Raw genomic sequence first — 86046 nt, 5'->3', positions numbered from 1 at the left:
AATTTCAAATTGTGCAGCTACCGCTCGAATAGAATAACCTTCCTCAAGCTTAGCTAAAATTTTACGTCTAAAATGTTCTGAATAACTCATTGCACCATTGTATTAGTTTTATAATGATTTGACTATAGCAATAGAAGAATAAATCTTTGATTTGATATTCTTGGCGATATGAATACCACTCTTAGGCAGAGATTCAGAAATGAATTTTCTGCCTAACCTGGGATCTCGGTTAATTTAGACCTACCCTTCTCATCCTTCAAAGTAACATCAACCTATTAAATAAAGATTTAAATCTTCACGCGATATGAGACTGTGCCAGCACCCAAAGTGCTTATGCATCATCAAAATCTAAGAATAATAAGTTCTCAATTTCCGGTCATCCATCCAGTTACAATGAAATCCGACGGGTACACGAACCGGTAAATGAATCGTGGCAATAGGCCCCTTCTAAATATATTGCGCATCTAAAATCACCACTTTCGATGGACTGCCATCCAAGGCGTGTAGATAAGACATCAGCCAGCCATCATTTTCTGTTTGAGCACCTTCTCGGGCGACAAAAACTGCCTCACCTGTAACCCAGTTTGCTCCAAAGGAATAGCTTGCTGTACTGCCGGTTTCCAGATCATGGTACAAGAGTGTATTACTGCTAACATGATAAGGATCATCAAAGCCGGCAAAGGAAACACTATAGGCATAGCGATAAGGTCGCCCTGTATAGGCTTCATTGATCCGCGGAAATTCCTGCTTGATATTGGATAATACAGTTCGAGTGACTTTTCCTGTTTGCTGCTCGAAGATCAATCTTTCCAGCCGAATCTCCTGATCTTCTATTGGTCCCTGAATGGAACTGACCAGTGCCTTGGAATGTACCACTGCATCCATCACTACATCACCTGTGTTCAGGTCATAAGCATTGACCGTATGAAAAATAAAACAGGGATCAATCTCATACCAGCGGATGTCTGCCGCACTGCCACCAAAAGGCAGCATACCTATACGAGCCTGATGTTTAGGATTCCATTGATAGGGTAATAGTGAGCCTTTTAAGGCACTACGCATAGAAAAGTTGACATTCAAATCCAGAATCAGCACCTGAGATTGAGTAATGGCACAATCATGCACCATCGGGCCATGTTTGACTGGAATTTCGACATGATGTTGCAGTTTGCCTTGAGCATCAATATGTAAATAAAAAACCTGATGATGATTCAAGGCATCATAACAAACCGCATGAATATCTCCTGTTTCCGGGTCGATATGCGGATGAGCCGTAAACGGTAAATCCTGATCATTTTCAAAAAGTTGATGCCGTTTTGATTCCAGTTCACGATTTACTTCGATCGGATAAGCCCCCGCTTCGACCAGTGCCCAGATTTTCCCGGCAAAGTGGATGATATTGGTATTGACCGCATCCGCGACTCCACGCGTTTTCCCTAAAATCTGGGGTCTATGCAATTTTTTCTGCACACTGGCCGATCCGACATAAGCACTTTTATAGCAATGTGCTTCACCAGCTTTGAGTTTCAGCGCGTGAATCATGCCATCACCGGTGAACCAGTGATAATTTCGTGGGTTCTTTACCGTGATCGGATTCGGGCCAATCCGCATCAGCGCACCTTCTAGTTCTACAGGAATTTGCCCATCTACCATCAATTGAGTAGCAAAATGCTCCTGTCGTTGTGGCGCAAATATGCCATCCAGATAGGGATTGTCATGAGAATAGGGAATGCGGCTATGCAGGATTCCCGCACCATGTTTGATAGTTTTACTGAGCGTATTCTTGAGGATATTGCCGAGCTGTTTTGACCACTGCATTATTATTTTCCTGTTTTATTTTTATGATGATGACTGATTTTATACTCATAAAAGGAGGTTAATCATTTTAAACAGATAAGCTGATGGTACGCTAAAACACGATGCGCACCATTACTTCTAGCAGCAATAAGGTTGCACGTTTAGACTTTAATATCCAGGAGCTGAATAAACTCAAAAGCAGGCTCTTCATAAGGATGGCTTGCTTTCAGAGCTTTGGCGACCTCGACCGCCTTTTCATCAGCAACCAGCATTTCTACTCGCCACTCTTCAACCTGCTCTAATTCCCCGACTTCACCAATATAAGGATCTGCACCTTGCTGCGCTTTAAACTGCCCTGTTCCCAATACCTGCCAGGCACAGTGGGTATAATCTCCGATGCCGCCTGCACCCGCTTTAAATAAGGCTTCCTTAGTCACTTCAAGATGTTCATCTGGTACATAATAAATGAGTTTTAGCATGTTTCCCTTCAACATTTTCAATGGCTTATTTAAGATCTATTGTCCAGTGCCTGGGTAATAATATTCAATGCAGAATTATGAGGATTCTTGTTAAATGTTGCATAAAGTCCTAATTGTGGCAGGACTTGATCTGTTTGCACGATTTTCACATGCTCATTTAAAAAACGCAGCAGATATTCCGGGACGAAGCTAAAACCCATGCCCATATTGATCAGGTTAATATGTTGCAACACATTGGTAACCCACAGCATTTGGTCATGCTGCAATTGTTCAAAAGACATCAGGTGATTCAACTGCGCATAAAAGACCGGCGAAGCATTTTGCTCACACATAATCAACTGATGATTTTTCAGTTCTTGTAACTTCAATGGCCGATCTGTGGGATGTAAATGCTCGGCTGCCACCAGATAAATCTGTTCATTCATTAAATGAATATTGTCAAAATCGGGATGTTGCAGACAATAGCGGGTAAAGCTCAAATCCAGCTCGGCATTTTTCAGGCGTTGAATCTGCTCCATACAGGTCAGACTATGCAGATGAATTTTTAAATCAGGAATATTCTGCTTCAGTTTGGCCAGAATATTTGGCATCACTTTCAGTTCTGCAACATTTAAAAAGCCAATATGGATCTGGTTATTTTTCTGCTGCGCCACCTGACGCGCCGCGGCAACTGCCAGTTTGGCACTTTCAAGCGCCTGTTCAGCATGAATCAGAAAAGCTTGCCCCTCATCGGTCAGTTTGATTTGCCGGGATGAACGGTCAAACAGCATTACACCGACTTCCTGCTCCAGATCCTTAATCTGCTGACTTAAAGAAGGCTGCGCCGTGAACAGCTTATCTGCTGCTTTGGTAAAACTCTGTTCCTGAGCTACTGTTAAAAAAGCACGTAAATGTCGAAGTTCCATAAACTCAGCCGCATATTCTCAGGCATTTTAAGCTGCCAAACGAGAAAGTAGTAAGAATCTCAATAGACCTATAGTTTATATGAATACTCCTATTGTATTGCCTGAATTTCACTACACTGGATTGTAAATATATTCAAATCTTGTTCTTCAGACAGACACATGGAGTCATGTATGACACAGCATTACGATACTGACGTATTGGTGATTGGCACAGGACCTGCAGGATCGACCTTAGGTTTAGCACTGGCAAATTATGGGGTCAAAGTTCAACTCTTCACACAGTTTAACTGGCTGGCCAATAGTCCGCGTGCGCATATTACCAATCAGCGTGCCATGGAAGTATTACGTGATTTAGGCATTGAAGAACAAGTCAAAGAAATTGCGACACCGTGGGAACACATGGGCGAAAGCCTGATTACCACCAGTCTGGTCGGTGAAGAAATTGCCCGTTTAAGCGCTTGGGGCACAGGTGATGAACGTCATGGGGACTATATCAAAGGCAGTCCATGTCCATTGGTGGATTTGATTCAGCCGAAAATGGAAGCCTTACTGGTCAAGAATGCCGGGGAGCGCGGTGCAATCTATAACTTCAATACTGAATATTTATCGCATGTTCAGGATGAAGATGGTGTCACCGCTACTTTCCTGAACCGGATTACCAACACAGAATTTAGTTTAAGAGCCAAATATCTGATTGGTATGGATGGCGCACGCTCAAAAGTGGTTGAGCAACTTGAGCTACCACTCGAAGGTGTGATGGCGCGTGCGGGTACAGTCTATGTGACTTTTAAAGCCGATTTAAGCAAATATATTCAGCACCGCCCTGCCATTCTGCAATGGATCGTCAATCCTGAAGCCAGCTTTGGTGATCTCGGCATGGGCTTGCTACGTGCCATTACGCCTTGGAATGAATGGATTATGGGCTGGGGCTTTGACATTTCCAAAGGCGAGCCACAAGTGACTGAAGAACAGGTTCGATCGCGTCTGAATACATTTGTTGGCGCTGAAGTGGAAGATGTTGAAATCCAAAAACTGTCCTACTGGTATGTAAACCAGACTTGGGCAACTGAATATTCTAAAGGCCGCGTGTTCTGTGGTGGTGATGCTGTACACCGTCACCCGCCTTCAAGCGGTTTAGGTTCAAATACCTGTATGCAGGATGCGTTTAACCTTGGCTGGAAACTCGCCTATGCAATCAAAGGTTGGGCCGCACCTTCCCTCCTCGATTCATATACGTCTGAACGTGCGCCTGTAGGCAAGCAGATAGTCGCACGTGCCAACCAGTCTCGTTTTGACTATAAGCATTTAAAAGAAGTCTTTGGTTTTGACCAAGGCATCACTACGCAAAAACAAATGCTGGAACGTATTTTTGCTGAAGATGAGCAAGGTGCCGAAATTCGTAAAAAGTTATTTGAAGCACTTGAGATTAAGCATTTTGAATTTAATGCCCAAGGTGTTGAACTGAATCAGCGCTATAGCTCAAATGCGGTAATGAATGAAGCTGAGCCTGAGATCTTTGACAAAGATGAACAGCTTTATCTGCAAGCCACGACTCGTCCAGGTGCCAAAGTTCCACATACCTGGCTAATCAATAGCAAAGGCCAAAAGCAATCCACTTTGGATATTAGCGGTAAAGGCCGTTTTACCTTACTGACAGGTTTATCAGGTAAAGGCTGGAGATTGGCTGCCGAGACTCTAGATTTACCTTATTTAGATGTAATTCAGATTGGTTCACGTGAGTATCGTGATGTCTATGGTACTTGGAATGCCAAGTCTGAAGTTCATGAATCAGGTGCAGTGCTGGTTCGTCCAGATGGTTATGTGGCTTGGCGTTATCAGGACAGTACCAATGCATCTTTTGATTATGAAAATACGTTAAAGGCGGTATTGAAGCAAGTTCAACTCATAATCTAACTATTCCATCAATCATATTTAATTGACCATCGACATGGATGTCACCTGTCAGCCTGTGGGATATAGTCATTCTATCAGTCTGATGAAGGATTTTGGTTACCTTACGGAATATATCCCTCATCCTTCAAAGTAACGAATATTCTTATAAAAAAGTAAGTCTAACAATTTATGAAAAAACCACCTCAACGGTGGTTTTTTAAGTCAGATAATTAAGAGCCTTGAAGTAAATAACTGCCAACAACAAACAATATTTGTAGTCCTACGACAATAGCAAACAACATCCAACCTTTCTGACGCATTGCCGCCTTATCCATTATTCTAAGTGTTTTAGCCATGTCATCACCTCATACTTGAGAATTGATACTGAACTGATCTATTCCATCTTTCTTTTATAGTGCAATAAAGTTGTGCATAAAACATACCATAGCACTTTATATACAATATGAAAGCAAAATCTAAACCAAGTTCAGTGGGAGAAGTTAAATTAAAAAATCAGAATGCTTAAAAAGCAAAAATCCACCCCAAGGTGGATACGAATTAAGTAATTATAGATATTTTTAAATTATTTTTCCATAAAGTATAATTAAGTTAATATTTTTAAATGTTATTTATTGAAAATTAAGAAAATTAATGATTAGTAATTTTCTGATATTTCCACATGAGAAGTGACTTTGCTGTAAGCATGAATTATTCATTACATAAGTTCTCATTTGGAAGTGTGATACTTTTACCATCCATCGCTTTACTAAAAGCTAAATACGCCTTAAAGCGCTGTTTTGTGTTTGTGGTGACTGCAATGACATGCTGAACGACATTGGATGGTTTGTACAAAGTATCTTGAGAAAAACGCTCGTAAATGCAGCCTATCGCGCGCGATTTTTCAAATGCAATTTTTCGTAGCGGGTATTGCTGAGAAGTATCGAGTAATAAGCTCTCTTGCAGAACCATAGCCAATTGTTTTACCGCCTGTCTTTGTTCCATATTTATAAAATTCTTTTCAATATAAAGATCAACATCATCACGAATTCCATTTTGATTCACATCAGGGCCTTCGATATCGCGATCACGATTGAGTTTCGGCAAATAACCACTTTGTTTTATTTCATCTAAATGCTTGATATTAGCTCGCCACATGTATGTATCACACCCCGCCAATGTGAATAGTGAAATAAGTAAAATGCACCTTGAGAATCTGATAAATATTCTTGGCATGAGGTACCTCTTTATTTTATATGCATCATCATTGTCAAAAAGCTCAACATCTATCCTGAATCTCAATATATTTTCATGATTTAGTAGATCTGTAGTGTTTACGATATTTCATATAAAAGATCGCAACAGCGATCAAATGCAAAGCTAAACACAAGATGATTTTTAAATGTGGACTATACAGCTCATCCGACATTTTTTCGAAGAGAGTCAAATAAACCAGACTATAGGAAACGAGTCCTAAAATGGTTATTGCCGTTATTTCTATTTTTAAATATGCACCATCTGCAAAGTTATAATCTGCACTAAAACACAATAATGCAAAGATAAAATATGTAAATATTTTCATGATTTAAACTGGTTACTTATTTGAATTATTTAAACGATGTTAACTCCGAAACATACATAAAAAAAGGGCTGCTGACGCAACCCTTTTTTAATCTAAAACCGATTAACCAATGAACTTACGTGCATTACGGAACATACGTAACCAAGCACCATCTTGATCCCAGTCTTCTGGTTTCCAAGAATGCTGAATCGCACGGAAGTTACGTTCAGGGTGCGGCATCATAATTGTTGCACGACCGTCTTGAGAGGTTACACCGGTAATACCTTCCGGTGAGCCGTTCGGGTTCAATGGATAATGTTGTGTTGCATTCCCCAAGCTATCTACATAACGCAGAACCACCTGATTCGATGCGTTGAGCGCAGCAAAGTTTTCCGCAGTTGCAACCGCACGACCTTCACCATGTGCTACAGCGATCGGCAGAATCGAACCTTCCATGCCCTGAAGCAATACAGAGTTTGATTTTTCCACACGAACATTCACCGCACGTGCTTCAAACACTTCAGAAGTATTGCGGTGGAAACGTGGCCAAGCATCAGCACCCGGAATCAGCGGAGCCAACTGAGACAACATTTGACAGCCGTTACAGATACCCAGCGAGAAGGTTTCCTGACGGTTAAAGAATTTCTCAAACTGGTCACGCAGTTTAGTATTGAACAATACTGATTTTGCCCAGCCGCCACCAGCGCCCATCACGTCACCGTAAGAGAAGCCACCACAAGTCACTAAGCCTTCAAAATCATCCAGGCTGATACGACCTGCCAGCAAGTCACTCATATGTACGTCAACGGTATTGAAGCCGACTTTATCAAATGCTGCTGCCATTTCGATATGACCATTGACACCCTGCTCACGCAGAATCGCCATGTTCGGACGACGTGAATTAATGTACGGCGCTTCAATCGCTTCATTCAAATCAAATGTCGGTTTCGCAATGATACCTGCATGAGATTTGTCAGTGATAAGAGCAAATTCCTGATCCGCAGTTTGTACGTTGTCACGTAGGCGCTGGATTTGGTGGGATACTTCAGTCCATGCCACTTGCAGGTCAGCCCGTTCAAGTACCAGACCATTTACAGACAATTGGTCAGTAGTATTTACAGTACCAACCACTGCAATTGCATCTTTCAGGGTAGATGCTGCAACTTCAGCTTCTAATGCTGCCCAATCTGCTTTGCTAATTTGAAGCACTGCACCGATTTCTTCTGCAAACAGGCTTGCAGTTGATTGATCTTCTAATGCCACACCTAAACGTGAAGCGAACATCATTTCTGCAACAGTCGCCAATAAACCACCATCACCGATGTCATGATACGCCTTGATCAGACCACGGTTGTTCCAGTCTTGAACCAAAGCGAAAAATGCTTTGAAGTCATCGAAGCTGTCGACATCAGGCGTCACAGAACCGATTGCTTTATACACCTGAGACAGAATCGAACCACCTAGACGGAACTGACCTTTAGACAAGTCAATACGAACCAGTACCGACTCTTCATTTTTCAATTCAGGGGTCAATGTTTTACGAACATCGGTCACAGGTGCAAATGCAGTGATCACGCCTGACATTGGAGAAGTCACGGATTTATCTTCGCCTTCGTCATTCCAGGTGGTACGCATTGAAAGCGAGTCTTTACCGACTGGAATTGCGATACCCAATGCTGGGCACATTTCCATACCGATGGCTTTTACACCTTCGAATAGCGCTTGATCTTCGCCCGGTTGACCTGCAGCAGCCATCCAGTTTGCAGACAATTTAATGTCGCTGATTTTTTCAATCTTTGCAGACATGATGTTCGAGATTGATTCAGCCACTGATAAACGTGCCGATGCAGCAGGATTGAGCAATGCGACTGGTGGACGTTCACCCATCGCCATCGCTTCACCGGTGTAGCCTACTAGGCTTGTCGTTGTTACCGCAGCATCCGCCACCGGAACCTGCCAGCGGCCGACCATTTGATCACGTGCCACCATACCAGTAATCGAACGGTCACCAATACTGATCAGGAATGATTTAGAAGCCACTGTCGGGTTTTTCAAAACACGATAAATCGCATCTTTCAGATCTGTGACTTTAGCCGCGTCGAAATCATCGCCTTTGCGTTCAATGGTTTCATATGAACGGCTCATACGCGGTGTACCACCAAGCATTACCTGCATTGGCATATCCACTGGCTTGTTGCCAAATAACGGATCTTCAACGGTTAAGTGACGCGCTTCAGTTGCTTCACCGAGTACCGCAAACGGACAACGTTCACGCGCACAGATCGATTCAAATAATTCTAAAGAAGATGGACGAATCGCCAGTACATAACGCTCTTGCGCTTCATTTGACCAGATCTCCATAGGCGACATGCCCGGCTCAAGCGATGGAATCTTACGCAGATCCAGCACCGCACCGAGTTCATGGTCATTCACCAGTTCAGGCATGGCATTCGATACACCACCTGCACCCACATCATGTACAGACACGATCGGGTTCTGGTCTTCCATGCGCCAGCAAGTATCAATCACTTCCTGACAACGGCGTTCCATTTCCGGGTTTTCACGTTGTACCGAAGCGAAATCCAGGTTTTCGCCGAGTTTACCGCTGTCTACAGAAGATGCTGCACCACCGCCGAGACCGATCAGCATGGCAGGGCCACCGAGCACGATCAATAAATCGCCCGGCAAGATTGGATCTTTTTCAACGTGATCTGGACGGATGTTGCCATAACCACCTGCAATCATGATTGGCTTGTGGAAACCTTTAACATCGCCATTGATGTTTTGTTCAAAGGTACGGAAGTAACCATTTAAGGCAGGACGACCAAATTCGTTGTTAAACGCAGCGCCACCCAATGGGCCTTCAATCATGATTTGTAGCGGCGATGCCATACGCGATGGTTTACCGTAGTTTTCTTCCCAAGGCTGTTCAAAGCCCGGAATGTTCAGGTTAGATACTGTAAAGCCGGTTAAACCTGCTTTAGGCTTACCACCACGACCGGTCGCACCTTCATCACGGATTTCACCGCCCGAACCTGTCGCAGCACCGGCAAATGGTGCAATCGCTGTCGGATGGTTGTGAGTTTCCACTTTCATCAAGATATGCGCGGCTTGACTCTTATATTTATAAACCTGCTGGCCATTGTCTTCTTTGGTTGGATAAAAACGCTGGGTATCCGAACCGACAATCACCGAAGCATTGTCTTTATAAGCCGACAATACATCTGTAGGTGATTCTTTATAAGTATTCTTGATCATCTGGAACAATGACAATGGCTGAACTTCACCATCAATGGTCCATTCAGAACCGAAGATTTTATGACGGCAATGCTCAGAGTTTGCCTGTGCAAACATCATCAGTTCGATGTCATTTGGATTACGACCCAGCTTGATAAACGCTTCAGTCAGGTAATCAATTTCTTCCATCGACAATGCAAAACCAAATTCATTATTGGCCTTAACCAGTGCTTCTTTACCTTCACCCAGAATATCAATCGAGTTCAGTGGTTTTGGTGCTGTTTCAACAAACAGTACCGCAGCCTCTTCAATCGCATTGAATACGCTTTCAGTCATACGGTCATGCAAAATCTGTTGAACTTCATTTGATACGTCTTTTAGACCCTTCAACGTAAATAAAACGCCGCGCTCAAGACGATGAACCGGCGTATTACAGTTTTTGAAAATGTCTGTAGCTTTAGAAGACCAAGGCGAGATGGTGCCGACACGCGGTGTCACTAAAATTTGGATTTCATCACTTGCAGCCTGGTGCAATTCAAAAGATTGCCCATCGTTGAGAAGCTGTAAAGCTGATTGCTGTTGTTGCTCGCTGAGCGCTTGGTCAAAGAGGTAGACCCATTGACTTTCAATTGATTGAACAGAACTAATTGACGTCAAACGCGATAATAGTTGAGTTTTCTTAAAAGAAGAATGTGCGGGTGCACCGGCAACGATAAACATGCTGATTTTGGCTCCACGGGATGGTCTGAACAACCATGCCACAATGTGACTTGAGAGAGCGCATATTCTACTGTGAAATAAGGAAATCGGCTAGATGGCAAATACGAAAACTACGGCTGAAATATTCTGTATTTTTAAAATATTGTGTTTATTTTCAGGCAGGAAAATTGAATGTAGTCGCGTAGATTAACACAATTTGTTAAAGAAAAATCAAAACCGATTAACAATAATTTCACTTAAGAAAATTGTATTATTTTTCAACAGCAAGACCACTTAAAATGCGTACAGAACTTATTCTTGAGCCGTTATAAAAAACTTATTAAGGCTAGGCTAAAGCTTCTCGGGATAGACTGAAACAGTCGAGTTCATTTTTTAGCTCATCTCTCTGTCGGCGAGTTGCACTACTGAAATAATTTTGTATCCAGCTATCCCCATTCCGGGCTCCATTGCAGGATTTAAGACTCTGCCCCGCTGTTCTCCCTTTTCGAGCCTGTCTGTATGAGCAAACTATATCGCCTGCTTCAATCAACTTTCAATAATATCCGGTAGCCCAGATTATCCCGCTCACTCATCTTAATATCTGAGCTCTATTTAAAGATACCTGAATCTCACATATAAGCCTCAATCATAGTTTCTAATAAAGAGCTAAACTTAAAATTAATAGATCTATTTTAGCAAATAAATTTCCAGGATATTAAGCCTCTTGTTATTAATATATTGACTTAGCAAATTTATTTAAAAATTTCTTATTTTACCTCTATGAAATAGGTTATTTTCAAGCTAATCAATTGAAAATATACAGCTTAAATTCAAACTGATTCTCGGTCTCTATTCTTATGCAAAAATTCAGAATATATAAGCATCATCAGACATGAATTAATGAAAGTTTTTTAGGCTATTATTAAAAAAATCACTACTCATAATGAAGAAAATAAGCAATATTAAAATTTTGTTACTTTTTCATTTTCTGACTGACATCCATCTTTATTCTAATAAAAAACCATGCAATAAATACCTGTAATTCCTATAAAAATATAGAAACAACAAATCTATATTTGATAAGATGTTGAAATCAAAAATAGCCTTATATCAGCAAAGAATCTACATAATTAATGACTTCATCAGTAAATTTGATGATTTTATGTTAACCTCTACGCCAATTGCTGAGGAAATGTCCACATTCAGGACGCATGAATCATCCTCTTTTCTGCTGCAGATATGAATATCCAATTGATATTCAGACGCTGGTTTTTTTATTTTCTGTAGCTTCACTGCTCTGTCTAATCTAGAGCCTTAATCTGTTGCCAATGATTTAATTTTCAAAAACAAAAGGTGACCCGCTTAAGGAGTATGTATGTTTCAATTCACTAGTACAGCAACTGTACTATTGATGGTGCTTTTCTATGGCATCACCTTTCTATTGTCGTTACGCATTAAGCAAAAAAATGAAAATGTCGATGGATATATGGTCTCGAATGGCTCCATCGGATTTGGAATGTCTGCGGCCAGTATGACCGCCACCTGGATCTGGGCCGCTTCATTTTATGCAGCAGCTTCGTCCGGATATAAATACGGTGTTTCCGGTGCCTTACACTATGGTTTGTGGGGTGCACTGATGATTTTATTTATCTACCCATTCGGCAAACGTTTCCGCGACCTGGCACCCAATGCACACACTTTGGCAGAAATCATGCATGCACGGCATGGTAACCAGAGCCAGATGATTCTGGCAGGCTCCAACATTGTCGGGAGCGTGATCAGTCTGATGGTAAACTTTACCGCAGCAGGTGCGCTGGTTGAAATTCTGTCTCCCCTCAGCCTTATCCATGGGGTCTTGATTACCGGAATTGGCGTCCTGTCCTATACTTTATGGTCCGGTTTCCGCTCCTCGGTATTTACCGACTTTGGGCAACTGGTCGCCATGATTGTGGCGGCAGTGATCATTATTCCGACGCTATTTTTCACCCTGGGCGGCCCTTCACTGTTCCAGACCGGCATGCATAATCTGCAACCGGAACAACTGGATTTCTTTTCGAAAACCGCATTTTTAGAACAGGGTGCACCATTTTTTGTGGCGGTACTGGCTTATGCGATTGGTAACCAGACCATCGCCCAACGCCTGTTTGCAGTGCGTAAAGACTTGATCAAACCCAGCTTCATTACTGCAACCATCGGTTATGCCGCGATTGTCGTCGGTTTGGGAATGCTCGGATTATTGGCGCTATTTGCCGGGATTCAGCCGATTGATGGCAACCTGAACAACCTGATTCCACAAATGGCAGCAACGTATCTGTCTCCATTTATGGTGGCCTTACTCTTTGTCATGGTGATTGGCGCGCTTTCGTCAACGGCGGATTCGGATTTATCTGCCCTGTCTGCCATCGTAATGACCGATATTTATGGCAAACAGATTGCTAAAAATCGTCCTGATCCGAAGAAAATGCTGTTTATTGGCCGGATGACCATGATTGTAGCCACCATGCTCGGTATTTTAATTGCCACGCTTAAATTCGACATTCTAGCGATGCTGATTTTCGTCGGTGCACTCTGGGGTGCCATCGTATTCCCGGTGATTGCCAGCCTGTACTGGGACAAGGTCAATGCCCGTGCCTTTAACTGGTCTGTCGGTATCGCATTTTTAAGCTTTCTGGTGGTTCGATTTGAATGGCTGCCAATTCAGGGTCTGATCGCACTCAGTTTTGAGCTTATGGCCACCATCGGTATTGGTGTGGTACTGGGTCTGATGAGCTTTGGCTTCTTTGGCAAGAAAGTCGGCCTGGTGGTCGGTATTCTGGCCAGTATCGGCTTTCTTCCATGGACCATCGGCTTCCTGCGTGATTATGGCACGCTATTGAGTTCCCTGACCGCCTACGGCAGCAGCGCCATTGTCTGTACCGTACTGACTTTAATGAATAGCAAAGAACGATTTGATTTTAAACAAATCAATAAGATGGTGATTGAATTTCACCAGGTATCTGAGAAAAGTAAATAAGGAGATTTCAGATGAGTAGTCAATTTATGACCCTATATGTACTTTTTTGGCCATTGGTGGCGACGATGATTTTGTTCGTCATTTGCATGGGGGTCTATAAAGACATCCAGGAAGCCAAGATCAGTGGTGAAGATTTGCTTTAGTCCACTTCTATCATGAGATAAAAACAGGTCAATATGACCTGTTTTTTTATAGCGATTGTTCAGCTGAAATTTCCACAGGGTTTTGTTTGTTCCGACAATTCATGTCGCAGCACTCTAGTGCTGTTGCTACTTTTTTGGCATGATGCACTTAGCAAAGAATTGAATAATGATAAATGACTCAAATGCGTTGGTTAGAGCTGCTTTCGACAGTTCGGATTGGTAGTAAAAAGCAAAGTACTGAACTGGCACGTAGCCCGTTCCACAAAGATTATGACCGTATTATTTTTTCACAAAGTTTCCGCCAGCTGAACCGTAAAACTCAGGTTCACCCTTTAACCCAGCACGATGGTATTCATACACGACTCACACATTCACTTGAAGTGTCCTGTATTGGGCGTTCACTCGGGATGCTGGCCGCAGAGAAAATAAAAGATCAGTTACCGCCCTGGATTTCCCCGGCCGATGTCGGTGCCATTATTCAGGCTGCCTGTCTGGCACATGATATTGGTAATCCCCCTTTTGGCCATGCCGGTGAATATGCCATTCGAGAATGGTTCGACGATGCATCGCATACCGATTTTTTAAAAGATCTCAGTCCTGAACAAGAAGCCGATGTACGTCAGTTTGAAGGCAATGCCCAAGGTCTACGCCTGTTGACCAAAATCGATTACCATCCCAATGATGGCGGCATGCGTTTGACTTATGCCACGTTAGGGGCTTATTTAAAATATCCGTGGCTGTCAAAAACCATGGCATCTCAAGTCGATTTACCTGCCAGCAATCGGGCCAAGTTTGGCTGCTATCAGGCCGAGAAAGAGATTTTAAAGCAGATTGCAGAACAACTCGGACTGATTCAGTTAGCTGAATATCATTACTGCCGTCATCCACTGACCTATCTGCTCGAAGCGGCTGATGATATCTGTTATGCCCTGATTGACCTTGAAGATGGTATTAGCCTGAATATGCTCAGTTATGACGAAGTTGAGCCGGTCTTTTTAAATCTGCTCGGTGATTATGGTATTCCTTCTGAAATCGCCATGAGCAATACCACCTGGCAGCAAAAAATTGCCGCCTTGCGTGGTCGGGTCATGAAACGTCTGGTCGATGAAGTGACAACGGCTTTTGCCCGTCATCATGACCAGATTTTATCGGGTCAGTTACAAGGTACTTTATTGCAATATTGTACTGCGGACATTGAAATCGGGATTAATCGCGCCAAAGAACTGGCACGGGATAAAATTTTTGAGCATCCGCAAAAAGCAGGACTGGAAATTATCGCGCATCAATGTTTGCAAAATATTCTGGATGCCTTTATTCCCTTAACAACGCCGCATAAAAACCTGAGTTTTAAAGAACAGCGCTTGATGTCGATTCTGCAACGTTCAGGGGCGAATTTTAGCGCCAGCCATTATGACAATATCATGCAGGTGCTGGATATTGTTTCGAAATTTTCTGATCATCAGGCTTATAACCTGTCGCAGGAATTACAAGGCAATAAAGCCGGATTGTTATAAAATATTCTGCTGTATGGGAGGATGATTGTAATAAAATCATCTATTTTACAGCGGCAGATTTTGCCTTTCCGGAAAATGCTGACTACTATGCAGCAAAACTGAATTTAGTGATGATAAAAGATGATTGGATGTCTGATTGGTGAAGTACTGGCTTTAGAAGCACCCACCGTACTGTTAAATGTAAATGGCGTCGGTTATGAAATTGATACGCCGCTGACGACTTTCTGCCAGCTGCAAAAAGGACAACAAGTCACACTCTGGACCCATCTGGCCGTGCGTGAAGATGCACAGTTGCTGTATGGCTTTATCAATGCTCAGGAAAAAACCATTTTCCGCACCTTACTCAAAGTCAACGGCGTGGGTCCCAAAATGGCCTTGGGTATTCTTTCGACTTTAAGTGTGGAGATGCTGATTCATACCGTTGAAAATGAAGATGTGAATACCTTGGTCAAAGTTCCCGGTGTCGGTAAAAAAACCGCTGAACGTTTAATGATTGAATTACGTGACCGTTTTAAAGCCATGGCTTCAGGTGCTGCGCCAAGCAATTCAACTGCACCACAGATTCAGTTTATGGGCAATTCAGCCGTGGCTGAAGCAGAAGCTGCATTACAGTCTTTGGGTTATAAACCTGCTGAAGCGCAAAAACTGATTAATGCGGTTAAAGCAGATTACACTGAAGCCAGCGACATTATTCGTGCCGCATTAAAATCGATGAATCGTTAATACTGATTTAAATATTCGCTGCAAAATGAAGATGAGAAGGCAGCATGGATGCTGCCGCAGAAATATGGCATAGGATGTGCCATTATTTTTGCAAAGGGTTTTGTTACTTTTGCCCTGTCAAAAGTAAGAGCATGCCTGCACAATGGCATACGAATTGTTAAAGCATTTTGAGGCTATGACTTTATTCACCTCAAATAAACCATAGAGATTAACTCAAAAGATATGCAAGACCGTCTCATCAGTGGTTCTGAAAAACCAGAAGATCATTTTGATCGTGCCATCCGTCCAACCTCACTCGATGACTATATTGGTCAGCCTGTGGTTCGAGAGCAAATGGAAATCTTTATTGGTGCCGCCCGTGGCCGTGAAGAAGCGCTGGATCATACATTGATTTTTGGCCCGCCCGGCCTGGGTAAAACCACGCTGGCGAATATTATTGCCCGCGAAATGGGCGGTAATCTTAAGTCGACTTCAGGTCCGGTGCTAGAACGTGCCGGTGATTTGGCCGCCATGCTGACCAATCTGGAAGAAGGTGATGTCCTGTTCATTGATGAGATCCACCGTCTTTCACCGGTGATTGAGGAAATTCTCTATCCAGCGATGGAAGACTACCAGCTCGACATCATGATTGGCGAAGGGCCTGCTGCACGATCAATCAAACTGGATTTGCCACCCTTTACCCTGGTTGCAGCAACCACACGTGCAGGTCTGCTTACCTCTCCTTTGCGTGACCGTTTCGGCATCGTACAGCGTTTAGAATTTTATTCAGTTGAAGATTTGACCCACATTGTCAAACGTTCAGCCAACCTGATGGATGTACCCATGACCGGTGATGGCGCAAAAGAAATTGCCCGTCGCTCACGGGGTACACCGCGTATTGCCAACCGCTTATTGCGTCGTGTACGTGACTATGCTCAGGTCAAAGGCACTGGTGAAATTAATCAGGATATGGCGCAACGTGCTTTGGACATGCTCAAAGTCGATAAAGATGGTTTAGATACTTTAGACCGCCGTTATCTATCGATGTTATTAGAACGTTTTGATGGTGGCCCTGCTGGTGTTGAAGCGTTGGCTGCTGCCATGGCAGAAGATTCTGGTACGCTGGAAGATGTGATTGAACCATATTTGATTCAGCAAGGTTATGTGATGCGTACTGCACGTGGCCGTATTGCCACCAATATGGCCTATTTACAGTTTGGATTGACACCACCTGAGCCAAAAGAAAAGTGATTCAAAAAGCAGCTTAGGCTGCTTTTTTATTGAATATAGATTTCAAATTTTGAATAAGAGAATCTACTACAATGTTTAGAGCTTTGAAACTATCAGCAATACCTTCTTTATCAATTACCGCGGTAATACACATGATTTGTAGCTGAGTGAGATAACGCTCAAATTCGTCCCATTCAGATACTAATTCATGATCTTCCTCTACTAACATTTTTAAATAAGTACTAATACGAGCTATTAAAGGGAATATATCATCTTCTAAACTCTTTAATTCTGAACGCATATCTTCGTATTCATTATTTTTGAACCAGTCTTTCACATCATTTAGTACTAAAGCTACAGAGCCTAACAATGTAATGTATTTATGCACTAATGGTTTCAATACAGCAAGATCGTCTATTAACTTAAGTTTCCAACCTCTATAAAATTCTTCTTGTAATTCAACTCTTTTTAAATTTTCTTGACTTTCTATAAGTTGTTTAGTCATATTTCTATGAGATTCTGCTGCTTCTTTAATATCTTCACTTACTACTTTAAAAGATAGTTCTGTGAGTTGAAAACTCTTACGTCCATACCAATAAGCAAGCCAAGTTGCGAAACTACCTAAAATAAGCGCAATAATGACAGATAAAGTAAATGATGAAATTGCTGTCGTATCTGTCGAATGATTGAGATCAAGCTCCATCTTTCTATTTGGATTCTCTACAACACTTGCCGTTTGATCAAAAGGCTGCTGTGGCACTGTCCATGGCAATTGAAATCATCACTGCATTATTATTCTGCTCTGCCACAATTCCCCCATTTCATTTCAATAAATTTTTATTATTGATATTCTAAAAATTTTCAAACCATTACAAAAGAAAAAGCCAACTGACATGTCTAAATCAGTTGGCAAAAGCACAAAACAAAAAACTAAATAAAAAAATTACTTCTCTTTTTTCTTAAACTCCTAAAAGTCCGCTTTACGAATCATCGCGTGAATACCTTTGGTTTTATCTACCACTTGCGATACTTTAAAATCCGTTGCAGCACTTAAATATGCATAAGCAATTTCTTCTGAAATTCCGTATTCATTGACCAAAAAACGGATTGCTTCGCGTGTCGATTTACGCATGGCTTCGTCTAAGTCTTCATCTAAACCTAGAGTAATCCACAACTCATCATTTTCGCCCAAAGGTTGCGTTAATGATTGTCGCGGAATCTTGTCCTGATCTATTTTTGATATTTGTTTTTATTTTGTCTTATTGATAATTTTGATACCTTTAGCATATAGAAAATAAATAAGGGTACATAATTTTACAATGTAAAAGTATTCATAAAGCTCTTTTAGAACAAGGTCTAACAAGCAATATACCTTAAAGGTATTATCATAATACTTAGAGAGTTTTGGTCAAATTTAAATCAATATGCAATCCTAGAGAATCACTTTAACCATTTAAAATTCTTAAGGTTCTCCCCAAGTATGAATATGTATAAGCAGATTTCCCTTTGTCTTCCTCTTCTTTTCTGTAGCCAACTCAGTCTGGCCGACTGGATTGATGATTCTGTACAAACGGCTGAAGCGCACACCATAAAATTACGCCAGCATATTCATCAATATCCTGAGCTGGGGAATATGGAATTTAAAACCTCGGAACTGGTTCAAAAAGAATTAAAATCCTATGGGATTGAAGTACGAAAAGGTTATGCCAAAACGGGTGTGATCGGTGTACTAAAAGGTGGTAAACCCGGCCCGGTCATGGCATTGCGTGCAGATATGGATGCATTACCAATTAAGGAAACTGCACCGGTATCATTCGCCAGCAAACAAAAAGCCATTTATCAGGGCAAAGAATCTTATGTGATGCATGCCTGTGGTCATGATGCGCATACCGCCATGTTACTGGGTGCAGCCAAAGTTCTGGCCGCCAACAAAGATAAAATTGCAGGAACGGTGGTATTTGTGTTCCAGCCAGCCGAAGAAGGTGGTGCAGATATTGATAACTTTACCCAAGGCGATCAGATTGGTTCGCGTAAAATGATTGCGGACGGCGCCCTGAAAAATCCAAAACCTGAAGTCATTTTCGGTATGCATGTCATGGCCGGTATGCCAAGTGGCAATATCTTCTACAAAGATGGCGCCATTTTAAACAGTGCCGATCATTTACGCATCCAGGTCAATGGAAGTCAGGTTCATGGTTCGATGCCTTGGGCAGGAAAAGATCCAATTTATGCCTCTGCCCAGATGGTCACCAATCTGCAAAGTTTGATCAGCCGTAAAGCGGATCTGACCAAAGGAATGGGCGTGGTCAGTATTGGTAGCATTCAGGGTGGTACCACCGGTAACGTGATTCCAGATCAGGTCAATATGGTCGGGACTATTCGCTCCAATAGTGAAGACGTTCGTCAAGGCATTTTAAAAGACTTACCGAAGATGCTAGAACACAATGCAGCAGCCAACGATGTCAAGGTGAAAGTCGAAATTGCGCCTTATGCCCCGGTCACCACCAATGACAAAACTTTGACCAAGCTGATGCAACCGACCCTGGCCAAAGTCCATGGTGAAGATAAATTGCATGTCTTGGATAATAATGCCAGTGCGAGTGAAGACTTTGCTTACTATGGCCAGCTCATGCCATCCCTGTTTGTCTTTGTCGGTGCCACGCCGGCCGATCAAGATCCGGCTAAAGCCGCGCCAAACCATAATCCGAACTTTATTGTCGATGATGCGACCTTAAAAACCGGTGTCGAAAGTCATGTGCGCTTTATTCTGGATTATCCAAAAGTGGCTGAACAGGTTCAGGCCAACTGGAAACAGAACAATAAAGGTTAATTGCCTGCTATAAAAATGCGCGAGTTGATGAGCTCGCGCATTTCATCATCTTCTGCTGTTTTATAAATGAGCTATCAGGTGCTCTGCGCTTCCTCTTGACTATTTCTAGCCAGATTTGACATCTTGTGCCATTGGTCTCAAAACTCAAAATGCTAAACTTTGTCCCGCTAAATTGCTTGACTTTGGACAGGAATCCGGCAAATTCAAGGATTTTCCTCTCTCCAAAAAACAAGCAAAAATTTCGAACATCTGCATGGAACAAAACTATGGCGAATCATTTTGAATTCAATATCCGCGTATATATTGAAGATACTGATCTAGGTGGTATTGTCTACCATGCTAACCACATTCGCTATATGGAACGTACCCGTACCGAATGGCTGCGTGCTGCCGGAGTCAGTCATTACTGGCAACAGGCAGAATATAATTTTGTGGTACACAAAATTAATGTCAAATATATGCGCCCCATCCTGATGGATGATTTAATTACTGTTACTGCACGTGTGATTTCATGTAAAGCTTCATCATTTGTATTGCAACAAAATATTTATCGTGGTGAAATCATGCTTGCATCGGGTGAGGTTGAGTTGGCATGTATCAGTGCAGAGATGCGACCACGTCGACTCCCGGATGAAATACGCGAACTAATTCAAAAAGAATTGGAACAAGACTAAAAAATTTATTGGCACACGTAACAACTATGGCGACTCAGTTAGAATCATCTCTTCAAGTTTCAGATCTTATTTTACAAGCAAGCCCTGTCGTACAACTGGTGATGCTTTCTCTTCTGTTAGCCTCAATATATAGCTGGTATCTGATTGCCAGACTCTATATGAGTTATAAAAAAGCCCAGGCCGATGATGAACATTTCCAGAAAATCTTCTGGTCTGGCGCTGAACTGAATACCCTGTATAACAATGCCCAGCTCAATTCTAAACGCACTGGCCTTGAAGATATTTTCTATCAGGGTCTGGGTGAGTTCCTGAAACTGAAAAAACGCCATGCACCGACTGCCCAGTCCATTGAAGGAACAGAGCGTATTCTGCGTGTCGGCCTGAGCCGTGATCAAGGTCATCTGGAGCAAGGACTCGGTGCTTTGGCCAGTATTGGTTCGGTTGCACCTTATGTTGGTCTGTTCGGTACCGTCTGGGGCATCATGAACGCTTTTATTGGCCTGGCAGATGTCGATCAGGTGACGCTGGCGACGGTTGCACCTGGTATTGCTGAAGCCCTGATTGCAACTGCCATTGGCCTGTTCGCAGCTATTCCAGCGGTGTTGGCCTTTAACCATTTCACGGCCAAAGGTGAAACCGTTTACTCTGATCGTGCCCTGTTTGCCGAAGAAATGGTGGCACTGCTACAACGTCAGTCCGTGGGCATAACTCAGGACAAAGACTAATGGCGATTCAAGGTTCAGGACGCTTTCAGCGTATTAAAAAGCCACTGAAAAGTGACATGAATGTCGTACCTTATATTGATGTGATGCTGGTGCTTCTGGTGATCTTTATGGTCACCGCACCCATGATCACCAGTGGCATAAAGGTCGACCTACCTCAGGCCAATGGGCTACCGATTGAATCTAAAGATGCACCGACCATTGTCACCCTGAAAGAAGATGGTTCCTATTATTTAGAACATAAAAATCAGGCCACTGGCCCAGTTACGCTGGATGAATTGACTGCTGCCCTTGTTGAAGCGCAAACACAGGCACAAAATGACAATAAAGTGCTGAATGTCGTGATCAATGGCCACAATACCCGTCCTTATGGCGATGTCATGGCCTTAATGTCCAGCCTACAGGATGCCGGTTTATCTCAGGTCGGTTTACTGACCCAGCCATTAGAATAATGTATGAAAGATTATAAAAAACCACCATTTCAGAAAAAAGCCATCGCGATTGGATTCACCTTAGGAATCCATGCCGTGGCTTTGGTGGGTTTACTTTATCTTGGCATGAGTAAACCACCTGAACCGCCGAAGCAGATTAAAACGGTCCTGATCAAACCTGAGGACCTCAAACCGGTCACCCGAGAAGAAACGCCGTTTGAGGAAACTGCACATGAAAATGTCGCAGAAGAAATTACTCAAACAGCTGAACCTAGTCCTGAGCCTGCGCCAGTCATTCCGACAGCGGCGCCTGCCACACCTGCTGCTCCGCCTGCACCGAAAGTGGATACACAAAAAGCCCAGCAGGAACTCAAAGAGGTAGCGCAAGCCAAGGCTGTACAACAAGCTGCTGAAGCAGCGAAACGTGCCGAAGCTGCCGAACAGGCGAAACAGGCAGCAGCCAGAGCAAAAGCGGAGGCAGCACAAAAATCCAAGGCAGATGCCGAAGCTGCTCGTAAGGCTGAAATCGATGCACAGCGTAAAGCGGACGCTGCACAGAAAGCCAAATTAGATGCTCAGAAAAAAGCGGATTTGGCCGCCAAACAAAAAGCCGATGCCGCTGCGAAAGCCAAGGCAGATGCTGCTGCAAAGGCGAAAGCTGAAGCGGCAGCTAAAGCAAAAACTGACGCGGATGCAAAACGTAAGGCAGATGCGGAGGCGAAACGTAAAGCTGATGCGGATGCAAAAGCCAAAGCTGAGGCGGATGCAAAAGCCAAAGCTGAGGCGACAGCTAAAGCAAAAGCTGAGGCGACAGCTAAAGCAAAAGCTGAGGCGGATGCAAAACGTAAGGCGGATGCCGATGCAAAAGCCAAAAACGATGCTGCTGCAAAGGCAAAAGCAGACGCGGATGCAAAACGTAAGGCAGATGCCGATGCAAAAGCCAAAGCTGAGGCAGATGCCAAGGCTTCAGCAGCCAAACAGGCCGCTGAAGAAGCTGCTCAGAAAAAAGCGGAATCAAAACGGATTGCGTCTACTGCAAAACGTGATTTCGAAAATAAAATTAAACGTGCTTGGGATACCCCAGTGGGATCGTCAGGTCAGCGCGCTACTGCTCGTGTGACCTTGAATGACAATGGCGGTGTGGTTTCTGTCATCGTGAACTCAAGTGATGCAGACATGAAAGCCAGTGTCGAAGCTGCGGTGCGGGCTGCTGCGCCGTATCCGATGCCTTCAGATCCAGATGCACGCCGAGAAGCACGAAGTTTTACATCAACCTTTACCGCACAATAAAAACCAAGCCATCACACATTATTGAGGTGATGGCTTTGATTTTTTCAGCTAAACTTCACTTTAATATGATTAAATAATATTCATTTTTCACAGTGTCATAACAGTTTGGTCATAAAATCCTGGTTTTATTCTATTAAATCCATGCGATGATGTAGCCCAAGCTACCTATACAATAAATCCGTTGATTTGAGTAAATAACGAATGATGGAAAAGACTCGCAAACACCTACTCTGCCTCGCAATCATTGGCGCTTTAAGTCCTGTATTGGCAACTCAGTCCTATGCCCAGTTGCATCTGGAAATTACCAAGGCACCTGAGGCAGCACCTAAAATCGCCATTGTGCCATTCAGTCAGGATCAGAGCATCTATCCTATTGTTGAAAATGACTTGAATCGTTCAGGCAGATTTACCAGTGCTTCAAAAAACCTGCCTGCGACTGCCACATTAAATAACCCGAATGCAGAAGCTTGGGCATCCGCTGGCGTTCCCTATGTCGTGACCGGTTCATCAAAAACCACAGCGGATGGTTCTTTTGAAATCCAGTATCAGTTATACGATATCGAAAAAAAACAATATCTATTAAATGAATTACTAACTGTTCCAGCCTCACGTACCCGTCAGGCAGCGCATATGATCAGTGATGCCATCTATCAGGCATTAACTGGCATTCCAGGTGATTTTACTGGACGTATTGCTTATGTACTGCGTAATCCAGCAACACCAGAACAACGTTATACCTTGCAAATTGCTGATACCGATGGCGAACAGCCAAAAACAATTTTGACTTCGCGTGATCCGATTCTTTCTCCAGCCTGGACACCGGATGCCAAAAAAATTGCTTATGTCTCGTTTGAAACCAAACGTCCGGCAATTTATGTACAGGATCTGGCCACAGGACAACGCGAAAAACTGGCCAGTTTCCGTGGCTTAAATGGCGCACCAAGTTTCTCTCCAGATGGCAAGAGCATGCTGTTTACTGCATCCATGCATGGCAATCCGGAAATCTATCAGATGAATCTGGAAACACGTCAATTACAACGTATGACCAATGACAGTGCGATCGATACCGAAGCACGTTATGCTCCAGATGGAAAATCCTTTATCTTTACTTCTGATCGTGGTGGATCTCCACAGATTTATCGCCATGATCTCGCTTCAAGTAGCAATAAACGTCTGACCTTCCGTGGTGCATTTAATGCACGTGGTACGCTGAGCGCAGATGGCAAGAAACTTGCATTGGTTCATCGTCCAAGCGGCAGTAACTATCGGGTTGCCGTTCAAGACATGAACTCTGGTGTAAATAATATTCTGACGCCAACAACTCTAGACGAATCACCAAGTTTCTCGCCAAATGGCCAGATGGTGGTGTATGCCACACGTGAAGGCGCGCGCGGACTTCTGTCGATCATGTCACTAGATGGTCGTTTCCGTATGAACTTGCCAAGTGAAACGGGCGAAGTCCGTGAACCGGCTTGGGCACCAAAATAACATTGGTATCTGTATAAACCTTTTACCCCATAATCAAACTTCATGGAGATGAAGATGAACAAAGTAAAATTATTTGCCTTACCACTTTTAGCAGCAGCTGTCGTCATGACAGGTTGTGCGAGTCGTAAGCCTGCCGCTGAAGTTCAAACCGGCGGTTTAGATACAACCAGCTCAACCACAGTGGATACGCAAGGTCTGAGTGAAGATGCTGCATTAAATGCACAAAACATGGCGGGTGCATCGGCAAAGGGTGTCACTGCGGAAAACAAGGCTTTCTTGGCAAAACGTGTCGTACATTTTGACTATGACAGTACTGAACTCAGCAATGAAGATCTTCGTACCCTACAAGCACATGCACAGTTCCTGATGGCCAATGCCAACTCACGTGTCGCACTCACCGGTCACACCGATGAACGTGGTACCCGTGAATACAACATGGCGCTTGGTGAGCGTCGTGCCAAAGCTGTTGAAAGCTTCCTGGTGACTACTGGTGTAAATGCTGCTCAATTAGAAGCCGTCAGCTATGGTAAGGAAATGCCAATCAATCCAGGTCATGATGAAAATGCCTGGAAAGAAAACCGCCGTGTTGAAATTAATTATGAAGCGGTACCACCATTGTTGAAATAATTTTCAATGCTGGCGTATCAAATAAAAAGCACTCATGATTGAGTGCTTTTTATTGGGTTGAATGAACAAATCTGTTTATTCTACGGTCTGGCCTGGTTCAACTGCTTGCATCGATTCAATCAGGTCGTGTTTATTGAATTGTTTGTACTCTGGTTTTGCTTCATAATCCCGCCAGGCTTCTTTCATCTTGTCTTCAGAGATATCATCTAAAGTAATGCCTTCACTTGGCGTTGGAGTCGCATCAAACTTTAATGTTGTCATATCTGTGCTCCTATTCTCAATTTTCCCTTGCATTCAACATAGCACTTTCCACAGGAGTTGCAAGGGCAAAATCGATACAAATAATCCAGTTTGATTTTTCTTTTAGTACGTTCTCATCTAAAATATAGCCGCATATCGTTTTGATCATTTTTTCCCGATTTAAGTCTTGGAGTTTTCCCTTATGTCATACCGCACCTTATCCCAGTTTTTACAGCAACAAAGCGGGAATCTCACACCTGAACTTGCACAAGTTATTGTAACGATTGCAAACACTTGCAAGGACATCGATCTGTTGCTGCAAAAAGGTGCTTTAGCGGGTGTATTGGGAAGTGCACAGCATGAAAATGTTCAAGGCGAAGAGCAAAAGAAACTGGATGTCATTTCCAATGATTATCTGATTGATGCTTTACAGCAACATCCGCATGTTGGTGGTTTGGCTTCAGAAGAACTGGATGAATTCACCCCTGCACAAGAAAATGGTCAATTTCTGGTCTTGTTCGATCCACTCGATGGTTCAAGTAATATCGACATCAATATGTGTGTCGGTACGATTTTCTCGATTCTTCCTGCGAAAAATGCCGTGACTCAGGCCGAAGACTTTATGCAAGCCGGTGTCAATCAAGTGGCTGCAGGTTATGTACTGTATGGTCCATCGACCATGATGGCATTGACTGTCGGTGCAGGCGTAGTGTTCTTTACCTTTGACCCGGAAACTCAAGAATTCCTGCTAACTTCTGAAGCGATTCAAGTCGCTGCAGATACCAAAGAATATGCGATCAATGCCTCGAATCAACGCCACTGGGAAGCACCAGTACAACGTTATATCGATGAATTATTGGCAGGCAAAACCGGTCCTCGTGAAAAAGATTTCAATATGCGCTGGGTTGCCTGTATGGTGGGCGATATTCACCGTATTCTTTGTCGTAGCGGTATCTTCATGTATCCATACGACTTTAAAGATCCGGCTAAAGCTGGTCGTCTGCGTTTAATGTATGAAGCCAACCCAATGAGTATGCTCATGGAGCAGGCTGGCGGCGCATCCACCACAGGCCGTGTCCGTATTCTGGAGATCGAACCAACTGATCTACATCAACGTGTGCCAGTGATTATCGGTTCTAAAAACGAAGTTGATCTTGTGACCAGCTATCATAACTAATTTTTTATAGCGGTAGCCGATATTGAATCGGCTACCGTGGATTATATCTCCCATGCCAACTTTTTTTCTTGATTCAAAAGACAATCCAAAAATTAAACACTTACGTGGTTTGATTGAACAAAACACCTATCGTAAAAAACAGGGGCAAACTGTGCTGGAAGGCACGCATCTGTCTCTCGCCTGGCTGCATGAAAACCGTAAAATTGATTCGATTTTTACCACTGAACATGCACTTTCGCATCCTGATTTCGAGAAAATTCTCGCAAAATACACAGGGATGGTCTTTGTTCTAAGCGAATCTTTATACAAAGATTTAAGCACCTTAGGAACGTCTTTAGCCTGTTTAGCTGTGGTCACTTTACCGACAGCAAATTATGCACTGGATTTTAAAGCCGACACTTTAATTCTGGAAAATGTACAGGATCCGGGTAATGTTGGTACCCTGCTTCGCTCTGCAGCAGCAGCCGGTATTGAACAGATTGTCTGCACCAAAGGTTCTGCCTCACTTTGGTCACCACGAGTATTACGTGCCGGTATGGGTGCGCACTTCACGCTGCAAACTTTTGAAAATATTGCACTTGAACAAATTCTTGAGCAATTTCAAATTCCTGTATACGTCACCAGCTCACATCGTGCCGAAAGTCTGTACTCAAAAGATTTAGGTAAACCTTGCGTATGGATCTTGGGCAATGAAGGTCAAGGCGTTTCTGATTATGCAATGCAACACGCAGAAGCTGTCAGTATTCCGCAGCCGGGTGGTCAGGAATCCTTAAATGTTGCGATTGCAGGATCGATCTGTTTCTTTGAAATGGTACGTCAACGTATCTAATTAGGGATTTAGGTTACAGTGTTTTAATTCGGCCCTGTCCGTTTATAAAATAGATTACACTACAAAAATAATAAACTTAATTGTCAACCAAACCATAATTCCCAACGTTATATGATTATGAACTTGGGAATCATGGTGGGTGTCCAATGACAGGATTTTCCATCTCTATGGATTTAGCACCAAAACAGTTGCAATCACACGATGTAAGTATTCTGAAGAGTACGGCTGAAGCACGTCTGAAGAATTTTATGCAAGATGTGACTGGACGCGCCTTGGTGATGATGGAAAGTGCAACTCAAGGTCATCATGGTATTGCCATGGATCTGGTTCAGGAAGCTTTCATTTCCTTACATAAATCCTATGCGGAAAAAAGTACTGAAGAATGGTATCCCCTATTTTATACAATTCTGAACAACAAATTACAGGATTGGCGTCGTAAAGAAGCACGGCGTGGTCAGATGTTTTCATTTTTTAAGAAAGTCAGTCTGGATGATGACGAAATTGAACTTGAGGATATCGTGGACGAAGCTACACCGACGCCTTTGGACTTTCTGGATCAGGCAGTGACAGCTGAAGAAATCCAGGAAGCCATTGCCAAACTACCTGTACGTCAGCAGCAGGCATTTATGCTGAGAGCTTGGGAAGGATTTGATACGCATACCACCGCACAAATTATGGACTGCTCAGAAGGCAGTGTAAAAACTCATTATCACCGTGCTATTCAAGGCTTACGTGCCTCTTTGGCACATTTAAATCCATATCTGGGAGGGTCATCCGAATGAATCAAGATGATTTCTTAAAACAAGTAACTTCCAAACTCGATGGACTGGCACAACAACATAAACACAAACCTGTTGTCATGCACCATGTTCTTGAAGAAATTCAGGATTCTAAACATTCACGTTTTGCATTTTTAAAAATGTCAGGTTTTGCCTTGGCAGCAGCAATTGCAGGTGTTGTGGTATTACCCAATATTTCTAGCCACAATGAGCCGCAAACCCAAATGGTGTCAGTACCGAAACTGTCCCCACAAATGCTTGAAGATTTAGAAATGCTAATGGTTCTAGGTGAGGACAAAGTTCCACATGGCAGCTAAAAGATTGGCAATTGCTTTTTGTGCATTCAGTTTTCTGCAAACCAGTTTTGCAGGATTTGAACGTTTTTGGATCTTTTCTAAAGATGCAAATACTCAGGTTTCCGATACCTGGGATAGTCTTTCTGATTCCGAACAGTTGGCACTTATTAAACGCTATCAGTCCCTCAAGGAAATTCCAGAACAGCAGAGCGTCAGCTTACAACAGCGTATGGACTGGTTTACCCAGCTTCCTGAGGTTGAAAAACAAAGAATGCGTGAGACTTGGCAAATGATGAGCAGTCAGGAACGTCGAGAACTTGGCTTACGCATGCAAAATGCCAAACCTGAAGAACGACTTGCCATTCGGGAAGAGTACATTCTCAAATACCAGCAAACGACTCAACCACCCTCTAGCTCGCATTAAGCGACCCATATAAAAAGCCTCCAAATAGATAATGCCAGTCAGTTAAACAATTGACTGGCATTTTCTTTTTTAAATTCATGATCATATTTGCCAGGTGGAAAAGTCATCCGCAACTGTTGGATGCATGAGGTGTATTGCTCCGCAAGATGCCTTCCTTGTGAAACTCCGCTTCTCATTTGAGCAAAACCAAAGTCACAAATGATATGACAAATATTTGATTTAAAACCTTAAGACTCCATCGTGAACCACTAAAAAGTTAAAGCGTCTATTTCTAAACTCCTTAACTGATCAGCATTCTTCCAAATGGAGGCTTTTGAATTTTCCAATTAGGTTTTATTTTCTTAGACGGCGATAAGCGACCAGCCCAAATAATCCGAATAGTCCCCAAATTCCGAATGAGCCACCACCACTTGATGACGTATTGGCATTTTTTACCGTATTTCGTAGCAGGATCGTTGCTGTTTCAGACATTTTTTCATCTGCATCAAAAATCGTATACTGCATGCTGTAATCTGCCTGACTTAAGTTATTTCTCACACTAAATGTCAGCTTTCCACCATAGCAGGTCTCGCGCTGATAAGTATCAGGACAAGGGCCTTGTCGCTCTGCATTAAGAGAAACTCCGGCAGGAATCTTCACAATACGAATTGGAATCTCTTTTCCCTCTTTATCCTGATAAAAAGCCGACTTTCCTGAAGGTAGAGGCCCATCACCATCATCACTATCATTTTCAAGTGGATTCACAGTCACTGTCAGATTATTCTCTGGGCTAATCCAATATTCATCACTCTTGGCAATCGGTGCAATATTGTTAAAAGCTGCTTTTAAAATTCCAGCACTGCTGATCCCCGTGGCCTTATCTTTGAGAGTATAGCTACAGAATTCCATATCTGTTGCCTTGGTCATTTTCCCATCGGTACGATACATCATGATCCGGTTGAGATCAGGCTTCCATTCACACTTAAGATTGGGGTCATTCGGATCACCCTTCACACTGGTCGAACTACCGGTACCAATTAACTCACCTACTCCTAAAGACTTAACACTAATATCATAATTTTGTGCATTCAAGACTTTGGTTTGAACCGTATTGCCCATCAAGGTTTCCTGAGGCATGGCCAGCACAAAGGGATTGACATAAATTGCACGGTATTGCTGATATTGCTTGGTATATTTAAGTAAATCTTCGTATTCTTTTAACTCTTCCTTTAAACCAGGTATTTCCTCTGCTGGCGTATTCTTATTTGCAATAATACTTTTGATGTCAGTTATATTGTCCTGATAAAAATTATTCAAATCGACCAAGCTGCTATTTTTCAGATCTGTGATATCTGCTGCGGTCAGACGTCGGATTTCGATTGAACCGATTTCACAGCTATTTTTTGCATCTGGATTTAAGGTAAGAGTAGATCCCACCACCCGATCAATGCCACGTTGATCCTGTTCAGCACAGCCACTTACCCCCACATCTACCAAATCTGTAGCTGTTCCATTATCACGTGGGTAATACATGCCTAGAAAACGGTTATCAATTGCAGGCTCAATATAAGCTGTTAATAAGTTGTTTATCGTGCTGTTAGAAACGTCAAGATTGTTTGAAGTTTCATCCGCATCTAACTCTGGCAATACACAACGTGATAGTCCAGTGGTTTGTATGGCATTTTTAACAGTAGTAAATACGACGCTTTGCTCCTTAGTCGGATTCCCCTGATTTAAGGCATATTCACAAGATAAGCCCTGATTAAATGCTAAAACATTAAAATAGAAATATTTAGAACCTGTTTTGTCATAAAATAAAGTAGATTGAGCTGCATTCTCAACAATAGTATTACTTAAGGCAGTTAAACTGGAAAAGGCACTGAGAGGGCGATTAGCTTGATTGGTCATACGCAAAATATGTCCTGTCTGACTCGCAGTATTTTTGGCAATGGTAGAATTATTCAACTCTACGGTTGCATAACCACAAAAATCAAGAATGCTGGCCGTATTTTCTGACCCATTTTTAACAATACTACTAGAAATAACTTTTACATTGGTTTGAGTCGTCCCTAAATTCCCCTGGCAATCCATAGCCAGCACACTACCATATGAACTTGCCTTATTTTGGTGAAGCAGCGAATCCTGGATGATCACACTCCTTTCGGTATTCATCGCCACCGTATAAATAGCCCCCCCTTCTGCATCTGCCCGAGAATTTACGATTTCACTGCTATTAATGCTTAAGGGGCCCGCGATATAAAAGGTACCGCCATTGCCCTTATCCTGTGTATTTTTTGCCGCATAACCATCTTTTAAGATGAGATGATAGACTTCCAGACTGGATTGACTGGCTATACTGTTAAAGAGACGGGTTTTTCCCTGACCTGAAATCGTGGTTTTTAAAGCATCACGGGTTGGGTATAAATTCGTAATCGGACTACGACTGGTATAACTAAAGGGCGTTTTTCCATAAATTTTGAGCGCGGACTCAATGACAAGTTCGCTGTCTAATTTGTATTCACCCGCTTCAAGCTGAATCACGTCTGGGGCTGAACCATCCAGCCGAAGCGTACGGCCGACGTTACATCCACCATAGGATTTATCTAGTTTTGCAGTTTTAATCGCTTCTCGCAAAGAGCAGGCATTACTGTTCTCTCCGTCTTCATCCACCAAAGTGGTGACATAGATGGTTTTATCTTCGGCTGCCATCAAACTCATGGCAGATAAAATCATGGCCGCAAGCAGTCCTTTTTTATAATTTTTCATGATTTTTCCTTAATCTTTTAATTCACGGCGCAAACCCATTAACCCAATTAAAATCAGTAGCCCACCAAAGCCCCATGCACCACCTGAAGTTTTGACTGATTTGTCTTCCATTTCATTTTTTGGCTCCTGCACGATTTGAGTGGTAATGGTCAGATAAGGTTTACTTTTATTAAATCGCGTGGATGTGGTTACCACTTGCAGCTCGAAGATATCTGCCCCATGCCAAGTCGAATCTGGGGTATACACCACATTGCCATGAATATCGATACGTGTTTTACCTTTGGATTCTGTTTTAGTTTGCACAACTTTCAAACATCCATCTTGCCAAGGCTCACCTGTCGGCTGTTGACCAACTATGACATTGCATTGTTCTTTTGGAATTAAATCACTATCACCCAAAAAGGATTCAATTGAAAATTTGGCAATTTCACCTTTTAACAGGTCTTGTCCAACCAGACTCCCTGAGGTTGGCACAGTGATTTCAATCGCACCACGGTCACAGAACAGATTATCCATTAAACGGTTGATACCACGCTGGTCAGCAGCTTCACATGCCACTGTCGGGGCTGCAAGATTAAGCGCTGTACCTCTATTTACAATAGATGAGTCGCTGACCTGATTATGACTTAATAAAATACGTGGACGCATATAACCAAGAAATTGCCCTTTAGCAACGCTGTATGGACAAAGTATGGCTGTGCTATTTTCACTCAAGGTTTGACAAACACCTTCACTCTTATTTGAAGCTTCGGCTAAGATTTGTGTACCATTCCAAAGCTCATTTGGAGCAACAGCATCCCCTGTACCGCAGGACACAGTCAGCAGATTGTTTTGAATCAGGGTTTTATCGCCGTTTTCAATTTGGCAGTCCTGTGCACCATTTCTTAAAATAATACTATTTGCCACATAAGCCCTGCCAGCCGGCGCATAGATACGTAAAGCAGTATTTTCATTATCAACCATGGTGAAATTATTCAATCCCATCCCGTCCAGGACATTAATGAGTACACCCTTATTTTTTAGTATCGTACTACTTAATATTTCCCCACTAATACCTTGATCTTTACTGGAGTCAGCAAACTGTCCCGCGCTATAAATATTGGTCGCTGAATTATCCAGTGTCTGGTTATTTTTAAGTACACTTTGATAAATGAGGAAAGCAGGTAGCTCGCTATACAGGATCCCGCCTCGTTGGGCTTTATTATTTTCGATCAGACTATTTTTAATTTGTGCACGGCTTGTTAAGTTCTGTCCAAACTTGCCAGCATTATAAATTGCCCCACCCAAGTTGGCAGCAGCATTAAATAGACGGTTATATTCTAGAATTAGCTGACCTTTATTATAAATTAGGCCACCTTATTCAGCACAACTGGTTTTACCACAGCCTTCAAGATCCAGTTCTTTCAAATTTAACTGAACCAATGTATCTGTACTGTTGATCCGGAAAAGATTATCGATACCTTTCATTTGAATATGAGCATTATGCAAACCTAATGCTTTTTCATCCGTACTGAATTCACCATCACTTTCTGCGACCGCACGGATGGTAAGAGATTTTTTAATCGCAATATGCTGGTTCAACACATAGGTATTTTTTTCTTTTAAAATAATGGTACTGGATGAGTTCTCCCCACCACACCCCATAAAACCTGATTTAGCTAAGCCACGGTTAACATACTCAACAGCTTCTCGAAGTGAACATTCCTTGTCATCTTTTTCAATATCTTCTGTAGTGGTTACAATAATATCTGCACTATACGACTGCCCCGCTATACATAGCAAAGCTATGCCTATGCTCTTCTTGAGCATAACCTTCTCCTTAATTTTTATTTCTTTCTTTTTCTTCTAAAGTTGCAGAATCCTTGCAACAGCGAATTATTTTGCCTTACTGTGGCATAGACTGAGTAATTACTCAAGAATTTTTATGATTTACCGATATTCGTCAATCAAGGCATATATCTGCCGCAGATTGGCATTGCTGACTTTCAGCTTTTCTCCTTTAAGCAATTGAATTATCTGCTCTAATCTTTGAAGCAGCACTGAAGTTTGATGTGGCCCATGGCTTAATAGATAGTCAAAGATTTGAGGGTCTAAATGGATCCCACGACGATCGAGTACCGAGGAAACCAGCGCATAGCGATCAGCATACAAACTGCCACTCGGAACACGGGTACTGACCGCCTGCGTAAGACGGGATTGTAAATCTGGCAATTCAAGTTTGAGTTCGATAGGCGCAAAACGTGACGAAAACACCAACTGTCCACCACCTTCATTATTATAATTAATCAAGTGAAAGACGGCGCGTTGCCAATGGGGTACGCCACTAATCGCTTCGATATCATCAAGTGCCACCAGATCAAAACGATCTAGAGAAGTAATCGCCTCTGTCGGTGCATCTAAAAGCTCAAGCAAAGATACCTGAATTGCAGATTTACCCACTTCCAGATAAGAGTCACAGATGGCAGACAACAAATGACTTTTACCTGTACCGGCTCCCCCATAGACATAAAAACGGTTGATCAGGCCTGCATGTAGTTGACGGACAGCATCAATGACATGCCCCCAACCCGGCCCTGAAAAATCACTGATTCGGGCATCGAGCTGAGGTTCTATATCTAACTGCAATTGACGCATATGATTTTTTAGCCTTATGAGTCTTTACCATGAGGATCGTGAATTTTACTGGATTTCTCTTCCTCTTGCAGGGGTTTTACTCTTGGCCTTTTCATTTCAATATCAACATCTAAATCTGCTGTTTCAATATTGATTGAACCGGTAGAAGCATCTTGCATGACAACAGCCCGATCACCATAAAATGGCGTATGTTCATAATACTCACGGATATGCCGCAGTAGTACCACAATCACGGCTGCTACCGGTAAGGCAATCAGCATGCCCAAGAAACCGGCCAGTTGCGCACCTGCCAGAACTGCAAATACTACAGCTACAGGAGAAAGACCGATTTTATCACCCAACAGGAATGGTTGTAGAATATAGCCTTCGACTGCCTGCCCGACCATAAACACAATCCCGACCAATACCAGTTGCCACCAGTCGATTCCAAATTGGAAAAAGGTTGCAATGACTGCGGCAATAATTCCAACCGCAAAACCAAGATACGGAATGATACTGCACAATCCGGCAATCATCCCGATGATCAAGCCAATTTCCAAGCCAATGAGTTGGAGTCCCACTGCATAAACCACGCCTAGCAGAACCATGACCAGGAACTGACCTTTGACAAAGGCACCTAAGACACTATGACATTCACTCACAATATTTAAGGTTATTTTTTCATAAGGACGGGGAATTAGACGATGTAAGCTCCCCAGCATACGATCCCAATCCAGCAAGAAATAAAAGGCAATAATCGGAATCAGGACAATCGTGCCACCAATCTGGATAAAATTCAGACCAGATTGTGCCAGTTTCAGCAGCATTGCCTGAATACTGTCCGCACTATAATTGGTCTGGACATAGTCCATTACTACTGAGGAAATCTGATCGGTATCGATCTCCATCGGGACCAGATTAAAGCTATCGGAAAGCCAAGGTAGGAACGTGTAATTGATCCAGTGAATCCCGGCCGGAATGCTATCACGCGCATACATCAGCTGCTGCCAGACCAGTGGCACCAGATACCACATGACTAATGTAACCACGATCCCAATCCCGATAAATACAATACTGATCGAGAGCCATCGAGCCAGCCCAATGCGGTGCAAAACATCGACCAAGGGACTAAATAAATAAGCAATTAGAAAAGCTGCCACAAAAGGAACCACAACTGGTTTAAGCAGATATAAAACCCAAAGTATCAATGCTATACCAGCAAGTATAAGAATGCGCCGTAAAGTACGATCGACCATAGAATCTTACCTTTTCTCTATTAATCATTCTAAAAATTAAAATATTTTAATAAAGATAGCATTTTAGGCCACAAATACCATAAGAGTTTTACATATTCAGGTTATAATCGCACCCGCGAATGCGGAGACTTCATTATGAGCAACTCAACTTCTACCCCAAACACTGGTTTAAGCTACAAAGATGCAGGTGTCGACATTGAGGCGGGCGACGCGTTAGTCGATCGTATCAAATCTGTCGCTAAGCGTACCTCACGTCCCGAAGTTATGGGAGGTTTAGGTGGCTTTGGTGCACTTTGTAAAATTCCTAAAGGTTATGAAGAACCTGTTCTCGTATCTGGCACAGATGGTGTTGGTACAAAATTACGTCTGGCACTGAATTTGAACCGTCATGACACAATTGGTCAAGACCTGGTTGCAATGTGCGTGAATGACCTTCTTGTCTGTGGTGCTGAACCACTGTTTTTCCTTGATTATTATGCAACTGGTCACTTAAATGTTGATGTTGCTGCAAATGTAGTCACTGGCATTGGCGCTGGTTGTGAACTTGCTGGCTGTGCATTAGTTGGCGGTGAAACTGCTGAAATGCCAGGCATGTATGAAGGCGAAGATTACGATCTTGCAGGTTTCTGTGTCGGTGTTGTTGAGCAAAGCAAAATTATTGATGGCTCTAAAGTCAAAGCGGGTGACATTTTAATTGGTGTGGCCTCTTCAGGTGCGCACTCAAACGGCTACTCACTGCTTCGTAAAATCTTAGACGTGAAAAACGTTGACCTGAATCAAATCGTCGATGGTCGCCCACTTGCAGATGTTGCACTGGAACCGACACGCATTTATGTCAAACCAATTCTTGAACTGTTAAAACACGTTGATGTCCATGCGATGGCGCACATCACCGGTGGCGGTTTGCCAGGTAACTTACCTCGCGTCCTTCCAAATGGTGCTCAAGCGCTTGTGAATGAATCTTCTTGGGAATGGCCTGAGCTATTCAAACTTCTACAACGTGAAGGCGGTGTAGAGCAGTTTGAAATGTATCGTACCTTTAACTGTGGCGTCGGCATGGTGCTTGTGGTTGATGCAAATGAAGCTGACAAAACTGTTGAATTACTCAACGGTCTTGGTGAGAAAGCATGGACAATGGGTCAGATTCAAGACAATGCTGAATCGGTTGCAGGTGCAGACGAAAAAATTCGTGTGATCTTCGCATAATTTCGCATGATTAAAATTGCTGTACTTGTTTCAGGTAGCGGATCAAATCTACAAGCCTTGATTGATGCCAATCTTTCAGGGCAAATTGTGGGCGTGATTTCCAATAAACCTGAAGCCTTTGCTTTAACGCGTGCGCAACAAGCAGGAATTCAAACTGCAGTTATTGAACACAGGCAATATCCAAACCGAGAAGCGTTTGATGATGTGATGCATCAGCAACTGCTGGACTGGGATGCGGATCTGGTGGTACTTGCCGGCTTTATGCGAATTTTAAGTGAAAAATTTGTAAAAGCCTGGGAGGGGAAAATGTTGAACATTCACCCTTCTCTATTGCCTTATTACAAAGGCATGCATACCCATCAGCGTGTACTCAATACCGGTGATGTTCTGCACGGCTGTACGGTGCATTATGTCACGGCTGAACTTGACGCAGGCCAAGCGCTTGCTCAAGGTGTGCTCAAGGTTTCTCACCACGATACGGTAGACAGTTTGGCAATGCGTGTGCATAGCCTTGAACATGTAATCTATCCTCAAGTCGTAGAATGGATTTGTAGCGGTACCATTCAACACACTGAAGACGGTGTGCTATATCGAAACGAGAAAATGCAAGAACCTGTTCAATTCTGCAAGTTTTAACCTCATTTAAATATAAAAAAACGCATCCTCGGATGCGTTTTTTATATTCTCTTTTTAATGATTCAAACAGATTGTTGCTGAATCAATTGCTTTACTAAGTCCGCTACCTGATCGGGTTGTTCCAATGGAAACATATGTCCTCCCTCTACCACGGTAAAAGGAATACCAAATTTCTTTTCGACCTGCTGCGGGAACTTGCGGGCCAGAAATGGACCTTGCTCAGCCACGACCAAATGTACCGGAACTTTCGGTTTCGCCTGAGGCAACCACCACAGTGAGGGATTGGTTCTAAACACGGCCACTTCATCCTTTTTAGGGATGGTGAGTTCTACTCCGCCCCGAATCGGATCATCTTGCAAAGCATGCTCAATATAGGCCTGGAAGCAATCGGCATCAAAGTCTTGATAAAAACCTTTAGGACGCAACAACGCTGCTGCCTGTTCACGTGAATCCCAATGATCACGACGGCGCTTGGACAGACCTGCCGGAGACATTCTGTCCAAAGCTTTTAAGCGCAAAGTTTTCGCAAGATGCAAGGCAAAGGCTTCTTTACCCATAATCATCGGCGGGTCCAGCATGATCATCTGCGAAAACAGTTCGGGACGCTGCAAGGTAGCCTGGAAAGTTAATACTGATCCTAGAGAATGTCCCAAACCAATCACCGGTCGACCTTTTGACTGACGCACAATACTGTCAATCACTTGCTGAGTCAGGCTTTTCCAATGGTTATCCACTGGATAACGTTTATCAGGCCCTAAGAGCGGCACATAGATAATATCGTAATCATCTTGCAGTCCATCAAACAGCTTTTGATAGACTTTCGATGGCACGCCATTGGCGTGCGCGAAATGAATCAATGGTTTCATTGCAATGTCGTACTGTTTTCTGACTGAAGTTTCTGCGCAACTGAAGTGGCAATTCCGTCACCAATCGATGAGCCCATGCGACCCAATACGGACTCAAATGGACTATATTCAATCGTATAATTCAAGGCTCTTTCAGTTTTAAGTTCGCGCTTCAAGGTGTTTAAACTTCCAATCCGATCTGCAATTCCTAATTTCACCGCCTGATCACCGGTCCAGAACAAACCAGAGAAAATCGTAGGATCGGTTGATTTCAGTTTATTACCACGCCCCTGTTTTACCGCATTAATAAAGTGACTATGCACATTATCCAAGACACCTTGTACATGGGCTTTTTGTGCAGGATCGACTGGTTGAGTCATCGACAGCAAGGCTTTATTGTCACCTGAAGTCATGGTGCGATCTTCAACACCAAGCTTTTGCAGCAAATTACTCACGCCATAATTTGGCATGATCACACCAATCGAACCGACTAAACTCGATGGATTGACAATAATCTCATCCGCAGCAGAAGCGATATAATAAGCACCCGAAGCACCGGTATCACCGATCACTGCATAGAGTTTTTTCTCGGGATACTGCTTTTTCAAATACTGAATTTCTTGCCAGATTTCATCGGACTGTACCGGTGAACCACCCGGCGAGTTGACATTCAGCACTACGGCTTTACTTTGTTTATTTTCAAAAGCTTTTTTCAGCGATTTAATCGTATTGCTACTGTTGACACTCTGCTTGTCGGCAGCAATCGTACCAATAATATCGACGACGGCAATATGAGCACCTGCGCCAGCGCTGGCATCTGAGGAAACTGAACTACAGCTCTTGCCGAGTGCCAAAATCACCACAAGCAGATAAGCAAAAGTCAGGAATTTAAAGAAAATTCCCCAACGGCGCGCACGGCGCTGCTCTTCAACCGAAGCTAAAACCGCTTTTTCCAGCAATTTCCATTCCGGACCAGTCGGTTGAACTGGCTGTTGCGTATTTTGTATTTGATTTTCAGGTTTTGGTGGCCAATCGGACATAAATAATCCAATAAATTGATTTATATTGAACCCATTATATACACTGAATCGGGTAATTCTGTCTAAACAAAACGTTTTCGCCTATAATAAATTTTGTTCTCTTTTTATTGTACTTAGACGAAATCAATGACCAAACAGGACTCACGGAATTCAGCTTACGGTTTACTCAAATACATTAGCCGCCAACCGCTTCCGGTTTCTCGATGGATGGCCCGTCTTCTGGCCTTTATTGTGAACAGTTTCAAAGTCACCAAAACTTCGGAAATCATTCGCCTCAATCTCGAGATCAGCCTTTCTGAACTGTCCAATGACGAACGTGAGCGTATTAACCGTGCTGCGGTTCGCAATGAATTAATGTCATATTTCGAGTTTTTTACCATTTGGGGCTCAACTAATCAGAAAAATATCAAACGGGTGCATCGCGTCATTGGCGAAGATCTACTGCATGATGCACTGGCACAAAATAAAGGCCTGGTGTTAATCGTGCCACATTTTGGTACCTGGGAAATCATGAATGCCTATGTCGCCCAGTTTACTTCCATGACCATTATGTATAAACCTGTAAAAAATCAGGCAGCGGATCAGTTTGTACGGGCTGCGCGTAGCCGCGAACAGGCACATCTGGTGCCGACCGATGAATCTGGCGTCCGTCAGATTTTTAAGGCCTTAAAACAAGGTGGCACCACCGTGATCTTGCCAGACCATACCCCAAATGTCGGTGGTGAATATATACCGTATTTTGGGGTGCCTTTGGCCACCAGTAATTTAAGTGCCAAGCTGATTCAAAAGACCAAAGCCCGCGCCCTGTTTCTATATGCCCTGCGGAATACCGAAGATGGTTTTGATATCTTCATCGAGGCAGTTGATGAGAAAATTTATAGTGGCAATGCCAATCAGGGCACGCAAGTCATTATCAATAGTATTGAAAATTTAATCCGTCGCCATCCTGAACATTATCACTGGAGCTATAAACGCTTTAATGCACATCAGGGCTTGGGCAATCTTTATACACTGGAGCATGAACAGGCTTTAGGCAAAGTAAATGCGTTAAGAACTCAGGAATTACATGAAGCTTCGCCCGCTCTAGAATCAGCGACTTAAAGGCTGACGATATAACCATTGCCATTGATGTCGTTCGGCTGAAAGTACCAGTTTTGAGTCTTGTTGCTGAAAGTGCAGACTACCCTGCTCTGCCGTATTCAGTAACGGAATATTGAGGGCTTTGAGCCGCTGCTGAGTCAATTGGCTCGGATGGCCATAACGGTTAAATTTCCCTGCCGAAACAATTGCCAGTTTAGGCTGTAAAACTTCTAAAAACTGATAGGCTGAGCTGTGCTGACTGCCATGATGTCCAAGCACCAGCACATCAACTTTAAGCTCAGGATAATCTTGGAGCAGCTGATACTCAGTCTCCCAACCCGCATCGCCCATGAGTAAAAAATTTTGATAAGGCCCCGCATTTTTAACTTGCAGATATACCACACAAGACCGTTCATTTTTATTGAAATGGGCTGTATTTAACTGCTGCTGCCGAGGTGCCAGAATTTTAAACTGAATATCTTCAGACCATTGCCACTGCTGACCTTGATGACAGAACTGAAAACGGGAGGAGTGCGCTATTTCAGGAATCTGATTGGACGATACCTCTTTAATTTTCAATTGATGTTTAATACTGTGATAAGCGCCACTATGATCTTGATCCAGATGGGTTAAAATCAGTTGATCCAGCTTACCCACACCTTGCACAGACAGAAATGGCAGAATCACCTGTCGACCGATACTAAATTTTTCTTCATCATAATAGCCACCCATATCGATCATCATGCTACGCGCTCCATCCCGAAGAAAAATTGCTTGTCCCTGCCCCACATCCAGAATAGAGAGCTGAAATGCATGCTGATTGAGCTGAGGAATACACAGCGGCACACAGGCAAGTGCCGTCCAGCTTTTGGGCAATAGGCCACGCGGTAAAAATACAATCATTAAGGCCAGAATACACAGCGCAATCATCCAGACATTCATCGCCACCGGAATCAGTTGTGGAGCAAACAGCCGATCAAGCAGATCCAGAAATGCCAGCAGCATGTGAATGAAAACATTATTCAATTGAAATACCACACTGGAAAGTGGCTCTGAAATAAAAAACAACAAAGCCGCCAGAATATCGACTGGAACTATTAGCAGCCCAATCCATGGAATCGCGACCAGGTTACTGAATGGGGTAATCCAGGCGATCTGCTTAAAAAACAGCATCATCAAGGGAAATAGTGCCAGAAAGATTTTCCATTGTGATTCCAGCAGCACTTTCAACGCAAAATATAGCCGTTGTAATAAGGTTTGTTCTATCTGACGCGGTTGCTGCTGAATGGTCTGATAGATTCGCAGCAAAACAAAACAGGCCCCATAAGACAGCCAGAACGCAGCCGACAAAATACTGAAAGGATCAAAGAGCAATAATAAGGCAGCACTCAGAATCAGTAATTTTAAAGCTTGCACATTTTGCCTGAGCAACAAGGTAAAGGTCACAATCACGCAGATCAATAAAGTGCGTAGCGCTGGAATTTCAAAGCCCACAAAGGCGCAGTACAGCAAGACACATAGTAAAAAAGGCAGGCTCAAAAAATACTGCCTTGGCCATTTCAGATAAATATGCGGCATAAATCTTGAAATCAGATATTGCAAAGTACCACAGACCATCAAGGCAAAGATCAGAACGTGCGGCCCGGAAATGGCTAATAAATGGCTCATACCAAAACGCTGGAATTGTCGCTCTGTCGCTGGATCTAACAGGCTTTCATCACCGCTTAATAAGGCCAATAACAAACCTTTATGCTGTACGGGTTGCCTGGCTACAAATTCTCTTAATGCCAGTCGCTGCCGCTCTACCCAAAGTAAAATTCGCGGACTTAAATTTTGCTGCTGGCGTAAATATTTGCCATGACCAAGCGCATAAAGTTGTTGCGGTTGTAACTCCTGAATGCTCTTGATTCGGAAACCGGCCATGATATTTTGCTGTAATGCCCACTTTTCAGCGTCAAAAGATCCGGGGGTGGCATAACTATGATGAGGTCGGATTTGGCCTTGAATTAAGTAATATCGTCCAAGTTCAAGGAGGTGCTGCTTTATCTGCGCATTTATCAAACTGGATTGAGTCACGGGTTCTTGGACAGGCAAAAAGCCCATCCATTTAACTGTACTGCCATCAGGGCTGAGCACATGCAGAGCTTGCTGGATATTCTGCTCACCAAGTTTATTCAGGTCTTTGATATGCACCACAATCTGTTTTTCGGAGACTTCATGTTCACGCGTCGACAAGCGTTCAGACAGTTGCAGATTGGCATAGCCATGGCCTAGAAATAATCCTAACAGCAGGCTTGAACCAGTCATGACCAAATTGCGTAATGGTGTGTTGAAAATGTGCTTTAATTTACGGCAACCCAGATACCACAGTAATACCGCGATTAGAACGACCGTGCTGCCCAGTTGAACAGACAGAAAACTTTTCCCCATACAGGCCAGGCCTAAAATCCAGCCGATACACAGCCACTGCAACATTGGATCTTATTCTTTATGGTTATTATTTCACCCAATAATAAAGCCCACCGGAGTGAGCTTCAATCAAATGCGAATATTCTCTTGATTTAGGATGTGACCCAAAGACCATCCTGCATATGTAAAATTCGGTCTGCAGCATGTGCCAGTTGTTCATCATGCGTCACAATCAGCATCGCCATATTGAATTCACGTTGCAATTCGGTGAGCAGTTCAAAAATCTTTGCTGCAGTCTTACGATCCAGATTTCCGGTCGGTTCATCTGCCATCATCAGTTTAGGTTTGCCCACCACTGCACGCGCTAAGGCCACACGCTGGCGCTCACCTCCAGATAATTCACCTGGCTTATGTGTCAGACGATGCGAAAGACCAACCCGCTCCAGCAAGTATTCAGCCTGCTGTTTGGCTTCTTTAAACTTCACATTATCGCGGAGCATCAGGGGCATGGCTACATTTTCCAGTGCCGTAAATTCTGGCAACAGATGATGAAACTGATACACAAAACCCAAATGCTCATTGCGCACATAGCCACGCTCTGCTTCGGACAAGGTATCGAAACGGCGACCATTGACCATCACTTGCCCTGATGTTGGTCGATCCAGTCCACCCAAAACATGCAATAAGGTACTTTTACCAGAACCACTCGAACCGACAATCGAGACAAACTCACCTGCTTTGACCTGCAGCGACAAGCCTCGAATCACATCGACGGTGGCTTTGCCATCGGTAAAGGATTTGTGAATATTCTGGGCATCTAAAATCAGATTACTCATAACGCAAAGCCTCTGCCGGTTGAATTTTTGCTGCACGTAAAGCGGGGTAAATCGTCGCGACAAAACTTAAGGCCAATGACAAGCCGACAATCACCAAGACATCCTGCCAGCGTAAATAAGAAGGTAGATAATTGATAAAATAGGCATCAAACATATTCAGACCCAAAGTATTGTTTAACCAGCCGATAAAGCTACTGATACTGGTCGCTGCAATAATCCCGAGGATTGCGCCGGCACATGTCCCAATCACCCCAATCACCGTGCCTTGCACCATAAAGATTTTGGTAATGGTGGCAGGCGAAGCACCCAAAGTCCGTAAAATCGCAATGTCCGATTTTTTATCCGTCACCACCATCACCAGTGATGAAACGATATTAAATGCCGCAACCAGCACAATCAGGAATAATAACAAGCTGACCATGGCTTTTTCCATCTGGATCGCGCTGAACAGATTACCATGAGTATAAGTCCAGTCAGATGCGTAGAAGTTGGCTGGTAAATCTCGCACGATTTCCTGAGACACTTGCGGTGCGACAAAAATATCATCCAGTTTTAAACGCACGCCTTGTGCACCATCTGGTAGGCGCAATAAAGTTGAAGCATCATTTAAAGCGATATATCCCATCATCGAGTCGACTTCAGCACCAATACTGAAAATTCCCACCACTTTAAAGCGCTTGAAACGAGGCACCACACCTGCTGGTGAAGGGGTCGCCTCTGGCAATACCAGAGTAATATTATCGTTTAAACCGACCCCCATGGCATCGGTCATCTGCTTGCCCAGAACAATACCAAATTCACCTTTTTTCAGGCTATCAATACTGCCCTCGACCATATGGTTTTGTATAATGGATACTTTTTTCTCATACTCGGGTTCAATCCCGCTGACCATAATCCCGGCAACCTGTCCCTGTGCCGTCAGCATGCCCTGTAATTGGGTAAATGGTGCAACCCCCTGGACATGCTCATGCTGCTCAATCTGCTTTGCAAGTTCGGGCCAATTTGTTAGAATTTGCGTTGAAGAAACAGTAGCTTGAGGTATCATTCCCAAGACACGATTTTTCAACTCTCGGTCAAACCCATTCATCACAGACAAAACTGTAATGAGGACTGCTACACCGAGCGTGAGACCGATCATTGAGACCAATGCAATAAAAGAAATGAAGTGGTTACTACGCCGTGCGCGAGTATATTTCAACCCTATATACAGCGAGATTGGTTTAAACATAACCATCTAGTCCGAGGTAATAAATTATGGAAAATGTACAGCATCCAAACGGATACACGGAAAGACGCGTTATGTCTCGCATCGATGCTGCCTTACGAATTAATTATCAGATTATTTCCGATGATGTTGCCTTAAATGATCCTTATGACTCTAACTTCGTCTTGCCCCGCTATTTTCTACTACTTGCAGAGCTAGATCAATTTGATCATGCGGTTAACTACGAATTAGAACAATTATCTGAAAAAGATCAACAAATTGCTCGAATCTTATCCTTATTCAACCAAAAATTAAACCTTATTACCGGTTCTTTGTATGACGCAATTGTACAAAGCATGTTACCTGTACCAGAGCAGGTGAACTTTTCGGAAACCGGTTTTAGTTTCTTTAGTGACCGCCCCATCACTGAAGGCACCTATCTGCACGTGACTTTAAGCCACCCGGAAAATTTCTTCCATATTGCGGCAACCGCCCAAGTGGCCTACAGTCGTGAAGAAGAAAATAGCAAATTCCGGACCGGTGCTTATTTCATTACCATGCACCCACAAGACCGTGTCAAACTGGGTGAATGTGTCAAAGCCAACTTTGCTTAAATCACTGATTTAGTCATTGTGAATACTGGATGGAAGGCGAGCTGCATAGCTCGCTTTAATTTCTCTGGAAAAATACAACAATAAACCCGTCAACAAAATACCGACACCGATTAAGGCCTCACCCGACAAGCTCTCATCATTCAAAAGCACACCTACGAATAAAGCAAGCATTGGAGTCAATACCGTCGTCAAAGACAAGGTGGTCGCCCTGATTTTCTGTACCAGTTTAAAATAACAGAACATGGCAATCAGCGAAGCCATCACCACGGCATATCCTAGCCCGATCAGTGATTTTGCCTGAGGCATTTGGGTTGGCGCAAATTGCCAGATAAATGGCAACATGGCACAGGCCATGACTGCTGAAACTGCAATGGAACCGGCCGCTTGCGCCATCGGTTGTAAGGGTGCATTGACTTTTTTGACCCAAAACATCGAAACACAATAGATAAACACACTCAGTAGCATCAGACCAATACCGATTGGCTGAATGTGCTGGTCTTTGCCACCGAGGCAAATCACCGCCAAACCAGTCAGGGTAATCGCCATCCCGCACCACTGTGAAGGATAGAGCTTGAGCTGAAACACGAAACGGCCAATCAATCCGGTAATAATAGGTGCCAGACCAAACATCAGCGCAATAATGCCTGAGCTGAGATAATCCGTGGCCAGATAGGTAAAAATCTGCGAGCCAATAAAACTGCAAGCTCCAGCCAGATAACTGTGCATCGAGAGAGAATCGACAGGAAAACGGGTTTTAAACAGCCACAACAAGATAAATGCAAAAGGCAATGCCAGAAAAAATCGCAGTGCCAGTGCCCAGAGCGGATGCAGATCGCTTACACTCCAGACAATGGCTAGCGGTGTAGTGGCCCAGATAAAAACCAATAAAAGATAGGTCACAACCATATTGGTGTGTGTTGGCATGCGCGATTGCTCTTAAAGTGCAGATGTTTTACGTTTTTGTTTTTGAATGGTTTGATCCAGTGCGCTTGAAAATTCACGCTTATCCCGCTCTGAAATCGGAGGTGGCCCACCCGTTTGTACACCGGCACCACGCAAACTATCCATAAAGTCTCTTAGATGTAAACGTGCTTTGACATTGGCCGTGGTATACACTTCACCGCGTGGATGAATGGCAATCCCGCCCTTTTCAATCACTTCTGCCGCCAGGGGAATATCTTGGGTCATGACAATATCATGCTCTTTCATGCGCAGAATAATCTCTTTATCTGCAGCATCAGCGCCACTCATCACCTGAATTGAATTAATCCGGACTGAAGGCGTAATGCCCACCGACTGATTGGCCACAAAAGTCACTTCCAACTGATAGCGATCCGACGCACGGATAATCACATCTCTTAAAATACGGGGTAATGCATCAGCATCGACCCAAAGTTTGAATGGCAACACAGGGTTTCCCATTAAGGTATAAATCCTGGGTATTCTAGCAAATTGAGAGGATCAGGTTGATGATTAAATCGTTGCATTTTCATCGCTGCTGTCGCTCATGTTTTTTTGAATCTATTTGATTTGAGCCGTAACTGTGATTCAGTCTAGAAAAAAAATTGACTGCATTTAATTTGAAAATTCATTCGATTGACTTGAAAAATCGCAATGACCCTCGATTAACTATAAATAAGTCATCCAAGATCAATTGTGCATATGAAAAATCAGAATAGCCCAGAGATCATCACCATTGATGATCAGAATTTCGGTAGTCACGTCGAACACTGGACATTACTCACCGAGAATCCAGGTACAGATGTGCCACAGTGGTTAGGCAAAGCTCTTGATGCGCCTATTATGCCGATGGGCATTTGCACACAAGAATGTGATATGGATGAAAATACCTGGCTGATTCAGGGGCCGAGTAAAGCTGCAGTGCAATTGAGCCAAGTGATCGCCATAGAAAATAATAAGCCACAGGCCGTAAAAACTGCATTCCCCTGCTTTGACAGTCCTTATCAGGTCAAAGCGACCATCGACCGAATTATTTCCTGCAAATCCAATACTCAGGCGGTATTACGTCTGAATCTGGGTGCCAACAATATTATTTATGCTTTCGATAGTCTGTATAGCGTCAATCATCCTCATTATGAAAAAGACCAGTCCTATGTGGTAAATCTGAATGGTTGGGCCTATGAGCTTGAAGCAGTGGCTGACCATGAACATCTGGTGGTGGATGATCCGGCTTCGATCAAGCATCACCGTGCCTTGAATGATATTCTGGCAGCCAACCAAGGCGTGGCACCCGATAATTTGCAGGAACAGATTGATGCCTGGCAGCCACAGTCAGAAGAAGATAAAGCACCTGTTACTGTAGATTTCTCTAAAATGGTGGCTTATCTTTATGGTGAAACCATGGGCCAGGAAGATGAAGCCTGGTTTCAGGGCAATATTGTCGGTAAAACTGCCATGCAGTTTATGGATCAGGACTATACCCTGTATGATGTCACACTGATTCATGATGAAGGTCAACCAGCCACCTTGATCCGGATTGCAACGCGGAATGAGCAGCATAAAAATTTCCAGATTGGTCAATATATTCGTGGAAATCTGTGGATTCAGGCCAATATTTATAGAAAATCGGCTTAAGTTAAAATAAACAAAGAAGGTCTTCTTTTTGATGGGGATCTTCTTTGTTTAATCCGTATTTTCTGTTTTTAATTTTATTTTTTTGATTATTTTTTACCCATTTTTTCTAGCTTAATAACCTATTTAAATCATTTAAAAAATCGAGTTATCCACATTGTTAAATTCACATGAATTCATTTTATACATGCAATCGAATCCTAAAAATCTTGTAAAAATAAGACTTTGATTTCGCATACGAATAAGTTCAGACAAATCCAAAGCTGATATTTAAATAAAATGAAAATTTATGAACTTTAATCAAGAATGTACTTTATTTAATCAATTTTTTATGATAAAAATACTCACAACAAATAGTATTAACGATAAATAGATCGGACAATAAATATCTATGAAAATCGTGCAAGAAGAAACATTAGACCAGGTCGAGCATCATCTTAGCTCTCGCTATAATATTGATATGATGTCATGCCTTTTTTTCATGTTGGGAATGCTGATCTGCGGCTTTACCCTGCATACTTTTATTTTTTAAATTCCCTGACATAACCGAATGCATAAAAAAACCCAGCCTATGCTGGGTTTTTACATTTCAGGGATTAACCATTGCGTTTTGCAAAGTCATCCATAAAATTCACCAAGGCTTGTACGCCCTCTAATGGCACTGCATTATAAATACTGGCACGCATACCACCGACAGAGCGGTGACCCGCAAGATTCAATAAATGCTGGGCTTCTGCTTCTTTCAGGAATTGTTTTTCAAGATCTGCATTGGCCAAAGTAAATGGCACATTCATGATTGAACGATTTTCTTTGAAGATTGGATTGGCATAAAAATCGCTTTGATCGATATAACCATAAAGCAGATTGGCTTTTTCCAGGTTCACTTTATGCATGGCCTCTACACCACCATTTTCCAGCAACCATTCAAATACCAGACCAGACAAGTACCATGCATAAGTCGACGGCGTATTTACCATAGAGCCATTTTTGGCTTGATCTGAGTATTTTAAGATACTTGGAATTTCAGCTTTGGCTTGATCCAGTAAATCTTCACGAATAATCACCAGGGTTAAACCCGCTGGGCCGATATTCTTTTGCGCACCTGCATAGATCACACCAAATTTTGATACATCAAGTGGCGCAGATAAAATGCTTGACGAATAGTCACAAACAAGGGGCTTATCTGTTTCAGGAATAGAGGCAAACTGCAGACCACCAATAGTTTCGTTGTCTGCATAGTGCACATAGGCGGCATCGGCAGACAGCTTCCATTCGCTTTGCGCACTAATCGCGTGTTTAGCATCAATTTTGATACCTGCTTCTACGACATTGATATCGCCATAGCGTTGCGCTTCTTTCAATGCCTTTTCAGACCAGATTCCGGTATGGATATAGTCCGCTTTGTTATTTTTACCCAGCAAGTTCAATGGAATTGCCGAAAATTGTAAGGATGCGCCACCCTGCAAGAACAATACTTTGTAGTTCTCGGGAATATTCATGAGTTTGCGTAGGTCTGCTTCCGCTTTTTCAGCCACGGCCACATAGTCGGAACTACGGTGGCTCATTTCCATGATCGAAAGACCTTTGCCATGCCAGTCAAGCATTTCAGCTTGAGCTTTTTCAAGTACGGCAGTCGGTAATGCAGCAGGACCAGCACAGAAGTTGTACGCGCGCATGAGTTTTCCTTATCTATGTGAGACACAATAAAATGATGGCATTTAACCATATCTGGCAAGGTCTTGCACAAAATTATTTCAATCTCGAACTGTAATTACAGTCAAAAAATCAATGTAGATTCACAAGATAAGTTGACCATTTATAGGGTTAATTAAACTTATTATGCCTATTTTTATTAAATGTTTGAGTTTAAAAATAAAACTATTATGATGAACTCACAATGATTAAAAAATAATCTGAAAAATTATAAGTAGGGAAAAAATGGATAACTTTATTAATCGCCTCAAATTACATATTGAGCATGTTAAACGTGTCGGTGCGCATTGCTCAACTGAAGAAACCACCAAACAAGCACTTATATTGCCACTTCTGGATATTTTAGGCTTCAGTCCTTATGATCCAACGAAAGTACTGGCAGAGTTTGCCGCTGATTTTCCTGGTGTCAAATCAACAGAGCGCGTTGACTACGCCCTATATTGTAATGGTCAACCGGTTATGTTTATTGAAGCCAAATCTTATGCAAGTAATTTAACAAATTACGCACCACAACTCTCCCGATATTTTAACTCTACTCTGGGAGTGACCATTGGCGTCATTACCAATGGACGTGAATGGCGTTTTTTCACTGACCTCATTAATCCAAATATTATGGATGAAAAACCTTTTCTGGTTGTTGATTTCACTAAACATCAAGCCGAAGAACTGACGCAATTAGCAGAATTCAAACATGATAATTTCCATGTAGAAAAATTACGATTTTTTGCCGAAGAGAATCAGTATATCCAACAGTTTAAAGCGGTAATCAAAAAATCAATTAATGAAGTCGATATTGATTTTGTACGTTATGTTGCTTAGCAAGCCAATATTCCAAGACAGCTCAATACAAAATTCCTTGAATCAATTCAACCCTTCGTTAAACAAGCAGTCGAACGTGCAATTAGCGATACAGTTTTAAAAGGCTTATCTGCACCCACCATCATTACAGCACAACCCATTGAGCAACAAACTGAATTAAGGACTGATGAAGTTTCAGAAAAACCGACTCCCTCAAATCTTCAACGAGACATTATAAATCCTGAGAATCAAAGAATTGTTACCACGGTAGATGAACAAAGCTTACAAAACATTATCCATGAACTTTTCCCAGACCATGAACTCACCGGAAAAGATACGGAGAGCTATTATTCCATTCTGTATCAAAGTAAAAATAATAGATGGTTATTCCGCTATGATGTGAACCGAAAACGTCCTACTGTTCAATTTATTGTTCCCATTGATGAGAGACATAAACTTGAATTAAATAGAGCGGGTCTAGAAGTGTTAAATAATGGACAAATTTATCTGGATAAACCGGAGCATATTTATAGAGCCGTAGGGATTTTAAAAGATTGTTTAGATTTTTGCATGAATGATGAAAATTTCAAAAGAACCGCCCTAAATTAGTCAGGACGCGCAAGCGTCCTTGATGCTAGACAGATGTAAAATAAACAATACTACAACCATGCCCCTTACTGAGCTGCAAACCACTGATTTATAATGTACACAAATCAACTTATTCTTCACTTTGGCCATCTGCTTGCATGAATATGACGAACTATAAAAGTAAATTATTTTTGGGATGTGGATTATTGTCAGGCCTATGGTTGAATAGCCAGAGTCTATACGCCCAGACTTTGAGTTTTCAAGACGCCGAAAAACAGTTATTGCAGTCTTCTTACAGCAGTCAGGCCTATCAAAGCTTGGAACAAGCCTCGAAACTTGAAGCTGAAGCGGTAAAAGGTTTGGGATTACCACGTGTCGATCTGAATGTGCGTGCTTATGCCTTTCATAATGAATTAGATATTCCTTTGGGTGCTCTTAAAAACAACCTGGAGCAATCTCTCACCAATGGCTTAAATAATAAAATTGATGAGTTTAATTTAGCTGAGAATATTGCCAATCCTTTAAAAGAAGGTTTACAACAACCGATTCATGACGGTGTAGGCTTAATTCCCGATACCTCCAAGGTCGTACTCGAAGATCAAGTGATTCGTCCTACCGTGTCCATGATGATGCCGCTTTATACCGGTGGTTTGACTCATAGCGCCAAGGAGATTGCCAATCTTCAGGTCGGTCGCAGTCAGCTCAGTAATCAACAGCAACAAGACACGCAGCGTTTCGAACTGATTCAAAGTTATTTTAATGTGCAACTGCAAAAGCAACTCCATGCAGCAGCAGTATTTAATCTGAATGCCATGCAACAGCATTATCGCAATGCCTTAAAAATGGAACAGCAAGGTTTTATTAGCAAAGGCCAGCGCATGCAGTTTGAAGTGGCGCGTAATAATGCCGAGCGCAGTCAGCAAAATATGCAAACCAATTTAAATGCCAGTCTATTTCAACTGAATAATCTGCTGCAACAAAGCAGTATCACTGAACTGTCGACACCTTTATTTGTCAATCAGACCGAGCCACAGGCTTTAAATCAACTACTGAAAACCTTTAGTCAAAACTCTGCGCTGATTCAAAAAATGCAGCTAGATACCCAATTAGCACAAGCCAATGTCAAAGCTCAGCAAGCAGCAAAAAAACCCAATGTCTTTGCTTTTGGTGAATATAGTTTGGATCAGAATCAAAACTGGATTGTCGGGGTTGCCGCACGCTATAACCTGTTTTCCGGAATTGATAAAAACAAAAATATTCAGGCGGCCGAGCTCAAACGCTATGCCACAGAACTGCTCACCTCACGTACCCAGCAAGAGATTGAAAACCTGATTTATAAATCTTATAGCGAAGCCTTGAGTGCACAGCAAAGTCATGCTCTGTTGGAACAAAATCTAAAGGCTGCGCAGGAAAATTTACGCATTCAAGAGTTGTCCTTTAAAGAGGATATCGGAACAGCAACACAGGTCATTGATGCCCAAAACATGCTTAGCGGGCTACGAGCCGAAACTGCCTTGAATGCCTATAAATATGTGATGTCACTGGCCACCCTGTTACAAAGCCATGGCTCGATTACCGAATTTCCCAATTATATTCAACACACCAATACTCACTATATTCGCTAATGGAGCCGAACATGAACGACGATCAAAAACCCAATGATCCTGTGAATGAAGCGGTTTCATCTACCGAAACAGAAAGCTCTCCCGCTCCACAGACCCAATCAGCAACGCTAGAGGAAAATCACGCGACGACCTCGACCGATGAGCAGCCTCCTGAAATCTCCAAAAAGAAAAAATATCTACTGCTGGCGTTGCTGCCTATTCTGCTGGCCGTGATTATTTTTGGATTATGGAAAAGCTATCAACCGACGCCGATTGAATTGCAAGGTCGTGTCGAGGCTGAAACGATTCAGGTGGCCACCAAAGTGCCAAGCCGGATTGAAGAAATCTATGTGGAAGAAGGTCAGCGAGTTAAAAAAGGCGATGTTCTGGTTCGCTTAAATAGCCCGGAAATTGCAGCCAAAAAACAGCAAGCTACAGCAGCTTTACAATCGGCTTTGGCCTTACAGTCCACAGCTGAACGTGGCTCGCAGGAAGAAAATGTCGCGAGTCTGTATGCCAACTGGCAATCGCTAAAAGCACAGCAAAATCTCGCCACAGTATCTTATCAGCGTGGGGAAAATCTATTTAAGGAAGGTGTGATTTCACGTCAGCGCCGTGATGAACTGTATGCAGCCAGTCAATCTGCGCTAGAAATGACTGAGGCCGCCTATCAGCAATATGCACGTGCCAAGCGGGGCAGCACCCCGCAGCAAAAGAGTTCAGCCGATGCACAAGTAGACATTGCCCAGGCTGCTCTAAACGAAGCCAATGCGCTAGAAGCAGAAACCGAATTGCTGGCCCCCGTCAATGGAATAGTGTCTAAAACTTATGGCAAAATATCTGAGTTGGTCGCAACCGCAGTGCCCGTGGTCAGCCTGATTGAAGAGAAGATGTGGGTAAGCCTGAATATTCGCGAAGACCAGTATGCTCCATTTCAAAAATTAGAAAGCATTCAAGGTTATATTCCAGCCTTGGATCAAACAGCCAGTTTTCAGATCAAAAGTATTAGCGCTGAAGGTGAATTTGCCACCATTAAAACCACCCGCCAAACTGGCGGCTATGATGTCAGAAGTTTTAAACTGCATTTGCTACCGACACAAACCATGCCTGAACTGAAAGTCGGTATGAGCGTATTATTTAAACTTAAAGAGACACCCTAATGTGGCTGGGTATATGGCGCGAACTACGCTATTTGCTCCGAGAAAAATGGGATCTGTGCCTGGTTACGCTGGCACCCGCTCTGGTAATTATTTTATTCAGCAGCATGTTTGCGCAGGGCAAGCCTACTCATTTACCCATTGCCATTATTGATCAAGACCGAAGTGCGCTCAGCCGAAGCATCTATCAACATGTCTCGCTCAATCATACCCTTAAAATTGAAACGGTATCCCAGCAAGTCGCTGAAGTTGAACACCTACTGAATGAAAATAAAATTTGGGGTTATATCCATATTCCAAATGGTGCCGAACAACGTTTTGTTCGTGCTCAGGATGCAGAAATTAGCATTGCCTTTAACCAGAGTTATTTCAGTATCGGCAATACAATTTCTTCAGCCATGCTGGTGAGTACCTTACAAGCCCTAGCTGAGTTTACTGAACAGCACTATCTGGTGAATCGACTGCCCTATATCCAAGCACCGATACCACAGATCAAGATCTCACCTTTGTATAATCCGCAATTGAATTATGAGTTATATCTAGAACCTTATGTCATTCTCGCAGTTCTGCATTTACTGCTGTGTTGTTGTGTGGCATTTTCCGTCGGTCAGGAACTGAAGCGGCAGACCTTAACAAGCTGGATTAGCAACTCATCCATCTGGATGGCTTTAGTGTCTAAAAATCTGGTCTATGTGGCTATTTTTAGTCTATGGACTTGGGCGTGGATGTTTTGGATGATTGAAATTCGCGGCTGGTTTGTTGCCGGTTCGCTTGGTCTGATTTTATTGGCACAATTGCTGCTGTATAGCGCCTATGCATTTTTAAGCGCTGCGGTGGTGCTGGCCACCCAAGATTTAAGTAAATCTTTCGGCTTGATTGCTGTATATGGTGGATCATCGTTAAGCTTTGCCGGGGTGACTTTACCCTTAAATAATGCGCCCCTATTCACCCAGTTTTGGGCCAATATTATCCCCTTTACTCCTTATGCCAAATTACAAACTGAACAATGGATAATTGGCAGTCCAGTGCAGATCTCACTGCAAGCTGTATGGATCTTGCTGGCCTATGTGGTGGTGTACGCACTGCTAGCCTATATTTTTCTCAAGAAAATAGCCAAAGGAGCGGCCTGATGAAATCCCTTTGGTTTTATTATCTGCGCAGCTTTAAAGATATTGCCAGCCACGGCGCTATCTTTACCACGCTGATTTTATCAGTGGTGTTTTATAGCTTCTTTTATCCCTTTGCTTATCAGGCACAGCAAGCCGAAGCCTTACCGATTATTATTGTTGATGCAGAACAAAGTCACTTGAGCGCGCGGATTATTGGCCAAGTCCGTCAAAGCCCGGATGTTGAAATCAAGGCGATTACCAGCAATTTCGCCGAAGCCAAAACATGGGTTGAATCGCAACAAGCGGATGGGATTTTGCTGCTACCGGACAATTTATCGCAAACGTTAAGGCATGGTGAAACGGGTGGAATAGGACTGTACTTAAGTGCTGCCAATTTTTTAGTCACCAAACAGATGGGGATCGGTTTAGCGACCTCTCTTGAGCAGACCTTGGCAGACTATGCTGAACGTTTTGGCCAGGTTTCAGATTTTTCTCCTGCCCTATCAGTGCATCAGATTCCATTGTTTAATCCGCTCTCCGGCTATGGTAGTTATGTCTTTCCTGCGGTCGCCCCTCTCATCATTCATCAGACCATTTTTTTAGGTTTGAATATGCTGATTCTGGTGTACCGCGAAAGAAAAGTGCAGTTAAACTCAAATGCGTTGATTGGGCTATGTTTAGCGATATTGAGCATTGGCTGTCTGGGTTGTTTTTATTTATTTGGATTTACCTTTTGGTTATTTGATTATCCGCGAGGGGGTAACCTATTCGGCATGCTGCTGGCTGTGCCGGTTTTCGTTTACACTGTGATTGGAATCACCTGCCTATTTGCCAGTTTTCTGGATATGCCGGAACGCGCTGGACATGTAATTGTTTTTACTTCTATCCCTCTATTTTTTTTATCCGGTGCTGCCTGGCCACATGCAGCTATGCCCATCTGGATGCAAGTGATCGCTGAGATACTGCCTTCTACCCAAATGGTGCAGATGTTTATTCAACTGAATCAGATGGGTGTACCGACCGCACTGATTTTGCCTAAACTGATATATCTGGGGCTGATAGGCAGTTTATGTTTTTTCTTGGCTTATCGACGTTTGATTCAAGTGAGTCAAAGCAGATAAAGCATTGGATTTATGCTGTCATCAACTTATGGATTAAGATTCGCCAAAGACCTGAATATTAAAATTACGAATCTTGTTGCTACCATTCGGCTGGTCGAAACTGACATCATACTGCACCAGATTATTTGGATAGGCAATTTCATAGCTGATCTTATATTGGCCAGGCTGGTTGGTTGCTTCTTCAATCTGCTTGGTCATTAAAGTTTTAGACTTGTACTCACCTTGCGGAATTGAACGTGAAAAGCGTTTCATCAGCTTTTCGTTGTCCTTAAACTGTGTTTGCAATTGCGGCTCTAGCTGATCCAGAAACTCGTCATACTTCCCATCACGCAAATCCTCATAGGCCAGCTGTGCTGCCTGTTCCTGCTCAGGACTTGGGTTTGGGATATTGTCCATTGAGTTACAGCCACTTAATGCAACTGCTGCCGCTAACAACATTGATTGGGTTTTCATCGCTTACCTTCATTCAGTCAAGATTTATAAAAAAGGACGCCGAAGCGCCCTTTTTATCAATAGAACACTTATTCTTCTACTGAGTTTTCACCATCTTTTTCAACATGTTCAGCTACTGCATCTGTTTCAGTCGCTACATCTGTTTCTGCTACTAAAGATTCTTCACCTTCAATCGCTTCAACAAACTCATCTTCTTCAACAGCTTCAACTGAAACCACACCAACCAGTAACTCTTCATTACCGAGACGGATCAGACGAACACCTTGTGCATTACGACCGGTTTGAGCCACTTCAGAGGCACGGGTACGAACCAAAGTACCGCCATCGGAAATTAACATCAGCTCTTTAGATGCATCAATCGCTACTGCACCGACCAACTGACCATTACGTTCTGAGGTCTTGAGTGCAATCACACCCTTACCGCCACGTTTCTTGGTTGGGAAGTCATCCACCGGGGTACGTTTACCATAACCATTTTCAGAAGCACACAATACTTCGCCAGTTTCAGGGACAACAACTAAAGATACAATCCGGCTGATCAATGCTGAATCTGCAGCATCTTCATCATCAGACTCGATCTCAGTTTCTTCGCTTTCTTCCAGCAAGGCTGCTGCACCGATGGTCACGCGCATACCGCGCACACCTTTGGCTGAACGACCCATTGAACGTACATCAGTTTCTGCAAAGCGAATGGCTTTACCTTCGTTCGAGAACAACATGATTTGCTGTTCGCCGTCAGTAATCGCAACACCAATTAAAGTGTCATCGCCATTCAGTTCAATCGCACGTAAACCGTTTGAACGCACATTCGAGAACTGTTCAAGTTCTACACGTTTAATCGTACCGTATTCAGTCGCCATAAACACATAGAAGTTTTTACGAACCGCTTCAGCCTGCTGTGCAAAATCATTGATGATGTCATCATCAAGATCGGTCGTTGAAAGTTCTAAACCTAGCTCTTTCAATTGAACACGAAGTGCATCAGAAATATCATCCGCACCCTCTTCAGATTCAGCAAGTGCCGCTTCAAGTGCCGTAAAGTGACCATTAATCACTTCATTGCTTTGCAGTTGTGCAGCATTGGCTTTTACGAAGGCTTTGAAGTCCGCCAGACGTTCTTTGAATTTCTTCGGTGCATCAATCACCGGTAAAATTGCGGTAATGGTCTCGTTTTCGTCTAATGGCAACAAGTTCACCATTGGGCGACCTTTGGCACCACGTGATGCTTGTGGCACTTCATACACTTTCAGACGATAGACTTTACCAACGTTGGTAAAGCAAAGTACCGTCGCATGACTTGACGTCACAATCAGATGTTGAATGTAATCGTCTTCTTTCATGCTGGTTGCAGACTTGCCACGACCACCACGACGCTGTGCGGCGTAGTCAGACAATGGTTGAGTTTTCGCATAACCTGTTTTTGAAACCGTCAGCACCATTTGCTCTTCAGGAATCAGATCTTCACGAGAGAAATCGATACGTGATTCAACAATCGAGGTTTTACGTGCATCACCATATTGCTGAAGAATCAAAGCCAATTCTTCACGAATTACGTTCATCAACAGATTAAAGTCATTTAAAATTGCAGTCAGTTCAGCAATTTGCGCCAGAATTTCACTATATTCAGCATGTAACTTGTCTTGTTCAAGACCGGTTAAACGATGCAGACGCAGTTCCATAATCGCATTGACTTGGGTGGGTGACAGACGATAAATATCGCCATCCAGACCAAACGGACGACTTGGGTCTTCACCTTCAATCTCATCCGGACGTACAGAAACTGAGCCAGCTTTTTCTAGCAATGCCAATACACCGCCACCTGTCCACTCACCTGCCTGCAAACGCTCACGTGCTTCAGCCGGGTTTGCAGAACTCTTGATAGTTTCGATGATGGCATCAATATTCGCCAGAGCAACGGTTAAACCTTCCAAGATATGACCACGTTCACGCGCTTTGCGTAATTCGAACATGGTACGGCGCGTTACCACTTCCTGACGGTGACGGATAAACGCTGCAATAATATCTTTCAGGTTCATCAGTTTAGGCTGGCCATTATCCAGGCAGACCATGTTGATGCTGAAAGAGTTTTCAAGTTGCGTGTTCTGGAACAGGTTGTTCACGATTACTTCGGCGTTTTCGCCACGTTTCAAGTCAATCGCGATACGCATACCGTCTTTGTCCGACTCGTCACGCAGCTCGGAAATACCTTCCAGTTTTTTCTCTTTAACCAGTTCAGCAATACGTTCAATGGTTTTTGCTTTATTGACCTGATATGGAATTTCCGTAAACACGATCGTGGTACGGCCATTCTTCGGATCTTCTTCGAAGTGATACTTGCCACGGATGTGTAAACGGCCTTTACCGGTACGGTAGGCATCCACGATGCCCGATTTACCGTAAATAATACCGCCTGTCGGGAAGTCCGGACCAGAAATGTGTTCCATCAACCCTTCGATGCTGATCTGGGGATCATTGGCATAGGCCAGACACGCATTCACAACTTCAGTCATGTTATGCGGCGCCATATTGGTCGCCATACCCACCGCAATACCGGTTACACCATTAACCAATAAGTTCGGTACACGGGTGGGCATCACCTGAGGAATACGCTCAGAGCCATCGTAGTTGTCTTCCCACTCGACGGTATCTTTTTCAAGATCCGCCAAGAGTTCGTGGGTCAGTTTACGCATACGCACTTCGGTATAACGCATCGCTGCTGCGCTGTCGCCATCGACCGAACCAAAGTTACCCTGACCATCGACCAACTGGTAACGCAAACTGAAATCTTGTGCCATACGTACAATGGTTTCGTATACAGCAAAGTCACCATGCGGGTGATATTTACCGATCACGTCACCGACGACACGTGCAGACTTTTTATAAGCTTTGTTATAGTCATTGCCTAATTCGTGCATTGCGAAAAGCACACGACGATGAACAGGTTTTAAACCATCTCGTACATCGGGCAATGCACGTGACACAATCACGCTCATCGCATAATCGAGATATGAGCTTTTAAGTTCATCCTCAATGGCAATCGGTCTAATTTCCGATACGCTCATGCATACTCCTTATTCTACAAGCCAGTTTTGGCTTGTATTTATATGTCGTAAAACTAGCAAAATCATTAACTCAAACGACTGAGTTAAAAACTAAAATACAGCCCTAAATTATAGCATAAACACTTGTATTTTTGTGTCGAAATATTCAGCTTAACCTTGTTAATTATCTTCATTTTAGTGGTCATTTTCCTGTTATTTCAGCGTCAAAAACAAGTGCACCACATCCATATTTTTTCGCACCCGAAATATACATAAAAACAGCAGTGCAAAAAAAAGATGCACACACAAATAGGCATCTTCCTTAGATTTAATCTGTCTTTTAATGCGCTTGATTCAGTACCTTGCGATAAGTCAGCACCGCCACAATCAATAGAATCGGCAATAGCATCTCCACCCCTTCCTCAATGGTCATGATCATGACCTGCGTATGTGGTATGAGCTGAATATTGAATTCCTCCCTGAGGGTTGACGTCGTGCGATCCAGAACCTTGCTCAGTCCGCCACAGGCAATGGTCAGGAAGATAAAAAAATGCGCAATATTCAAAGAATCTTTCATGCTGCGTATGGTGTTTACCAATTTTTTGCCAGTACCAGAAAGACAAAAATAATGCCGAGCAATAAAATAAAGCCCAGCAGCTTGTCCATGAGCGGAATTTCAGCACTGCGATAGAAATTGGTTTTAATAAAGCTGTCGTCAAACAGTCGCTTATGAAAGTCCATTTCCCTGAAGCCCAACAATATCGCAGCAGCAGCGGTAAATATCCGGGTATTCAGTTTAATTTCAGTATTTAGCAGACACAGCATGGCCAGCAAGTACCATAGCCAAGGACTAAGCACTTCAAAAGCGCCCGACTCACTGAATAAATACTGGGTTACTGACAGCGGTGCATTCAACGCAGTATGCACACAAATACTCACATAGAGCGCAATCAGCAGGAAACTAATAAACAGGATATGAGCGGTTCTGGAAAAGGACATGATCAAAACAGGAGAAAAAGCAAAGCAGGATTTTATCACTTTTCATCCAAATCACATACTCTAGTTTCGACTGCCGAGTATCTTTAAAAATTTTCCAATAAAAAACGCCTCTTGGTACAGAGACTAAGAGGCGTTTTAAACTGTATTCAGGAATTAGATTTTAGAAACCAATTCAGGAATAACAGTGTTCAAGTCACCAACTAACCAGTAGTCAGCCACTGCATTGATTGGCGCTTCTTCATCTTTGTTGATCGCAACGATCACTTTAGATTCTTTCATACCGGCCAAATGCTGAATTGCACCAGAAATACCGACAGCGATGTACAGGTCAGGTGCAACGATTTTACCGGTTTGACCAACCTGCATATCGTTAGGAACGAAGCCAGCATCTACTGCAGCACGTGATGCACCTTGTGCAGCACCAAGCTTGTCCGCCAATGGATCAAGGATCGCGTGATAGTTCTCACCAGAACCCACACCACGACCACCAGACACCACGATGCGAGCAGCTGTTAATTCAGGACGCTCAGACTTTACGATTTCTTCGTTGATAAACTTAGAAATGCCTGCATCGCCAGCAACAGTCGCAGCTTCTACAGAGGCAGAACCGCCTTCAGCAGCAACAGCATCAAATGCTGTACCACGAACAGTTGCCAGTACGACATTTTCGCCTGACTCTACAGTTGCAATCGCGTTGCCTGCATAGATCGGACGCTTGAATGTTTTAGGACCATCGACTGCGATGATGTCCGTAATCATGCTCACATCAAGAAGCGCAGCTGCACGTGGTAAAATGTTTTTACCAGTGGTAGTCGAAGCAGCAAGAATATGGCTATAACCTTTACCTAATTCAGCAACCAGTTTCGCTACGTTTTCAGCCAGCTGGTTTGCATAAGCAGCATCATCAGCAAGTACGACTTTGCTTACACCCGTAACTTTCGCTGCTTGATCAGCAACTGCTTGAGCGCCAGAACCAGCAACCAATACAGTGATATCACCACCGATTTTTTGCGCCGCAGCAACAACGTTTAAAGTAGCAGCGTTTAATGCTTTGTTGTCGTGCTCAGCGATAACTAAAATACTCATGATTTTTATCCTTCTGTATTAGATCACTTTCGCTTCGTTTTTCAATTTTTCTACAAGCTCGTCTACAGACTTCACTTGTACGCCAGCTTTACGCTCTGCAGGTGATTCAACTTTTACTGTTTTCAGTTTAGTTGTGGTCGTTACACCAAAATCTGCAGGCGACTTGTTATCAAGCGGTTTTTTACGCGCTTTCATGATGTTTGGAAGCGCTGCATAACGTGGCTCGTTCAAACGCAAGTCAGTGGTAATAATGGCTGGAAGTGCAAGTTCAACAGTTTGTAAACCACCGTCTACTTCACGTGTTACTTGTACTTTGTCGCCATCTACTTTCACTTCAGAAGCAAATGTACCTTGGCCCGCACCCATTAGAGCGCCAAGCATCTGACCAACCTGATTAGAGTCGTCATCAATGGCTTGCTTACCTAGAAGGATTAATTGTGGTTGTTCAGCTTCAACAACACCTTTCAGGATTTTAGCAATTTCTAGCGCACCGAGCTGGCTGTCATCAGCTTCAACCAGAATACCGCGGTCAGCACCAAGCGCCATTGCAGAACGGATCTGTTCTTGCGCTTCTTTAGGACCAATAGAAACAACAATGATTTCTGAAACAGTTCCTTTTTCTTTTAAACGAACCGCTTCTTCCACTGCGATTTCACAGAATGGGTTAATTGACATTTTAACGTTGGTTAAGTCAACACCACTGTTGTCCGGTTTAACACGAACTTTAACGTTGGCATCAACCACACGTTTTACAGCAACAAGAGCCTTCATGTAATCCTCGGCTGTTTTAGCAAATGTAAATGTTGAGAAAAGTTAGTGTAACTCTTCACTTAAATTTTTTTAGGTGCCCTATCTTGCAATGTGTACGGCATTTCGGTCAAGTCACAATTCAACAAAGAGCTGTAAAAATGCGTAAATTTACCTGAACGATGCGTTCACAATTAATTGTTATCCATTTATTACAATGAAATGTATAAACATTTACTTAAAATTTAAGCATTGATTTATATTATTTTTTTATTTGATTAGTCACATCAATAGTTCTGATTGAAAAGCTGTACGCAAAATAAAATGAAAGTAGTTGGCAGCAAAACTGGCAGGATGAACCCACAATCATATTTGTCATTTTAGACAGAAATCTTCTTTGAAACGGATTTGGCCCACTAAAAAGACCAATTGACTGAATAAGCAACCCGCTCACTTATAGATACGCCAGGAAAGTCATCTCTTTTTCAAATGCTTTTAACCATAAAAAAGCATACTGTGAAAAGTATGCTTTTTTGAATCGGGCTTAATTGATGATGAGCCAGCTTGCTGCAAGCGCCAATAAACCACCAGAAGTTCCATCTACCCATTTTTGTTTACGTTCATCAATCTGGGTTTTCTGGCTGATTTTGCTGAACAAAATACTTAAGCCACAATACACCACAAAAATCAGACCAATAAAAATAAAGGACAGAATCAAACCTTGACTGACAGTATTGGCCGATTTATCAATAAACTGCGGCAAAATCGCAAAATAAATCAGCATGCCTTTCGGGTTTAATAACGCAGTAAAAAAACCTTTTTGAATCGGATTAGCTGATGTCTTTTTCTCAATGTTCAGCACACTTTTACTGAATACTGACTTGAACAGGCCAAAGGCCAGATACAGCAGATAAGCAATTCCGAGCCAGCGAATCGTTTCAAACAGCACCGGAAAGGACACAATAATCGCGGCAATTCCGAGTGCGACCAGAATCGAATGTACCAGATAACCACAACACACACCGACAGTCGCCATCATGCCTGCTTTTGCATCTTTACCCATTACTTGAGACAGGATAAATAACATATCGGGTCCAGGCGTAAAAATCAGGGGAAGCACGGTCAGTGCAAAGAGTACAAATACAGACATTTCCTTTTCCTTTCAAACTCCAGAAAGTGAAACAAGTATCTGCGATTTTTTACAAAATTGGCTTTCAATTTATTTTATAATAAGTCTTATTTTTCGAATATTATTCTAATTTATGAAAATATCCACCAAGTCTGTGCGGGTAAAACTTGATCGAATTGATAAAAATATCATTCGACATTTACAAGCCAATGGCCGTATTCAAAATAATGATCTGGCGCGGGAAATTGGACTTTCACCTTCCTCCTGTTTGCGGCGGGTCAAATTACTGGAAGATGCGGGTGTGATTCAGAATTACACCACCATTGTCGATCAACAGAAAATTGGCTTTCAGCTGATTTTGTTTTCACGGATTTGGCTGGTCGGTCAAGATGCTGAAACCATTGACACCTTTATTGAGGCCATGAAAGAACTGCCTCAAGTGATGGAGTGCTATATCATTTTGGGGGAAAGTGATGCCTTGCTGAAAGTCGTGGTGCCTGATCTAGAAAGTTACCGTAAATTCCAGTCGACACATCTGACTAAAAAAAATGGTATTACCAGTGTTAAAACCGATTTACCGAGTCAGATTATTAAACAGAGTTTCCAATTGCCTTTAGAGGATTTATAAACGAATGGATTAAGAGTGACGATGGCGTATTTTTAATTCCAGCGCTAAATAATCATAGCCAGCTTAAATCACCCGCTATGTTGCAGATAGATAGATCGCAAGTTTGACGATAAGAAAAATATCAGGTTGCCTTGTTTAAAGACAACCTTTTTCTTGAGTAAAGCCGAGATACTAGGGAGTTTAAGTTTAGGCAGTTACCTGTGCTAAAAAATCACGATGAATATGGCTTAAATCCACCAATTCATAGTCTGATAATTCAAAAACTGTCCAAATCGCAATCGCATCTTCTTTTAAATCGACCGCTTGGGTGGCACGATTCGACACTTGCCACTGTAAATCAGAAATCCATAAATAGTATTGTCCTGTCATTGCATTAAATGCCTGAACTTTACCATCAGCATTAATCCCTTGAATGATGGCACCTTCAGGTAAAGTCGCTGCAAGACTCGGTAAGCTAATGTCCACAAAATGCTTGATTTGTCGCAAACCATAACCGGCAAACATTTCTTTTTGAGCTGCGCTTAACTGTGCATATTTTTGTTCTATATCTGCAATCACTATTGTGTCCATATCAATTCCCATCCGCCAAATGCTGAGACTTTGCTCAGTCATACTTCATTTTAAATATTAATTACTCGTTCTTGTTATACCTGAAATGACGCATTTAACGAATAAGACAATAGTGAAATGCCCCAACAGAACGCCAGATTTCAGTTCAATTCCATTTTAAAATTTAAATATGAAAGTTTTATGCCAAAAATATATATTCATGATTTTTACTTTCTACCACTTGGCGCATGATCAATCCTTTTTATGCTGTGCACGCGGATGCGCCTGATCATAAATTTGTGCCAGATGATCAAAATCGACATGGGTATAAATCTGGGTGGTGCTTAAATTACTGTGGCCCAGCATTTCCTGAACCGCACGTAAGTCGCGGCTATTCGACAGCATATGACTGGCAAAGCAGTGACGTAACAAATGCGGATGTAAATCCACATTGACGCCTGCGCGCTGCGCCTGAAACTTGACCCGATTTTCAATTTGGCGTGCACCCAGTGGATTGCCCTTCTGGGTAATAAATACATTCGCCTCTGGCACAAAATCGCCATTCCAGCGTGGATAAAGCTGTAACCAGACCATAACACTCTCTTTGGCCTTGGAGCCAAAAGGCACGATCCGGGTTTTATTGCCCTTACCGGTAATACGTAGCAACTGCCGGTTGAAGTCGATATCTTTGATTCTGAGGTTTTGTAATTCGGCCAGACGCAACCCACTGGAATACAGCAACTCCAGAATCGCTTTGTCCCGGAGCCACATTTGCTGCTGGATTTCATTTTCAGGCGCAGGCTGATCGATAATCTGATTCACGGTTTCAATATCCACCATGCCCGGCAAAGGACGCGATTGGCGCTTTAACTGAAAATCATCCGCCGGGTTAAAAGCGAGATGCTGGGCCTGCTCTGCCCATTTCATAAACTGGCGAATGGACGACAGCATGCGCTGAAGACTGCTGGGACTCAGCTGATGCTGTTCGACTTTTTCAGCCAGAAACTGGCGCAGGTCTGTGGCTTCTACATCATTTAAATTGAGCTGCTCACGCTGGCAAAACTCTAAAAAATCCGAGACATCACGAGCATAGGCCTGCAAGGTATGTTTAGACTGGTTCTGGATTTCACGTTCTTTCAGCCACATATTGAGTAAAAGTTGAGGAGGCACAGTCACTGCATGCTCCATTTAAAATTGCTCCAGATAATCTTGAATCAGTGCTGCCACCTGATCTGCATGAGTGTGGGCAAAGAAATGATTTCCGCCTTGGATGATATGCAGTTTTGCATGTTTAAATATTTTTTCTAAGTATTGTCCTACTTGAATCGTGCTTAGAGGATCATGATCTGCCCAAATTAGCAAAATGGGAATTTCAAGACCGGCGAGCTGATCAGGATTAAATTCAGTGTGATCTTGTACAAACCAGTTCGGTACTGCTTTAAACTGTTCACGATAATCTGTTCGCCAGTCGGCACAGTGAAATCTCTTCAAATTTAAACCGCCTGATGTCGCCAACAATACCAGCCCTTTGACTTTTTGCGGATGCTTAAGCGCCAACCCAACTGCCAGTACACCACCCATCGACTGGGCAATCAGAATGGAGTCATCCTGAATCTGCCTATTTACTAGTTCTTGCAAATCATACAGGTTTTGAATGGCTACATTTGGCGCTACCCCATCAAATCCTGGATAGGCAATGACCTGCTGATCTGGATATTCGGTTAATGCTGCCCTTAACGGCTGCCAAAAACCTTGGCTGCCAGATGCACCCGGTAAAAATACAAGCTGATTCATGAAGGCATAATCATGCATATTAAATTTCAGTTTCATCCTAACATAAAAAAAGCACCGTTCTGAGCACGGTGCTTTTTTAAAACTTAATGCCGATTAACCCTGAAAATAACGCAAATCCAGACGCCCTTCATACACGGTCGCCGTTGGTCCGGTCATCCAGACCACATCACCTTCTTTCCACTCGATCTGCAACTTGCCACCTGCCAGCTCGATTTCAACCTTGCTCGACAGCAGACCACGGCGCATCCCGGAAATGGCTGCGGCACAGGCACCTGTACCACAGGCCAGAGTCTCGCCGACACCACGTTCATATACACGCAAACGCGCATGTTTTTCATCAATGATCTGCATAAAGCCAGCATTGACCCGTGCCGGGAAACGCGCATGCGCTTCAACTTGTGGGCCAATACGTGCCACATCGGCAGCAATCACATCCGGTACAATCGTCACCGCATGTGGATTACCCATATTCACCACATCAATGCTCAGCTTTTCACCGCTAGCAAGCTCAATGTCATACAGGCTTTCCGGTGCATCGGCCAAAAATGGAATGTCCTGTGGCAGGAATTTCGGATAGCCCATATTGACCCGCACCCAGCCATTGGCACCCAATTCCGGTTCAACAATACCAGACTTCGTCTGTACCTTGATTTTGGTTTTGCTGGTCAGCTGACGGTCATGTACAAACTTGGCAAAACAGCGCACGCCATTGCCACATTGTTCTACTTCCGAACCATCGGCATTAAAAATCCGGTATTTAAAATCTGCACTCGGTACGTCTGGTGGTTCAACCACCAGCAGCTGATCAAAACCAATACCAAAATTACGATTGGCCAAGCGCTGAATGGTGACCGGATCCAAATAAGCGCGCTGGCTGATCAGATCAACCACCATAAAGTCATTGCCCAGACCATGCATCTTGGTAAATTCTAATAACATCTCGATTTAGTCCTTAAGGCAATAAACGCTCACGTTCCCAGAGTGATTCAATCGTCTCACGTTCACGAATCAAATGTGCCTGATCTGCATCAACCATCACTTCAGCCGCACGGCCACGGCTGTTGTAGTTTGAGCTCATCACAAAACCGTAGGCACCTGCGCCCAAGACTGCCAGTACATCATTTTCTTTGATTGCCAATTCACGCTCTTTACCGAGGAAATCACCGGTTTCACAGATTGCACCTACCACATCCCATTCTTTAGTTTCAGCATCAGTACGCGGCCTAACAGGTTGAATGTCCATCCATGCTTCATATAAAGCCGGGCGAATCAGGTCGTTCATCGCGGCATCAATAATCGCGAAATTACGGTGATTGGTCGGTTTGAGCAGATCGACTTTGGTCAGCAATACACCCGCATTGGCAGAAATACTACGCCCCGGCTCCATATACACTTTCAGGCCCAATTTTTCTAAAGCTGGACGCAGCGCATTGGCATATTCTTCAACCGATGGCGGGGTTTCATCTTTATAAGTCACACCCAAACCACCACCAATATCGATGTGTTTGAGGTGGATACCCATTTCTTTGAGCTGGTCAATCATGACAATGACACGATCCAGCGCATCAACAAAAGGCTGGGTTTCGGTGAGCTGTGAACCGATATGACAGTCAATCCCGACCACATCCAGATTGGCCAGTGACGCCGCATATTGATAGGTTGCAAATACGCTATCAGATGGAATACCGAATTTATTTTCTTTTAGACCGGTTGAAATATAAGGATGGGTTTTGGCATCGACGTCCGGATTCACGCGCAATGAAATCGGCGCTTTAACATTTAATTCAGCCGCAACCTTTTGAATACGATCCAGCTCGGCATGAGATTCCACATTAAAGCAGGCAATGCCCACTTCTAAGGCTTTTTTAATATCTGCTTCAGTTTTACCCAGACCCGAAAATACAATTTTTGCGGCATCACCACCGGCTTTTAGCACACGTGCCAATTCACCACCGGTCACAATATCAAAACCGGCCCCCTGTTTGGCCAATACATTCAATACCGCAAGATTGGAGTTGGACTTTACCGCGAAACAGATTTGATGATCGATAAAGTTAAAAGCACGGTCCATATCTAAAAAATGCTTTTCCAAGGTGGCTTTGGAATAAACATAGAGAGGTGTGCCAAATTGCTCTGCGAGCTGTTGTAATGAACATTGCTCAGCGTGCAATACCCCATTAATGCGGGTGAAACTCATGAAGGTATCCTTTCTTTGAAAGCGTTAAGGTGTAGTCGTTGAATCTGATGCTTCAGGCGCAGCAAACTGTTGTTGCACAGGGGCATCTCGTTTTTCATCGGAGGCTTTGGATTCAGCTTCGGTATTTTTATATAACAAATACTTGGCACGCTTGTCGTAATCTGGATCATTCGGCAAGTGCAACGCACCTGACTGCCCACAAGCTGCAAGAACAAGACTTGTCGCCAAGATACTGATGTAGCAAATGACTTGATGCATCTGACCACCTAATTGAATAGTGTTTCGATGAAGTATAACGCGATGATCACCATGACCAAAGCGCTAAAGCCTAGAGATTATCTTTAGCGATAAAAAAACGCCAGCAGATCGCTGACGTTTTTATTGATAAGGTTTATTTATGTTTCTGTTTATAGAAACCGAAATAGCCAATAACCAGAAGGATAAACCAGATCGGGCTGACCATCAGTGCTTGACGGGTATCGTCTTCCAGCGCCAACACCACGATCATGCTCAGGAAGAATACGATCACAATCCAGCAGGTCACCAGACCGCCCGGCAACTTAAAGGTCGATTTGGCATGCAATTCTGGACGTGTTTTGTAGTACACGATATAGCTCCAGATAATGATGATCCAGACACAGATAAACAGAATCGTGGATAAAGTCGTTGCTAAAGTGAAAGCGCGGACGGTATCTGGAACGAAATACTGTAGTGCTGCACCCAGCAACAAACATACCGCAGAGAAATACAAGGCATTTGCCGGAACTGCACGACGGTTTAAGCGACCAAAGGCAAGTGGTGCCTGCTCTTCACGCGACAGACCGAACAGCATACGACTGGTCGAGAATACCCCACTGTTCATCGATGACATCACCGAGGACAACACTACCAGGTTCATGATGATCGCAGCTGCGGCAATACCAGCCTGACTAAACAGGTTCACAAAGGGCGAGATATTTGGATCAATCTGATTCCATGGCGTTACCGACATCACAATCAAAAGTGCCAGTACATAGAAAATAATGATACGGATCGGAATCGAGTTCACTGCTTTCGGCAGGTTCTTTTCCGGATCTTTGGTTTCAGCTGCGGTCGTACCCACCAGCTCTACACCCACGAAGGCAAAAATCGCAATCTGGAACCCAGCCAGGAAGCCCATCGCTCCAGTCGGGAAGATACCGCCATGTGACCAGATATGACTAAATGACGCAACTGTGCCGGCATCCGAGGTAAACCCGGTAAAGACCATCCACAGGCCAACGGCAATCAGCACCACAATCGCGATAATCTTGACCAGAGCAAACCAGAATTCCATTTCACCAAACAGTTTGACCGTGACCAGGTTCAAACCCATGATAAACACAATCGCGGCAACGCTGATCATCACTCCTTCTTCAGGACTAAAGGGCAAGCCATTATTGAAGAATTGCAGGTAATAAATAATCGCGGATAGATCTGCGATCCCGATAGTGATCCAGCACAGCCAGTAGGTCCAGCCAACAAAGTATCCGGCCCAAGGCCCGATCAGATCCGTGGCAAAATCAATGAATGATTTATATTGCAAATTCGAGAGCAACAACTCACCGAGTGCACGCATTACCAGAAATACCATAAAACCGATGATCATATAGATCACCAGAATAGAAGGGCCTGCGAGACTGATGGTCTTGCCCGAACCCATAAACAGGCCGGTTCCGATGGCGCCACCAATGGCAATAAGCTGTAGATGCCGATTGGATAAACTTCGCTGTAACTCACCGTGCTCTGCCGATGAACTGTTATATTTTTCTGACATTATTGATTTCAACTTCGAGTTTTACTCGCGACAAATTAACGTAAAAAAGGCTGAATACAAAAAGAAAAATCACATCATTTGTATTTTCTGCCTAAACTGTAAAGTTCATTTATTTTTCTTATATCTCACTCGCACCAGCTTAACGCTTATTTTTTCGACGCCCGAGATTCAAGAAACTTCTTGTCAAAGCAGCAAAACCATGTAAAAACTAGAACACAATTCCGCCATTTTAAGTATTCAGGATGAATACCGATGGCACAATAATTGCTTTTTAATCAATATCTCGAATTACATAGACATGGATCAATAAGAAGAATTTTATGCAAAATTTACAAAGTTTAATGGAGACTTTAAGCGGCTGGGTCTGGGGCCCTTATATGCTGGTACTGATTGTCGGCACCGGGATATTCCTCACTTTCCGCTTATTGTTCTGGCAATTCCGTATGCTGCCACTGGCCTTCAAACAGGTTTTTGGCAAGCATCCCGAGCACTCAGGTGATATTTCCCAGTTCGCTTCACTGATGACCGCACTGTCTGCCACGATTGGTACCGGTAATATTGCCGGCGTAGCCACCGCCTGTGTGCTGGGTGGTCCGGGTGCGGTGTTCTGGATGTGGATGACTGCCCTGTTTGGTATGGCGACTAAATACGGCGAAGGTGTCCTTGCAGTCAAATACCGAATTAAAAATGAAAAAGGTGAAATGTCGGGTGGTCCGATGTACTACATCGAACGTGGCCTGAAATGGAAATGGCTGGCGCTGATTTTTGCCTTGTTCGGGACACTGGCCTCTTTTGGGATCGGCAGTTCAGTGCAGTCCAATACTGTTGCACTGGCAGTTGAAAACAGTTTGGGGATCGAAACCTGGATGACCGGTATTATCATTACTGCCTTTTCAGCACTGGTGATTCTGGGCGGGATTAAATCGATTTCCAAGGCATCTTCGGTGATTGTTCCAATCATGGCGGTAGGCTATGTGGCTGGTGGTCTGGTCATTATTCTCAACAATTTAGAACTGGTAGCGCCTGCACTAAAAATGATCTTCACCTATGCTTTTACCGGTGAAGCTGCAGTAGGCGGTGCGATTGGTGCGGCGATTCGTTATGGTGTAGCACGTGGGGTATTCTCGAATGAAGCCGGCATGGGCTCTGCGCCGATTGCAGCCGCAGCAGCAAAAACCGACCATCCTGCCCGTCAGGGTCTGGTCTCTATGACCGGTACTTTTATTGATACCATTATTGTGTGTTCGATTACTGGTATTGTTCTGGTCATGGGCTACATCATGGCCGGTAATTCATTTGGTGATCAGACCGGTGCAGTACTGACGATTGGCGTGTTCGACAAACTCCTGCCCGGTGTCGGTGGCTGGGTGGTCACCTTCGGAATTATTTTCTTTGCTTATTCCACGATTTTAGGCTGGAGCTACTACGGCGAAAAATGTGCCACTTACTTGCTCGGCGAAAAGTTCGTTCTACCCTATCGTATTATTTATATTGCATCGGTTTTTGTCGGCTGTATCGCGACACTGGATCTGGTCTGGTTATTTGCCGATACCTTTAATGGTCTGATGGCGGTTCCCAACCTGATTGCATTGCTGTTATTGTCTGGCGTGATTGCCAAGGAATCGAAAGACTTCATCGCAAGGCGTAAATCTGGTGAACTTTATTAACCGCCTTATTGCTTAAATCCCGAACCAAGAGAATAAAAAGCCACATCAATTGTGGCTTTTTATTATTAATTATTCGAAATCCAAATCCAATATTCATGTTCTATGAGCGTAAACCGCCCCATTCTGGTAATTTGCCGTCAGATTCGAGTTCAAGTGCCAGTCCTAAAGATAAAACAAAAAACTGAATGCCTTCAATTTTCATATTGCCCTGATCATCTTCCAAGTACTCGCTCAGTTTTTGATAAGTTTTATGCTGCAGGTCAAAAGGTACATCCAGATATAGACTGCCCGAATACACGTCACTGCGGACTGTGGGCTCAATGCCCAAACACGGTATATAACGGATACCCTGTTGCTCTAACCAGCCGATAAACATTTGCCGAACCGAGTGAGCGTCCTGATCTGGGTATACATACTGTTCAAAATGCACAAACAGCACATCACGGTTTTTTTCACGTGCGATCGCATCAATATGTTTCAGCAATTGTGACAAGATCTGTTCCATTTCAGCATAACAAGACGGGCATTATAGACGGCGTTGATACACAACATCCGAATAAGCACAAATAAAAACGACAAGCCTTGTCGTAAAAACCATGATTTCTCAGGTGAAAGGCTTGGTTTTAGATCACATTCACCGCTATGCTGTCAGTCAATTTCAATCGCTTCATCTTAAAATATGGCTAAAGCAAAAAGTGTCTATCGTTGTGAACAATGTGGTGCAGATCATCCGAAATGGTCGGGACAATGTTCGGAATGTGGGGAATGGAACAGCCTGACTGAGGTCAGCATTGCACCTGCGGTTACACATCGGGCTCAGCCAAAAATCGCGGGTGGATATGCAGGTCAGGCATCCACAATCACCATCTTAAATCAGGTCTCAGTCTCTCATGAAACACGCTTACCGACCGGTATCAGTGAGTTTGACCGGGTTCTGGGTGGCGGACTGGTAACGGGTTCAGTGGTTCTGATCGGCGGTGATCCCGGCATTGGTAAATCAACCATTTTGCTGCAAACAGCCACGCATATGGCCTCTGTCAAAAATCCGGCCTTATATGTCACCGGCGAAGAATCCCTGTCTCAGGTCGCATTACGTGCCCAGCGTCTGGATCTGCCAACCGATCAGCTCAAGGTCATGGCAGAAACCTGTGTCGAACGCATTTGTGAAGTATTGGCCCAGCAACGTCCTGCCGTCGCAATTCTGGACTCAATTCAAACCCTGTATACCGAGACCTTACAATCGGCTCCAGGTGGAGTCTCGCAGATTCGTGAATCCGCTGCCCTGCTGACCCGTTTTGCCAAAAACAGCGGTACCTCTTTATTTCTGGTCGGTCATGTCACCAAAGAAGGCGCCTTGGCAGGCCCACGCGTACTTGAGCATATGGTCGATTGTGTACTCTATTTTGAAGGTCAGTCCGATTCACGTTACCGGATGATCCGTGCCGTCAAAAACCGTTTTGGCGCGGTGAATGAACTCGGGGTGTTTGGCATGACCGACAAAGGGCTGCGCGAAGTGTCCAATCCATCTGCAATATTTTTAAGCCGTTATGATGAAGCGATTCCGGGCTCGATTGTTATGATCAGTCGTGAAGGCACGCGTCCACTCCTGGTCGAAGTACAGGCTTTGGTCGATGATGCACATGGTCAGCCACGACGGGTCGCGCTGGGTCTGGACCAGAACCGCCTGAATATGCTCTTGGCCGTCATGCACCGGCATGGCGGTGTGCAAACCTCAGGTCAGGATGTGTATGTCAATATTGTTGGTGGTCTTAAAATTACGGAAACCGGCTCCGATCTGGCGGTACTTCTGGCCTGCGCTTCCAGTATTCGTGGCAAGGCCTTACCACAACAACTGGCTGTTTTTGGGGAAGTCGGGCTGTCTGGTGAAATTCGTCCCGTGCCAAATGGACAGGAGCGTCTGAAAGAAGCAATCAAGCATGGTTTTAAATACATTATTGTGCCGCGTGGCAATGCACCGCAAAAAACCATTGCAGGCGTGCAGATTATTGCTGTTGCCCGTTTGCATGAAGCCCTGAGTGAAGCCATGTCTTTAAGTGATGAGCTAAATTAAGCATCAGGCAGTGAATTTGCAGTAAAGCGCAAAAAAATACAGATTTTTGATTGAAATTCCACACAAAGCCTATATAAATAGACTGTACAAATAGGTTTTATTCTCATAGGAAAAATGAATGCAAGTTCGACAGCGCGGTTTGATTACAGGTATCTTGACAGCAGTATTATTGGTTGCGCCTTTTGCTGCTGAAGCAAAACGTGCCGGTGGCGGTAAAAGTCACGGTATGCAACGTTCTGCACAGCCTACCCAATCTTATCAACAACCTCGTCAAGCTGCGCCTGCTCAACAAGCGCCAGCTGCCGGTGCTGCAACCCAGCAAAAATCTGGCCCAGGTGTGGGTGGTATGGTTGCTGCCGGTGTAGCGGGTGCTGCGATTGGTGCCGTAGCTGCCAATGCATTGGCCGATGATCAAAGTGTGGCAGCGTCTGAAGCTCAGGCGGCTCCAGCAGAAGAGGAAAAAGGTGGTATTCCAGGCTGGATCTGGATCCTGCTTGCTGCTGCTGTTGCCTTCTTCATTTTCCGTAAGATGGGCGCAAAAAAAAAAGTAGCTTCTAATCCATTTGCACCAAATAGCGGTGCTGGTAATACAGCACCTTTTGGTCAAGCACCGACTGCACCTCGCGGTGGTGACAATAGCAATATCTTTGGTCAGAATGTTGGTGGTCAAACGCCAAGTACTAATGCACCGTTTGGTTCTGCGCCGGTAAATACGGCGCCTTTCGGCACGGCTTATACCCAAAGTGGTAGCCAGTTACCGGATGGTACTGAACCTGCCGCGTTCTTGCGTGTCGCACGTCAGCGTTTTAACCACATTCAGTCTATGAATACGGCAAGCAATATTTCGGAAATTCAGCGTTACCTAACTCCTGATCTTTATCAGTCAATGCGTAATGACATCATGAGCAATCAGGATCAGGATGTTGCCGAGTTTTCAAATCTGAATGCCATGGTGGTAGATTCATCGACTGACAATGGTCAGTATATTGTCAGCGTACGCTTTACCGGTACGGTAAGCGAAGACTTGAACAGCTTGCCACAACCGTTTGCAGAAATCTGGCATTTCACTAAACCAGCAGGTTCAAATCAGGACTGGGTGGTTGCAGGTATTCAGCAAGACTAATTCTGAACAGATAATATTTAGACAGCGGCTTTCGAGCCGCTGTTTTTATTTTTAAAGCTTATATTTTTTAATACCCCCCTTTTAGCCTGTCCAATAGTTCTTTTTATTTTTCATATAAATAGTTTGATGTTTCGTATTTAAAATATAAACAATAATTGTTATCATTCGCATCGAAATAGCTTAACAAGTTTAATAGATAGAATTTTCGATGATGAGTAGTCCGAATATGCATGCAATAGCGACTGAAACAGTTACTGCACCGAGTCCATCGAGCAAAAATAAAGTTAAAGCAAATCTGCTGGTTTATCGTGGGATGATTTTATATCGTTTTCTTCTGGCTGGTGTCGGCGGTTATATGCTTGCCTCGCTGGCTGCCGTCGTGATTGCCCAGATATTTATGGATGCAGGAAGCAGTGCTGCCATGTCAGCCACCCTGATTGGTTTTAGCCTGAATACCGCAGCCTTTATTTGGGTATTTATGGTCAACAAAACTGTCAAGGCAACGCTCGGAATCGTAATTCCCAGTGTTTTGCTCTATATCGCATATAAATTCCTAGGAAATTAAGATGAGAGTAGATGCAAAACAGGAAGGGCCACGCCAGTCGATGTCATGGTTGCATACCTGGGCCAGTCTGATTTTAGGCTGGCTTTTATATGCGATTTTTTTAACTGGAACTTTAAGTTTTTTCCAGAATGAAATCAGCATCTGGATGAAACCGGAATTTCATCAGTCAGTCCCACAAAAGTCCCAAATCGAACAGACCCGTGTCGCATTGGCTTATCTGCAACAGCATCATCCGGATGCCGGCAGCTGGGCGATTCAGCTGCCTAACTCACGCCAGAATACCACCATACTGAATATTCGCGGTGCCGGTGAAGATCCGCGTGCCCGTCGTGGCGGTACCCGCCTAACCATTGACAGTGCAACCGGTGAAGTGCTGCAAGCCCGTGAAACACGCGGTGGTTCATTCTTATACCGTTTTCATTTTGAACTGTACGGACTGCCCCGAATCTGGGCGCGCTGGATTGTCGGCATTGCAACCTTGCTCATGCTGGTGGCGATTATCAGCGGTGTCATTACCCATAAGAAAATTTTTAAGGATTTCTTTACTTTCCGTCCTGGCAAAGGTCAGCGCTCCTGGCTGGATGCCCATAATGCAACGGCGGTATTTGCCCTGCCGTTCCATATCATGATTACCTTTAGCGGTTTGTTACTGCTGCTGTTTACCCTGATGCCTTGGGGTGTCAGCCAGATTTATGAAAATCGAGGCGCATTTCTGCAAGATCAACGTAAGAGCTTGATTCAGGACAATAGCGTTCAGGCTGAATCCGGTGATAGTGACCAGCGTCGACTGCGTGGCGAGGGAGAGAGTCGTAGTGAACGTGGTGATATGTCTGCACGGAGTGAAGCTCGCCGTTCGCGTGGTGATGCACCACCTGCACGCCCTGCGCCATTGGCAGACTTAGCGCCCATTCTTGCAGCAGCAGAAAAGCAATGGAAAAACAATCCGGTTGCTACAATTAACATCATCCAGCCAAATACCGCCAAAGCTGAAATTGAACTTCGTGCCTTAAATGGGGTCAGCGTAGCCTATCGCAATGTTTATCCGAGTCTGGCTTTCAATGGCGTGACGGGTGAATTAAAGCCGGATCAAACCACACTGAAAACACCTTCAGTTGCAAACGGTATTTATAACGTATTTACCACATTGCATGAAGCACGTGGCGTGGACTTGGCTCTACGCTGGTTATTGTTCATGTCTGGTGTGGTCGGCACATTCATGATTGCGACTGGTTTGATTCTGTGGTGTGTCAAACGCGCACCACAACAACAAAAGCAAGGCTATAAATCTTTTGGTTATCGTCTTGTGGAAGTGACTAATATCGCGGCAATTATCGGTTTACCGATTGCCTGTGCTGCCTACTTTTATGCCAACCGTTTTATTCCTGCAGACATGGACATGCGTTTGAACTGGGAAATTCGCAGCTTCTTTATCGCGTGGTTGCTGACCTTAGTTTATGCCATGATTCGTAGCAATCGTCAGGCCTGGCTAGAGCTGCTCCTGCTTGCAACAGCAGCATTTGCCCTACTCCCAATTGTAAACTTCCTGACCGGCGGTCAGGCAATCTGGAACAGCATCATGCATGGTCAGTGGATGATTGCTTCTTTTGATCTGGCGATGTGGGCGCTTGCAATCCTGTTCTGGTTTGCATTCAAGAAAGTAAAAAACCATAAAGGCTTGCCGCCTAAAAAATCCAAAGTGATGCTCAAGGAGAATCAGGCATGATGTTCTTCTTATTGATTTGGGCTTTGACTTCTCTCGGTTTATTTGCACTTGCCGCGTCGATGTCCAAACATCAGAAACAGATCTTTGCTAAAGAGCTAGATGCTTCCAAAACCAGAATGGCCAGCATTCTTGGCTGGGTGATATTAACGATTGCGCTCATCCTGTGCCTGTTCGCAGGTACAATCAGTAACATGATCAGTTATTGGCTGGGCAGTTTAACTTTTGCAGCATTGGTCGTTGGTTTAAGCCTGAGCTATCTGGAAAGTAAAATTAAAGTAATCGCCTCAATCTGTGTGGTAATCGCCGTGATTTCAGCAATCATTTGCTTGGTCTAAAATTCTAATTTACCCCCTCATACTTGAAAAGCTGATCTTCGGATTGGCTTTTTTAATTTAAACCTTTAGTCTACGCATAATATTTTTGAGATGTTGATATGACCCAGCGTGTTTCTCCCTCTGCTGCCCTGACCAATCTTGCCTTAGCAGGCAATGCTGAAGCGCAATTTGAATTGGCTGAACTGTATATGCAAAGCGAGCATGATGATGACATTATTCTGGCTGAAGAATGGGCATTGAAAGCTGCCAACGGCGGACTGGTTGATGCGATGTACTGGTTAGGTGAAGGTTATACCGTTTATGCCAAAGAACTGGCTGAAGAAGATCCAGAAGAATCTAAAGCTCACTTTGAGTTAGCCTATTACTGGCTAAGTAAGGCCAATATCGAGAAGCACCCTGCTGCGACTTTAGAGCTGGCCGGTTTTTACCGTCGCGGTGATGTGATTGAAGAAGATGTAGAAAAATCAATCTCTTTAGTTAAACAGGCTGCGGAATGGGGCGAAGTTCAAGCGATGCGCGATCTTGCATTTATTTATGCCAATGGTTTAGGCGTAGATGGCGATGAAGAACAGGCTGAGTTCTGGACTCAAAAAGCAGATGCTGCTGAAACTAAATAAGTAAGAAAAGCCCGTCAGATGATGGGCTTTTTATTATAAAAATAGTCTGGCTCAATTGAAAAAGCACCTATATATTAGTCATTAATATTAATAAAATTCTGATAACAATATGGCTTACCAAGCAACAGTATTAAACGTAATGATCGCTTCACCAAGCGATGTCGCAGAAGAAAGACGACTTGTTCGTGATGCAATCTATGAATGGAATGCAATTCATTCTAAGCAATTTAATGTAATGTTAAATCCTATCAGATGGGAAACTCATGTAGCACCTGAAATGGGTAATAGGCCTCAAGAAATTATCAATAAAAGTATTCTCAATGATGCCGACATTCTGATTGGAATATTTTGGACTCGATTAGGTACAGACACTGGGGAATACGCCAGCGGTACTGTAGAGGAAATTTCCAGACATATCGACTCTCAAAAACTGACTTCAATTTATATCTGTGATAAACCTATTCCCCCAAGTCAAATTACTGAACAATATCAAAAACTACAAATTCAAATCAGGGAGTGGAAGCCAAGTGGCGTACTAGAATTTTACAATGATTTATCTATTTTTAAGCAAAAAATTAAAGATCATTTATCTCTTCATATCCAGCAAAATACATACATTCAAAATATCTTAAATAATCTAAAAATCATTGATTTCAAAAACCCTAAACTCTTAAAACAAAAAAATGAATTAAGCGAGAGAATGATGCAACTTTTACTAAGTGCTGGTGAACGCGAAAGTGAAATTCAATTTTTACAAAATATTGATTCTACCCAACTGCATGCTGGCGATTTACATTTGAATTTAAATAGCCAAAGAGAAATTTCTCAATGGAAAACGGCTATCACTGATCTAAAGAAATCAGGATTTATTAATGATCTTGGCAACAATGGTAGGCTGTATGAATTAACTGGTTTAGGCTGGAATACTTTTGATCAACTAAAAGCTCAAAGCTTAGAAAACAATTAATATTATCTTTTTTCAACTTGGCTCATTCATAGAATCCAAGTACAATACTGCGCTAGTCGAGGGATGCTGCGACGTTTTACAGGCACTAAATGTAAAATCGCTAGGCTCGACCATCGGTCAGACATTCGTTCTGATCAACAACGGCATCCGCGAACAGAACGATCCAATCTATTTTTTCCTAGGAGATCCTGATGAACGCGGTTACTGCTTCATTTACAGATTACAAAGTTGCTGATATTTCACTTGCTGATTACGGCCGTAAAGAAATTAAACTTGCAGAAGCTGAAATGCCAGCCCTTATGGGTCTGCGTAAACGCTATGCTGCTGCTAAACCACTTGCAGGCGCGAAAATTCTCGGCTGTATCCACATGACCATTCAAACTGCTGTTCTTATTGAAACACTGGTTGAATTGGGCGCCGAAGTTCGCTGGACTTCATGTAACATCTTCTCTACTCAAGATCATGCTGCTGCTGCAATCGCGGCTGCGGGTATTCCTGTGTTTGCCTGGAAAGGCGAAACTGAAGAAGAATACATGTGGTGTCTTGAACAACAGATCAATGTCAATGGCAAACCTTGGGATGCCAACATGATTCTTGACGATGGCGGTGATTTAACGCTACTTGTTCATGAAAAATACCCAGAAGTGATTGCTAAAATCCACGGTGTCACTGAAGAAACAACGACAGGTGTTCAACGTCTGTATGAAATGCTTCGTGATAGCACTTTAAAAGTTCCTGCAATCAACGTAAACGATTCTGTTACTAAGTCTAAGAACGACAACAAATACGGTTGCCGCCACTCTCTAAATGATGCAATCAAACGCGGTACAGATATGCTTTTATCTGGCCGTCGTGCACTTGTAATCGGTTACGGTGACGTAGGTAAAGGTTCTGCGCAATCACTTCGTCAAGAAGGCATGATTGTACGCGTAACTGAAGTTGATCCAATCTGTGCGATGCAAGCATGCATGGACGGTTACGAAGTTGTTTCTCCATACAAAAATGGCGTGCAAACTGGTAAGAAAGAAGACGTGAATCTTGATCTTCTTCAAAACACTGACCTGATCGTGACTACAACGGGTAACTACCACGTGTGTGACTCGGCAATGCTTGATTCATTAAAAGCGGGCGCTGTGGTATGTAACATCGGTCACTTCGATACTGAAATTGATACAGCTTACCTACGTGGCTACAAGTGGGTTGAAGTGAAACCTCAAGTACACCAAGTGTATCGTTCAGAAAATGAAAATGATTACCTGATCCTTCTTTCTGAAGGTCGTTTGGTAAACCTTGGTAATGCGACTGGTCACCCATCACGTATTATGGATGGTTCATTTGCCAACCAGGTATTGGGTCAAATGCATTTATTCGCTGAGAAATTTGCTGATCTTCCAGAATCTGAAAAAGCTGCACAAATTCGTGTAGAGCTTCTTCCTAAGAAATTAGACGAAGAAGTCGCTGCTGCAATGGTTGCAGGTTTTGGTGGTGTTCTGACTCAATTGACTCAAGAGCAAGCGGATTACTTAGGCGTTGCTGTTGAAGGTCCGTTTAAAGCGGATGCTTATAAATACTAATTAAACTCCACCCTCTCCCTAACCCTCTCCCATAGGGAGAGGAAACATTCATTACCAAATGTATGTCATCGAGGGTAAGTCCTCTCCTTTCAGGAGAGGATTTAGGAGAGGTAAAACTAATTAAAAAGTATTTATAAAAAGGATTTCAACATGTCTAAGCAAATTCCAATTTCATTTGAATTCTTCCCGACCAAAACTGATGTGGGTGCGGAAAAACTCAAAGTGGTTCATCAAGAACTACAATTGCTCAATCCAGAATTTTTCTCTGTAACTTATGGTGCAGGTGGTTCAACTCGTGAACGCACCCTGTCTACCATCAACGATTTTAATGGCAAAGGTGCACCGGTTGCCCCTCACCTGTCATGTATCGGCGATGACAAAGCGCGTATTGCAGAACTGCTTGATCTGTACAAATCACAAGGCATTGACCGTATTGTTGCCCTCCGCGGTGACTTGCCATCAGGTCAGGTTGGTTTGGGTGAATTACCCTATGCCGCTGATCTGGTTCGCTTTATCCGTGAATATTCAGGCGATCATTTCAAGATTGAAGTCGCAGCTTATCCGGAAATGCATCCTCAGGCAGAAAGCTTTGATCAAGACATCCAGCACTTTGTTGAAAAAGTACAAGCTGGTGCCAATGCAGCATTAACCCAGTTCTTTTTCAATCCAGATGCTTATTTCTACTTTGTAGATCGCATCCAGAAAGCCGGAGTTGATATTCCTGTGGCGCCGGGCATTATGCCAATCACCAATGCCAGCAACCTGATCCGCTTTGCGGACGGTACCGGTGCCGAGATTCCACGCTGGATTCGCAAGCAACTGGCAACCTATGGTGATGATACTGCCAGCATCAAAGCCTTTGGCCACGAAGTTGTGGTTAAATTCTGTGAGCGTCTGCTTGCAGGTGGCGCACCAAGCTTGCACTTCTACACCATGAACACCACTGATCCTACACGCCAACTTGTAAAAGACTTAGGTCTAGCATAAGTTTTTAGGCTGCATTGATCTCACCCATTTTCTCCCCTTGGGAAAAACACAAAGAGGGTGTAAATAGCAATGCAGTCTTGTTTTGTTCCATCTGAGAGTAATCCCTCCATGCCACGTTTTTTTATTGAAGCAGACTTAAATGTTGATACTACGGTTGAGTTAACGGAAACCGTTTTTCATCATTGGGTAAAGGTATTACGTGCTCAAGCGGGCGAAACCGCGACCCTGTTCAATGGACAGGGTGGCGAATATGAAGTGACCTTAACTGAGGTTGCTAAAAAATCAGCCACAGTATCGGTCAATGCATTTAATCCCGCCAATCGCACACCCAAGTTCCAGGCCTTGCTCGGTCAGGTGATGAGCAAAGGCGACCGCATGGATTATGCGATTCAAAAAGCTGTGGAATTGGGCGTTTCCGAAATTCAGCTGCTGACTTCGGATCGTTGTGAAATGCGCTTGAAGTATGATCGTGACCAGAAAAAACTGGATCACTGGCAGGGGATCGCGATTGCAGCATGTGAACAGTGTGGACTGAATATTGTGCCTAAAATTTTAGCACCAATATCACTTGAAAAATGGTTGGAAACCGAGCTACCCAAGACCAAACTGGTTTTGGCCCCCAATAAAGATGAAACAGATGTACTGGCAGATGCGACCCTGGATATTGCCCTGCTGATTGGCCCTGAAGGCGGTCTCAGTGAGGCAGAAATTACAGCGGCAAATGCAAAAGGTTTTCTAAACTGGTGTATTGGTGAACGCGTACTACGTACCGAAACAGCCCCTGTCGTGGCCCTTTCAATTTTGAACTATAATCTCTAGTTCATCAGGCCAGTAAAAATTTGTCTTTAATTTTGTTGATTTTTATTCCTAAGACCTCTAACCTCGATGAAAGAATAATAACTATTGATGAGTTAATTTTACACATTTCCTGGAGTTTTTTTATAAGAACAATACATAGGGAAAAACGTTTAGGATGAATACAGGCATTGAATCACATGGTTGATAAGCAAGACGACTATATCCAGCAGCATTTGCATCATGCTCAGATTGCGAACACACTTCGCCATAGTCGCTATTTTTTAATCAGTATAATGGTGATTTGCCTTTATATTTTTTGTATTTATCACCTTCAATATCGTCCTTCCAATACCTATTTTAATATCTGGTTTATTCTGACCGAGCTACTGGTCAGTATGTGCTGGTTGGTGAGCACACTTTATTTTAAGCCTGAACAATATGATTTGAAAGGCGCACATCGCTGGTTACAGATTCAGAGTCTTGCTGTCGGGAGCTGTATTGCTGTCGGTATTTATACAATTTATTACTATTTGCCGCAGGCCAATCCTGCATTCGAAGATATTGAAGCACTGACCTTGTCTGCTCTGCTCCTGATTGTGACTCAGGCATTTGGCTTGACTTATCTGACCCAAAAACTCAGTTATTTCTGCCTGGTATTTTTACCCTCTTTATTCCCTTTTTTATTGTCGCAAATTTATCATGTCAGCCTTTCCAATCCCTTCTTCGGTCTGGCCTTAAATTTTGCGGTGATTGTCATTCTGCTGTGTGCCAATAGTAGTTATCGTATTCATCGCCGGACATCGCGCTTGTATGCAGAAAACAGTCTGCTGGTTAAAAATGCCGAACAGCAAGTACTCTGGAGCGATGAACTGTGTCAGCAACTGCAAACTGAAGTCAATAAATCCAAGGATATCGAATTACAGTTACAGCTCAACAATCAACTGCTGGAACAGAAAGTTCGGGAACGTACCTACGATATTGAACAGATTAATCATCATTTAAAAAATCAGCAACAAAATCTGCAACTTGCCCATGAAATTGCCGGCATTCGGCCATGGGACTGGAATATCCAGGATCGTACAATTACCCTGACCAATCATAAAGATGAAAAAATCCTGCGTGATTCTAAAGACCATCATCTGCAATTAGAGTATCTGATTCATCCGGATGACCTGGACTATTTTAAAAGCAACATGAAGCAGCATCTACGTGGCCGGATTGAACGTTATGATGTCACCTACCGGATCCAGCTCAGTGATGGCAGCTGGAGCTGGGTGCATGATATTGGCCGTGTGATTCAACGTGATCCCAAAAATAATAAGCCGTTACGTATGGTGGGCATTCGTCGGGATATTCAGCAGGAACGCATTTCTCAGGAACGCTTGAAACTGGTCGCCAGTGTACTGGAACAGGCCGCGGAAGGGATTTTTATTCTCAATCCTGAACTGTATTATATTGATGTCAATCCTCACTATGAATACCTGAGCGGCTATGATCGAGAGCAGATCATCGGTAAGTTTTTATTCGATATTGCCGCGCAAAATAAGGCCGAACAACGCAGCAGCCATGCCAGCATTATCAAACAGCTGCAAAAGATTGGCTCCTACGATGGGGAAGTGCAGGCAAAGTTTCTGTCCGGCAAACAGTCCACTTTATGGCTGCATATCAATGCCGTCACTGATGATGAGGGCCGGATTACCCATTATGTCGGAATTGTCTCAGATCTGACCGAACGTAAATTACAGGAACAGCGCCTGTCATATCTGGAAAATTATGACACCCTGACCGATTTGCCGAATCGTTTCTATTATAACTATCAGCTGCATCAATATCTGGTCTCGCAAAAAGATTCCATTCAGCAGATGGCAGTGATCCGGCTGAACATCGATCGCTTCCGCCCGTTAAATGAATATCTGTCCAATAATGGCGGTGATGAACTTTTACGTCAGGTGGCGCAGCGCCTGCGTATGACCAATGCAGAAGCCCTGTTTGTAGCACATCTGAATGGGGATGATTTTGCAATTATCTACGAGATTTCGCACATTCGCCCTTCCGTGCAGCATCACTGTGAACGCATTGCCCAGGCTTTTAGCGCACCATTTAATATTTATGGTCAGGATTATGTAATTACTCTTTCTATGGGAGTGGCATTTTATCCGGATCATGGCCGACAACTCGATTATTTAAATAACTGCGCCGAACAGGCGCTGAATGAAGCCAAAAATCTGGGCGGCAATACCATTCATTTTTATTCCAGTCAGAATGAGGGTTTACAGGAACAGGGAATTTTCCTGGAACGGGATCTGCGTAAAGCCATTCAGAACAATGAACTGATTGTCTATTATCAGCCAAAAATCAATTTCAGCGATCAGAGCATTTATGGCTTTGAAGCATTGATTCGCTGGAATCATCCAGAAAAAGGCATTATTCCACCCGGCCTGTTTATTCCTTTAGCCGAACAGACCAGCCTGATTTCAGACATTGGCCGTCTGGTGATACAGCAAACTGCCAAACAGATTCGTCAATGGAATGATCTCGGTTTTAATCATATTTGTGTATCAGTCAACATCGTGGCGCAACAATTGCGGCGCGGCCAATTACTTGACGATCTGGATCAGGCCATTGACGATAACCAGATTTCAGGTACCAGTCTGGAACTGGAAATTACCGAATCGTCTTTAATTGAAAATTCAGAAACCGTCAAAAACCTGCTGAACGAAATCAAACAGCGACAGATTCATATTGCCCTAGATGATTTTGGGACAGGCTACTCATCTCTGTCCTATCTTGCTGATTTCCCGATTGATACCTTAAAAATCGACCGTAGTTTCGTTTCCAAGATTGGAGAGAACAAGCAGGAAGCCATAGTCAGTGCCATGGTGGCGATGGGTAAAGCCATGGGGATGACCGTGGTGGCAGAAGGGATCGAAACCATTGAACAGTTAGAATATCTGCGTGATTTAGACTGTGATATCGCTCAAGGATACCTTTTCTCCAAACCGCTGCCCGAACAGGAAGCCACTGCGTATTTGACACAAAATATGACCAACGATTCTTA

73 protein-coding genes and 5 pseudogenes (1 of these 78 cut by a window edge) are annotated in these 86046 nt (G+C 43.4%); 41 read left to right on the top strand and 37 right to left on the bottom strand.

What is annotated here, in order from left to right; all coding sequences use genetic code 11:
- The 4 genes and pseudogenes from FTV30_RS16090 to FTV30_RS03250 all read right to left on the bottom strand — a co-directional run.
- Nucleotides 1–90: pseudogene (locus FTV30_RS16090) on the bottom strand (transposase); the annotation flags it as partial.
- Between the two features lie 258 nt (nucleotides 91–348).
- Nucleotides 349–1818, bottom strand: a pseudogene (locus tag FTV30_RS03260) (carotenoid oxygenase family protein).
- A gap of 140 nt (nucleotides 1819–1958) precedes the next feature.
- Entirely contained in the window at nucleotides 1959–2276 is a 318-nt protein-coding gene (locus tag FTV30_RS03255) for a hypothetical protein (protein ID WP_005097590.1), read from the bottom strand.
- 29 nt (nucleotides 2277–2305) lie between these two features.
- Nucleotides 2306–3181, bottom strand: a complete 876-nt coding sequence (locus FTV30_RS03250; protein WP_180000995.1) for a LysR substrate-binding domain-containing protein — start codon at nucleotides 3179–3181, stop codon at nucleotides 2306–2308.
- Nucleotides 3182–3352: 171 nt separating this feature from the next.
- Here FTV30_RS03250 and FTV30_RS03245 point away from each other — a divergent pair, with 171 nt between their 5' ends.
- Nucleotides 3353–5095, top strand: a complete 1743-nt coding sequence (locus FTV30_RS03245; RefSeq protein WP_180000994.1) for an FAD-dependent monooxygenase — start codon at nucleotides 3353–3355, stop codon at nucleotides 5093–5095.
- A 209-nt stretch (nucleotides 5096–5304) separates the two neighbouring features.
- On the opposite strand, the gene FTV30_RS16210 is transcribed toward FTV30_RS03245, so the two are convergent.
- From FTV30_RS16210 to purL, 3 genes are all read right to left on the bottom strand, one after another.
- Nucleotides 5305–5430: a KGW motif small protein gene (locus tag FTV30_RS16210; RefSeq protein ID WP_252146096.1), complete on the bottom strand. Its 126-nt coding sequence runs from the start codon at nucleotides 5428–5430 to the stop codon at nucleotides 5305–5307.
- Between the two features lie 352 nt (nucleotides 5431–5782).
- Nucleotides 5783–6229 carry a hypothetical protein gene (locus FTV30_RS03240; protein WP_180000993.1) on the bottom strand — a complete coding sequence of 149 codons (447 nt, stop codon included), beginning with the start codon at nucleotides 6227–6229 and terminating at the stop codon, nucleotides 5783–5785.
- A gap of 526 nt (nucleotides 6230–6755) precedes the next feature.
- Nucleotides 6756–10589, bottom strand: a complete 3834-nt coding sequence (purL, locus tag FTV30_RS03235) for a phosphoribosylformylglycinamidine synthase (protein ID WP_180000992.1) — start codon at nucleotides 10587–10589, stop codon at nucleotides 6756–6758.
- A 1354-nt stretch (nucleotides 10590–11943) separates the two neighbouring features.
- Between purL and FTV30_RS03230 the strand changes: the two genes are divergently transcribed.
- The 5 genes from FTV30_RS03230 to ruvB all read left to right on the top strand — a co-directional run bounded on the left by FTV30_RS03230 (nucleotide 11944) and on the right by ruvB (nucleotide 17191).
- Entirely contained in the window at nucleotides 11944–13581 is a 1638-nt protein-coding gene (locus FTV30_RS03230; protein ID WP_180000991.1) for a sodium:proline symporter, read from the top strand.
- Between the two features lie 11 nt (nucleotides 13582–13592).
- Entirely contained in the window at nucleotides 13593–13724 is a 132-nt protein-coding gene (locus tag FTV30_RS16085) for a putative transporter small subunit (RefSeq protein WP_005097597.1), read from the top strand.
- A gap of 173 nt (nucleotides 13725–13897) precedes the next feature.
- Nucleotides 13898–15238 carry a deoxyguanosinetriphosphate triphosphohydrolase gene (locus FTV30_RS03225; RefSeq protein WP_005097598.1) on the top strand — a complete coding sequence of 447 codons (1341 nt, stop codon included), beginning with the start codon at nucleotides 13898–13900 and terminating at the stop codon, nucleotides 15236–15238.
- 120 nt (nucleotides 15239–15358) lie between these two features.
- Nucleotides 15359–15961 carry a Holliday junction branch migration protein RuvA gene (gene ruvA, locus FTV30_RS03220; RefSeq protein ID WP_005097599.1) on the top strand — a complete coding sequence of 201 codons (603 nt, stop codon included), beginning with the start codon at nucleotides 15359–15361 and terminating at the stop codon, nucleotides 15959–15961.
- A gap of 222 nt (nucleotides 15962–16183) precedes the next feature.
- The gene (ruvB, locus tag FTV30_RS03215) at nucleotides 16184–17191 is read left to right on the top strand and encodes a Holliday junction branch migration DNA helicase RuvB (protein WP_005097600.1); all 1008 of its coding nucleotides are present in this window, start codon (nucleotides 16184–16186) and stop codon (nucleotides 17189–17191) included.
- A 13-nt stretch (nucleotides 17192–17204) separates the two neighbouring features.
- Here the strand turns inward: ruvB and FTV30_RS03210 are convergent, their stop codons facing one another.
- Nucleotides 17205–17942: a hypothetical protein gene (locus tag FTV30_RS03210; protein ID WP_257228894.1), complete on the bottom strand. Its 738-nt coding sequence runs from the start codon at nucleotides 17940–17942 to the stop codon at nucleotides 17205–17207.
- Between the two features lie 195 nt (nucleotides 17943–18137).
- A pseudogene (locus tag FTV30_RS03205) lies at nucleotides 18138–18407 on the bottom strand (acetamidase); the annotation flags it as partial.
- A gap of 249 nt (nucleotides 18408–18656) precedes the next feature.
- Between FTV30_RS03205 and FTV30_RS03200 the strand changes: the two are divergent.
- The 7 genes from FTV30_RS03200 to pal all read left to right on the top strand — a co-directional run bounded on the left by FTV30_RS03200 (nucleotide 18657) and on the right by pal (nucleotide 25232).
- Complete coding sequence (locus FTV30_RS03200) at nucleotides 18657–20000, top strand: amidohydrolase (RefSeq protein WP_167381270.1); 1344 nt, start codon at nucleotides 18657–18659, stop codon at nucleotides 19998–20000.
- Nucleotides 20001–20266: 266 nt separating this feature from the next.
- Nucleotides 20267–20674 carry a tol-pal system-associated acyl-CoA thioesterase gene (gene ybgC / locus FTV30_RS03195; protein WP_004731733.1) on the top strand — a complete coding sequence of 136 codons (408 nt, stop codon included), beginning with the start codon at nucleotides 20267–20269 and terminating at the stop codon, nucleotides 20672–20674.
- A gap of 26 nt (nucleotides 20675–20700) precedes the next feature.
- Nucleotides 20701–21399 (top strand): protein TolQ, encoded by a 699-nt coding sequence (tolQ, locus tag FTV30_RS03190; protein WP_004279111.1) that lies wholly within the window; start codon nucleotides 20701–20703, stop codon nucleotides 21397–21399.
- Nucleotides 21399–21848 carry a protein TolR gene (tolR, locus tag FTV30_RS03185; protein WP_005170046.1) on the top strand — a complete coding sequence of 150 codons (450 nt, stop codon included), beginning with the start codon at nucleotides 21399–21401 and terminating at the stop codon, nucleotides 21846–21848. The genes tolQ and tolR overlap by 1 nt, the downstream gene beginning before the upstream one ends.
- Nucleotides 21849–21851: 3 nt before the next feature.
- Nucleotides 21852–23117, top strand: coding sequence for a cell envelope integrity protein TolA (tolA, locus tag FTV30_RS03180; protein WP_180000990.1), 1266 nt, complete (start codon nucleotides 21852–21854; stop codon nucleotides 23115–23117).
- 204 nt (nucleotides 23118–23321) lie between these two features.
- Nucleotides 23322–24605, top strand: coding sequence for a Tol-Pal system beta propeller repeat protein TolB (gene tolB / locus FTV30_RS03175; protein WP_171255748.1), 1284 nt, complete (start codon nucleotides 23322–23324; stop codon nucleotides 24603–24605).
- Nucleotides 24606–24659: 54 nt separating this feature from the next.
- Nucleotides 24660–25232, top strand: a complete 573-nt coding sequence (pal, locus tag FTV30_RS03170) for a peptidoglycan-associated lipoprotein Pal (RefSeq protein WP_005097609.1) — start codon at nucleotides 24660–24662, stop codon at nucleotides 25230–25232.
- A gap of 75 nt (nucleotides 25233–25307) precedes the next feature.
- On the opposite strand, the gene FTV30_RS03165 is transcribed toward pal, so the two are convergent.
- Nucleotides 25308–25493 (bottom strand): NF038105 family protein, encoded by a 186-nt coding sequence (locus FTV30_RS03165; RefSeq protein ID WP_005097610.1) that lies wholly within the window; start codon nucleotides 25491–25493, stop codon nucleotides 25308–25310.
- 181 nt (nucleotides 25494–25674) lie between these two features.
- Between FTV30_RS03165 and FTV30_RS03160 the strand changes: the two genes are divergently transcribed.
- From FTV30_RS03160 to FTV30_RS03140, 5 genes are all read left to right on the top strand, one after another.
- Nucleotides 25675–26649, top strand: coding sequence for a class 1 fructose-bisphosphatase (locus tag FTV30_RS03160; protein ID WP_180000989.1), 975 nt, complete (start codon nucleotides 25675–25677; stop codon nucleotides 26647–26649).
- A 52-nt stretch (nucleotides 26650–26701) separates the two neighbouring features.
- Nucleotides 26702–27478, top strand: a complete 777-nt coding sequence (locus tag FTV30_RS03155) for an RNA methyltransferase (RefSeq protein WP_005097613.1) — start codon at nucleotides 26702–26704, stop codon at nucleotides 27476–27478.
- 167 nt (nucleotides 27479–27645) lie between these two features.
- Nucleotides 27646–28260, top strand: coding sequence for an RNA polymerase sigma factor (locus FTV30_RS03150; RefSeq protein ID WP_100329059.1), 615 nt, complete (start codon nucleotides 27646–27648; stop codon nucleotides 28258–28260).
- Complete coding sequence (locus FTV30_RS03145) at nucleotides 28257–28574, top strand: hypothetical protein (RefSeq protein ID WP_005097616.1); 318 nt, start codon at nucleotides 28257–28259, stop codon at nucleotides 28572–28574. The genes FTV30_RS03150 and FTV30_RS03145 overlap by 4 nt, the downstream gene beginning before the upstream one ends.
- Nucleotides 28564–28977 carry a DUF3106 domain-containing protein gene (locus FTV30_RS03140; protein WP_005097618.1) on the top strand — a complete coding sequence of 138 codons (414 nt, stop codon included), beginning with the start codon at nucleotides 28564–28566 and terminating at the stop codon, nucleotides 28975–28977. Before FTV30_RS03145 ends, FTV30_RS03140 begins: the two co-directional genes overlap by 11 nt.
- A 333-nt stretch (nucleotides 28978–29310) precedes the next feature.
- Here FTV30_RS03140 and FTV30_RS03135 read toward each other — a convergent pair whose 3' ends face one another.
- The 4 genes and pseudogenes from FTV30_RS03135 to cxpE form a co-directional block, all read right to left on the bottom strand.
- A complete protein-coding gene (locus tag FTV30_RS03135; protein ID WP_180000988.1) occupies nucleotides 29311–31722 on the bottom strand; it encodes a CSLREA domain-containing protein in 2412 nt (803 codons plus the stop codon).
- 9 nt (nucleotides 31723–31731) lie between these two features.
- Nucleotides 31732–33531 (bottom strand): annotated as a pseudogene (gene rbtA / locus FTV30_RS03130) (rhombotarget A).
- Between the two features lie 120 nt (nucleotides 33532–33651).
- On the bottom strand, nucleotides 33652–34356 hold the full coding sequence (hda, locus tag FTV30_RS03125; protein ID WP_005103862.1) for a DnaA regulatory inactivator Hda: 705 nt from the start codon (nucleotides 34354–34356) through the stop codon (nucleotides 33652–33654).
- Nucleotides 34357–34370: 14 nt separating this feature from the next.
- Complete coding sequence (gene cxpE / locus FTV30_RS03120) at nucleotides 34371–35591, bottom strand: chloramphenicol efflux transporter CxpE (RefSeq protein WP_180000987.1); 1221 nt, start codon at nucleotides 35589–35591, stop codon at nucleotides 34371–34373.
- Between the two features lie 135 nt (nucleotides 35592–35726).
- On the opposite strand from cxpE, the gene purM reads away from it, so the two are divergent.
- Together purM and purN are read left to right on the top strand one after the other, a co-directional pair.
- Nucleotides 35727–36797, top strand: a complete 1071-nt coding sequence (purM, locus tag FTV30_RS03115; protein ID WP_180000986.1) for a phosphoribosylformylglycinamidine cyclo-ligase — start codon at nucleotides 35727–35729, stop codon at nucleotides 36795–36797.
- Nucleotides 36798–36803: 6 nt separating this feature from the next.
- Nucleotides 36804–37433: a phosphoribosylglycinamide formyltransferase gene (gene purN, locus FTV30_RS03110; protein ID WP_005170032.1), complete on the top strand. Its 630-nt coding sequence runs from the start codon at nucleotides 36804–36806 to the stop codon at nucleotides 37431–37433.
- A 62-nt stretch (nucleotides 37434–37495) separates the two neighbouring features.
- Here purN and FTV30_RS03105 read toward each other — a convergent pair whose 3' ends face one another.
- Both FTV30_RS03105 and sppA read right to left on the bottom strand, forming a co-directional pair.
- Nucleotides 37496–38299 (bottom strand): alpha/beta fold hydrolase, encoded by an 804-nt coding sequence (locus FTV30_RS03105; RefSeq protein ID WP_005170030.1) that lies wholly within the window; start codon nucleotides 38297–38299, stop codon nucleotides 37496–37498.
- Nucleotides 38296–39318, bottom strand: a complete 1023-nt coding sequence (sppA, locus tag FTV30_RS03100; RefSeq protein ID WP_005170028.1) for a signal peptide peptidase SppA — start codon at nucleotides 39316–39318, stop codon at nucleotides 38296–38298. Before sppA ends, FTV30_RS03105 begins: the two co-directional genes overlap by 4 nt.
- A gap of 126 nt (nucleotides 39319–39444) precedes the next feature.
- Between sppA and FTV30_RS03095 the strand changes: the two genes are divergently transcribed.
- A complete protein-coding gene (locus FTV30_RS03095) occupies nucleotides 39445–40419 on the top strand; it encodes a lysophospholipid acyltransferase family protein (protein ID WP_180000985.1) in 975 nt (324 codons plus the stop codon).
- Here the strand turns inward: FTV30_RS03095 and FTV30_RS03090 are convergent.
- The 3 genes from FTV30_RS03090 to FTV30_RS03080 form a co-directional block, all read right to left on the bottom strand.
- On the bottom strand, nucleotides 40408–42873 hold the full coding sequence (locus tag FTV30_RS03090) for a DNA internalization-related competence protein ComEC/Rec2 (RefSeq protein ID WP_100534842.1): 2466 nt from the start codon (nucleotides 42871–42873) through the stop codon (nucleotides 40408–40410). The two genes, FTV30_RS03095 and FTV30_RS03090, sit on opposite strands and share 12 nt — an antisense overlap.
- Nucleotides 42874–42959: 86 nt before the next feature.
- Nucleotides 42960–43643, bottom strand: coding sequence for a lipoprotein-releasing ABC transporter ATP-binding protein LolD (gene lolD, locus FTV30_RS03085; protein WP_005170024.1), 684 nt, complete (start codon nucleotides 43641–43643; stop codon nucleotides 42960–42962).
- Entirely contained in the window at nucleotides 43636–44871 is a 1236-nt protein-coding gene (locus tag FTV30_RS03080) for a lipoprotein-releasing ABC transporter permease subunit (protein WP_005097633.1), read from the bottom strand. Before FTV30_RS03080 ends, lolD begins: the two co-directional genes overlap by 8 nt.
- Before the next feature lie 26 nt (nucleotides 44872–44897).
- Between FTV30_RS03080 and FTV30_RS03075 the strand changes: the two genes are divergently transcribed.
- Complete coding sequence (locus FTV30_RS03075) at nucleotides 44898–45461, top strand: PilZ domain-containing protein (RefSeq protein ID WP_005097634.1); 564 nt, start codon at nucleotides 44898–44900, stop codon at nucleotides 45459–45461.
- A gap of 9 nt (nucleotides 45462–45470) precedes the next feature.
- Here FTV30_RS03075 and FTV30_RS03070 read toward each other — a convergent pair whose 3' ends face one another.
- Both FTV30_RS03070 and FTV30_RS03065 read right to left on the bottom strand, forming a co-directional pair.
- Complete coding sequence (locus FTV30_RS03070; protein ID WP_180000984.1) at nucleotides 45471–46385, bottom strand: DMT family transporter; 915 nt, start codon at nucleotides 46383–46385, stop codon at nucleotides 45471–45473.
- Between the two features lie 12 nt (nucleotides 46386–46397).
- Nucleotides 46398–46883: a YaiI/YqxD family protein gene (locus FTV30_RS03065; protein ID WP_005097638.1), complete on the bottom strand. Its 486-nt coding sequence runs from the start codon at nucleotides 46881–46883 to the stop codon at nucleotides 46398–46400.
- A 240-nt stretch (nucleotides 46884–47123) separates the two neighbouring features.
- Between FTV30_RS03065 and FTV30_RS03060 the strand changes: the two genes are divergently transcribed.
- Nucleotides 47124–48056, top strand: a complete 933-nt coding sequence (locus tag FTV30_RS03060; RefSeq protein ID WP_180000983.1) for a hypothetical protein — start codon at nucleotides 47124–47126, stop codon at nucleotides 48054–48056.
- Between the two features lie 593 nt (nucleotides 48057–48649).
- Here FTV30_RS03060 and serC read toward each other — a convergent pair.
- Nucleotides 48650–49729: a 3-phosphoserine/phosphohydroxythreonine transaminase gene (gene serC / locus FTV30_RS03055; RefSeq protein ID WP_100355607.1), complete on the bottom strand. Its 1080-nt coding sequence runs from the start codon at nucleotides 49727–49729 to the stop codon at nucleotides 48650–48652.
- 262 nt (nucleotides 49730–49991) lie between these two features.
- Here serC and FTV30_RS03050 point away from each other — a divergent pair.
- From FTV30_RS03050 to FTV30_RS03030, 5 genes and pseudogenes are all read left to right on the top strand, one after another.
- Nucleotides 49992–51173 (top strand): annotated as a pseudogene (locus FTV30_RS03050) (type I restriction endonuclease).
- 137 nt (nucleotides 51174–51310) lie between these two features.
- Nucleotides 51311–52777, top strand: coding sequence for a TolC family protein (locus FTV30_RS03045; protein ID WP_180000982.1), 1467 nt, complete (start codon nucleotides 51311–51313; stop codon nucleotides 52775–52777).
- 11 nt (nucleotides 52778–52788) lie between these two features.
- On the top strand, nucleotides 52789–53916 hold the full coding sequence (locus tag FTV30_RS03040; protein ID WP_180000981.1) for an HlyD family secretion protein: 1128 nt from the start codon (nucleotides 52789–52791) through the stop codon (nucleotides 53914–53916).
- The gene (locus tag FTV30_RS03035; protein WP_100534849.1) at nucleotides 53916–55043 is read left to right on the top strand and encodes an ABC transporter permease; all 1128 of its coding nucleotides are present in this window, start codon (nucleotides 53916–53918) and stop codon (nucleotides 55041–55043) included. The genes FTV30_RS03040 and FTV30_RS03035 overlap by 1 nt, the downstream gene beginning before the upstream one ends.
- The gene (locus FTV30_RS03030) at nucleotides 55043–56143 is read left to right on the top strand and encodes an ABC transporter permease (RefSeq protein ID WP_180000980.1); all 1101 of its coding nucleotides are present in this window, start codon (nucleotides 55043–55045) and stop codon (nucleotides 56141–56143) included. Before FTV30_RS03035 ends, FTV30_RS03030 begins: the two co-directional genes overlap by 1 nt.
- Before the next feature lie 33 nt (nucleotides 56144–56176).
- Here the strand turns inward: FTV30_RS03030 and FTV30_RS03025 are convergent, their stop codons facing one another.
- The 7 genes from FTV30_RS03025 to FTV30_RS03000 all read right to left on the bottom strand — a co-directional run bounded on the left by FTV30_RS03025 (nucleotide 56177) and on the right by FTV30_RS03000 (nucleotide 63619).
- Nucleotides 56177–56596 (bottom strand): hypothetical protein, encoded by a 420-nt coding sequence (locus FTV30_RS03025; protein ID WP_005097650.1) that lies wholly within the window; start codon nucleotides 56594–56596, stop codon nucleotides 56177–56179.
- Nucleotides 56597–56664: 68 nt separating this feature from the next.
- Nucleotides 56665–59658: a DNA gyrase subunit A gene (gene gyrA / locus FTV30_RS03020; RefSeq protein WP_180000979.1), complete on the bottom strand. Its 2994-nt coding sequence runs from the start codon at nucleotides 59656–59658 to the stop codon at nucleotides 56665–56667.
- Nucleotides 59659–59977: 319 nt separating this feature from the next.
- The gene (locus tag FTV30_RS16485) at nucleotides 59978–60214 is read right to left on the bottom strand and encodes a hypothetical protein (RefSeq protein WP_257228892.1); all 237 of its coding nucleotides are present in this window, start codon (nucleotides 60212–60214) and stop codon (nucleotides 59978–59980) included.
- A 14-nt stretch (nucleotides 60215–60228) separates the two neighbouring features.
- A complete protein-coding gene (locus tag FTV30_RS16480; RefSeq protein ID WP_257228891.1) occupies nucleotides 60229–60636 on the bottom strand; it encodes a hypothetical protein in 408 nt (135 codons plus the stop codon).
- A gap of 153 nt (nucleotides 60637–60789) precedes the next feature.
- A complete protein-coding gene (locus tag FTV30_RS03010; protein ID WP_005169982.1) occupies nucleotides 60790–61722 on the bottom strand; it encodes an FAD-binding protein in 933 nt (310 codons plus the stop codon).
- Nucleotides 61723–61740: 18 nt separating this feature from the next.
- On the bottom strand, nucleotides 61741–62493 hold the full coding sequence (locus tag FTV30_RS03005; RefSeq protein WP_005097655.1) for an electron transfer flavoprotein subunit beta/FixA family protein: 753 nt from the start codon (nucleotides 62491–62493) through the stop codon (nucleotides 61741–61743).
- 520 nt (nucleotides 62494–63013) lie between these two features.
- Entirely contained in the window at nucleotides 63014–63619 is a 606-nt protein-coding gene (locus FTV30_RS03000; RefSeq protein WP_100329074.1) for a LysE family translocator, read from the bottom strand.
- Between the two features lie 112 nt (nucleotides 63620–63731).
- Between FTV30_RS03000 and FTV30_RS02995 the strand changes: the two genes are divergently transcribed.
- Nucleotides 63732–64226: an Lrp/AsnC family transcriptional regulator gene (locus tag FTV30_RS02995; protein ID WP_005265834.1), complete on the top strand. Its 495-nt coding sequence runs from the start codon at nucleotides 63732–63734 to the stop codon at nucleotides 64224–64226.
- Between the two features lie 186 nt (nucleotides 64227–64412).
- Here FTV30_RS02995 and FTV30_RS02990 read toward each other — a convergent pair whose 3' ends face one another.
- From FTV30_RS02990 to FTV30_RS02960, 7 genes are all read right to left on the bottom strand, one after another.
- Nucleotides 64413–64796: a hypothetical protein gene (locus FTV30_RS02990; RefSeq protein ID WP_034608955.1), complete on the bottom strand. Its 384-nt coding sequence runs from the start codon at nucleotides 64794–64796 to the stop codon at nucleotides 64413–64415.
- A gap of 231 nt (nucleotides 64797–65027) precedes the next feature.
- Entirely contained in the window at nucleotides 65028–65963 is a 936-nt protein-coding gene (xerA, locus tag FTV30_RS02985) for a site-specific tyrosine recombinase/integron integrase (protein ID WP_180000978.1), read from the bottom strand.
- Nucleotides 65964–66569, bottom strand: coding sequence for an alpha/beta fold hydrolase (locus FTV30_RS02980; protein ID WP_257228890.1), 606 nt, complete (start codon nucleotides 66567–66569; stop codon nucleotides 65964–65966).
- Nucleotides 66570–66662: 93 nt separating this feature from the next.
- Complete coding sequence (dapF, locus tag FTV30_RS02975; protein ID WP_100534855.1) at nucleotides 66663–67508, bottom strand: diaminopimelate epimerase; 846 nt, start codon at nucleotides 67506–67508, stop codon at nucleotides 66663–66665.
- Nucleotides 67509–67521: 13 nt separating this feature from the next.
- Nucleotides 67522–68766, bottom strand: coding sequence for a diaminopimelate decarboxylase (gene lysA, locus FTV30_RS02970; RefSeq protein WP_074383381.1), 1245 nt, complete (start codon nucleotides 68764–68766; stop codon nucleotides 67522–67524).
- Between the two features lie 24 nt (nucleotides 68767–68790).
- The gene (locus FTV30_RS02965) at nucleotides 68791–69024 is read right to left on the bottom strand and encodes a lipoprotein (protein ID WP_005169961.1); all 234 of its coding nucleotides are present in this window, start codon (nucleotides 69022–69024) and stop codon (nucleotides 68791–68793) included.
- Between the two features lie 133 nt (nucleotides 69025–69157).
- On the bottom strand, nucleotides 69158–70561 hold the full coding sequence (locus FTV30_RS02960) for an amino acid permease (protein WP_005097664.1): 1404 nt from the start codon (nucleotides 70559–70561) through the stop codon (nucleotides 69158–69160).
- A 320-nt stretch (nucleotides 70562–70881) separates the two neighbouring features.
- On the opposite strand from FTV30_RS02960, the gene FTV30_RS02955 reads away from it, so the two are divergent.
- Complete coding sequence (locus FTV30_RS02955; protein WP_005097666.1) at nucleotides 70882–72228, top strand: sodium:alanine symporter family protein; 1347 nt, start codon at nucleotides 70882–70884, stop codon at nucleotides 72226–72228.
- A gap of 100 nt (nucleotides 72229–72328) precedes the next feature.
- Here FTV30_RS02955 and FTV30_RS02950 read toward each other — a convergent pair whose 3' ends face one another.
- A complete protein-coding gene (locus FTV30_RS02950; RefSeq protein ID WP_005169959.1) occupies nucleotides 72329–72733 on the bottom strand; it encodes a hypothetical protein in 405 nt (134 codons plus the stop codon).
- Between the two features lie 174 nt (nucleotides 72734–72907).
- Between FTV30_RS02950 and radA the strand changes: the two genes are divergently transcribed.
- From radA to FTV30_RS02895, 11 genes are all read left to right on the top strand, one after another.
- Nucleotides 72908–74299: a DNA repair protein RadA gene (gene radA, locus FTV30_RS02945; protein WP_180000976.1), complete on the top strand. Its 1392-nt coding sequence runs from the start codon at nucleotides 72908–72910 to the stop codon at nucleotides 74297–74299.
- 118 nt (nucleotides 74300–74417) lie between these two features.
- Nucleotides 74418–75422 carry a Tim44 domain-containing protein gene (locus tag FTV30_RS02940; RefSeq protein WP_005169956.1) on the top strand — a complete coding sequence of 335 codons (1005 nt, stop codon included), beginning with the start codon at nucleotides 74418–74420 and terminating at the stop codon, nucleotides 75420–75422.
- Between the two features lie 208 nt (nucleotides 75423–75630).
- Nucleotides 75631–75987, top strand: a complete 357-nt coding sequence (locus FTV30_RS02935; RefSeq protein ID WP_180000975.1) for a hypothetical protein — start codon at nucleotides 75631–75633, stop codon at nucleotides 75985–75987.
- A gap of 1 nt (nucleotide 75988) precedes the next feature.
- Nucleotides 75989–77710, top strand: coding sequence for a PepSY domain-containing protein (locus FTV30_RS02930; protein ID WP_180000974.1), 1722 nt, complete (start codon nucleotides 75989–75991; stop codon nucleotides 77708–77710).
- Nucleotides 77707–78045: a DUF3325 domain-containing protein gene (locus tag FTV30_RS02925; RefSeq protein ID WP_100329080.1), complete on the top strand. Its 339-nt coding sequence runs from the start codon at nucleotides 77707–77709 to the stop codon at nucleotides 78043–78045. Before FTV30_RS02930 ends, FTV30_RS02925 begins: the two co-directional genes overlap by 4 nt.
- 98 nt (nucleotides 78046–78143) lie before the next feature.
- The gene (locus FTV30_RS02920) at nucleotides 78144–78662 is read left to right on the top strand and encodes a tetratricopeptide repeat protein (protein WP_180000973.1); all 519 of its coding nucleotides are present in this window, start codon (nucleotides 78144–78146) and stop codon (nucleotides 78660–78662) included.
- 109 nt (nucleotides 78663–78771) lie between these two features.
- Complete coding sequence (locus FTV30_RS02915; RefSeq protein ID WP_159138231.1) at nucleotides 78772–79629, top strand: DUF4062 domain-containing protein; 858 nt, start codon at nucleotides 78772–78774, stop codon at nucleotides 79627–79629.
- Between the two features lie 191 nt (nucleotides 79630–79820).
- On the top strand, nucleotides 79821–81203 hold the full coding sequence (gene ahcY, locus FTV30_RS02910) for an adenosylhomocysteinase (RefSeq protein ID WP_180000972.1): 1383 nt from the start codon (nucleotides 79821–79823) through the stop codon (nucleotides 81201–81203).
- Between the two features lie 150 nt (nucleotides 81204–81353).
- Nucleotides 81354–82190: a methylenetetrahydrofolate reductase [NAD(P)H] gene (gene metF / locus FTV30_RS02905; protein ID WP_180000971.1), complete on the top strand. Its 837-nt coding sequence runs from the start codon at nucleotides 81354–81356 to the stop codon at nucleotides 82188–82190.
- 108 nt (nucleotides 82191–82298) lie between these two features.
- Nucleotides 82299–83009: a 16S rRNA (uracil(1498)-N(3))-methyltransferase gene (locus tag FTV30_RS02900; RefSeq protein WP_180000970.1), complete on the top strand. Its 711-nt coding sequence runs from the start codon at nucleotides 82299–82301 to the stop codon at nucleotides 83007–83009.
- A gap of 176 nt (nucleotides 83010–83185) precedes the next feature.
- Nucleotides 83186–86046, top strand: partial view of a bifunctional diguanylate cyclase/phosphodiesterase gene (locus tag FTV30_RS02895; protein WP_180000969.1) — the 5' portion only. Its footprint extends 16 nt past the window's final position; 2861 of the gene's 2877 nt are visible here — the first part of the coding sequence; it begins with the start codon at nucleotides 83186–83188; its stop codon lies off the right edge, out of view.

Source organism: Acinetobacter sp. YH12255 (genome assembly GCF_013417355.1).
GTDB classification, from domain to species: Bacteria; Pseudomonadota; Gammaproteobacteria; order Pseudomonadales; family Moraxellaceae; genus Acinetobacter; species Acinetobacter pseudolwoffii.
The sequence above is the reverse complement of the archived record's forward strand: the minus strand, read 5'-3'. Positions and strand labels throughout refer to the sequence as shown.

Excerpts from the sequence above, each read along its gene's own strand:
- FTV30_RS03255 (WP_005097590.1), bottom strand. The coding sequence starts at position 2,276 with ATGCTAAAACTCATTTATTATGTACCAGATGAACATCTTGAAGTGACT.
- FTV30_RS03250 (WP_180000995.1), bottom strand. The coding sequence starts at position 3,181 with ATGGAACTTCGACATTTACGTGCTTTTTTAACAGTAGCTCAGGAACAG.
- FTV30_RS03245 (WP_180000994.1), top strand. The coding sequence starts at position 3,353 with ATGACACAGCATTACGATACTGACGTATTGGTGATTGGCACAGGACCT.
- FTV30_RS16210 (WP_252146096.1), bottom strand. The coding sequence starts at position 5,430 with ATGGCTAAAACACTTAGAATAATGGATAAGGCGGCAATGCGTCAGAAA.
- FTV30_RS03240 (WP_180000993.1), bottom strand. The coding sequence starts at position 6,229 with ATGTGGCGAGCTAATATCAAGCATTTAGATGAAATAAAACAAAGTGGT.
- purL (WP_180000992.1), bottom strand. The coding sequence starts at position 10,589 with ATGTTTATCGTTGCCGGTGCACCCGCACATTCTTCTTTTAAGAAAACT.
- FTV30_RS03230 (WP_180000991.1), top strand. The coding sequence starts at position 11,944 with ATGTTTCAATTCACTAGTACAGCAACTGTACTATTGATGGTGCTTTTC.
- FTV30_RS16085 (WP_005097597.1), top strand. The coding sequence starts at position 13,593 with ATGAGTAGTCAATTTATGACCCTATATGTACTTTTTTGGCCATTGGTG.
- FTV30_RS03225 (WP_005097598.1), top strand. The coding sequence starts at position 13,898 with ATGACTCAAATGCGTTGGTTAGAGCTGCTTTCGACAGTTCGGATTGGT.
- ruvA (WP_005097599.1), top strand. The coding sequence starts at position 15,359 with ATGATTGGATGTCTGATTGGTGAAGTACTGGCTTTAGAAGCACCCACC.
- ruvB (WP_005097600.1), top strand. The coding sequence starts at position 16,184 with ATGCAAGACCGTCTCATCAGTGGTTCTGAAAAACCAGAAGATCATTTT.
- FTV30_RS03200 (WP_167381270.1), top strand. The coding sequence starts at position 18,657 with ATGTATAAGCAGATTTCCCTTTGTCTTCCTCTTCTTTTCTGTAGCCAA.
- ybgC (WP_004731733.1), top strand. The coding sequence starts at position 20,267 with ATGGCGAATCATTTTGAATTCAATATCCGCGTATATATTGAAGATACT.
- tolQ (WP_004279111.1), top strand. The coding sequence starts at position 20,701 with ATGGCGACTCAGTTAGAATCATCTCTTCAAGTTTCAGATCTTATTTTA.
- tolR (WP_005170046.1), top strand. The coding sequence starts at position 21,399 with ATGGCGATTCAAGGTTCAGGACGCTTTCAGCGTATTAAAAAGCCACTG.
- tolA (WP_180000990.1), top strand. The coding sequence starts at position 21,852 with ATGAAAGATTATAAAAAACCACCATTTCAGAAAAAAGCCATCGCGATT.
- tolB (WP_171255748.1), top strand. The coding sequence starts at position 23,322 with ATGGAAAAGACTCGCAAACACCTACTCTGCCTCGCAATCATTGGCGCT.
- pal (WP_005097609.1), top strand. The coding sequence starts at position 24,660 with ATGAACAAAGTAAAATTATTTGCCTTACCACTTTTAGCAGCAGCTGTC.
- FTV30_RS03165 (WP_005097610.1), bottom strand. The coding sequence starts at position 25,493 with ATGACAACATTAAAGTTTGATGCGACTCCAACGCCAAGTGAAGGCATT.
- FTV30_RS03160 (WP_180000989.1), top strand. The coding sequence starts at position 25,675 with ATGTCATACCGCACCTTATCCCAGTTTTTACAGCAACAAAGCGGGAAT.
- FTV30_RS03155 (WP_005097613.1), top strand. The coding sequence starts at position 26,702 with ATGCCAACTTTTTTTCTTGATTCAAAAGACAATCCAAAAATTAAACAC.
- FTV30_RS03150 (WP_100329059.1), top strand. The coding sequence starts at position 27,646 with ATGGATTTAGCACCAAAACAGTTGCAATCACACGATGTAAGTATTCTG.
- FTV30_RS03145 (WP_005097616.1), top strand. The coding sequence starts at position 28,257 with ATGAATCAAGATGATTTCTTAAAACAAGTAACTTCCAAACTCGATGGA.
- FTV30_RS03140 (WP_005097618.1), top strand. The coding sequence starts at position 28,564 with ATGGCAGCTAAAAGATTGGCAATTGCTTTTTGTGCATTCAGTTTTCTG.
- FTV30_RS03135 (WP_180000988.1), bottom strand. The coding sequence starts at position 31,722 with ATGAAAAATTATAAAAAAGGACTGCTTGCGGCCATGATTTTATCTGCC.
- hda (WP_005103862.1), bottom strand. The coding sequence starts at position 34,356 with ATGCGTCAATTGCAGTTAGATATAGAACCTCAGCTCGATGCCCGAATC.
- cxpE (WP_180000987.1), bottom strand. The coding sequence starts at position 35,591 with ATGGTCGATCGTACTTTACGGCGCATTCTTATACTTGCTGGTATAGCA.
- purM (WP_180000986.1), top strand. The coding sequence starts at position 35,727 with ATGAGCAACTCAACTTCTACCCCAAACACTGGTTTAAGCTACAAAGAT.
- purN (WP_005170032.1), top strand. The coding sequence starts at position 36,804 with ATGATTAAAATTGCTGTACTTGTTTCAGGTAGCGGATCAAATCTACAA.
- FTV30_RS03105 (WP_005170030.1), bottom strand. The coding sequence starts at position 38,299 with ATGAAACCATTGATTCATTTCGCGCACGCCAATGGCGTGCCATCGAAA.
- sppA (WP_005170028.1), bottom strand. The coding sequence starts at position 39,318 with ATGTCCGATTGGCCACCAAAACCTGAAAATCAAATACAAAATACGCAA.
- FTV30_RS03095 (WP_180000985.1), top strand. The coding sequence starts at position 39,445 with ATGACCAAACAGGACTCACGGAATTCAGCTTACGGTTTACTCAAATAC.
- FTV30_RS03090 (WP_100534842.1), bottom strand. The coding sequence starts at position 42,873 with ATGTTGCAGTGGCTGTGTATCGGCTGGATTTTAGGCCTGGCCTGTATG.
- lolD (WP_005170024.1), bottom strand. The coding sequence starts at position 43,643 with ATGAGTAATCTGATTTTAGATGCCCAGAATATTCACAAATCCTTTACC.
- FTV30_RS03080 (WP_005097633.1), bottom strand. The coding sequence starts at position 44,871 with ATGTTTAAACCAATCTCGCTGTATATAGGGTTGAAATATACTCGCGCA.
- FTV30_RS03075 (WP_005097634.1), top strand. The coding sequence starts at position 44,898 with ATGGAAAATGTACAGCATCCAAACGGATACACGGAAAGACGCGTTATG.
- FTV30_RS03070 (WP_180000984.1), bottom strand. The coding sequence starts at position 46,385 with ATGCCAACACACACCAATATGGTTGTGACCTATCTTTTATTGGTTTTT.
- FTV30_RS03065 (WP_005097638.1), bottom strand. The coding sequence starts at position 46,883 with ATGGGAAACCCTGTGTTGCCATTCAAACTTTGGGTCGATGCTGATGCA.
- FTV30_RS03060 (WP_180000983.1), top strand. The coding sequence starts at position 47,124 with ATGAAAAATCAGAATAGCCCAGAGATCATCACCATTGATGATCAGAAT.
- serC (WP_100355607.1), bottom strand. The coding sequence starts at position 49,729 with ATGCGCGCGTACAACTTCTGTGCTGGTCCTGCTGCATTACCGACTGCC.
- FTV30_RS03045 (WP_180000982.1), top strand. The coding sequence starts at position 51,311 with ATGAATATGACGAACTATAAAAGTAAATTATTTTTGGGATGTGGATTA.
- FTV30_RS03040 (WP_180000981.1), top strand. The coding sequence starts at position 52,789 with ATGAACGACGATCAAAAACCCAATGATCCTGTGAATGAAGCGGTTTCA.
- FTV30_RS03035 (WP_100534849.1), top strand. The coding sequence starts at position 53,916 with ATGTGGCTGGGTATATGGCGCGAACTACGCTATTTGCTCCGAGAAAAA.
- FTV30_RS03030 (WP_180000980.1), top strand. The coding sequence starts at position 55,043 with ATGAAATCCCTTTGGTTTTATTATCTGCGCAGCTTTAAAGATATTGCC.
- FTV30_RS03025 (WP_005097650.1), bottom strand. The coding sequence starts at position 56,596 with ATGAAAACCCAATCAATGTTGTTAGCGGCAGCAGTTGCATTAAGTGGC.
- gyrA (WP_180000979.1), bottom strand. The coding sequence starts at position 59,658 with ATGAGCGTATCGGAAATTAGACCGATTGCCATTGAGGATGAACTTAAA.
- FTV30_RS16485 (WP_257228892.1), bottom strand. The coding sequence starts at position 60,214 with ATGAAAGATTCTTTGAATATTGCGCATTTTTTTATCTTCCTGACCATT.
- FTV30_RS16480 (WP_257228891.1), bottom strand. The coding sequence starts at position 60,636 with ATGTCCTTTTCCAGAACCGCTCATATCCTGTTTATTAGTTTCCTGCTG.
- FTV30_RS03010 (WP_005169982.1), bottom strand. The coding sequence starts at position 61,722 with ATGAGTATTTTAGTTATCGCTGAGCACGACAACAAAGCATTAAACGCT.
- FTV30_RS03005 (WP_005097655.1), bottom strand. The coding sequence starts at position 62,493 with ATGAAGGCTCTTGTTGCTGTAAAACGTGTGGTTGATGCCAACGTTAAA.
- FTV30_RS03000 (WP_100329074.1), bottom strand. The coding sequence starts at position 63,619 with ATGTCTGTATTTGTACTCTTTGCACTGACCGTGCTTCCCCTGATTTTT.
- FTV30_RS02995 (WP_005265834.1), top strand. The coding sequence starts at position 63,732 with ATGAAAATATCCACCAAGTCTGTGCGGGTAAAACTTGATCGAATTGAT.
- FTV30_RS02990 (WP_034608955.1), bottom strand. The coding sequence starts at position 64,796 with ATGGACACAATAGTGATTGCAGATATAGAACAAAAATATGCACAGTTA.
- xerA (WP_180000978.1), bottom strand. The coding sequence starts at position 65,963 with ATGGAGCATGCAGTGACTGTGCCTCCTCAACTTTTACTCAATATGTGG.
- FTV30_RS02980 (WP_257228890.1), bottom strand. The coding sequence starts at position 66,569 with ATGAATCAGCTTGTATTTTTACCGGGTGCATCTGGCAGCCAAGGTTTT.
- dapF (WP_100534855.1), bottom strand. The coding sequence starts at position 67,508 with ATGTTATTAGAATTTACCAAGATGCATGGTCTGGGCAATGACTTTATG.
- lysA (WP_074383381.1), bottom strand. The coding sequence starts at position 68,766 with ATGAGTTTCACCCGCATTAATGGGGTATTGCACGCTGAGCAATGTTCA.
- FTV30_RS02965 (WP_005169961.1), bottom strand. The coding sequence starts at position 69,024 with ATGCATCAAGTCATTTGCTACATCAGTATCTTGGCGACAAGTCTTGTT.
- FTV30_RS02960 (WP_005097664.1), bottom strand. The coding sequence starts at position 70,561 with ATGTCAGAAAAATATAACAGTTCATCGGCAGAGCACGGTGAGTTACAG.
- FTV30_RS02955 (WP_005097666.1), top strand. The coding sequence starts at position 70,882 with ATGCAAAATTTACAAAGTTTAATGGAGACTTTAAGCGGCTGGGTCTGG.
- FTV30_RS02950 (WP_005169959.1), bottom strand. The coding sequence starts at position 72,733 with ATGGAACAGATCTTGTCACAATTGCTGAAACATATTGATGCGATCGCA.
- radA (WP_180000976.1), top strand. The coding sequence starts at position 72,908 with ATGGCTAAAGCAAAAAGTGTCTATCGTTGTGAACAATGTGGTGCAGAT.
- FTV30_RS02940 (WP_005169956.1), top strand. The coding sequence starts at position 74,418 with ATGCAAGTTCGACAGCGCGGTTTGATTACAGGTATCTTGACAGCAGTA.
- FTV30_RS02935 (WP_180000975.1), top strand. The coding sequence starts at position 75,631 with ATGATGAGTAGTCCGAATATGCATGCAATAGCGACTGAAACAGTTACT.
- FTV30_RS02930 (WP_180000974.1), top strand. The coding sequence starts at position 75,989 with ATGAGAGTAGATGCAAAACAGGAAGGGCCACGCCAGTCGATGTCATGG.
- FTV30_RS02925 (WP_100329080.1), top strand. The coding sequence starts at position 77,707 with ATGATGTTCTTCTTATTGATTTGGGCTTTGACTTCTCTCGGTTTATTT.
- FTV30_RS02920 (WP_180000973.1), top strand. The coding sequence starts at position 78,144 with ATGACCCAGCGTGTTTCTCCCTCTGCTGCCCTGACCAATCTTGCCTTA.
- FTV30_RS02915 (WP_159138231.1), top strand. The coding sequence starts at position 78,772 with ATGGCTTACCAAGCAACAGTATTAAACGTAATGATCGCTTCACCAAGC.
- ahcY (WP_180000972.1), top strand. The coding sequence starts at position 79,821 with ATGAACGCGGTTACTGCTTCATTTACAGATTACAAAGTTGCTGATATT.
- metF (WP_180000971.1), top strand. The coding sequence starts at position 81,354 with ATGTCTAAGCAAATTCCAATTTCATTTGAATTCTTCCCGACCAAAACT.
- FTV30_RS02900 (WP_180000970.1), top strand. The coding sequence starts at position 82,299 with ATGCCACGTTTTTTTATTGAAGCAGACTTAAATGTTGATACTACGGTT.